The sequence below is a fragment of the Pectobacterium sp. IFB5596 genome (assembly GCF_021432585.1).
Lineage (GTDB): Bacteria > Pseudomonadota > Gammaproteobacteria > Enterobacterales > Enterobacteriaceae > Pectobacterium > Pectobacterium punjabense.
This window is the reverse complement of the sequence record NZ_LXFY01000001.1, coordinates 531,889-647,231: the sequence shown is the minus strand read 5'-3', so window position 1 is coordinate 647,231 and position 115,343 is coordinate 531,889. Positions and strand designations below refer to the sequence as shown.

The window sequence follows — 115,343 nt, the reverse complement described above, 5'->3', positions numbered from 1 at the left end:
TCAAATAGTAGCTGAACATCCGACGAAAACGTTCAGAGTAGTGTGTGGCAAGCTGCGGCCATCCTTGTTGAAAGCGCGTATGCCATGCCATTAATGTGCGATCGTAATCAACACCGAAATTGTGCCAGTCTTCCATCACCATGTCAGGCTCACTCGCCTGCGCAATGTGCACAACGGATGGAATGCAGCCGTTGGGGAAGATGTATTTATGAATCCAGGGATCGAGGCGTGAATCGGTTGAATTAGCACCGATAGTATGCAGCAGGAACAGCCCATTGGGCTTTAGGCTGCGGCGTACAATACGAAAGTAGTTATCATAGTTGCGTGGCCCTACGTGTTCAAACATACCTACTGACACCACGCGGTCAAAGTGCCGATCGAGATCGCGGTAATCCTGTAGTTTGATGATGACATCCAGTCCCAGGCAGCGCTGTTGGGCCAGCGTCTGCTGTTCTCGGGAAATGGTGATACCGTAAACGGAAACCCCGTAGCGACGCGCCGCGAACTCAGCAAGCCCGCCCCAGCCACAGCCGATATCCAGCAGCGTCATGCCGGGTTTAAGCTGGAGTTTTTCACAAATCATCGTGAGTTTATCTTCCTGCGCGTGTTCCAGCGTTTGTGCCTGTTTCCAGTAGGCACAGGAATATTGCATGTAAGGGTCCAACATGAGGGAAAAAAGGTCATTACCCAGATCGTAATGCAATTCGCCGACGACTCGAGAGCGTCGGCGGGATTGCAAATTCGTGATGCGGGCAGTGGCGATTCGCATAAGATCGTGCAAAGGGCGAGGAAGTGTGTGCTTTAGCCCTGCACGTAGGACAAGATGGAAAAACATATCCAGCCGTTCACACTCCCACCATCCGTCCATATAGCTCTCCCCTAATCCCAGCGAACCTTCCCGCAAGACGCGTTTAAAAAAACCAGGGTGGTTAACGCAGATATCAAAAGGGCGAGTGCCGTTAATAGTGATACCCGCGGTATTCAACCTGTCTTGCATGATTTTCAGCCAGGGTGTGGTATGGCTATGCTGCTCTTTCGCATAAGGTGTACCCATCATGTCTCCTAAATTTTTCACGTGTGAAAGTATGGAAAAACATACCTGGACAGCACTTACCGCAGCTGATGTACCAGCTGTCACCAGAGAAAAAGGAAGAAGAAATGCGCTAATAAGCAGGTAGTTAATGCGCTTATAGGCAAGAAGAACGCGTATCCGCTTACGTGCGGCTATCGCTATTCTGGGTTTTATCAGTGAAAGTGAAACGCAGTTTTCAGTTTAAATCTGCTTCAGCCAGCACACAAGGAAATTGGCTGAAGCAGACAAGGAAAGCGGGTGGGAATAAGAAAAATCGGTCTATATTGAGTCGCCGAGGTTAGCGGCGGTAATCGAGGAACGGGCCGTCGGCAACTGAGCGACGTTCAATCAGCGTTGGGTGCACTTCAATGACGTGTGCATCTTCCCGCTTACTGGTAATGCGATCCAGCAGCATCGCGAAAGCGGACTGTCCCAGACGCTCCTTTGGCTGGTGGATGGTGGTCAGCGCAGGCGTAAAGAAACGCGCGTGGCGCACGTTGTCATAACCGATCACCGAAATATCCTGTGGCACGCGCAAACCCAGTTCGTCAGCCGCACAAATAGCACCCATTGCCATGATATCGCCGCCGCAGAATACGGCCGTTGGCCGCTGTTTCTGTGCGAGGATCTGATGCATGGCTTTGTAGCCGGATTCCGGTTCGAAATCGCCCCGCACGACCCATTCGTCGCGTACGGTAATGTCGGCTTCTTTTAAGGCTTTTAAAAAGCCAAGGTAGCGCCCGTTACCCGTGTTGCGCTCTTGTATTCCGGGGATGGCACCAATATCCCGATGGCCGCGTTCAATCAGATAGCGGCCTGCCATATAGCCGCCCTCAAAGGCGTTATCGATGATGGTATCGGTGAAATCGCTGTGCATTTGGCCCCAGTCCATGACGACCATGGGAATGCTGCGATAATCTTCCAGCATGCCCAATAACTCTGGCGGGTACTCGGCGCACATCACCAGCAGACCGTCGACGCGTTTTTGCGCCAGCATCGAGAGATAAGCGCGCTGTTTGCCGATATCGTTATGAGAATTACACAGTACCAGCGTGTAGCCTTTGGCATAACAGCTGTTTTCGACCGCTTCAATGATCTCGGCGAAATAGGGCGCTTCGCTGGATGTAGCCAGCAAGCCGATAGATTTGGTGTGATTAACTTTGAGGCTGCGGGCGACGGCGCTAGGCGAATAGTGCAATTCCTTGATTGCTGCCCTGACGGCTGCCTTAGTCTCTTCGGCGACGAAACGTGTTTTATTGATCACGTGCGATACGGTTGTGGTGGAAACGCCAGCACGTTTTGCCACATCTTTAATCGTTGCCATCTAAAAATGACTCCTGAACTTACCTGTTACAGACGTAAGTATATTGTTAATCGTTTGCCTACGTTTAAAGTTCTTCTTCTAAGCTAAAAAACAGGATTTCAGAAGGAGAATGCCGAATGTTATACCGAAGGGATCTGGCTTGACGTTTTTCGACTGGTACGCAGCGCTTTCATAAACAGCGGATTGTGTCCGATTTATCATGAAAGTGAAAGGGCTAATTTATACTATTAGTGATGCATCTGTCGGAGATTTTTCGCTAGAATTATGAAAGAATCGTAATAACCCTATTATTTGTAGCTTTAACTGTCTACGTGGGTTCGGCTGTGAATGATGGTGTCTTTTTTTCAGATGAAGTTTCAGATGAAATTTGTTTGCTAATAAGGAGTGGTTTATGGATACAGATCTGAAGATGTCTTTGCTGACAACGGTTGGCTCGTTGGCTGTGATCATCGCGTTTAGTTTCATTGCGGTGTTGAACTAACCTTCAGTGCTTTTTGCGCAGGTTAGGTATTCAGACAGGTTTATTGCACAAAACGTGTCTGAATACGCTTCTGTTCGTCGTGCTATCGCTTAACGAATGGTCTGCGGCGTCACCACGCGACGCGCCCCAACATAGTGCTCTTGCCAATAATCTTCACTTAGTTTGCTGATACGAATATCTGAACCTGTACGCGGTGACTGGATAAATTTGCCTTCCCCCAGATACACCCCGACGTGATCGGCAGCCCCACGATTGTTGATGCGGAAAAAGACCAGGTCGCCACTTTCCAGCTCACTCTTTTTAATCGGTGCGGCATCACGCAGATGGTACATTTCGTTCGCAGTACGAGGGATTTGGATCTTAACGACGTCTTTATAGGCGTAATAGACCAGCCCGCTACAGTCGAAACCAGTAAAAGGAGATGATCCGCCCCAGTGGTAAGGTTTACCGATCTGGCTCATCAGTTTATTCATTGCGGTCGTTTTGGCGTGTTGATAGCGTTTTTTATGTGCTGCGCTCAGTGTCATGCCCTTTTCTGTGGGCGCTGGATTTTTATCCACTTTTCCTTTGAGTGCTGTCTTCTTCAGCCCGGTTTTGACTCTGGCCTGTGCAATGGTCTGCCTGTCGTCTTCAGGCTTCAGCTTTTTAAGGTTTTTTTTCACTAGTGCAGGTGTGCTGCTTTGCGTCCGGGATGGCTTCTTTTCTACCGGTTTGTTAGCCGTACGGGGTTTGGCTTTATTGCTGACGGTGGCAGGTTCTGGCTTTTTACTTTTGATTGGCGCTGGTGACTTAGCATTACCCTTTGTTTGACGGCTTTTCTTATTCGTTTCTTCAACAGCGCTTTTCTTCGGCGTAGAATGCGGGGTATGCGGCGCAGCCTGAACGACGTTCAGGGATAGGTTACTGAAAAATAATATAAAAAGAGTAATAAATAAGCGCATAATAAAAGTGACCGAACATAATCCTTAACTCGCTCAATCCGCACAGTATTCCTGAAAACGGCGTCATAAAAAAGTGGGCATGGCCGCTTTATTCATACAGAATAGTGAAAAAACGTTAATAGTTGTTTTTTCGTCTGATTTATCAGCGTTTTCTGGCGTTGATTTCATCAATGATGAATAATTAGTAGAAAAATAACCCTACAAAAAATGGCGTTTTTTTGTGGCTATTGGCATCGGTACAATATCATTGAGTCAATGTCGCTGTCGTAACACTTTGACGGCGACTCATGGCTAGCGTTTTGGACGTTAGCCATCCTATAGGTTTAAGGAAGCAAGAAGATGACGACACCGACAATTGAAAAAATTCAGCGCCAAATTGCTGAAAACCCGATTCTGCTGTACATGAAAGGTTCCCCAAAATTGCCAAGCTGCGGTTTTTCTGCACAGACCGTCCAGGCATTGTCTTCATGTGGCGAACGTTTTGCTTATGTTGATATTTTACAGAACCCGGATATTCGTGCTGAACTGCCGAAATACGCGAACTGGCCGACATTCCCACAGCTGTGGGTGGATGGGGAACTGGTTGGCGGTTGTGATATCGTGGTTGAAATGTTTCAGCGTGGCGAACTGCAACAGCTGATCAAAGAAACGGCTGATAAATACAAAGCGCAGCAGGCCGATCAAGAGTAATGTTGCACCACACGCAATAACAATCTCAGTACGGTTATGATGCGAGCGTGAATATTCCCAGCGGGTGCCTTATGGCACCCGTTTTTTTACGATTAGCTTTCGCGTTTTCTTAGTCTTCGGCTGATGTATCTTCGAGAGAGCTTTCTTCCAGCGCAAGCGGCCATCCTCCCAGACGTTTCCAGCGGTTAACCAACTCACAGAACAATAACGCGGTCTGATTGGTGTCATACAGCGCGGAGTGCGCCTGGCTGGAATCAAACGCAATGCCAGCGGTAATACAGGCTTTAGCCAGAACCGTTTGGCCTAAAACCAGTCCGCTAAGGGCGGCGGTATCGAATGTGGCGAAAGGATGGAACGGGTTACGTTTCAGGCTACAACGATCCGCTGCCGCCGCCATAAAGCTGTGATCGAAGGTGGCATTATGTGCCACGATAATCGCACGGTTACAGCCCTGATCTTTAATCCCTTTACGCACGACTTTGAAAATTTCGTGCAGCGCATCGTATTCGCTCACCGCACCACGTAGCGGGTTAGTGGGGTCAATGCCGTTAAACGCCAGTGCCGCAGGTTCCAGAATCGCGCCTTCGAATGGCTCAATGTGAAAATGTAGCGTTTCATCTGGCTGTAACCAACCGTCTTGATCCATTTTTAATGTTACTGCTGCGACTTCCAGCAAGGCATCAGTTTTAGCATTAAATCCGGCAGTCTCAACATCAATCACTACGGGATAAAACCCACGAAAACGGCCGCTCAGGGCGTTCAGATCACTTTTATCAGCCATTTGTCTCTTAATTGTCAGCAAAACGCAGCGCGCATTATGGCAAATTTTGGCCGGAGATGCAGCATGCCCGTTACCTTTCAACCGGTGGCGGTAGCAGAAGAAGGGGGGAGAACAGGTGCCGATGCAGCACCTGTAGAATGCGGAGTATTAGTGACCGATGCCGTTGCCAGCATGGGCGTTTTCGATCAATTCGATTTTATAACCGTCTGGATCTTCGATGAATGCGATAACGGTCGTACCGCCTTTGACCGGACCCGCTTCACGCGTCACATTACCGCCAGCTTTACGGATACGCTCACAGGTTGCGGCAACATCGTCAACGCCCAACGCGATATGGCCATAGGCGTTGCCCAGATCGTAGCTGTCGACGCCCCAGTTGTAGGTCAGCTCGATAACTGCACCCTCGCTCTCTTCGGTATAACCGACGAAAGCCAGTGTGTATTTGTATTCGGTATTCTCGCTGGTGCGGAGTACGCGCATTCCCAGAATCTGGGTATAGAAATCGATAGAACGTTGTAAATCGCCAACACGTAGCATGGTATGAAGTAAACGCATAATGCCCTCGTTAAAAAGTGCAACAAAAGGGAAGTATAGCGTTGTGGCTCTGGTGAGTCCAAGCTGTTGGGATGGTGCTAAAAATGCGACACTAAATGCGACACTATGGTGAGGTTTGTGTTAAAACGTACCAACAGGAGGGGGGTAATGGCGTAGTCAGGGGATTTTAGGCCGCCTGACGCATAAAAAAATCGTCAGTGATTACAATGGTTATCTAATTATTTTCATTGTGACGGTCTGTTTGGGCTTGCCAGCAGTAAAGAACAGGGCTTCAATAAATAGAGTTGTAGCGGGAGGTGGTGTGCCAGAGCAGCTTGAACTCTTTGTTGTCCCTAATCCATGCCGTGGTATTTGTCAGGCGGATGATGGCGGATATTGTCGCGGTTGCTTTCGCAGTCGTAACGAACGCTTTAGCTGGGGCCAAATGAGTGATGCTCAGAAACAGGATGTACTGCGTTTGTGTCGGCAAAGAATGAAACGGTCACAGCGTTCAGAGAAAACCGATACACCAGCAGAATCCCATCAGCCATCGTTGTTTTAAGTCATTTTGTCTTAGACGATCTATTTACGTGAAATTTTGTTTAAGCAACGCAGGAGCGTTCGATTGAATAAAATAAGCCAAAGATCATTTTTAAAAGACTTTTATTTGATAGAATCATGTTCAGGAAAGGTTCTATTTTTTTACGATAGTAATATCGTTTTTTATTCTTATAAATCAGAATTGATTGCAATCCAGGGATATAACTTAGCGTGCTAACAATAAGGAGAGGTGATGGAATTGCCATTAGGATCTGATTTAGCTCGTCTGGTGCGCGTGTGGCGTGCGCTGGTCGATCACCGATTAAAACCACTTGAGCTGACTCAAACGCATTGGGTCACGTTGCATAACATATACCACTTACCCCCCGGCCAGTCGCAGATTCAATTGGCCAAAGCAATTGGTATTGAGCAACCCTCATTAGTTCGAACACTGGATCAGCTTGAGGAGAAGGGGTTAATCACTCGTCACGTTTGTGCTCACGATCGCCGGGCAAAACGTATTATGCTGACTGAATCAGCGGAACCAATAATACAGGCAGTCAATGGTGTAATTAGTCATACACGAAGTGAGGTGTTATTTGGAATTACGCCAGAGCAGGTTGATGAATTAGCGCTGTTGGTTTCGCGTCTTGAAAAAAATATATTGGCATTGCATGAACATCAAGTGTAGCTAAATTCGGGTTACGCAGAGGGAGAATGAAATCCCGGCGATATTACCGATACTCGTTATTGGTTATTTATTCCGGGAGTTGATTATTCGTTGTGACGATCGCCGCGCAGAGCAGCGATCGTCACACAACGTTAGCGTGGAGAAACGGTGATGTTACGGCCATTGCTCGCCATGGCAACACGTTGACCCTTGCTGAATTTCGTATCACCCTGTTTCTGTACCACCATAATGGTACTGCCGTCATCACGACGGATTTCCAGCTCTACGCCCTGTGTACGGTTCAGTGCACCTGTCGCGCTTTGACCTGCTACACCACCTGCTACTGCGCCAGCGGCCGTTGCCAGACTACGGCCGGAACCGCCACCGATAGTGTTGCCCAGGAAACCACCCAGAACCGCACCGCCCAGTGCGCCGATAACGTTAGAATCTTCCCCAGCCTGAATCTGAACCGGACGCATAGAAACGATGGTGCCATAGGTAACGGTCTGCACCTGTTTAGCTTCGGATGCGCTGTATACATCACCGGAAAGCGTACTGGTATTAGCACAACCAGCGAGCGTGATACCAGCAAGGGTAACCACAAGCAAACGCTTCATCATAATAAAAACTCCTTAATAGCGAATATGTCGGGCTGGCTCAGCCTCGGCCAACGCAGTGTTATACCAATAAATTATGGTCTGGCTCAGTGTAGCATGCCACTCTTTTTACTCTTTTTTTCAGATTATAATAGTGCGCTTAAATTGCGGCTAAACAGAGAAGTAAATAGCACAATACATGACTTTTTTTGTAGCAAATATTATCAAAAACGCCTTTTTGGTTAAAACCTAACCCGTGTGGCAAAAATGTAAAAATTTTAATAATTCAGCGTGTTAACGTGCTATTTTTATTCTCAGCGTAACGGTTGTTATCGGTGTTCTCTTTTTATCCCATAGGGAAAAGGCTATATAATGAGGTCAGGCAGATATATTGGCGTGATGTCCGGCACCAGTCTTGATGGCGTCGATGTTGTGCTAGCCGCGATTGATGAGCATACGGTTGCACAGCAGGCGAGTTACTGTCATCCGATACCGCAGGATATTAAAATGGCCATCCTTGGGATGTGTCAGGGGCAGGCTGTGACGCTGTCAGCGCTGGGGCAGTTGGATACACGTTTAGGTATTTTGTTTGCCGAAGCTGTACTGACACTGCTTAAAGAGACCGCGTTGGGGGCGCAGGATATTACCGCAATTGGCTGCCATGGGCAGACGGTCTGGCACGAGCCTACGGGAGATGCACCGTGTACGTTACAGATCGGCGATAATAACCGCGTTGCCGCATTAACTGGCATTACCACTGTGGGTGATTTTCGTCGCCGTGATTTAGCTTATGGCGGACAAGGTGCCCCGCTGGTGCCGTCATTCCATCATGCGTTGTTACTGCATCCTGTCGAACGTCGTATTGTGCTCAATATCGGCGGGATCGCCAATCTGTCACTGCTGGTGCCAGGTGCGCCCGTGCGCGGTTACGATACCGGGCCGGGGAATATGCTGCTGGATGCCTGGATCTGGCGGCATTGCGCACAACCGTATGATAAAGACGCAGTGTGGGCGGTAAGCGGGCAGGTGAATCCGCTATTGCTACGTCGGATGTTGACCGATCCTTATTTTGCGTTACGGGCACCGAAAAGCACCGGACGTGAGTATTTCAATCTGGGCTGGCTGGAAAGAATGCTGGCTGGTTTGCCGCCGATTGCGCCGCAGGATGTTCAGGCGACGCTGGTCGAATTGACAGCCATGAGCATTGCTGAACAGGTGCTATTGGTTGGTGGATGTGAGCGTTTGTTGGTTTGTGGCGGCGGTGCGCGTAACCCGCTCATCATGATGCGTCTCTCGGCTCTGCTGCCGGGCATCGAAGTCAGCACCACGGATGAATGTGGTGTGAGCGGCGATGATATGGAAGCGCTGGCATTTGCCTGGCTGGCGTCACGCACGCTATCAGGGCTGCCGGGCAATCTGCCGTCCGTCACGGGAGCGAGTCAGGAAACGGTGTTAGGCGCGATTTATCCGGTCAGCGCGGATTAATCGGATTTTGCCGAGAGGTTCATCGTTATCCTCTTGTTAAACTTACGTGAGCGGCAGCGCCAGTTGCCGCCATCGACAAGAATAACAGGAGAGAAAATGAAACAATTTCTGGCGGGGACAGCGCTGATTCTGCTGAGCGGATGCAGCTATTTTGGTCATAAACAGACGGTGGAAACGCTGCATTATCAATGTGGCACGATGCCGCTAACTGTCACGCTACAGCAGGGTGGAGAAACGCCTGCACAGGTGAGTTTCTTGCTCGACGGTGAACGCCTGGTGCTTCCTCAAGTGGTGTCTGCTTCTGGGGTCAGGTACAGCAATGATACCTATACGTTCTGGAGCAAAGGCGATCGTGCATTTATCCAACGGGGTGAACGCGTTATTGTTGACGATTGCGTGTTGGCACCGATGTAACTGACGTTGAATGTGAGCAGTGTCACTGCTGATTGCGATTTTTCGGGTACGGGAGCAGAATGGGATTTTCGCCCGCTTCTGGCCCGACATTGCGACAGCAGGATATTATGACTCAGGAACGCTCCCTCTCTGACGGTACGCCTCTTATTCAACCCGCCGATATTGCCGACATCCGCCGCGAATACACGCGAGGCGGGCTTCGTCGTCGCGATCTCCCCGCTAACCCGCTGGATTTATTTGAACGCTGGCTGAAACAGGCTTGTGAAGCGAAACTGGCCGATCCTACTGCGATGTCTGTCGCAACCGTTGATGAACACGGGCAGCCCTATCAGCGCATCGTTCTGCTCAAACACTATGATGAAAAAGGCATGGTGTTTTATACCAATATGGGCAGCCGCAAAGCGCATCATCTGGAAAACAATCCACGTATCAGCCTGCTGTTCCCCTGGCATATGCTGGAACGGCAGGTGATGGTGTTGGGACGAGTAGAGAAACTGCCGACGCTTGAGGTGCTGAAATACTTCCATAGTCGTCCGAAAGATAGCCAGATTGGTGCGTGGGTATCAAAACAGTCCAGCCGGATTTCAGCGCGCGGTGTGCTGGAAAGCAAATTTTTGGAGTTGAAGCAAAAATTCCAAAGTGGCGAAGTCCCTTTGCCGAGTTTCTGGGGCGGCTTCCGCGTCGTTATCGATTCTGTGGAGTTCTGGCAAGGCGGTGAACACCGCTTGCATGACCGATTTTTCTACCAGCGACAGGAAGAGGGCTGGCAGATTGATCGTTTAGCGCCTTAATCACGAAATATCCGTGTTAAACGCTGGCGCTCCTACCATCGGCACTTTATCCTATGAAGTTTCGCGTTGGCTGGACATTGCCCAGCGATATGGCGTTCGTAGTCTGTTGCGTAAGGTAATGCAGCAGCGAAATCATTATGCGACAGCAGACAGGTATGCTGCGCATCCCTCACGGCTCTGTGCGTAAACCCAAAGGGAACGTAACGGCCTGTTTTTATAAAAATGGAGTTATCGATGGCGAGTAGTAACCTGATTAAACAATTGCAAGAGCGGGGCTTGATTGCCCAGGTGACGGATGAGGAAGCGTTAGCAGAGCGGCTGGCGCAAGGGCCAATTGCACTGTATTGCGGTTTTGATCCTACCGCTGACAGCTTGCATTTGGGGCATCTGGTGCCACTGCTCTGCCTGAAACGCTTCCAACTGTCTGGGCACCAGCCTGTTGCGCTGGTAGGTGGGGCGACGGGACTGATTGGTGACCCAAGCTTTAAAGCCACAGAGCGTAAACTGAACACGGCTGAAACCGTGGGTGAATGGGTAGAAAAAATTCGTCGTCAGGTTTCTCCTTTCCTGGATTTTGACTGCGGTAAAAACAGCGCGATTGCGGCGAATAACTACGATTGGTTCGGTAGTATGAACGTGCTGGATTTTTTGCGTGACATCGGTAAACATTTCTCGGTTAATCAGATGATTAGCAAAGAAGCCGTCAAGCAGCGTTTAAATCGTGATGATGTGGGTATTTCATTCACTGAGTTCTCTTACAACCTGTTGCAGGGATATGACTTTGCCTCGCTGAACAAGCAGCATGGCGTCGAACTGCAAATCGGTGGTTCTGACCAGTGGGGTAATATTACATCCGGTATCGATTTGACGCGCCGTATGAACCAGAAGCAGGTTTACGGCTTGACCGTGCCGCTGATCACCAAATCTGATGGCACGAAATTCGGTAAAACGGAAGGCGGCGCAATCTGGTTGGATGCTAGCAAAACTAGCCCTTACAAATTCTACCAGTTCTGGATCAACACGGCAGATGCCGATGTGTACCGCTTCCTGAAATTCTTCACGTTCATGAGCCTCGAAGACATCGATGCGTTGGAAGAAGAAGACAAGAATAGCGGCACAGCGCCACGCGCTCAGTATGTGCTGGCGGAAGAAGTCACGCGTATGGTACACGGGGAATCGGGTCTGGAAGCCGCGCGCCGCATCACGCAAAGCCTGTTCTCTGGCGCGTTGCAGGATATGACGCAGGACGACTTTGCTCAGCTTGCTCAGGATGGCATGCCGATTATCGAACTGGAAAACAGCGCGGATTTACAACAGGCGCTGGTCAGTGCCGAGTTGGTGCCGTCACGCGGTCAAGCGCGCACGATGATCGCGTCGAATGCGGTAACGATTAACGGTGAAAAACAGGCGAATCCTGAATACATCTTCAGTGCTGCTGACCGTCTGTTTGATCGCTACACCTTATTGCGTCGCGGTAAAAAGCACTATTGCCTGATCTGCTGGCAAGCATAAGCATCACCGATAAGGGAGCGTTAGCTCCCTTTCTTCTGGTAAGTTGAGGCGCATAGGCGCTGGCAAGGGTTTGAGTCATATCTAATGAAAAATATACTTTCCATCCAATCACACGTCGTTTTTGGTCATGCGGGCAATAGCGCGGCAGAGTTTCCGATGCGTCGGATGGGCGCAAACGTTTGGCCATTGAATACGGTACAGTTTTCGAACCATACCCAATATGGCCACTGGACGGGGTGTGTGATGCCTGCCAGCCACTTGACTGAAGTGGTACAGGGTATTGCGAATATCGACAAACTGAAAACGTGTAATGCGGTGTTGAGTGGCTATATCGGCTCTGCTGAGCAAGGTGAACATATTCTGGATATTGTTCGGCAGGTAAAAGCCGCTAATCCTGAGGCGTTGTACTTCTGTGACCCCGTGATGGGCACGCCGGAGAAAGGCTGTATTGTTGCTCCCGGCGTATCTGGTTTTCACTGTCAGCAGTCGCTACTCGCGGCTGACATTATCGCGCCGAATCTGCCTGAGCTGGAACTGCTTGGTGGCCGTACCGTGCATAACGTGACGGAAGCCGTGGAGACCGCCCGTGCACTGTGTGAAAAAGGGCCAAAAATCGTTCTGGTGAAGCACCTTAGCCGAGCGGCAAGCCGTGAAGACAGTTTCGAAATGCTGCTGGTCACGCCGACGGATGCCTGGCACATTAGCCGCCCGCTGGTGGAGTTTGAACGCCAGCCTGTTGGCGTGGGCGATTTGACCAGTGGATTGCTGCTGGTGAATTTGCTGAAGGGAGTCGCGTTGGATAAAGCGTTGGAGCACACAACGGCGGCAGTGTACGAAGTTATGCTGGTGACGAAAGAGATGAATGAGTACGAACTGCAATTGGTTGCTGCTCAGGATGGTATCGCCAATCCGCGCCATCATTTCCAGGCCGTTCGTCTGTCGTGAAACGAATCACGCCCCGAAACTCGGGGCGTGATTGCATGTTATTCTTTCAACCTTTCAACCTTTCAACCTTTCAACCTTTAGCGCGGTAGCGACGGAAGGTCGCTCGGCAATATGGTCGAGATAGGCGGCCAGCGCAGGGTAGCGGAACATATCCAACTTTAACGACTGTGCCCAGCGCATTACGGTAAACAGATAGGCATCGGCGATACTGAAGCGGTTGGCGACCAGATAATTTTGTTCACTCAGCACCAGATTGATATAACGGAATTTGACCTGCAAATACTCAGTCAATAGTTCTTTATACGTTTCCGGCGTGCCGGGGCGGAAAATCGGCGTAAACGTTTTATGCAATTCAGCAGAAATGTAATTCAGCCATTCAATCGTATGGTAGCGTGCCATACTCCCGGTGGGGGCGATAAGGTTACAGTGTGGAACCAGATCGGCGATGTATTCAGCAATAGCGACGCCTTCAGTTAGGATCGAGCCGTCATCGAGTTCTAACGCTGGCACCATTCCCTTTGGATTGATGGACATATAGTCGATACCACGCTCTGTTTTTTTCGTGCGTAGATTGACCTTCTCCAGTTTGAACTCCAATTTGGATTCGAGCAAAACGATGTGCGTAAAAAGAGAACTGCTTTCAGCCTTGTAAAACAGTTTCATGAAGACCCCTTTCTATTATTATTTTTCCACCAACACATGCGCTGATGATTGTTGAATGACGACATGTCGTTTTTTTACAACAAAACGTAACGATAGAGTGTGAGGCTTCTTCCAAAATACTCCTTATGTATGACTGCCGTATGAGACTTGGGCGATTTTGACGGAGTAAAGGCAAATTATCATGCCATCCTCGGGCGACGTTGTGGGTTTGAGCATCCCATGCAGAGAACAATGTCACATGTAATACATACAACAGATGGTGGTACGGATCGCTCACTGGCCACCAGAGACGATGCAGGTGGAAGAGACGATAGTGCGGGTAAAATGACTAAATAAAGCGTTCCGTCTGCTTTTGGGAGCAAATTTTGTTAAATCAACTATGTGAATGATGTTTTTCACCGAGAGAGTAATCGAAGTTAATTAATTATTACTAAATTTATTGATAAGAAAAATTTCATTAGTGACAGGTTTCGTATTTTTCATGATAGCGTCAATTTAAGTTATTTCTCCATCGCTAGCGTCTAATTAATATTTTTGGAAATAGGAAAGGGTATGGATGGTTGTCTTTTTTGTTTTATGTCGACTGAATTACCCCTTTATTTTTTCATGTGTAACAAATGAGGGGTAGCTATGCGCAACGATTCTCTTAGCGAACACATAATATTAATTACCTACGACATTTCCAATTATACGTCACATGTCGTTAAAACATTCCCCAGCAGTGCTGGAAAAATAAACGCTCTCATCGAGTAGAGATGAGCATTATACCAACACACAGATAATACGACAAAGATCGGATAAACCGTACGTTGCGTGCAATTGTGTGTCAGGCGGTTCACTGTTGCTAATAATGTGTATTGCCTGAATTTACTCATTACCATGAGGTTACTATGAAAAAAAACCGGTTATTATTTTTTATAGCCTTGGCTATTGTTTTAGGAATTATTGTTGGCGGAGCTTGCCACGCTTTATTGACTGCGCAGGAAGCCAAAGAGGTGGTGTCCTATTTTAATTTAGTGACAGATGTTTTTCTTCGTCTGATAAAAATGATCATTGCGCCATTGGTATTTGCAACGCTGGTCTCTGGTCTGGCTAGCATGGGGAACTCTTCTTCCGTCGGCCGAATAGGGCTGAAAGCCATGTTGTGGTTTATTTGCTCTTCACTGGTTTCTCTTTTTATTGGCATGTTGTTGGCAAATATTTTTGAGCCAGGCGTAGGAATGAATCTTGAAATACCCAGTGCATCGGTACAGGTAGATGCGGGCGTGAGCACGGGCGGGTTTACACTGAAAAGCTTTATTGCCCATATATTTCCACGCAGCATCGTCGAAGCAATGGCGAATAACGAAATATTACAGATCCTGGTGTTCTCCATGTTTTTCGGTTCGGCACTGGCCTTTGTGAAAGGCCAAAATAAGCATGCCGTCACGATGGAGTCGATGATAGAAGAACTGGCGAAAGTGATGTTTCGGGTGACGGATTATGTCATGCGTTTAGCGCCTTTGGCGGTATTTTCCTCATTAGCATCTTCTATTACGACCGAAGGTCTGGGGCTGCTCTTTGACTTTGGCAAAGTTATTGGTGAGTTCTATATTGGGTTGGCGCTGCTATGGGGGTTAATGTTCGGTGCTGGTGCGCTGTTCCTCGGGAAGAAAGCAACCTGGGGGCTGATCAAATTGCTACGTGAGCCCAGTATGCTGGCGTTTGCTACCGCAAGTAGCGAAGCGGCCTATCCGAAAACAATGGAGGCGCTGAGCGAGTTCGGCGTTCCTAAGAAAATCACCAGTTTCGTACTCCCGTTGGGGTATTCCTTTAACCTTGTCGGCTCGATGATCTATCAGGCTTTTGCGATTCTGTTTATCGCACAGGCCTACAACATCCACCTAAGTTTGACGCAACAGATGCTGATTCTGCTGACGCTGATGATCACAAGTAAAGGCATGGCAGGCGTCGCTCGCGCAGCGGTGGTGGTAGTGGCAGCCACGCTGCCGATGTTCGGCTTACCCGAAGCGGGTATCTTGCTGATTATTGGTATCGATCAGTTCCTGGATATGGGCCGCACGGCGACCAATGTGATTGGCAACGGCATGGCGACAGCGGTTGTTGCCAAACTAGAACAAAACCATGACCATTCCGACGAAGAGGCCTCTGTGATGGCAACCGGAAATGTTTAAATTCGCGTCAGATTAATGTGCTGAGATAGGCGGCCTTCGGGCCGTTCTTCTTTATATTGCCTTTCGTAGCCTTCACCCGTTGCCGCTGTTGTTTTCCATCCATTCTCGTTTCCATGTGTATTTATTCCGATGCGCTTCTTTTCAATAGCTAACGGCTATCGTTGCGTTTATATCGCCTTGTTGCAAAAACGTTATTTTTTGTTTGTGTTATCTTTAAATAAGACCGCAAGCTCAGGCTGGTTATTCAGTAATCGCCCGATGCAGAAGAACGAATAGCAAGTTAATTTGGGAGGAAGCATGTCATCACACCTTCGCGACACTTGTCTGGACACACTGACGGTACAACAGCAGATTTACCATTACTACAGCCTATCGAAGGCGACGAAAACGCTGGGTAATATCGATAAATTACCGAAGTCACTCAAGGTCTTGCTGGAAAATTTATTACGTCATCAGGACGGTGACACCGTAGAGCAGGACGATCTTCAGGCCGTGGTGGACTGGCTGAAAACCGGTCACGTCGATCGGGAAATTGCCTATCGTCCTGCGCGTGTATTGATGCAGGACTTTACCGGCGTGCCTGCCGTGGTCGACCTGGCCGCGATGCGCGCTGCGGTGAAAAGGCTGGGCGGCGATGTGAATAAGGTTAACCCGTTGTCGCCAGTCGATTTGGTTATCGATCACTCGGTTACGGTTGACCACTTTGGCGATCGTCAGGCGCTAACGGATAACACACAATTGGAAATGGCGCGTAACCGTGAACGTTATGAGTTTTTGCGCTGGGGGCAGAATGCTTTTAGCCATTTCAGCGTCGTACCACCGGGAACTGGGATTTGCCATCAGGTGAATCTGGAGTATCTCGCCAAGGCCATCTGGTACGAAAAGCAGGGCGACAAGCAGTTCGCCTACCCTGATACATTGGTAGGGACCGATTCGCACACCACCATGATTAACGGCTTAGGCGTACTCGGTTGGGGTGTCGGCGGGATAGAAGCCGAGGCAGCGATGCTGGGGCAGCCTGTTTCGATGCTGATCCCCGATGTCGTTGGTGTGAAATTAAGCGGAAAAATGCGCGAAGGGATTACCGCCACCGATCTGGTTCTGACGGTCACGCAGATGTTGCGTAAACACGGTGTGGTCGGCAAGTTTGTGGAATTTTACGGTGATGGATTGGATTCGCTGCCGCTGGCGGATCGCGCAACCATCGCCAACATGGCACCGGAATATGGTGCGACCTGTGGCTTCTTTCCTATCGATAACATCACGTTGGACTACATGCGGTTGACCAACCGTGCGGAAGAACAGATTGCGCTGGTGGAAGCCTACAGTAAGCTGCAAGGGCTGTGGCGTCATACCGGGGATGAACCGGTATTTACCAGCCAGCTCGCGCTGGATTTAGCAACGGTAGAAACCAGTCTGGCGGGGCCGAAGCGTCCGCAGGATCGTGTCCCTTTAGCGGGCGTGCCGGAAGCGTTCAACGCCAGCCGGGAACTGGATGTCAGCACGGTGAAGAATCGCTCTGACTATGAAGAATTCACGTTGGAAGGCGAAACGCACCGCTTACAGCAGGGGGCGGTCGTGATTGCAGCGATCACCTCCTGCACCAATACCTCTAACCCGAGCGTGCTGATGACGGCCGGGTTACTGGCAAAAAATGCGGTAGAGCGCGGTCTGAAAACCAAGCCGTGGGTCAAAACCTCGCTGGCACCGGGCTCACGGGTTGTCACGGATTACTATGCGAAAGCGGGATTGACGCCGTATCTCGATGAATTGGGATTTAATCTAGTGGGCTACGGCTGTACCACCTGTATTGGTAACTCTGGCCCGCTGCCGGATGCGATTGAAGCCGCGATAAAAGCAGGTGACCTGACGGTCGGCGCGGTGTTGTCTGGTAACCGTAACTTTGAAGGCCGTATTCATCCGCTGGTGAAGACAAACTGGCTGGCTTCACCGCCGCTGGTGGTCGCGTATGCGCTGGCGGGAAATATGAATGTCGATCTGACGCAAGAACCATTGGGGGAAGATCGTGATGGCAAAGCGGTCTATCTGAAAGATATCTGGCCTTCGACGAAAGCGGTGGCAGATGCGGTACTGAACGTCAGTGCTGGTATGTTTCACCAACAATATGCGGCGGTGTTTGAAGGAACGCAGGAGTGGCAGGACATTGAGGTCGACAACAATCCGACCTATCAATGGCCGCAAGAGTCGACCTATATTCGTCAAACGCCTTTCTTTCTTGATATGGAGAAAGAACCAGAACCGGTTCAGGATATCCACAACGCGCGCATTCTGGCGATGCTGGGAGACTCGGTCACAACCGACCATATCTCTCCGGCGGGTAATATCAAACGCGATAGTCCGGCAGGGAAATACTTGCTGGAGCGCGGCGTCGAAACCACAGAGTTTAACTCTTATGGTTCAAGGCGCGGTAACCATGAAGTGATGATGCGCGGCACCTTTGCCAACATCCGTATCCGTAATGAGATGGTGCCGGGTAAAGAGGGCGGCTATACCCGCCATATTCCGTCGCAGAATGAGATGACGATCTATGACGCGGCGATGCGCTACAAGGACGACACTATCCCGCTGGCGCTGTTTGCCGGTAAAGAGTACGGCTCCGGTTCTAGCCGCGACTGGGCAGCAAAAGGCCCTCGTTTGTTGGGCGTCCGCGTGGTGATCGCCGAATCGTTCGAGCGTATCCACCGCTCTAATCTGATTGGAATGGGGATTCTGCCGCTGGAGTTTCCTGATGGCGTGACGCGTAAAACGCTGCAATTAACCGGGGATGAACAAATCTCGATCACGGGATTAAATCAGCTGACACCGGGTGCCACCGTTGAGGTAAACATCACGGGTGCGGATGGCAATACGCGGACGATCAAGACCCGCTGCCGCATTGACACTCGTAATGAGCTGACCTATTACCAGCATGACGGCATCCTGCATTACGTTATCCGCAATATGTTGTAACGCAACCTCCGCTTAGTCTTGCCGCGCGGGTACATTGTTGGGTGTACCCGCGCATGTTTCTCCGCATTAAATCCTCGTATCCTCAGGCGAATTGTGGTTAGGTTATAGTGACGCTAACTCTATGTGGAATAAGTAAAAACTATTTCTCATACCTGCCCTTATGGCAACGCGGATACTGCTTAAATGATGACGGATATAACAGGAGGTTATATGAATGGTGTAATCAAAAAACGTTTTAAACACTCGGTGTTACTTCTTACTTTGTGTGCAACGGGGGCGATAACCTCGGTTTTTGCTGCTCAGGTTCCCGCTGGTGTGGTATTGGCGGACAAACAAGAGCTGGTACGAGGCAATGGTTCAGAGCCTGCCTCGTTGGACCCGCATAAGGTAGAAAGCAATGTTGAAGGGTATATCATCGGTGACTTCTTCGACAATTTGGTGCATGTGGGAGACAACGGCACGATACAGCCACGACTAGCTGAGCGGTGGGAGAATAAAGACAATACGGTATGGACCTTTCACCTGCGACCTGATGCCAAATGGTCTGATGGCTCACCGATTACTGCGGATGATGTGGTGTTTAGCTGGCGACGCCTTGGCGACCCTAAAACGCTGTCGCCTTATGGCAGCTATGTTTCCAGTATGTATGTGAAGAATGCGGCAGACATTATGGCGGGCAAGAAAGCGCCAGAATCACTGGGTATAAAAGCGCTGGATAGCCACACGGTTGAAATAACGCTGGAACACCCGATTTCGTATTTCCTGGAGATGTCGTCCTTCTATGTGATGGTTCCGTTACCGAAAGCGGTGATTGAAAAGCACCCTGAGAACTGGACGCAGGTCGCGAATTTCGTCAGCAGTGGCCCGTATACGCTAAACGAGTGGGTGGTGAACGAACGTATTGTTGGTAAACGTAATAGCCAGTATTGGGATGATGCGCATACCGTCATTAACAAAGTCACGTACCTGCCGATCAGCTCGCAAGCGGCGGAGTTAAATCGCTATAAATCCGGTGAAATTGATGTTACGAATATTTTGTCGCCAATTCAGTTCGCTTCGTTGAAAAAAGACTACCCGCAAGAAGTGAAAGTTTCGCCACTGATGAGCACCTATTTTTACCGTTTCAATATGCAAAAAGCACCGTTCAACGATCCACGTGTCCGGCGTGCGTTGGATCTGAGTTTGGATAAAAATATTATTGCGAACAACGTGCTGGGTATGGGGCAAACGCCTGCGTACAGTTTGATTCCTAAAAATGTCGGGGGCTTTCAGCGTAAAGAGCCAGAGTGGGCAGGCTGGACACAGCAGCAGCGCAATGCTGAGGCGAAAAAACTGTTGAAAGAAGCTGGCTTTGATGAAAAGAAACCGCTGAAATTCACCCTGCTTTACAACACATCAGAGTCACATTTGCGCATAGCGATTGCTGCAACGTCAATGTGGAAGAAGAATCTTGGTCTTGAAGTGACGCTGCAAAATCAGGAATGGAAAACCATGCTGGATACCGTGCGTACTGGCGACTTTGAAGTGGTCAGACACTCGTGGACGGGAGATTACAATGAAGCAAGTACCTTCCTGAATACGATGGAAACCAATGACAGCAGCAACAACGGTAAATACAGTAATGCCGAGTATGACGGGTTACTGAAAAAGGCGCTGACAGTGAAGGATAAGCAGGAAAAAGAGGCTATTTATCAACAAGCCTCGGATATCTTAGACAAAGATATGGCATTAATCCCTATCTATTACTATGTTCAGCCACAAATGGCGAAGACGTATATTGGTGGTTTCGCTCCGGATTATCGTGGCGATTACTACACGAAAGATATGTACGTCATCAAGCACTAGCCGAAATGAAATAGCCGACTAAAGTCGGCTATTTTTGGATGCAGGCTTTTCTAACGTAACGCTTTCTGGTGTAGAGCGCTTTCTCATACGATGCAGTAGAACGCGTTACTTCATGTCCAGCATGTGTCCCATTTTTGCCGCTTTGGTGGCCAAATAGTTCTCATTCTTCGGGTTGCGCCCGACGATTAATGGCACACGCTCGACGATGTTGATGCCTGCTTCGTTGAGAATTTTTACTTTCTGCGGATTATTCGTCAGCAGGCGAACTTCATCAACGCCCAGCAGCTTGAACATGTCAGCGCACAGCGTGAAGTCGCGCTCGTCGGCGGCAAACCCGAGTTGATGGTTGGCTTCCACCGTATCGGCTCCCAGATCCTGCAACGCATAAGCGCGGATTTTATTGAGCAGCCCAATGTTACGGCCTTCCTGACGGTGGTAAAGCAGCACGCCACGACCTTCTTCGGCGATGTGTCCCAAAGCGGCCTCCAACTGGAAACCACAGTCACAGCGCAGGCTAAACAAGGCATCTCCCGTCAGGCACTCGGAATGTACGCGGGCAAGTACGGGAACTGAACCGGAAATATCACCATAAACCAGCGCAAGGTGGTCATGGCCCGTGGCGATTTCTTCAAAACCCACCATCAGAAAATCGCCCCACGGAGTGGGTAATTTGGCTTCCGCCACCCGTTTTAGCTGCATACTTTTCTCCAAAAACGCGGTATCCAAAAAACGCTGTGTCCAAAAAACAAAAGTGCTGAGGCGAATCCTACTGCTGCCTATCGCGCTTGACCAGCAAAAAAGCCTGTCTAAGAACGTCACAAAAATTGAACTATAGCGTGACCTGACCTCAGTTTGGTTTCAACTTCGTTGACAGAACTGAGCGCTATTTTACGCCATACTGACAGTTCATGTCGGATTTTCTGATAGAATTGTGAAAGTTTTGTTGCAAAGCATCATGCTGAATTATGGGAAGAAATTATGTACGACATTGCCAAACGAACCACCATTGGCGCAGCGCTATTACTGATTATGCCACTGATTATCTGGATGAGCGGTTGGCAGTGGCAACCGGAATATGGTGGGGCTTGGTTGCGCGTACTCTTTTGGGTCACCGAGACAGTGACGTCACCGTGGGGAATTCTGACCAGCATTATCTTAAGCATCTGGTTTCTCTGGTGCCTGCGTTTTCGTCTGAAACCTGCACTCGGCCTGTTGGTTATTATGGCGATTACGGTGTTGGTTGGGCAGGGCATCAAATCGGTGATTAAAGAGTGGGTGCAGGAATCCCGGCCTTATGTTGTTTGGCTGGAGAGAAATTATCAGGTGGACGACAGCTATTTCTACTCGTTACCGCGTAAGGAACGTTCAGAACTGGTGAAAACGCAGTTGCAGGATCAAACGCAGATCCCACAATGGCTGCGCAGCCACTGGCAGTTTGAAACCGGCTTTGCTTTCCCCTCTGGGCACACCCTGTTTGCCGCAACCTGGGCTTTGTTGGCCGTTGGGTTACTGTGGGCGCGCCGACATTATAAAACCGTGGTGATCCTGATGCTCTGGGCCAGTGGCGTCATGGGCAGCCGCCTGGTGCTCGGCATGCATTGGCCGCAGGATCTGGTGGTGGCGACGTTAATCAGCTGGCTGCTGGTGGTGGTCGCAAGTTGGCTGGCACAGCGATGGTGCGGCCCGTTGTCGCTCCAGTATGAAGAAATCAAAGAACAGACAGAAGAGGATGCCGCTGAGAATAAATCCTCGTAGCCCTTGAGTTGTCGTTCCTGTAGTAGGTTGTACCCCGTAGATAATTTCCTGTAGCGCGTATTCTGCGGATGGCATCCGTCATCCGCTTTTTTATGACGAACTTCCTTGTCCGTCACCCTGTGAGCCATTGCTGACGCAACGTTAAAAATTTCTCCAGCAATTTTTTATCTCTCTCGTTTCTGTTTTTTTACCGTTTCTCACCATTACCGCCTCGTACAAAATGTAAACAATTTGTGAGCTGCTTCGCTATTCCTGTTTTTGCTGTTGGACAATTTTTCGGTTGGTTGTAAAACTTCATTTGAATGTTAATTCAATATTGAATATATATTCAAACAGGAGAATAACAATGAAACCTTACCGTCTGAAATCCTCCCTGCTGGCTATCATGTTCTCCCTGTCTGCTGGCACGTTCGCCGCAGATAACGGCTTGATCGCCATTATTACCCCTTCACACGACAACCCCTTCTTTAAAGCGGAAGCCGAAGGTGCCAGAACAAAAGCTGCCGAGCTAGGCTACACCACGCTGGTGGCCTCGCACGACGATGACGTTAGTAAGCAAAATCAACTGATTGAAACTGCCATTGCCCGCAAGGCGAAAGCCATCATTCTGGATAATGCCGGGGCTGATGCCACCATTGGACCACTGAAGAAAGCGAAAGCGGCGGGTATTCCCGCATTCCTGATCGACCGTGAAATCAATGAAACCGGCGTGGCCGTGGCGCAGATTGTTTCCAATAACTATCAGGGGGCGCAGCTCGGCGCGGAGAAATTTGTCGAACTGATGGGCCAGAAAGGCAAGTACGTCGAGTTGATTGGCCGCGAGTCAGACACCAATGCGCACGTCCGTTCGCAGGGTTACCACGATGTGATCGATCAATATAGCGACATGAAGCGCGTCGCCAGACAAACGGCGAACTGGAGCCAGACGGAAGCCTTTACCCGTATGGAAGCCATCTTGCAGGCAAACCCAGATATCACCGGCGTGATTTCCGGTAACGACACCATGGCGCTGGGGGCAGAAGCGGCGCTGAAAGCGGCGGGGCGTCACGACGTGATAGTGGTGGGCTTTGATGGCAGCGACTACGTGCGTGATTCCATTATCAATAAAGGCAACATCAAGGCCACGGTGCTGCAACCCGGCTGGCAGCAGGCGCAGATGGCGGTTGAACAGGCGGATTACTACCTGAAGAACGGCAAGGCACAGCACGATGAAAAACAGCTGATGGATTGCATTCTGATCGATGAGTCTAATGCGAACAAACTCAACACTTTTGCGTTGAAACCGTAATTGAGGCAGCGGGAGCGTTAGCTCCCGCAGGTAGAGGAGTCGTTATGTTGTTTGATGAACGATATCGCGCCAGCTGGATTGGGCTCTGTGCCTTGCTGCTGTCTGCCTGTACGGTGGTCGATCTGGATGAAAACGGTAAGCCGATCATTCCGGTCGATCCGACATCTACGCCGGGCTATAGCACCATGACGCCAGAGAATATCGCGACGGCGCTGTGGCAACCAACGTTGCTCCCTGCGGCGCAGCAGCAGGCGCTGTCCTGGGATGACGTGAAGAAAATGCAGGCAGCGCTGGAGGGAACGGCACGTAAAGCCGTCTACGCGCGGCTTCAGGGCACGGTCAGTGAGGTTGATCGGGAAAGCCGTGAAGGAAAATTGACGCTTGATGTAAAAGGTGACGCTGTCACGCTTCAGTTGGGGCCGATAGTCAAAGGCAATGCGATTCGTGATGCAGCAGGGTTTATTCGCTTTGATGATTTCAAGAATCAGGTGCAATTTGCCCAATTGGCGCGTGCGCTGAATAGCAAAGCCATCGCGTCATTGCCAGAACTGAATGCCAGTGTGCAAGGTAAAACCGCTAACGTGTTGACGGCGCTGGTGGTGACGAAGCAGGGTATCAGCGATGCGGTGCCGATGACGTTAAACCTGACCAGTACGAGCAATGGAGGGGCGCAATAATGGAAAAACCGGATGTCTCTCTACAACCCAATGCGGCTAACCGTCCCGAAATTGTGATGGCAACCCGAGGCATCACCATGCTGTTTCCCGGCACCAAGGCGCTGGATAACGTCGATTACAACGTGTATCGCGGCAAGGTCAACGTGATCATTGGCGAAAACGGAGCAGGCAAATCGACGCTGATGAAGATTCTGGCTGGTGTACAGCAGCCCACGTCCGGCCAGATTCTGCTAAATGGCGGCGTGGTGCACATAGCGGATACCCGCGATGCGGCGGCGAAAGGCATCGGCATGGTGCATCAGGAACTTAATCTGTCTGAAAACCTGAGCGTGGCGGAGAATATTTTCCTGGGGCGGGAACTGCAAAAGGGCGTTGCGCCTATCGATTATCTGGAACAGGAGCGGATTGCGGCGGAGTTGATGGCGCGTCTCGATCAGGCTATTTCGCCGCGTACCGAAGTCGCTAGCCTGAAAGTCGGCCAGCAGCAGCTAGTAGAAATTGCCAAGGCGCTGGCGGATCAGGCCGACATTCTGATTCTCGACGAACCGACCTCCGCGCTGAGTAAAACCGAAGTGGAGATTCTGTTTCGCGTGATCCGCGAACTGACCCGCCAGAATGTATCCATCATCTACATTTCGCACCGGCTAGAAGAACTGATGGCGATTGGCGATTACATCACCATCCTGCGTGACGGTTGTTTTCAGGCGGAAGCGGCGGTCAGCGACATCGATGTACCGTGGATCGTGCGGGAAATGCTCGGCGGTGACCCTGTCACCAGTTTCCTGCATCCGGGCAGAACGTTCGGTGCGCCGATATTGGAAGCGGAACACCTTACCTGCCTCAATGATGCCGGGCATCAGGTGGTGAATGATGTCTCGCTGATGGTGCGCGAAGGGGAAATCGTCGGGGTTTATGGATTGATGGGGGCGGGGCGCACAGAGCTTTTTGAGTGTTTGCTGGGTATTCAGAATGATTATCTGGGCAAGATTTATCTGGATAGCAAACCGGTTAATCCGCGTCTTTCTACTGCGCAACGCATTCGTATGGGGATGAGTCTGGTGCCGGAAGATCGCAAAAAAACCGGCATCTTTCCGCTCTCGTCGGTGGCTTCTAATCTCACTATCGCCAGCCTGTGGCGACGACTGAAATACGGCATGGCGATCTTCCAGCGACAGGAGCAAGAAGTGGTAGCCAGCACGATTGGGCAGCTAGCCATCAAGGTGTCTTCACCCGAGGTGGAAATTCAGGCGCTCAGCGGTGGCAATCAGCAAAAAGTGGTCATTGGCCGCTCGCTGCTGACTAGCCCTAAGGTGCTGTTGCTGGATGAACCGACGCGGGGCATCGATGTGGGAGCTAAGGCCGATGTGTTTGAAATGATGGTCGGGCTCTCCGAGCAGGGGATCGGTGTGCTGTTTTCTACCTCGGATCTGAAAGAGATTATGGCGGTATCGGACCGTATTTTGGTGATGTCGAATGGCAAACTGACGGCGAATATTGTGCGTCAGTCGGCCAGCGAGTCGGCATTGGTTTCGGCAAGTGCACAAGGGTTCTGACATGAAAACGACTCACCTTCCGGCGGCGTCAGGTGCGCTATCCCCGGGTAAGTTTGTACGCTCACGAGAGAGCATTCTGCTGTTGATCCTCAGGCTGCGCACGTTCATCGCGCTGTTCCTGATTCTGGGGTTCTTTGCCTTCACGGTGCCCGGATTTTTGGCGACAGGCAGCCTGATCATTATGGTGAAGCACATTGCCATCAATGCGTTTCTGGCACTGGGCATCACGTTTGTCATCATCACCGCCGGGATTGACCTGTCAATCGGTGCCACGTTAGGGCTGTGCGGCATGGTGGCGGGCTACATGATTACTCAGGGCATTGTGCTGCCTATGTTTGGTATCGCAATTTTCCCCAGCGTGTGGGTCATCGTGCCCGTCGTGTTGGTGATCGGCGCGCTCATCGGTGCCATCAACGGCTGGATTATCACGCGGTATAACGTTGCGCCCTTTATCTGCACGCTCGGAACGATGTACATCGTGCGTGGGGCATCGATGCTGATTTCCGGTGGGGAAACGTTCCCCGGCTTAGGTGGTAATCCACAGTTGGGGAATACCGGTTTTGAGCTGATTGGCTCCGGCACGATCCTAGGGCTCCCGCTGGCTATCTGGCTGATGCTGGTATTGGCATTGGTGATTGCCTATGTGGCGCGACGTCTGCCGTTTGGCCGCCATGTCTACGCGATTGGCGACAATGAGCGTGCCGCTGAACTTTCGGGTGTCAAAGTGCGTCAGGTCAAAGTCTGGGTTTACACCATTTCCGGTTTCTGTGCGGCTATCGCGGGCATCGTGGTGTCCTCTCAGTTGGTCGCCAGCCACCCAGCGACGGGTACCGCTTTTGAAATGAACGCGATTGCTGCTGTGGTGCTCGGCGGAACGTCATTGGCGGGAGGACGTGGCACCATTCTGGGTACGCTGATAGGGGCGTTTGTCATCGGGATTCTTGCTGACGGGCTGGTCATGATGGGCGTGAGTGAATTCTGGCAGATGGTGATTAAAGGCATCGTCATTATTGTGGCGGTGATTATCGACCAGATGCAGAACCGTATGCAGCACAAGGCCGCGATTGTGTCGCAGAAGGCCGTGGCGGAAGGCGCTTAGTTAGGCGTAGAGGCATTTATGTATAGATAGCATTTTAATGTAGATCGCACGGGGCGTTGGGTTGTGGCGGGAGCGATGTCGGTAGGCATACCGAGGCCCGATTTGAGCGCAATTTTTTTTGATTCAATTTGAATAAATATTCGTTTTTGAGTAAAAATTCAAGCGAGGTGAGATATGAATCCGTACGCATTGTCGGTGGAGGCGCTGACGCACAAAGCCCGCGCTATTCGTCGCCGTATTATTCATCTGAATGCCAATAGTCCGGCTGGCGGGCACACGGGTGCCGATCTGTCACAGGTTGAGATTTTGACGGCGCTGTATTTTCGTATTTTGAACTGTGCACCGGATCGTCTTCAGGATTCGCAGCGGGATATTTATATCCAGTCAAAAGGCCATGCCGTCGGCGGTTATTACTGCTGTCTGGCCGAGGCGGGGTATTTTCCTGAAACGTGGCTGGCAACCTATCAGCATCCTGATTCTCATTTACCAGGACATCCAGTCAAACACAAGACACCGGGAATTGAGCTGAACACCGGGGCGCTGGGGCACGGACTGCCCGTCGCCGTTGGCATTGCGCTGGCGGCGAAGCGTGATAACAGCCCGCGCCGGGTCTTTGTTCTGACGGGCGATGGCGAGTTGGCAGAAGGCAGTAACTGGGAAGCAGCGCTGGTGGCGGCGCATTACCAACTGGATAACCTGATCATCATCAACGACAAGAACAAACTGCAATTGGCAGGGACGACCTGCTCCATCATGAACACCGATCCGCTGGCAGAAAAGTGGCAAGCCTTTGGCTTACAGGTTACGGAATGCGCAGGTAATGACATGCAATCGGTGGTGGACACGCTGGAAAAGCTACCGCGCAACGGTAAACCGAATGTAGTGATTGCGAATACGGAAAAAGGTGCGGGCGTGTCGTTTATTCAGGGGCGAGCTGAATGGCATCACCGGGTGCCGAAAGGCGAGGAAATAGCACTGGCGTTGGAGGAACTAAAAGATGAGTAACGCAGAGCATTTGGCAACGGTTATGGTCGAGCAGTTCATCAAGGCCGTCGAACAGGGAATTGATCTCGTTCCGGTGTTGGCGGATTCGACCTCAACGGCAAAGATTTCCCCGTTCATTCAGCGTTTTCCCGACCGCATCGTCAACGTGGGGATTGCAGAACAAACGATGGTGGGAACGGCGGTAGGGCTGTCCATCGGCGGGAAAATTGCGGTGACCTGCAACGCGGCGCCGTTTCTAATCTCCCGCGCCAACGAACAGCTCAAAGTTGACGTCTGTTACAACAACAGCAACGTCAAGCTGTTTGGGCTTAATGCGGGCTGTAGCTACGGCCCACTCGCCAGCACCCACCACAGTATTGATGACATCGCGGTGCTGAGAGGGTTTGGCAATATTGAGATCTACGCGCCGTCCAGCCCGGAAGAGTGTCGCCAGATTATCGATTACGCCTTTGCACATCAGGGGCCTGTCTATATTCGCCTTGATGGTAAACCGCTGCCTGCTTTGCATGATGAGCACTATCGCTTTGTGCCGGGACAGATCGATGTCCTGCGCAAAGGCTGTGATATCACGCTGGTCGGGCTGGGGTCCACCGTGCATGAAATTGTGACGGCGGCTGAATTATTAGCAGAAAAAGGACTCTCCGCTACGGTGGTTAATCTTTCCTCTATTCGGCCGTGTAATACTCAGCAATTACTTGAAATTCTGAGTGAAACACCTCGAATCATCACTGTCGAGGAACATAACGTCAACGGCGGTGCAGGCAGTCTGGTTGCGGAAGTGCTGGCGGAAGCAGGTAGCGGAATCCCGCTAGTTCGGTTGGGGATTCCCGATGGTCAATACGCGATTGCCGCCGATCGGAGCGCGATGCGAGCGCATCACGGGCTGGACGCGACGGGCATTGTCAACGCAGCACTGCGTCTTTGTCCGGGAGGCTGATGATGTTTACGCCGGTTATTTTGGCAATCGATGAAGGGACGACGAACGCCAAGGCGATTGCCGTCGATGAGCGGGGGCGCATTCTGGCTAAAGCGTCGGTTGCTTTGCAGGTGACACATCCGCAGCCAGGCAGAGCGGAGCAGGATGCGATGGCGATCTGGCGTGCGGTTTGTCAGGCCGCAGAAGCCTGCCTGTCGTCATTACATCGTGCTCAGGTGGTGGGCGTTGCCATCAGTAATCAGCGCGAATCGGTGCTCATCTGGGACAGGCAAACCGGAAAACCGCTGACGCCGCTGGTTAGCTGGCAAGATCGTCGTGCCGAAAAATTCTGTCAGGCGGTACAGGGAAGTGCGGAAGCTCATTTGATCGCATCCCGCACTGGATTGCAGGTCGATCCGCTTTTTCCCGCCGCCAAACTTCATGCCATGCTGGCTGAACTGCCAAACGGTGTTGCTCGTGCAATGACGGGGGAGCTGTGCATCGGAACGGTGGACTGCTGGCTTAACTGGCAGTTTAGCGGCGGGCGGGCGTACTCTACCGACTATTCCAATGCTGCAAGAACCCAACTGTTCAATATCCACCGCGGCTGCTGGGATGAAGATCTACTTGCACTTTTCGGCATCCCCAGCATTTGCCTGCCTGCTGTTACGCCTTCCTCGGCGCTGCATGGTCACACCGGCGTGACGGGTATCCGCGGGCTGGCTGTTGGCGTACCCATTGTGGCGCTGATTGGGGATTCCCATGCTGCGCTGTACGGTCAGGGCATAACCCAAAGCGGTGAAATCAAGGCGACATATGGCACGGGTTCGTCGCTGATGACCACCATCAACACGCCACATCTTCACGCCGCAGGGCTCAGCACCACAATTGCCTGGCACGATGGCGAACTGCGCTACGCGCTGGAAGGCAATATTACGCATACCGGTTCGGGATTTGCCTGGATTGGTCAGATGTTGGGTATCCCTTCCGTGACGCGACTGACCGAACTGGCGTTAAGCGCCGAATCGAATCAGGGCGTCTTCTTTGTCCCTGCCTTATCCGGGCTGGGTGCGCCCTATTGGGATGTGCAAGCGCGTGGCCTGCTGTGCGGCTTATGCGATGCCACCACACCTGCCATCATCGCCCGTGCTGGGTTGGAATCCATCGCGTACCAGATTGCCGATGTCTTTTTCGCGATGGAGCAGGCGTCGCAGGCCGCGTTACCCGCGCTGCGCGTTGACGGTGGCGCGACGCAAAACCGCTGGCTGATGCAGTTTCAGGCTGACCTCTTGCAGCGCCCGTTGATTCGCAACCATAACGCGGAAGTGTCGGCGCTGGGCGCGGCGTATTTGGGCGGAAAAATGCTGGGGTGGTGGGAGCACAACGAACAGATTGCCGCACTGCCGAGAGAGGTAGAAATCATCGAACCGTCGCTGGCAAACCACGCCATTCAGGAGAGTTATCAACAGTGGCGCACGGCGGTGGCACGGGCGCGTCTGCGACCCGAATCATGATCATTTTGAACAGTAAGCATTTTTTAGCAGTAAGAAAGGGTTAACCGTAAAAACCTATTCGATACGAAAGATAAGCAGCTCAATACTCTACAAATCAAAGAGGTGACTTTATTATGGCAACGTATAACTACCCTGAATTTGGTGCAGGTTTGTGGCATTTTGCGAATTATATCGACCGCTATGCGGTGGACGGCTACGGCCCGGCCTTGAGCACGATCGACCAGATCAAAGCGGCAAAAGAGGTCGGTGAGCTTTCCTATGTCGATTTGCCTTATCCCTTCACGCCGGGCGTGACACTCAGCGAAGTGAAAGACGCGCTGAAAGATGCGGGACTGAAAGCGATTGGTATCACGCCGGAAATTTACCTGAAAAAGTGGTCGCGTGGCGCTTTCACCAACCCCGACCCGGCCGCGCGGGCGGCGGCGTTTGAACTGATGCACGAATCTGCTGGCATTGTGCGTGAACTGGGGGCGAATTACGTCAAAGTCTGGCCAGGACAGGATGGTTGGGATTATCCGTTCCAAGTCAGCCATAAAAATCTGTGGAAACTGGCGGTTGATGGCATGCGCGATCTGGCGGGGGCTAACCCCGATGTAAAATTTGCTATCGAGTACAAGCCGCGCGAACCGCGCGTGAAAATGACCTGGGATTCTGCCGCACGAACGCTGCTGGGGATTGAAGATATCGGGTTGGATAACGTCGGCGTGCTGCTGGACTTCGGCCATGCGCTGTATGGCGGCGAATCACCCGCTGATTCTGCCCAGTTGATTATCGATCGCGGTCGGCTATTCGGCATGGATGTGAACGATAACCTGCGCGGCTGGGATGACGATTTGGTGGTCGGCACGGTGCACATGACCGAGATTTTCGAGTTTTTCTACGTGCTGAAAATCAATAACTGGCAGGGTGTTTGGCAGCTCGAACAGTTCCCGTTCCGGGAGAACCACGTTGAGGCGGCGCAGCTGTCCATCCGTTTCCTGAAACACATCTATCGTGCGTTGGACAAGCTGGATATCCCTGCGCTTCAGGCGGCACAGGAGGCGCAAAATCCATTACAGGCACAGCGAATTGTGCAGGATGCGCTGCTGTCATCCATTAACGTTAACGAGTAATTTCGCCACGGTTCGTCAGGTGCGGAGCAGGGGAATCATGTTGCGCCTGACGTTACCGTTATTGCTCACCATTAGGTGTCTGGCGTGTTAGATCAGCGTCTCGGCGGTTAGTCGATCGGTAATCAATACATCAATGTAGTGGCCGGTCAACGCGCCGCGAATCGCCGCACTTTTCTCGACGCCGCCTGCCAGCGCGACCACGCGCGGACATTGACGCAGTTGGGGCAGCGCCATACCAATCACCGGATCTTCATCGTCCTGCAACACTGGTTCGCCTTCAGCATTGTAGTAATGCAGGCACAAATCACCCACGGCACCGCGTTCAGCCAGCTGTTGCAGCATCGCTTCGTGATAGTAGTTACCGGAATTTTTCAGCAGTTGCGACGGCTCTAGTACGCCGATGCCTACGAGCGCCAGGCTCACTTCGCTGAATTTGTCGACCACGTTGGAAACTTCATCGCTGGTCACCAAACGAGCGCGATCTTCCACCGAACGTTCAATGCTCTGAGCGGGTAAAAGATAGGCTGGACAACTTAGCTGGTTGGCTAGCGTTTGCGTCAGGATGGTTGCCTGTACATTGCCGTTCGGCCCCACGCCGCCCAGTAGTTGGATGACGCCCTGCGCTTTGACGCTTTGCGGGTGCAGGCTGTCCACCATCGCCCGCAGCGTGCTACTCCAGGATGAAATACCAACCAAATCGTCAGGACGGATACTGGTTTGGACATAGTGTGCCGCCGCGGAGCCAATCGCCTGTTTGATTTGCGTCAGCGTAGCATTGTCGGCGATATCCACCACAATAGCCTGATCGATGCCGTAATGCTTCTGAATTGCGGACTCCAGCCCCATGAACATATTCGGGGGTTGAATTACGCTGATTTTGACCACACCTTCTTTAACACTGCGCGTGATAGCGCGGGACACAAAAGACTGTGACAAATGGAGTGAGGCGGCAATTTCTGCTTGTTTCATCCCTTCGCTATAATAGAGCGTAGCGATCTTGACCAATAATCGCTGTTCGTCCTGCTTTGACATGACTTTTCCCCTTGCTGGCGTGCTACTGTCATTTTTATTCAGCACAGAATAAATAACAAGCGCAGACGGCAGTGGCGTACGGTGCTTATTTTCAGCTTCCGTACCGTGAGACGTGTGATGGCAACGACAATGGCAAAAAATCGGACTGACACCATGATTTCCCTGTCCGCGCTGGACATGGTAATTTAATGGGGTTAGTCGCCAAAATTTGGCATAATTCATTCGGTTAATGGATATCACAGGAAGGACAATGTGAAATATTTGCTGATTTTTTTACTCGTGCTGGCGATATTCATCATTTCTGTCACACTGGGTGCGCACAACGATCAGGTTGTGACATTTAACTATCTGCTGGCACAGGGGGAATATCGTATCTCCACACTGCTTGCCACGCTATTTGCCTTGGGCTTTGGTCTTGGCTGGGTTATCTGTGGTCTGTTTTATCTGCGTCAGCGCATTGCGCTTGGCCGTGCACAACGTAAAATCAAGCGTCTGGAACAACAGCTTTCTCCCTCCACCGAGGAGAATGTGGCGCCAGTGCAGACGGTCACCCATTAAGGAATTCTCTCTATGTTAGAACTGCTGTTTCTGTTGCTGCCCGTGGCCGCCGCATACGGCTGGTACATGGGGCGCAGAAGTGCGCAGCAGGACAAAGAGCAGGAATCAAACCGCCTGTCCCGTGAGTATGTCACCGGGGTTAACTTCCTGTTGTCCAACCAGCAGGATAAGGCGGTGGAGCTGTTCCTCGACATGCTAAAGGACGACAGCAACACCTTTGAAGCCCACCTGACACTCGGCAATCTGTTTCGTTCGCGCGGAGAAGTTGACCGAGCGATCCGCATCCATCAGGCGCTGACTGAAAGCGCATCATTAACGTTTGAACAACGCCTGCTGGCAGTGCAACAGCTGGGCCGTGACTACATGGCCGCAGGGTTGTATGACCGTGCCGAAGAAATTTTTAACCAGTTAGTGGATGAAGAGGATTTTCGACGCAGCGCCTTGCAGCAGCTATTGCAAATTCATCAGTCAACCAGTGACTGGCAGACGGCAATTGATGTTGCGGAAAAACTGGTCAAGATGGGAAAAGATCAGCTCCGCGTGGATATCGCCCATTTTTATTGCGAATTGGCGCTGCTGGCGATGGGGAGCGACGATCTGGATAAAGCGTTAACGCTCCTGAAGAAAGGCGCAGCGGCGGATAATCAGTGCGCCCGCGCGTCTATCATGATGGGGCGCATCTACATGGCACAGCAGAATTATTCGCGTGCAGTGGAGGCGTTGAGACAGGTTCTCGATCAGGATAAAGAACTGGTCAGCGAAACGCTGCCGATGCTCCAGGAGTGCTATCAGCATTTAGATAAGCCCTTGGATTGGGTGAATTTCCTCAAACGTTGCGTAGAAGAAAATACCGGTGCGACGGCGGAATTGATGCTGGCCGATATCCTCGAAAGAGAAGAGGGCGCAGAAGTTGCACAGGCTTATATTAATCGTCAGCTTCAGCGTCACCCTACGATGCGTGTGTTCCACCGACTGATGGATTTTCACCTGCATGAAGCGGAAGATGGACGAACAAAAGAAAATCTTCAGGGATTGCGCGACATGGTGGGCGAACAGATTCGCACCAAACCCCGCTATAGCTGCCGCAAGTGTGGCTTCACGTCACAATCACTCTATTGGCAATGCCCTTCCTGCCGCACCTGGGCCAGCGTAAAGCCTATCCGTGGATTAGACGGACAATAGCCTCTCGCTATATCGAGGCGTTATTTTTTAATGTTATTTAGTTACAACATACTAATAATTGTACGTGATTTCCGTTTCAGCCAACGCCTTTAACGGCATTCGTCTTCAGGCGGCTGGGATTTCGGGGGCGGGGCATGTAGAATGCGGCGGGAATTTTGGCTTCGCAAGAGACTGGGTGACGAATGAAAAACGAGAATCTACAGCAAAAGAATCAAACGGTATCATCCCCGATTGTTGTCGCGTTGGACTACGCCAGTCAGGATGCGGCGCTGTCGTTTGTTGACCGTATCGATCCGCAGGATTGCCGTTTGAAGGTAGGCAAAGAGATGTTTACCTTATTTGGCCCACAGTTCGTGCAGACATTACAGCAGCGCGGCTTTGATGTGTTTCTCGATCTAAAATTCCACGATATTCCGAACACCGTCGCCCACGCCGTGGCGGCAGCCGCCGATCTTGGCGTGTGGATGGTCAATGTGCACGCCAGTGGTGGTGCGCGCATGATGACGGCGGCGAAAGACGCGCTGGTGCCGTTTGGTAAAGATGCTCCGTTACTGATTGCCGTGACCGTGTTGACTAGCATGGACGAAGAGGATCTACGCGGGCTTGGTATTACCGTCAGCCCGGCTGAGCAGGCGGAAAGGCTGGCTGTGCTAACACATAACAGCGGGCTGGATGGCGTGGTGTGTTCCGCGCATGAAGCACAGCGGTTGAAGCAGGTGTGTGGTCAGGCATTTCAACTGGTCACGCCGGGAATTCGTCCTGCTGGCAGCGATGTTGGCGATCAGCGCCGCATTATGACGCCGGTTCAGGCGCAGCAGGTTGGTGTGGACTATATGGTGATTGGCCGACCGATCACACAATCGGCCGATCCAGCACAGACGCTACGCGATATCCGTGCTTCACTGTTAAATGGTGCTGCATCATGAATCATGATAAGAACAGCCAACTGGTTTATTCCACGGAAACGGGGCGTATTAAGCCTGAAGAAGAAAAGGAAGTTCGGCCAAAAGGTGATGGTATCGTGCGTATCCAACGCCAAACCAGTGGGCGTAAAGGAAAGGGTGTATGCCTGATTAGCGGCCTCGATCTTGATGATGCTGAGCTGGATAAGCTGGCTGCTGAATTGAAGAAAAAATGTGGCTGCGGTGGCTCAGCGAAAGAGGGCGTGATCGAAATTCAGGGAGATAAACGCGACCTGCTAAAACAGCTTCTGGAAGCGAAAGGGATGAAGGTCAAGCTGGCCGGCGGATAAGTATGACGAGTATAAAAGCAGCAGGTTTACTCCCGTTAACCTGCTGCTATAAATAGGTTATTTATCGACCTGACGGCCAATCAGCCCGCCGATAGCGGCACCGCCTAGTGTTCCTAATGTTCCGCCATCCGTTAAGATCGCTCCACCTACCGCACCGGCACCGGCACCAATCGCGGTATTACGGTCACGTTTGGACATGTTTGAACAGCCCGCGAGCGTAACAGCAAGCGTAATTGCCAGAGCGGCTGTCGCAAAACGTTTATTTAATTTCATTTTCTTCCCCTTTCTGCTCTTAGTCTCACGTTTCTTGTGAGGAAAATATCGAACAAAGTTCTTTTTGCGGTATTAAATAAAGGAATGGAGCCTTTTACCGCCTAATGACAAGTATAATCATCGGAAAAAACGGCAACAGGTAAAAACTCCTAATTCCCCTGCGTTACCTTAACGATAGCAACAATTGATAAAGTTGGCTGTTTTTTGCTCAATATTGTGGCGTGTCTCTTTCTTTTTCCCATAGCAGAACACCGCTAGGTCTTTAGCGATTTAGCCCATAGCGACGAATTCGTCAGGCCGCGAGAATGGTGTTATCGCGTCGATGGGAGATTGGTTATGTTAGAAACGCTAAAAAGACAGGTGTTGGAAGCCAATTTGGCCTTGCCGCAGCATAATTTGGTGACGTTTACGTGGGGAAATGTCAGTGCGGTAGATCGGCAGCGCGGTCTGATGGTGATCAAACCCTCCGGCGTTGAGTACTCGGCTATGACGCAAGAGGACATGGTCGTTGTCGAACTGGAAAGCGGCAAGGTAGTGGAGGGGACGAAGAAGCCATCGTCAGATACCGATACCCACCGCGTGCTGTATCTGGAGTTTGCCGATATCGGCGGTATTGTGCACACCCATTCTCGGCATGCCACGATCTGGGCGCAAGCCGGTAAAGACATCCCCGCTTGGGGAACCACGCACGCTGACTACTTTTATGGTCCCATTCCCTGTACTCGTTTGATGACGGATGAAGAAATCAATGGCCGCTATGAGTGGGATACGGGAACGGTGATCGTCGAAACTTTCCGCCAGCGCGGCATTTCTCCGGTGGATGTCCCCGCGGTATTGGTAAATTCGCATGGCCCCTTTGCATGGGGGAAAAATGCTGATAACGCGGTGCACAATGCTGTGGTTCTGGAAGAGCTTGCCTACATGGGGATTTTCTCACACCAGCTAACGCCTCAGTTGAGTGAGATGCAGCAAACGCTGTTGGATAAGCACTACTTACGTAAGCACGGTAAGAACGCCTATTACGGACAGTAAACCATCTTGCTGTCGGGATCATCGTTTGGAAATATCCCGGCGTTTTAAATAATGAAAGGATATTCTTACCCTGCCAGCATAATGCTTGCGGGGTGTTCTCCTATTTTAAAATAAACATTTTTTTATTCTTCCGGCAGACAGTAATAAAATGTGAGCACTCTCACGCCGCGCAGGGCATAGCAGATTATTACTGGTCGCTAGCGAGACATTCATGACTGCGCTTTCTATTACAGGGTAACGTTGCTCGCATCAATACGGGCATATTTCCGGTAATGAGAACGCGAGGGTATCATGATAGATTCAAATAAAAATTATTACATGAGCTGTTTGTTTTTCCTTTTTTTCTTCATCGGTTGGGGGTGCTGTTTCCCTTATTTATCATTATGGCTAACGGAGACCATTGGCATTAGCTATGGAGATGTTGGGCTGGTGTATTCCTTTACTGCCGTTGTGGCGGTATGTGTTCAGCCATTATTCGGTTTTATTTCTGACAAACTTATTTATCGTAAGCATCTTATGTGGATGCTGGCGCTTATCATTACATTTTTCGCACCTTATTGGATATTCGTCTTTGCTCCACTATTGAAATTTAACGTTATTCTCGGTGCGTTTGCGGGCGGGATATATATCGGTATGGCTTACGGCGCAGGCTGCGGAATTTGTGAGGCGTATATTGATAAAGTCAGCCGGGCATCGGGTTTTGAATTCGGCCGTGCGAGAATGTTTGGCGGTATTGGTGCAGCATTAGGAACCTTTATTGCAGGGAAACTTTATGGCATCGATCAGAACTTGATCTTTTGGACGGCTAGCGCAGCGGGCGTGTGCTTATTGTTTGTTGTATGGAAAACGCAGGTCAGTTCCTCGAATCAGTATTCACAGCAAATGCGTACTCAACCGCCTGTTACACTCAATGATGCAGCCGCACTGCTAAAACTAAAACAATTCTGGTTCTTTGCCATCTATATGATAGGTGTAGGCGCTGTTTATGAAACTTATGACCAGCAGTTTGCGATTTATTACACCCACTTTTTTGAAAACAAAGCGCGTGGTGCGGAAGTTTTTGGTTATTTAACCACCGGGCAGATTTTCCTGGATGCCGTGGTAATGTTCTTCGCCCCGTGGTTTGTGAATAAGATTGGGCCAAAAAATGCGTTACTCTACTGTGGGTTTATTATGAGTTTTCGCATTATAGGTTCCGCATGGGCCGTTGGGCCAGTATCCATTAGTTTAATTAAATTACTCCATGGGTTCGAAAGTTCAGTGCTGCTGGTTGCGGCATTAAAATACATCACTGCGAATTTCAATCCGCTGCTTTCCGCTACGGTCTACCTTATTGGATTCCAATTCTCTAAAAGTTTCAGCTCGATTTTTCTATCCACCGGGATTGGCCACTTGTATCAGAAAATGGGATTTTCCAGTAGCTACCTGATACTGGGAAGTGTCGCCTTGTGCTTCACCGTTATTTCATTCTTCACACTGGATAAAAATAGAGTGTTTGCCCATAAGCCTGGCTTGGTTTATTAATTTAAGGAGGAAGGAGTATGTCAAAATTATATTATGGTGTTGCTTATTACGATGAGTATATGCCGGAAGATCGTCTGGAAAAAGATATTTCACTCATGCTAGAAACAGGGATCAATGTTGTACGCATTGCGGAATCGACATGGAGCACGTTAGAGCCGACAGAAGGTGAGTATAATTTTTATCACATCGATCGCGTTTTGGATGCGATGCATCGTGCAGGGATCGCTGTCATTATCGGCACGCCAACCTATGCGATTCCGTCGTGGCTTGCTCTCAAGCATCCCGAAGTCATGGTGACGACGGTAGAAGGACAGCAAAAATACGGGCCCCGGCAAATCATGGATATTGTTAGCCCTGTGTTTCGCCGTTATGCAGAGAATATCATCCGTGTGTTGCTGGAGCATGTACAACATCATCCTGCGATCATCGGATACCAATTAGATAATGAAACTAAGCATTACGATAATATCGGACGTTACATGCAGGACGGTTTTGTTCAGCATTTGCGCGAAAAATATGTGAGCCTCGATAAGCTTAATTATGATTTCGGCCTCGATTATTGGAGTAACCGTATCGATCGCTGGGAAGATTTCCCCCCCGTCGAGAACACCATTAATGCCAGCCTCTCTTGTGCTTTCAGCCGCTATCAGCGGCAGCAAGTGACGGATTATTTGGCCTGGCAGGCCAGTCTGGTGCGGGAATATGCACAACCGCATCATTTCATTACGCACAATTTTGATTTTGAATGGCGCGGTTATTCATTTGGCGTACAGCCTCGCGTCGATCATTTTGCGGCAGCGAAATGTCTGAACGTGGCAGGTGTCGATATTTATCACCCGAGTCAGTCATATTTAACCGGGAGAGAAATTGCCTTCGGTGGTGACGTTACGCGAAATCTGAAACAGGGGCGAAATTATTTTGTCCTCGAAACGCAGGCACAAGGGTTTCCGCAGTGGACACCTTATCCAGGGCAATTACGGCTACAAGCCTTTAGCCACATCGCCTCTGGGGCGGCGATGGTGGCGTACTGGCACTGGCATTCCATCCATAATTCGTTTGAAACCTACTGGAAAGGGCTGCTGAGCCATGATTTCTCTCGCAATCCTACCTGGCAAGAAGCCACAACGATTGGGGCTGACTTTTCCCGGCTGTCTTCGTCTCTTGAATCATTACGGGCAGATTGTGATGTGGCGTTATTGATCAGCAATGAAGCGATGGATGCCCTGAACCAATTCAAACCTGGCGACGCAAAAACTAACGTTTATAACGATATTATTCGTCGGTTTTATGATGCGCTGTACGATCACAATATTTCTCTCGACATTATTAACGATGTGGACGAAAGCACGGCGCGCTATAAGGCTGTGATTATTCCGGCGCTCTATGCTGCTGATAATGGGCTGTTGGAAAGGATTAATGGTTATATTGAACGAGGTGGCCGTGCGCTGATTGGCTTCAAATCGGGGTTCAGTGACGAAAATGTAAAAGTTCGACACAGTACCCAACCTGGGTTGCTCAGCCGTGTTTGTGGCGTGAGCTATAGCCAGTTTACGTTGCCGGATGCGGTCACCGTTGCTGCCTGCCTGCCGGATATTGATTGCAGCCGTGATAATCGGGCTGATTTATGGATGGAGTTACTGACACCGTTACCAGAAACCCGCACCTTGTTGCGTTATCAGCATCCGGCCTGGTGTGATTACGTTGCCGCAACCGAGGCGAATTATGGCGATGGACGGGCAATGTATGTAGGGTTTCTGCCGCAACCTTTCCTTATTTGCCAGTTATTTGATCATCTGACGCGAGGCATATCGCTTCGTTCGCGCACATCACGCTATGCATTTCCGCTTATTGTGAAACGAATGAAAAATGCTCACGGCAAGTCAATTTCTTTTGTATTTAACTACTCAGGGAAACCCCAATCTTATCATTGTGAAATGGGTGGTTACGCTTTATTAACTGACACCGAGGTTGTAGAAGGCTCATCGTTACTGCTCAACGCCTGGGATTTTATTATTATCGAAAGCTAAGCCTATGCCAGCGGCCATATCGAGAGGTTAATATGGAACTCAATATCAATGAATTATTGAATTTTTCCCCGTTGATGAAAACCTTTACCTTTAATGCCTGGATGGTCGCTGGTTTTACTCCAATATCTCGTGGTTCGGTACTGGATTATTATATTAACCGGCCACAGGGAATGAAGGGGTATATTATTAACCTGACGCTGCGCGGACAGGGATGTGCCAAAGTAGGGGAAGGATCGTTATTGTCCAAGGAGAATGAATTATTACTTTTTCCGCCGGGCGTGCCACACCATTATGGCCGTGATAAACACAGCGACCACTGGGATCATGTATGGATTTATTTTATTCCCCGACCTTACTGGCATGACTGGTTAAAATGGGATGACAAAACGCAGGGCATTGGGAAAACCATCATCCATGCCCCTGCAATGAGCCAGCATATACAAGCACTGTTCTATGAGGCGATCCGCCATAATGCCGATTCAACGCCGCTGTCAGAAGCGTTGGCGATGAATGCGCTGGAGCGGTTGATCCTCGCCTGTTTTCAGCTACAGCCTATTAGCAGCCGGTATGCGCACGATCCAAGGATAAATACGGTGTGCACCTATTTAAACGAACATATTGCTGAAGAGCTGAGAATTGAAGCGCTGGCGGGGATGGTGTTTCTGTCTCCTTCGCGGCTGGCGCATCTGTTCAAAATTGAATTGGGGCAAACTATTTATGCCTGGCGCGAAGTTCAGCGCATCAATTGTGCCAAGCTCTTGATTCAGTCGACGCCACTGCCCATATTTAAAGTCGCACAGTCAGTGGGGTACAGCGATCCGGTCTATTTCACACGCTTATTTCGCAAACATAATGGAATTCCACCGGCGGAATATAAAAAACGCTATGAAAGAATGGGCAGTTTACATGAACCCTGAAGTCGTTGGGCGTTTCTCATGACCTCTGCGGGGTTTATCAAAAGCGATAAAAACCACTGCATACCGTGACAGAAGTGCTTATTTCGGATAAAAAAATCCCTCCACGCAGGAGGGATTGAAGAATGTGCGCCGATGCCCTTTAAGGTTGAGCGCTGTCTCGCAAGACAATCGGCGTTTCTTTTGCCGTTGGCACATTGCTGTTGATTGCACGGCGAATGACAAAGAATGCGGAAACCAGCATCGTCACCGCTACCAGCATGAAGAACCCGCATAGCGCCGCGTTGATCTGATTACTGAAAACGATAGTTTCCATATCTTTAATCGATTTGGCTGGTGCGATCAGCGTGTTCTGTTCAATGCCCGTTGCGAAGCGTTTCGCCTGAGCCAGGAAGCCGATACTGGGTTTTTCATGGAAGATTTTTTGCCAACCTGCCGTCATCGATGTAATAAACAGCCAGACGGTAGGGACGATTGTCACCCATGCGTAGCGTTGTTTCTTCATCTTAAATAACACCACGGTGCCGAGAATCAGCGCCATTGATGCCAGCATCTGGTTACCGATCCCGAACAGCGGCCAGAGTGTGTTGATGCCGCCCAGCGGGTCAATCACGCCCTGATACACGAAGAATCCCCAACCGGAAACGGCAACGGTCGTACCGGCCAGATTCCCCAGCCAGGAGTGGCTATTAGCCAGTCTGGGTATCGCAATACCGACCAAATCCTGCACCATAAAGCGGCAGGCGCGCGTCCCGGCGTCAACGGCAGTCAAGATGAACAGGGCTTCAAACAGAATGGCGAAGTGATACCAAAATGCCATCATCGCCCGGCTATTAAAAATTTCGGTGATGATATAAGCCATGCCCACCGCGAAGGTCGGCGCACCACCGGCACGGGAAAGAATGGAGGCTTCGCCGACGTCATTGGCAATCGCACTCAATTCCTGTGGGGTAATCACAAATCCCCAACTATTAATAGCCAATGAGGCACTCTCAACCGTGGTCCCGATCAAAGCGGCAGGTGAGTTCATGGCAAAGTAGATACCCGGTTCGATAACCGAAGCACAAATCAGCGCCATGATGGCGACGAAGGATTCCATCAGCATTCCACCATAGCCGATGAAGCGGATGTGGCTTTCACGTTCAACCAGTTTTGGCGTGGTGCCGCTGGAAACCAGCGCATGGAAACCAGAAATCGCACCGCAGGCGATAGTAATAAACAAGAAGGGGAACAAGGAACCGGAGAAAACCGGGCCAGTACCGTCAATAAACCGAGAGACCGCGGGCATTTTCATTTCCGGCATCGCGAACACGATACCGAAGGCCAGCCCGACAATAACGCCGATTTTCAGGAACGTAGAGAGATAATCACGCGGTGCCAGCAGCAGCCAGACTGGCAGGACAGAAGCGACAAAGCCGTAAATGACCAGAACCCAGGTGAGCGATGTCCCCTTCAGCGTGAAGAACGGCCCCCAATAGGGGTGTGCGGCGATATTACCGCCGTAGACAATCGCCAGCATCATCAGCACGAAGCCGATAATCGACACTTCAGCAATTTTACCTGGCCGTAAAAAGCGCATGTAAACACCCATAAAGAGCGCGATGGGGATGGTGGCGGCAATGGTGAACAATCCCCATGGGCTTTCCGCCAGCGCTTTTACAACGACCAGCGCCAGCGCTGAAAGAATGATAATCATGACGCCCAGCGCGCCGAGCATGGTGATGATACCCGCGAACGTGCCCAGTTCCTGTTTTGCCATTTCGCCCAGAGAACGACCGTCCCGGCGGGTGGAGATAAACAGCACCAGAAAGTCCTGCACGGCACCGGCGAGCATTACGCCAACCAGAATCCAAATCGTGCCGGGGAGAAACCCCATCTGTGCGGCGAGAATTGGCCCAACCAGCGGGCCAGCCCCGGCGATGGCGGCGAAATGGTGGCCGAACAGGACCCATTTATTGGTGGGAACGTAATCCAGACCGTCGTTATGACGTTCCGCCGGTGTCAGTCGGCGATCGTCTAGCTCAAACACTTTTTTGGCGATGAACAGGCTGTAAAACCGATAGGCAATGCTATAGCACGAGACGGCGGCGATGACCAACCACACCGCATTGACATGCTCACCGCGGCTCAGCGCCAGCGTGGCGAACGAAAAAGCGCCCGCCAGTCCGACCAGCAGCCAGATCACAATGCTCTTTACGTTACTCATAACAACGGCTCCTTCGTTATTCAGAAAGGGTATAGCGCGGGTGTTAATGCAATTTAACAATAGTGGGTTTAATGGCGAAGAGAAGGGAATGGATGAGAAAATGTGAGCGAAGGTGAATTTTTGTAAAGAAAATTAAAGGCCAAACAAGGGCTAACGTGCTGGAGCGGTAAAAAGGTGAAGCCCTGCAAGGGATAAGCAGGGCTTGTGTACTGAAGACAAAACGTTTCTTAAGGCAAAACGTTGCCGGCGGCGCGGTAAATCTCGTACCACTCTTCGCGGCTGAGCGTCAGCGTAGACGCCGCAGCGATATCACGGATACGTTCTGGGCTCATGGTGCCGATAACCACCTGCATGTCGGCAGGGTGACGCAGAATCCACGCGGTGGCGATCGCCGTGTTGGTGACGTTATGGTGCTTGGCGATGTGGTCAATTGTCGCGTTTAGCTTGGGGAATTTCTCATTGTCGAGAAAAACGCCCTCAAAAAAACCGTATTGGAAAGGTGACCAGGCTTGAATCGTCATCGAATTCAGGCGGCTGTACTCCAGAATTGAACCGTCGTGATTCACCGATGCGGGGTTCGTCATATTGACGTTAAAACCCGCATCAATCATGCCCGTGTGCATAATGCTGAACTGTAATTGGTTGGCGATAAGCGGCTGACGTACGGATTTCTTCAGTAGCTCAATTTGTAACGGGTTCTGATTGCTGACGCCGAAATGACGAACCTTCCCGCTGCGTTCCAGTTCATCGAATGCTGCCGCGACTTCATCGGGTTCAAACAGCGTGTCTGGGCGGTGCAGCAGGAGCGCATCAAGGTAGTCTGTTTTTAAGCGTTGCAGGCTGCCTTCAACGGACGCGACGATGTGCGCTTTGGAAAAATCGAAAAACCCCTTGCGGATGCCGCACTTGGATTGCAGAAAAATCGATTCCCGGCGGATGGACGTCTTCTGTAAACCTGCGGCGAAAACCTCTTCCGACAAGCCAGAGCCGTAGATATCGGCATGATCGAAGAAATCAATGCCGGCTTCAACGGATGCATTGAGGATGTCAGCCGCTTCATCCGTGCTTTTCTTCGCCATTCGCATACAGCCCAACGCAATGTTGGACGCTTGTATCGCGGATGTGCCGATTGTTATTTTTTTCATCGGGAACACTCCTTTTAGTATGGTTACACGCCTGCCGTTGATAAACCATGTGGCGGAATAAACGCTGATGATGCACGGGGCGGTTCGCTGTGAACGCCCGTGCGGAGAGGTTGTCCGCCGAGATGACTCGGCGGTGTGACTATTATGCGGCGGGTTTTGCCACGATGCTGCGGGTTTCCAGACGCACTTCAGCGATGAGGACGTCTAGCGTATCCCCCTGACGATAAACCACGTCACCTTTCACCGAGAGGGTGCCCATTTCCTGGCTACACACCAACTCATCACGCACCGCATGGATAAAGGAGGACGGGATAAACGCCACCGCGCCATTATCCAACAGGCGAACGCGCAGACCGCCGCGTGTGACATCAATGATTTCAGCGTTGAAGCGACTGTCCGTGCCGGCTTTATCTTTGAGGTAGCGGGCGTACAGCCAGTCGCCGACATCGCGCTCTGCCATACGGTTAAGGCGACGGCGTTCGGCCAGTTGTACCGTGATGTCATCTTGTGGTTTTTCTGCGGCTTGTCCGGTGATAACCGCTTTCAGCAAACGGTGGTTCACCATATCGCCGTATTTACGAATCGGGGATGTCCAGGTGGCATAGGCTTCCAGCCCCAGACCAAAGTGTGGCCCCGGCGTGGTGCTCACTTCCGCGAAAGACTGGAAGCGGCGGATACGGCTATCCAGGAACTGTGTCGGCTGGGCATCCAACTCGCGGCGCAGCGTACAGAAGCCTTCCAGTGTCAGCAGCGTCGGTGCATCAGCCTGAACGCCATGCGTGTCCAGTACCGCAACCGCTTGTTCAACCGAGGCGGGATCGAAACCGTTGTGCACGTTATAGATACCAAAGCCCAGTTTATCGCGCAGCACAATGGCCGCACAAACATTGGCGGCAATCATGGATTCTTCAACGATACGGTTGGCGATGCGGCGGTGTTCAACCACGATATCCAAGACATCGCCCTTTTCACCCAGCAGGAAGCGATAATCCGGGCGATCTTTAAACACTAAAGCATGCGCGGTGCGCCATTCACTGCGTGCCAGACAGAGGCGGTGCAGCAAACGGATTTGTTCAGCAATGGCCTCGCTTTGTGGCTGCCACTCGCCTTGATTTTCTAACCAATCAGAGACGTTGTCATACGCTAATTTGGCTTTGGATTCGATCCAGGCAGCAAAGAAGTGGATATCGTCACCCAGTGCACCGTCGGCGGCAATCGTCACGCGGCAGGCGAGGACGGGGCGACGCTCGTTCGGGAGCAGGGAACAGATATCGTCCGACAGTGCACGCGGCAGCATCGGGATGTTGAAGCCGGGCAAATAGTTGGTGAAGGCGCGCTGGCGTGCAATGTTGTCCAGTTCGCTACCTGCATCCACATACGCGGTAGGATCGGCGATGGCGATAGTTAATTGCAGTGAACCATCGTCGTTGTCCTGCACATACAGCGCATCGTCCATATCTTCGGTACTGGCGCTATCGATAGTGACAAAGTTCAGCGCAGTCAGATCTTCACGGACGAGCTCGCCGTCATGGCGTTCAGTGGTTTCCACTTCTGGCGCAGAACGCTCCAGATTGTGGCGTGACAACGTCACCCACCACGGCACCAGTGGGTCATCGCCCGTGGTGATGTACTGCGTCAGTTCGGCATGGAAGCCACGGTCGCCTTTCAACGGGTGACGGCGCATTTCGGCTACCGCCCAATCGCCATCCTGAAAATCGTGTGTCACATCGCGCGCCGCGCGGCAAGGAATCGCGTCTTTCAGCAGCGGGTGGTCAGGCGTAATGGATAAGCGATCGTCTTTTTTATGAATGCGCCCAACAAATCGGGTGAGGAAAGGTTCTATCAGCGTTTCTGGTTCGACAATTTCCCGATCTTTTTCCGTATGCAGGGTGGCGGTAATCCGGTCGCCGTGCATCACTTTTTTCATATGCGGAGGGGGAATGAAATAGCTTTTTTGTCCGTCAGCCTCAAGAAAGCCAAATGCCTTATCGGTACCTTTGACGACACCTTCAACACGCGGTGTCTGAGAGTGAAGTTGCTGTTTTAGCTGTGCAAGCAGCGGATTATCTTGAAACATAGCGTCCAGAAATACGATTGTGAGTGGCTTAATTAGCAGTTCACAGTTTTACTCGAATCAGGTGCTGGCGGCAAGAATAATCGGGGGAGCCGTGGCCGTATAACGACGGGGAAAGCGCGAATAAATTCGAATAAAGTCAATGCTGATTTGAGAGAAGCCCTGTCGTGTGCGCTATTGGTTTTGCGACACGACAGGGGGGAGGTTTACGCTATGACATAGCCCCTAATGAAGAGAGGCTTAAGCGATACGCAGCAGAGACTCTGCTTGCGTACTGCGCCGAACGCTAACGGGCACCGACTTCGACGTCGGCGTGTGCGTTTCATCGCCAAAGCTGGACAGCGGCACCAATGGGTTGGTTTCCGGGTAATAGGCTGCCAGATTACCGCGTGGAATATTGTAGCTCACCAGTTTGAAGTCGTTGACGATGCGGGTAATACCATCGTTCCACAGCGTTTCGATATCGACCCGATCGCCATCTTCCAGCCCTAACGCGGCAATGTCATCGGGGTGCATGAACAGCACTTCCCGTTGGCCATAAACGCCGCGATAGCGGTCATCCAGACCATAAATCGTGGTGTTGTACTGATCGTGCGAACGCAGGGTTTGCAGCGTAAAGGGTACATCGCTGCCTTGTAGCTGCGGGAACAGCGTATCGGGCAGCGCAGCATGGCCGAATTGGGCTTTTCCGTTGAGGGTGTTAAACCGCAGTTCTGCGGCGGCATTGCCGAGATAAAATCCGCCCGGCAGGTCGCAGTTGGCGTTGAAATCGGTAAAGCCAGGAATGGTGGCGGCAATATGATCGCGGATGCGTGAATAATCGTCCGCCAGCGCCAGCCAGTCGAGCTTTTCATTGCCGAGAACCGCATTGGCAATACCGCAAACAATCGCGGTTTCCGAGCGCTGCAACGGCGAAAGCGGCTGCCCGACACCCTGCGAGGCATGCACCATACTGAAGGAATCCTCGACGGTAATAAACTGTGCGCCGCTGGCCTGCATGTCGAGATCGGTACGGCCGAGCGTTGGCAGAATCAATGCATCGACCTTGCCAGTAACCAGATGACTGCGGTTGAGCTTGGTGCTGATATGTACGGTCAGATCGCAACGGCTGAGAGCGTCTTCGGTGCGTGCTGAATCTGGTGCGGCGGCGGCGAGGTTACCACCTAATGCGATCAGCACTTTTATCTCATCGCGCAACATGGCTTCCAGCGCCTCTACCGTGTTGTGGCCTGCGGCATAAGGTGGAGTGAAGCCATAATGTGCGGCCAGGCGATCGAGAAACGCAGCGGTCGGTTTCTCATCGATCCCCATCGTGCGGTTACCCTGCACATTGCTATGACCGCGTACCGGACACAGCCCCGCGCCCGGTTTCCCCAATTGCCCAAACAGCAGTTGCAGGTTTACGATTTCGCGCACGGTGGCGACGGAATGCTTGTGTTGGGTAATGCCCATCGCCCAGGTGCAGATCACGCGCGGTGACTGCTGATAAATTGCCGCCACATAGCGTAGCTGTGCTTCACTCAAGCCGGACTGCTGCTCGATTTTCTGCCAACTGGTCGCATCGACAGCCGCCAAATACTCATCCACCTGTTGGGTATGCGTGGACAGGAAATCCTGATCGAATAACCCCGGCTCTCCGTCAGACAGGCGCTGACGATGCGTTTCCAGCAGCGCTTTTACCATGCCGCGCACGGCAGCCATATCACCGCCCAGATTGGGTTGCAGGTAGGTTTCGCTAATGGTGCCGGACAGCGGCGTGAGCAGTTCCAGCGGATTTTGCGGATTGGCAAAACGTTCCAGACCGCGCTCGCGGAGCGTATTGAAGGAAACGATGTGCGCACCGCGATCGGCGGCGTGACGTAGGCTGTGCAGCATACGTGGATGATTGGTGCCAGGGTTCTGACCGAAGACGAAAATCGCGTCAGCGTGTTCGAAATCATCCAGCCGGATAGTGCCTTTGCCGACGCCGATACTCTGTTTCAGGCCAGTGCCGCTGGCTTCATGGCACATATTCGAGCAGTCAGGAAAATTGTTAGTGCCTAGCATACGGCCAAAAAGCTGATACAGATAAGAGGCTTCGTTACTGGCACGGCCGGACGTATAAAGCTCGGCCTGATTAGGATGTGCCATCTTGTTGATATGCTGAGCGATCAGCGCAAAAGCGGCGTCCCAGTCGATGGGAACATAGCGATCGCTGGCGCGATCGTAGCGCATCGGGTGGGTTAAACGCCCCTGATACTCAAGAAAATAGTCACTTTGCTGGCGTAGCGTCGTGACGCTGTGGGCGGCAAAGAAATCCAGATCGACTGCCTTGCGCGTTGCTTCCCAACTCACCGCTTTCGCCCCGTTTTCGCAGAAGCTGAACGTGCTGCTGTTGTCATCACCCCAGGCACAGCCGGGGCAGTCAAACCCTTTCGATTTATTGACCCGTAACAAGTTTCGGATATTTTTCAGCGCTTGCTTACTGTCGAGGACAAAACGGGTGGTGGCTTCCAACGAGCCCCAGCCGCCAGCCGCGTTGCGGTATGGCTTGATAGATGGTTTGAATTTCATAACATGTTCCGCAGGTGAATAAACCCGTCATACTTCAAGTTGCAGGTGTGTTGGCCGCCTCGCTCACCCCAGTCACTTACTTGAGTAAGCTCCTGGGGACTCGCTGCGTTGCCGCCGGCCTGAAACTCGAATTATCTAGGGTTTGTTTTTTTTATGTGAACAAAACTTTAAATGTTTGCTCTTGGTTTGAAGTTTAGGTGTCGTCGGCGACAGCGTCTAATCAAATGCGGCTATGGTGGGATAGAGGTGGCTTATCAAGGTATACTTGTCGCTTACCCACTACAGAGCCTGGCGATGGATATTAAACAGCTGCAATACCTATGCAATTTGGAGAAGGAACGCCATTTTGGCCGGGCAGCGGAAGCCAGTTTTGTCAGTCAGCCCACGCTCTCCATGCGGTTGAAAAATCTGGAGAAAGAGCTGGATCTGGCGTTAATCAATCGGGGTAACAATTTTGAAGGCTTCACGGCCGAAGGTGAGCGCGTGCTGGCCTGGGCGCGTGAGATCGTTTCGGTCTATCAGGGATTAAAGCTGGAAGTCGCCTCGCTGAAGCGCGGCGTAAGTGGGGTATTGCGCATCGGCGCGGTGCCGCAAAGCAGTATCGCATTGTCGAGCCTGCTGGCGGCGGTGAATAAGAAATACCCGCAGTTGGATTTCCAGATCTCGCTGTTCAGTGCGGATCAACTGCTGGAAGCGCTGAATGCGCATTCGGTGGATGTTGGTATCGGCTTTTTTGAATTTTCAACGCTACAGGAACTGCACTTTCAGGCGTCGCCGCTGACGGAGCGGGGCGTTGATCTGCTGTTCCATCCGCACCATTTTCCGCAGTTGGTGGGGGATGCGCCTCTGGCACTCGATGCGCTTTCCGAGGTGCCACTCTGTCTGGCAGAAGCCAGCCGCTATTTCCGTCGCTATCTGGATAGCCATTTTCGTGAAATGGGCGTCTCGCCGTGGGTCAAGGTGGAAAGCGCTTCCGTTCTGCAATTGATCCAAAGCGTCTACGTTGGGCTTGGGTGTGGGATTGTGCCCCACGGTAGCCTGATCCCAGAGATGACACCCGCGCTAACACTGCGCCCGCTGCAATTTCCCCCGATGCGCCGCCAGCCTGCGGTTGTCATCGCGCAGGCTGGTAGAGCGACGCCGCTGGCACAGAATTTCTTTGATGTCGCGCAGCAGTGGTTGCAGGCTCAGTCATAGAGGCTTTTGTCCTGCACTGGGGCAACCGATTTGCTAGCGCGAAGCCGTCTGACGGACTGGCGAATCACTAGCGTACCGTTGAGCAATAGGTTGCCCACGGGGGCGTCGGGGCGAATCAGACGATATTGCAGCAGTCTGACGGCCTCCTCACCCAGCGCCTCACGCGGCACATGTACCGAGGTTAGCGGCACGTCGTGAATAGCGGAGAGATTGAAGCCATCCATGCTCATCACCGAGACGTCTTGCGGGACGCGCAATCCAGCCTTGTTCAGCGCGTTCACCGCGCCAACCGCGATGAAATCACCGCCAGCCAGAATCGCCGTGGGCCATTTATTCCGTGGGCAGCGGGCTAAAAAATCGGTCATCGCGTGCTCTGCATCCGCCGTGCTGAAATTATCCAACGCCAGCAAATGATCTTCGGTTGAGAAAGGAAGATTATGGTGCTGATAGGCATCTCTGATGCCATCAAGGCGCAGTTCCATTGTGTAACGGCGCAGGCATAACAGCGTCAACACGGTATGGTGGCCCTGTTCAAAGAGATAGTGGGCGGAGAACTCGCCAATGAGCCGATGCGCGGGGGCGACACCCGGTAACCTCATCTTGCGGTCGATGCAGTTAATCAATATGCAGGGTTTTCCGCTGTCTGCCGCCAGCGCGTGAATATAGGGATCGTCGATACCAATCAGCAGCGCCGCCTCCGTGGCCGGATCGCGCATTTTGTCTAAAAATAGCGCCGCATCGCTGTCATTTTCCTCCAACCCGCAGTATCGCACGCGCACATCGTGTGGCTTCAGGGCATCAATAATGCTCTGTACCACTTTGTGATAGAAGATGTCGGACCGAATATCAAACGCACGCGGCGGGGCGAAGATAGTCAGCCCGTTTAACAGCAGGCGGCCGTTGGCGAGATCGGTCAGAACCCCGCACTGTCTGGCACAGTTAAGAATATCCGCTTTGGCGTTCTCACTGGTATTGGACTGACCAGACAGTACGCGTGAAACGGTACTGATCGAGTAGCCCGTCCGCTGCGCGATTTCACGGATTTTCAGGTTTCCTTTCATTTTGTGATCCCGTTCACCTTTGAAAATGACAAAGTTTTCATAGCCAGACATTTCCTGTTTTCAGGCAATATAAACAGGTTTTTGTTTGCATTTTAACCATAGCATGAAAATGTTTTCAAAAAAGTGAGTGTTTCACGATTTTCAATTGTTCTACTCTCAATTTGGTAAACCAATTTCAGTGGTTATATGTAATGAAATGGGGTTTAAGCTAATAAATACAATGAGATAAAAATGGTTCGATCGTCCGATAGGCTATAAATACAAAAATGCCGCCGAGATATCAGACCAATGTAACCCTACTTTCCTGTAAAGGAGTCACCATGAGTCTCGACATTAATCCGTCTTCCATCGCTACCAAAGGTAAACGGACATTCAGAAATCTGCGCTGGTGGGTGCTGAGCCTGTTTTTACTCGGCGTTACTGTTAACTACATCACGCGTAACTCGCTCGGTATTCTGGCGCCAGAACTGAAAACCAGTATGGGCATCACTACCGAGCAATACTCCTGGATTGTGGGTGCATTCCAGCTTGCGTATACCATTTTTCAGCCGATTTGTGGCTGGCTGATCGATGTCATCGGTCTGAAAATGGGCTTTATGATTTGTGCGGTGATATGGGCGTTGATGTGCATCTTCCACGCGGGGGCGGGAAGCTGGCTGCACCTTGCGATTCTACGCTTCTTTATGGGGGCGTCCGAAGCCGCTGCAACACCGGCGAACGCCAAAACCCTGGGCGAATGGTTCCCTAAGAAAGAGCGACCGATCGCGGCAGGCTGGGCTGGCGTCGGTTTTTCCATCGGTGCGATGCTGGCACCGCCCATTATCGTCGTCGCGCATGCCTATCTGGGCTGGCAGGGCGCATTTATGTTCACCGGTGCGCTGGCGCTGATGTGGGTGGTATTGTGGTGGCTGTTCTACCATAACCCGGAAGATCACCCCAATTTAAGCCGCGAGGAGCTGGATTTCATCCGTCAGGACAATGAAGCTCCGCCGGTCAAACTGCCTTTCTTTACCGCACTGAAGACCGTTTCAAAAAACAAACGCTTTTACGGTATCGCTATTCCCGCTTTTATGGCGGAACCCGCGTGGGCCGTGCTCAGCTTTTGGGTACCGCTCTATCTGGCGAATGAACGCGGTATGGATCTGAAGCAAATTGCGATGTTTGCATGGCTGCCGTTTCTTGCCGCCGATCTGGGCAGCGTCGCCAGCGGTTACCTTACCCGACTCTACACCCGCTGGTTTGGCTGCTCGCGTGTTAACTCGATTGTAGCTAGCTCGGTCACCGGTGCGTTTCTCATGCTGTCGCTAGCGCTGGTTGCCATCAGTAAAGATCCATGGGTAGCGATTCTGCTGATTTCCATCGGCGGGGTCGGCCATCAGGTGATTTCCTGCATGTTGAGCGCACTGGTCGTGGAATCGTTCGATAAAGGGCAGATGGCAACCGTGAACGGGATGCGCGGTTCGTTTGCGTGGATTGCCAGCTTTCTGTTCTCACTGTTAATTGGCGTCACCGCCGACAAAATCGGTTTTAACCCGCTATTTGTGGCGATGGGCTTCTTCGATTTGATCGGCGCCATCTTCCTTATCGCCTTTATTGCTGAACGCCGTGGGAAAACGCGTTCACAGGCATAACGGCTTATGCCGTTCGTTTAAGAAGCGAGATACACGGAGCGACCACGGGGCGAGGCTTCCCTACGAGAACCTCATCCCCGTGTTTCTCCTAGAAATGAGCTTAACCTGCATTAAGCGCAACGGCTGGTTTATTTTTTCCTGAAAAGGATGCTGTATGAAAACGTTGAAAAATTGGGTGTTTCGTCATCAGAGCGACGACCATGTTGAACTGCTGGTGGACGATAGACATGTTTTTCGCCTTTATGTGCTGGAGCCAATGCTGGCGCGCGTGCTGATTAAGCAGAACGGTGCACTGAAGCTGAACCGTACCTGGAGCATCGCGCCGCAGCAGGATGTTCCCTGGGAGGGGCGCAACCGTGAAAGTAGCGCAGGTTTTAGCCTGCCGGGGTTTTCACTGGAACAGGTGGATGACACGCTGCGTATCAGCACCGAGCGGATGCGCATTACGATTCACCAGCCGCTGTGGCTGGTGTGGGAATATCGGGATGAACAAGGCGAATGGCAGCCGTTTGCCGCCGATAGGCCGACTAGCGCCTACCTATTGAACCCGCACGGTGATGGCGTGGCGCACTATCAGCGCCGTTTCCCGACCGAGCGCTATTATGGTCTGGGTGAAAAAGCGGGCGATCTTGAACGCACCGGACGCCGGTTTGAGTTTCGTAATCTGGATGCGATGGGCTACAACGCGGCGAGTACCGATCCGCTGTATAAGCATGTCCCGTTTACCATTACCCGACGCGACGATGTCAGCTTCGGCCTGTTTTACGATAACCTGAGCACGACCTGGCTCGATCTCGGCAATGAAATCGATAACTACCATCTGGCTTATCGACGTTATCAGGCGGAGGCGGGCGATCTCGACTATTACCTGTTCATCGGGCCGCGCGTGCTCGATGTGACAAAAGCGTTTGTGCGGCTGACGGGGAAGACGCTCTTTGGGCCAAAATGGAGCTTAGGCTACAGCGGTTCGACCATGCATTACACCGATGCGCCGGATGCGCAGCAGCAACTGATGAAATTTATTGCGCTCTGCCGTGAACACCATATTCCGTGTGATTCATTTCAACTCTCGTCGGGCTACACGTCGATTAATAATAAGCGCTATGTGTTTAACTGGAATTACGACAAAGTTCCCCAGCCGGAAGCGATGTCGCAGGCTTTCCACGATGTGGGCCTCAAGCTGGCGGCCAATATCAAACCCTGTTTACTGCAAGATCATCCGAAATACGATGAGGTGACGGCGCAAGGGCTGTTTATCCGCGATTCCGAATCTGATATGCCGGAGCGCTCCAGCTTCTGGGACGATGAAGGCTCTCATCTTGATTTCACCAACCCGGCAACGGTGGCGTGGTGGCAGGAAAACGTTACCCGGCAACTGTTGGAGAAAGGCATCGACTCGACGTGGAATGACAACAACGAGTATGAAGTCTGGGATGGTGAAGCCCGCTGTCATGGGTTCGGCCAACCGATGGCGATCAAACATATTCGTCCGTTGATGCCGCTGTTGATGATGCGCGCCTCGCTGGAGGCACAGCAGCGTTTCGCCCCGACGCTGCGTCCTTATCTGATCTCTCGTTCCGGCTGTGCGGGAATGCAGCGCTACGTGCAGACCTGGAGCGGCGATAACCGTACCAACTGGCAGACGCTGCGCTACAACACCCGAATGGGCGTTGGCATGAGCCTGTCCGGGCTGTTTAATGTCGGGCATGACGTTGGGGGCTTCTCCGGTGACAAACCGGACGCCGAGCTTTTTGTGCGCTGGGTGCAAAATGGCGTGATGCATCCGCGTTTCACCATCCATTCCTGGAATGACGATCATACGGTGAACGAACCGTGGATGTATCCCTCTGTAACGGCGGCGATACGTAGCGCTATTGAACTTCGCTATCGCCTTCTGCCGTATTTTTATACGTTGCTCTGGCAAGCCAGTGCAGACGATGAACCGATGCTGCGACCGACATTCCTCGATCACGAACAGGATCGCGCGACGCTGGAGGAAACCGATGATTTCATGCTGGGGCGAGACATTTTGGTCGCCAGCGTGGTTGAGCCAGAGCAGCGTCGGCGGGCGGTGTACCTGCCTGCGAATACCTCTGGCTGGTACGATTTTTATTCCGGCCAATGGTTCAGCGGCGGACAGACGATCGTGCTGGATGCACCGCTGGAGCGCCTGCCGCTGATGGTCAGAGCGGGCGCGATGATCCCGCTGTCGGGGCGGACGGCGTATGTCAGCCAACATGAAGACGAACAGCGCGAATTCCTGCTCTTTCCGCCTGTCGCAGGCGGTACAGATAGCGGACTGCTGTTTGAAGATGACGGAGAAACGTGGCAGTGGCGTGAAGGGAACGCGCTGTGGCTGCGTTGGGAAATTCGTACGGATAGCCAGCGGATTGATATCACGTTCACATCAGAGGGACGATATCAGCCAGCATGGAAACACGCGACGCTGCGCTTGCCGTCAGGAGAGCGGCGCCAGCTGTATATCAACGGCGTTCTCACGGATACCTATCAATACCAATAATCATTTTATTTCTTCCTGTTGCGCCCCGGTATTATTGTTTACCGGGGTGTGAGGTTGCTGACGAAGTCCGCAGGGCGGGGGTAACGGATAGATCGTAAAGACGCTGTAAATACATCCATGTACGCTCGGATTGCGCCATCCATGGCGCAAACGCTTTACTCTTCTATTCCGTTACTCCCGTTCTCGTTCAGAAAATAGGTTTGTCAACGGTCTGATGCCTCGGTCTTATTTGTTTACCGGGGCGTTTTTTTGTTATGCAGAATATCAATAATATCTGATTGGTTATTTTCAGGATAATGAAATGTTAATGAAGTAAATGGAATATTAAATATAAAAAAGAGTTGTGCGAATACCCTTAATAAAATCGGAACTACAAAATAGTTTAAATAGTAAAAAAACATTTTATAACCGTTAAAAAAATAGATACTTGGTAAGTAATAAGTTCGCAAATTATCAGCCAAAAAAATTAATAAAAACAAATACGGCAGCTTCCGATTCATTTGCGAACAGAGTTTTTATTTTAAGTGGAGTATTCGCTATGAAGAATAATCACCATGATTTATTTGCCGCTTTTACACTCCCCAACGGTGCGACGCTGAAAAATCGGGTACTGATGGCCCCCATGACCACCTGTAGTGGGTTTTACGATGGGAGCGTAACCAAAGAGCTGGTGGAATATTATCAGCTCAGAGCTGGCAGCATCGGCACCGTGATTGTGGAGTGTTGTTTTATTGATGACAAAGGGTTGGCCTTTCCCGGTGCGATAGGGATCGACAACGACGATAAAATTGCCGGACTCGCCAAAATTGCGACAGCGATTAAAGAAAAAGGCTCGACGGCGATCCTGCAAATTTATCATGGCGGCCGTATGGTTGAGCCGCGTTTCATTGGCGGTGCGACGCCAGTTGCCCCTAGCGCCATCGCGGCACCGCGCGCGGGTGCCATCGTTCCGGTCGCGTTGTCAGGTGATGAAGTTGAAGCGATGATTGGGAAGTTTGGTGATGCCGTCCATCGCGCCATTCAGGCGGGTTTCGATGGTGTAGAAATTCACGGAGCCAACACCTACCTGATCCAGCAATTTTATTCCCCTCACTCTAATCAGCGCTCAGATCAATGGGGCGGCAGCCGTGACAAACGCGCGGCGTTTCCGCTTGCCGTTCTGGATATTGCCCATGACGTCGCTGGTAAGTACGCCGATCCGTCCTTTATCATCGGCTATCGCTTCTCGCCAGAAGAAATCGAAGAACCGGGCATTCATTTTGATGATTCGCTCTACCTGCTGGAAAAACTGGCGGCGCGCGGACTGGATTACGTCCACTTCTCGATGGGCAATATCTTGCGCTCATCGATTATCGAGACAAACGATCCGACACCGCTGATTAAAAAATATGTTGCGCGTCGTTCTGCGACATTAGCGGCGATTCCGGTTATTGGCGTAGGAGATATTGTCAATCAAGCCGATGCCGAGGCGGCGTTAGAAAAGGGTTACGACCTGATTGCCGTTGGCAGAGCCTGTATCGCTTATCCAGATTGGACGGATTGTATTGCCCAACAGAAAAAACTCGATCTGTATATTGCCAGCGATAAACGTGAAGCATTAATGATTCCCGAACCGCTGTGGCGTTTTTCATTAGTCGAAGCCATGATTCGGGACGTAAATTTAACCGGTAAGAAATTTAAATCTGGGGTGTATCAGGAAAACGTTCAGGACGAATGTGGCGAACTGCAAATTACCGTCCATTTCGAGCAAAACCGGGTCGCCGATATTGCGCTGGGTAATAGCGAGATTGATGATTCGCTGAAAATCAGTTTTGAAATTATTCGCGAACGCATTCTGGATACCAACAGTCCGCACGTTGATGCCGTAACGGGCGCAACGGCGCAAAGTGAAGCGATTAAAAAAGCCGTCACTAAGGCGATGGTGAAATCGAGCAAAGACGCCATTATTGCCGATGGCGGTAACCCAGATGCGCGCCGAGAAGCGGACGTCGTGGTGATTGGCAGCGGTGGCGCGGGGTTGGCGGCAGCGATTCAGGCCAGTGAAGAGGGCGCTCGCGTTATCGTCATTGAAAAGATGCCGGTCATCGGCGGCAACACAATTAAGGCCTCTGCTGGTATGAACGCGGCGGGAACGGTCTTCCAGCAAAATAAAGGCATCGAAGATAGCCACGCGCTGTTTTATAACGAAACGCTGAAAAGCGGAAAACAGAAAAATAACCCAACGCTGGTGCAATATTTTGTCGATCACGCATCTGACGCGATTAACTGGCTGGCGCAGCACGATATCGAGTTGAGTGATATCACCACGACGGGCGGCATGAGCGTTGACAGAACACATCGCCCTGCCAACGGCGCAGCGGTGGGCGGTTATCTGGTCAGCGGGCTGATTAAGAACCTCAATAAATACAATATTGAGGTGCTGCTGGAAACGTCGGTAACCGAAATTGTGCAGGAGAAGGGCAAGGTTAGTGCCGTCAGAGTCGTCAATGATGAACAGGAAGTGAGCCTGATTGCGACAAAAGCGGTGATTGTCGCGACAGGCGGTTTTAGTGCCAATCAGGCGATGGTGGAGTCATACCGCCCAGACCTAAAAGGCTTCGTCACCACCAACCATAAAGGCGCAACGGGTGGCGGCATTCGTCTGCTGGAGCAGATCGGCGCAGATACGGTGGACATGGGGGAAATTCAAACCCATCCGACGGTTGAACAGACGACGTCTTATCTGATCTCCGAATCCATTCGCGGCGGTGGCGCTATTCTGGTGTCGCAGCGTGGAGAACGTTTCTTTAACGAAATGGAGACGCGGGATAACGTCTCGTCCGCCATCGTCAACCTGCCGGAAGAGTACGCGTATATCCTGTTTGATGAACAGGTCAGAAATCGCAATCGGGCAGTTGAAGAATATGTCGCTCAAGGGCTGACCGTCAGCGCCAGTAGCGTGGCGGAACTGGCCGAGAAACTCGACATACCGCAGGCGGCTCTGCAAGCCACGCTTGAACGCTACAATACCTTTATTGCCGACAAACACGATGAGGACTTTGGTCGTTCAACGGGCATGCGCGACCCGTTGAATCAGGCACCTTACTACGCGATTAAAGTTGCGCCAGGCGTGCACCATACGATGGGCGGCGTGACGATTAACGCGAAAGCGGAGGTGTTGAACCGTCACAAAGAGACGATCTCTGGCGCTTATGCGGCAGGGGAAGTGGTGGGGGGGATTCACGGTGCGAACCGCATTGGCGGCAACGCCGTGGCGGATATCATTATCTTCGGTATTCAGGCGGGGATTCAGGCCGCGGCGTATGCTCGAGCACCGCGCCATTCCGGTTTTTTGCCGGCTAAGGCGCGTAAAGCCAGGTTTGTGAAATCCACGGATAACATCGCTGAAAGACAGTCGGCTATGATGGAATAGTGGAGCCGCTGGCGAGCGCCCTGAAAGGGCGTTCGCCCTGTTTCGACCGTTTACTCTCTGCACTGCAATCTGTTCATGGGAGCTACCCTATGCCATCTGTCGATAACGCTTACGTCTATTCCGTTCACCTAATGGGCAGCCCCATTTTGCTCAAACTGTTTGTCCATGATGAAACCGCCGTCAGGCAAGTTTTCCAACGCATCAAGCAGCTTGAAGATCTGCTCACCGTTAATCGAGCGCAGTCGGAAGTGATGAGCATCAACCATGCGGCGGGGAAAGCATTCGTTTCGGTAAGCTCGATTGTCTTTGCGCTGATTAAGCGCGCTAAAACGGTAAGTCTGCTTGAAAATAGTCGCTTTAACGTGGCGATCGGCCCTGTCGTCAAACTCTGGAAAATCGGTTTTAGCGGCAGCACGGTGCCTGACTGGGAATCGATAGATCGGGCGCTGGCATTAACCGATCCCGAACGCATTATCCTTAGAGAGCAAGACTGCGCCGTATTGTTAGAAAAAGCAGGAATGGAGATCGACCTGGGCGCGATTGCGAAAGGTTATATTGCCGATATCGTCAGGGACGTACTGCATCAACACGCTATTCAGGATGCACTGATTAATCTGGGAGGCAATGTGCTGGCTATCGGCAGTGCGTTGACGGATGAACAAGGGCTATGGAGCGTGGGATTGCAGAAACCTTTTGCGGATCGCGATAGCCTGCTCGGTGTGATTAAGGTGAAGAATAAATCCGTGGTGACATCCGGCGTCTATGAGCGTTTTTTCACCGTGGACGATCGTATCTATCATCATATTCTCGATCCCCGGACGGGCTATCCACTGGATAATGAACTACATAGCGTGACGGTTGTTTCGAACGATTCCCTCGATGGTGATATCTATACGACATTGCTCTACGGCATGGGCGTGGACGCAGGTATCAAGTTTTTACAACACCAGCCGGATATTGAAGCGATATTTGTGACAAAAACGCGAGAAATTATCTTTTCTTCTCAGCGACATTATAGGTTTGAATTGCTGGATAAGGATTATTCGGTGATGGTGTTGTGAAAATGAACGTTTCATCAGCGTTTTCTGTGTAGCAATTACTGGTGTACGATTTCCTCTCCATGTCGGCAGAATGAATTTTTCCTATTACACAAGGACGTACAATGTCTTCTACACCAAAACTCCCCGCCGGCTGGGAATATGCCAACGGTAAGAAACAGCAGGCTTTACTGGCAGAATATCAACAGGAACAACCCACAGTTCATCCACTTTATGGCATTGAGATAGCAGTCATCGCTTATCGTGATGGTAGCGATGACATCTTGCTGAAACATACTCAGGAGTTCGATCGCGTATCCGTTGTGCACCTTACCTGGGCCATGCAAAGGGAGTTTGCCAACTTCCCTCGGGTAGAATTTACCGGTTCTTTTCAGAAATTCATTGAATGGGAATACCTGATGTATGGGACTGAAGTGGAAGGAGACTAACATGGCGCTTATTAAGGAAAATTTTATCTTGATAGGAGATGACGACTGCATTGTCTTGCCTGATTTAACGGGACGGTATCAGCAGGCTGTTAATGTTGATTACCTGCTCGAAGGATTGTTACCTTTATTGCGACGTATTGAAACCGAGTGTATGGCTGCCTGCTGCGGCTTTGATGCCTTTGATTTTTATGCTGAGACGCTCTATGCCACCGCACGCAAACAGGAACCAGCAGCATTCGGCCCTATGTTGCACAATGCTATTGAGCAGATCACATTACTGGACACCACGGTGGTATCCAGCCGCGTGCTGAATGGTTTGGCAGATAAACAAGCCTTTATTGCTTTGTTGCAGCATATTCTTACCAGCTTGCCACAAGGAAACGAGTAAATTTATGCACGCTCAGGCAAAAGACTGGAAACGTCTCCCCGCACCGCAGCAAACGACGCCGCTTAACTTTCAGGCCCTGTTTACAGACGCTGAAGCGGAAAAAATGAAGCACGGTATTGTTCCAAAACAAATGGAAGATAAATGGTTTATCTATTTTGAGGACGGCTGGCTCTGTTTTCATCGGAGTTGGACGGGGTTTTTTATCTATGCGTTGAGGCTCGATGGCTCACCGGCTGGCGTTCGGGTAACTGATTCATGGGTAAATCGCGAACCGGAACAATACGCCAGTACCGATTTGGAATATGATCGGAATATGCTGCGTTATCTGATTGATGTGTCTCTGCTGAAAAAACAGGATGTCCCTTTCCCAACTCGATAAGAATAATGATGCCTGAAGATAAAACACAATACCGCTTCACGGATGTTCTCAATGCGCTAATGGCTTTGCGGGGGCAAGCCGTTAGCCGCCTGTCACAGGGGGATACGTCTGCTTTACAAAGCAAACTGCAACTCGACGATGCTATTCAGTGCCTGCAATTTTGCCAGCGGCATCAAATAACCGCTTCTGCCAGCGTGATTCAGTTACCTGCTACCCGTACCACAACGCCGTCATCGGAATATCGTATTATTGAGGATCATGAAACCGAACGACGTGAATATTGGACCGAACTGGATGTGAACAATCATCCCGTCAGGCCGTCGCCCGGTGTGTTGTTGCTGGACTGTGGTTTGATTCCGAAGGATATGTGATGGATAACCACTTACTTAAGGTTTAGCTCAACTTGTTCCAGTATTACGGCAACGCTTTGATAGTAATATTTTGCCTCATTCATAAAGGGGGATTTATTATCGATAAGATAGGCATATGCAATTGAATCAATGTCTAAATTTTCTATGGCATTGTTAATCGTAGAGGTGATACGTTCTTCGAGAATAAATTCATTTAGGCTTTCTTTAGTGTAGAAAACAATAAATGTTGCTGCAAAATGGCGGTCTGCTTGGTTTCTCAGACACTCAGTATCTCTGCGTGCAGAACCGATATAACAGATATCTTTGTTTATATTTTTATCTAGGTTGTGCCATACATGCTTAGCCTCGAGGGCAATACTTTCCAATTCATTTTTTATATAAAGATCAACTCGACCTTTGCTTGTATTGCTATCAGGGTTTTCTCCTGTATAACCCTTTATTTTCTTATCTGACGGATATTCTTCAATCGCTGTCCAGCCTAATGACCACGCCGCCCCAGCGAGAACGCTGACATTCGTGCGTTCGTTGTACCACCAGCAGCAATCTGTTCTGTTTAATAGTTCAACATAGCGTTGATTTGCGCTAATCCATCCATTTAACAATTCTTCAATAAAGCTGTCGTTTGCACGGACTTTTTGAATAACCATATAACACTCCATGTAAAATAGTAAATTTCGGCTATCTCATTATCTGCCCATAATTCGGTAATACCGTATTCGCTATTAACGCGAAAGCAGAAATGCATAGCCAAAAGCTAAGAGGAATAATAAATAGAAGTAGAGAATATTTGAATGAGAGAAAGTAGCCTATCCAAGATAGGCTACTTTTGATGACTTACTTCAGTTCCAGCTCGTTCATTGCAGCGATGCTGAAGCCGCCGTCAACGTGCAGAACTTCACCGGAGATACCGGCAGCCAGATCGGAACACAGGAACGCAGCAGAGTTGCCCACGTCTTCAATGGTCACGACACGGCGGATTGGCGTAACGGCTTCGCAATGCGACAGCATTTTCTTGAAGTCTTTGATGCCGGATGCGGCCAGTGTACGAATCGGACCCGCAGAGATGGCGTTGACGCGCACGCCCTGAGCACCCATAGCGTTCGCCATGTAACGTACGTTTGCTTCCAGAGAGGCTTTTGCCAGACCCATCACGTTGTAGTTAGGGATGGCACGCTCGGCACCCAGGTAGGACAGGGTAACCAGTGCAGAGTTCGGGTTCAGCATTTTACGGCAGGCTTTCGCCATCGCGACGAAGCTGTAAGAGCTGATATCGTGAGCGATGTTGAAACCTTCACGGGTCACGGCATCAACGTAGTCACCGTCCAGTTGGTCACCCGGTGCGTAAGCAATAGAGTGCACGAAGCCATCAAAGTTAGGCCATACGTTAGCCAGTTCGGTAAACAGTGCCTCGATGCTCGCATCTTCAGCGACATCACACGGCAGAACGATGCTGGAACCCAGTTCGCTGGCAAAGCCTTCAACGCGTGCTTTCAATTTTTCGTTCTGATACGTGAACGCCAGTTCGGCACCTTCACGTTGCATTGCTTGTGCAATACCGTAGGCAATAGAACGGTTGCTGGCAACGCCTGTTACCAGAATGCGCTTACCGGTAAGAAAACCCATAGCAGTAATCCTTGTGATCATTGTTGCTGCGATCGCCACGTCTGTGCCCGTAAACCTACGCGGCAGGTGACGACCGAGATGAATAAACCGCGTAATTCTACCATGTTGGGGGCGGTAGGGGTACTCCGAGCAGTATCCCCATTTTCCACCGTCCAGTGGTTTAGCGGTACTGCCCGCCGGAATACACGGAGGTTAACGTTGTGCGCCGTCGCGTCGCCAGGCATCCGCGCTGAGCGCTTCGCCGAAATGACTGGCAATCAAACGTTTCGTCAGGTCATGGAGCGGGGCGGACAATACATCGGCGGTACTGCCGCGTTCGACCACTTCGCCTGCCTGCATCACCAGAATCTGATCGCTGATGTGCTTCATCATGCCCAGATGCTGCGTCACGTAAATATAAGAGATACCGTGCTTTTCCTGTAATTCCAGCATCAGATTAATAATCTGTGACCGCATAGACATATCCAGCGACGCCAGCGCTTCATCGGCGACAATCACTTTCGGTTGCAGAATGAGCGCGCGTGCCAGACCGACGCGCTGTTTTTGCCCCGGCGCAAGTGCATGCGGATAGTAATAAGCGTGATCGGGTCGTAACCCGACCTGCTGTAGCGCCTGATTAATCGCTCTTTCGCGCGCTTCGGCGCTGAGATCGGTATTCAGCCGCAGGGGAACATCCAACAGTTGTCCGATACGCTGACGCGGGTTGAGCGCATTGCTCGCATCCTGAAAGATCATGCGGATGCGCTGGCTGCGATAGCCATAATCGCCGTAATGCAGCGGATGATCATCGATAACCAGTTCGCCGGACGTCGGGGCGATCATCCCTGACAGCATTTTCGCCAGCGTCGATTTCCCCGAACCGTTCTCGCCGATGATAGCGAGCGTCTGGCGTTCACGTAGCGTAAAGCTGACGGATTTCACCGCTTCAACATGCTGACGACGGAACAGCCCGGTTCGGTAGCGGAACGTCTTGGTCAGGTTGCGGGCTTCAAGCAGCATCTCAACCATCACGGTTCCTCCATGTTGAGCGGGAAGTGGCAGGCATATAAGTGGTTCTTCACGGAAAGCAGCGGCGGCGTTTGCATGCACTGTTTTTGTGAATAAGGGCAGCGTGGGCCGAGCCGACAGCCAATCGGCAGGTGTTCCAGTGAAGGAATGGCGCCGTTCAGGGTGTTTAACCGGCTTTTGTGCGGCAGCGAACGGCCAAAATCGGGCATCGCGCGGATCAGCGCCTGCGTATAAGGATGATGCGGTGCGGTGATCAGATCTTCACAGGTGGCACTCTCCACCGTTTGTCCGCAATAAAGTACGTTGATCCGGTCCGCCCATTTGCTCATGGTTTGCAGGTCATGGCTGATGAGCAGAATCGTGGTGTTATTGTTTTGGTTCAGGCGCGACAGCAGGCGGAAAATTTGTGCCTGCGTGGTGGATTCCATCGCATTGGTCGGCTCGTCGGCAATCAGCAGACGCGGCTGGTTCGCCAGTGCAATCGCAATCATCACTTTCTGACACTCGCCGTCGCTCAGTTCATAGGGATAGCTGCCCATGATGTCTTTGTGATCTTTAATCCCGACGCGGTGCAGCAGTTCGATAGCGCGACGTTTGCGCCAGTTAACTCGCTGCCACCAGCGGCCTTTATAGGTCCAGCCGGGGATCGCCTGCACCAATTGTCGACCAATGCTCTCTGACGGATCGAGACAGGATTGCGGTTCCTGAAAAATCATGGAGACGTTATGGCCGACCAGTTTACGCCGTTCGCGCGCCGACAGTTGCAGCAGGTCGATATCATCGAAGCGGAAGCGATCGGCAGTCACGCGCCAGTTTTCTTTGGTGATCCCGCAGATGGCTTTAGCGATCAGGCTTTTGCCTGAACCAGATTCGCCCACTAGCCCGCGAATTTCACCTTCGCTCAGCGTCATACTGACGCGATCGACGGCTTTTACGGCACCGTCGGCGGTCAGAAATTCAATCGTCAGGTTACGGATATCAAGTAATGGCATAGGAATTCGTCGCCTCTTATTCCGTTTCCGCGACGAGCGCGCGGCGGAGGCCGTCGCCCAGCAGGTTAACGATTAACACGCTCAGTGCGATAGCCGCACCGGGCAACATCACGGTCCACGGCGCGGCATAAACCAGCTCCAGCGAGTTGCCGAGTAGGGCACCCCATTCGGTGGTGGGCAACTGTGCGCCCAAATCGAGAAAGCCCAGCGCGGCGATATCCAGAATGGCGATCGACAGCGCGCGGGTAAATTCGGAAACCAGCAGTGCGGCAATATTCGGTAAGACAACGTACCAGACAAGATAAAACGTGGACGCTCCGTCAAGACGGGCGGCGATCACGTACTCTTTATCCATTTCATCGTGCACCGCGTTGTAGATGGTGCGCACCATACGCGGCAACAGCGCCAGCCAGACGGCGAGCATCGCGTGCTCAAGCTTCGGGCCGATAAAGGCAATCACCACAATCGCCAGCAACAGCGACGGAATCGACAGCAGGGTGTCCAGAATATGGTTGAGCATCGCCGAACGCAGCCCGCGCGTGACGCCCGCAAAGACGCCCAGTACGATACCACACAGCGCCGCTGCGTAGGTGACAATGAGCGATGCACCGACGGTGGGGGCGGCACCGCTCAATAAGCGGCTTAGCTGGTCGCGACCTAAATCGTCGGTACCGAGAAAGAACGACACTTCGCCGTAATGCGACCAGGAAGGGGGCAGCAGTTGATAGCCCAAGAATTGCTGATCCACTTCATAAGGCGCGAGAAACTTGCCGAACAGACACAGTCCGATCAGGATCAAAAAACCATATAGGCCGATCATCGCCAGCATATCCTGATGGAATGCCCGCCAGGTATCGCCCAGCCGGCTTGGCAGCCGCTTTTCGCTATAGACGTTATCGTAGGGCATACCATTCCTTATGTTTCAACGGATTTGCCATAGCGCCCCAGATGTCAGACAGGATATTGACGGTGATAACCATCGCGCCGACCACCATGACGCCCGCAGAGATCGCGGCGAAATCCTGCTGGCGAATGGCGTTCACCAGCCAGCGGCCGATGCCCGGCCAGTTAAAGACCACTTCGGTAATCATTGTCAGCGTCAGCATAGTGGAAAATTGTAACCCCAGCTTGGGGATAATCGGCGGCAGTGCGTTGTGAATCAGGTGGCGACGAATGATGGTGAAGCGTGATAGCCCACGGGTTGCCGCTGCTTTAATGTAGTTTTTACTGATGATTTCCGTGGTACTGACGCGCATCAGACGGATCACTTCGGTGGTCGGCCCGACGGCCAGCACGGTAATCGGCAGAATCAGATGGCGTATGGCGCTGACGATCATTTCGCCGCGATGGGGTGAATCGGACAGCCAGGCATCAATCAGCGCAAAGCCAGTCACGGTTTTCACCTGATAGAGCAGATCGAAACGGCCTGAAACCGGTAGCCAGCCGAGATGCAGCGAGAAGAAGAGTGTCAACAGCAGTGCCAGCCAGAACACCGGCAGGGAAAAACCGATCAGCGCCAGCGTGCTGATCACGATGTCCGCCCCGCGGTTCTGCATTACGCCGGCGGTAATGCCTAGCGGAATGCCGACCAGCAGCGAGAGCGCAAACGCCAGCAGACAAAGCTCAATCGTGGCTGGGAACACTTCTTTCAGCAGCTCGCTGATGGCCTGTCCGTTAATACTGGAACGACCGAAATCGCCCTGGAGCAGGCTAGAGAGATAGAAATGGTAGGCATCAAACAGCGCAGCGCCATTGAGCGGGGCGTTAGGTGTGTAGTAGCTGAGGCTAAAGCCAACCAACGTTAGCAGTGACAAGGTGACGATCAGTAACACCAGACGTCGCAAGGTAAAAATAATCACGGCTGTGCTTCCTCCACGGTTTCCGGTGCAGAGGGCTTCTGCTGCGCTTGCTGCTCCTCACGGTATACGCCCGCAAACGAGGCATTACCGAACGGGCTCAATACCAGTCCTTTCATATCATAGCGGTAGGCGAGCAGCCGCAGTGACGACGCCAGCGGTAGAACGGGTAACTGTTCTGCCAGAATACGCTGCGCCTGCTGATAATAGTCAATCCGCTTAGAGAGCTGCTGTGATGAAAGCGCGTTTTGCAGCACTTCATCAAAGGTGGGATCGCACCAGTGAGCGTAGTTACTCTGGGAACGAATCGCTGCACAGCTTAGCAAAGGGCGGAAAAAGCTGTCCGGGTCATTACTGTCTGTTGCCCAGCCCGCCAGCGTTAAATCGTGGCTGAGTTCCATTAACCGCGCTTCCTGAAAGCGGCCTTCTACCGGAACGATGGTAACGGTAATGCCAACCTGTGCCAGATCGGCCTGTATCAGCTCGGCTGTTTTAAGCGGGCTAGGGTTGTAGGATTGTGACGCGCTCGGCACCCACAGGCGAAGGTTGAGGTTAGTCAGCCTCAGTTCCTGCAAGATTTGTCGTGCTTTCTGCGGATTATATTCCGTAATTTGCGATTCATTGTCGTACGCCCACGACGCGCGAGGCAGAATAGAGGCCGCCGTTTCCGCCGTGCCGTAATAAATTGACTGCATCAACCTATCGTTGTTGATCGCCAGCGCGATGGCTTCCCGCACGCGGCGGTCATCCAACGGCGCTTTTCGTACGTTGAAAGCTAAATAGGCGACATTCATACCGGGACGTAGCGAGAGGCGCAGACGCGGGTCGTTACGCAGGATGGCCAATTGGCTGGCGGCAGGGTAAGCGAGGACATCGCATTCGCCCGTCAACAGCTTGGATAAACGGCCTGTGCCGCCAGAGCCAAGATCGATAACTACCTGCGGCATGCGTGGCTCGCCGCGCCAGTAGTCGACGTTGCGCGTCAGACGGATATATTGTCCGGTGCGGTATTCACTGAGCAGATAAGGCCCTGTGCCGACGGGTTCGCGATCCAGCAGCTCTTTCTTATCTTCTTTCGCCAGCCGTTGGGCATATTCGGCGGACAGAATTGGCGCGTAGTGCGTTGCCAGATGCCACAGAAACGACGCATCCGGGCTGTTCAGGCGGATTTCAATACTGTACTCGCCCAATTTGCGAATACTTTGCACCGAATCGGCGAACTGCAAGCTGTCGAAATAGGGGTATTCACCGCCGTTGACATCATGATACGGGTGTTTTTTATCCAACATGCGCTGAAAACTGAATATCACATCGTCGGCATTCATATTACGAGTCGGGCTGAACCAAGACGTTTTCTGGAACGGGACGTCGTGACGCAAATAGAAACGGTACGTCGAGCCGTTGTCCAATACTTCCCAGCGCTGGGCCAGTTCTGGCATCAACCGATAAGTATAAGGATCGACGTCCAGCAGGCGGTCATAAAGTTGCGCTGCCAGCGTATCGATCGTGACGCCACTGCGCGCCATTTGCGGGTTAAACGTGTTCAGGACATCATTGACGCAATAGACAAAACCGCTCTGGTGGATGTTTTCCAGCGGAGCAGGTGGCGTTAGCACGGGTTGCGGTGCGGCCAGTGCGGGTAAAGCCAGCCAGGTGAGTGCCAGTGCGAAACAGGTTTTTCCGAACATACGGGATTTTTCAGTCAATATGGTTAGAGAGAGTGTATCGCACTCTTGGCATCCTCCCCACTCTTGTTGTGTGCGTCTGGCGACTTTCCAACCGTTTGAGTGGCGGGATGGCTAATTGAAAACGTCATAACGAATGCTATAGTTAAGTCATAATGACGAGGAGATAACGATGAATGCCGAGATAAGCCTTAAAGTTGAAAATTTTGCTCGCGAAGCTGAATTGCCTGACGGCGTTTTTCATGACCCGTTGATGTTCGTTAATGTCGTACGCAGCGGGATTTCCGGCGCAATGCTGAAACGTGGTGCGGATGCCAGCGGATTAAGCCGTAAGCTGATTGGCTCGGCGCTGTCCGTCGATCCCTCGAACATCTCCCGTTTGTTCCGCCGTAAACATTTAACGCTGGAGCAGGGGGAGGCGGCGCTGGATACGTTTCGCCTGTGGTTAAAAGCCATGACGACGTTTGAAGATGAAGCGAAGGCGCAACTGTGGATGGAGAGCGGTATTCCGGCCTTTGGCGGAAAAACGCCGGCAGAAATGCTGGATACGCACAAAGGGCGTCAACTGGTTGATAACGCGCTGAGTCGTATTGAGTACGGCGAATTTATATGAGGCTTTACCGCATTACCAAAGCGGTCTGGCTCGAAGCATTTTCAGGACAAACGGGCGTGAGTTTCCTGCACGGCGCGCGTTTCAATCAGCCGAATACGCCGGTGTTGTATTTCAGTGAAACGCCCGCCGTCGCGATGCTGGAAATGGGCAATTATTTGCCTTCGCCGCAGTTGCTGCCCGCCAGCTATCGTCTGGGCGTGTATGAGCTGCCGGATGACGTCCCGCAAGAATCCATTACGCTGGACATGCTGCCCGAGGACTGGCACCGCTACCCGTTTATGCCGGACGTGCAGGCGCTGGGGTCGCGCTGCTTGAACGCTGGGCAATCGCTGGTGATTTGGGTACCGACCAGCACAGTTAAGCCATTTGGCAGCATGCGTAATGCGCTGGTTAATCCGTTGCATCCAGCACTGGACCAGCTACGTCTGATTGAGGCGATCCCAGATTTTTACAGTCATAGACTGTTCAACCCCACGGGGCATTAAATCTGCAATCGACAGCGATGATGCGGGCAGGAACCCCATAGTCAGTATGGAAATGAGAAAAATTCTCAACAAAGTGCTTTACAGATGATACTGATAACTATTATCATCACTTTCGCACTTCAGCAGTGGCTTATCGCAGGCACTGAAGGAGAGCACGACATTGCTCACATTGCTTCCAGTATTATTTTAGCCAGCCTACGTGCTGGCTTTTTTTTGCCTGAAAAATTACCTTGCCAGATGCTTACCTTGCTTTCTATTTCTCTGTAAATAATTAATAAAATCAATATGATTTGGATATTTCCTAAATTATTTGCGGGAGCGAAAATCTCCCTTATCATGCCTATGCCCAAGCTTATGGGGGTTCACAATGGAGATAAGGAATATGTGGCTCAGAAGGAAGCAAATCGTCAGGAAATTGACGCTCGGTGTAGTGACAACGGTGCTGGGCATGTCGCTCAGTTTCTCCGCATTATCCGCCACCCCAGTGGAAACGCATGGCCAGTTGTCCATCGAAAATGGGCGACTGGTGGATGAACAGGGAAAGCGGGTGCAACTCAGAGGGATCAGTTCACACGGGTTGCAGTGGTTTGGTGACTACGTCAACAAAGATTCGATGAAATGGCTGCGTGATGACTGGGGGATTAACGTGTTCCGCGTCGCCATGTACACAGCAGAAAATGGTTATATCGCTAACCCGTCCATCGCCAATAAGGTCAAAGAAGCGGTTGCAGCGGCGCAAAGTCTTGGCGTCTATATCATCATCGACTGGCACATCCTGTCGGATAACGACCCCAATACTTATAAAACTCAGGCAAAAACCTTCTTTGCTGAAATGGCAGGGCTGTATGGCAGCTCGCCGAACGTGATTTATGAAATTGCCAATGAACCTAACGGTGGTGTGACGTGGAACGGGCAAATTCGACCTTATGCGCTGGAAGTGACTGACACTATCCGTAGCAAAGATCCTGATAACCTTATTATTGTTGGTACTGGCACCTGGAGTCAGGATATTCATGATGCCGCGGACAATCAGCTGCCCGATCCGAATACCCTGTACGCGCTGCATTTTTATGCTGGTACGCACGGGCAGTTCCTGCGCGACCGCATTGACTATGCGCAAAGCCGTGGCGCGGCGATTTTCGTCAGCGAGTGGGGAACCAGCGATGCGTCCGGCAACGGCGGGCCGTTCTTGCCAGAGTCGCAAACCTGGATCGATTTCCTGAATAACCGTGGCGTAAGCTGGGTGAACTGGTCGCTGAACGATAAGTCAGAGGCGTCAGCGGCGCTGGCACCGGGGGCAAGTAAGTCAGGCGGCTGGACGGAGCAAAATCTGTCGACGTCAGGCAAATTTGTCAGAGAGCAGACTCGTGCGGGGGCAGATCTGAGCGGTGGTGATACGCCAACGACGCCAACAGAGCCGACGAACCCAGGTAACGGAACGACGGGTGACATCGTGCTGCAATATCGCAATGTGGATAATAATCCTTCCGATGATGCGATTCGTATGGCCTTCAACATCAAAAATACCGGAAGTACGGCGATCAAACTGAGCGATCTGCAAGTTCGCTACTACTTCCATGATGATGGTAAACCGGGTGCGAACCTGTTTGTTGACTGGGCGAATGTCGGCCCTAACAACATCGTGACCAGCACAGGGACGCCAGCCGCCAGCACCGATAAGGCCAATCGCTATGTTCTGGTGACCTTCGCCAGCGGCGCGGGTTCCCTACAACCGGGCGCGGAAACGGGGGAAGTGCAGGTGCGTATCCATGCCGGTGACTGGAGCAACGTGAACGAGACGAATGACTATTCATACGGCGCTAACGTCACGAGTTACACCAACTGGGATAAGATCACCGTGCATGATAAAGGCACGCTGGTCTGGGGCGTTGAGCCGTAATATCGCGTTATTAACGCATTAGCACGACTGACCGTGCGGGCGCTAATGCGCCCGCATTTTCTTTCCAGTATCTTACTCATTCACCGTGATATCGTGTTTCTTCAATAACCCACGTAACTGGTGGTAGGTTAATCCCAGCAGTTCTGCGGCCTTGCGCTGGTTAAATTTTGCCTGAGTTAACGCCCGATCGATCAAGCCTTTCTCTTGTTCCAGCAGCCACGGTTTCATGTCCAACGGTAAATCCGGCTGACCCGCTGCTGTTTGTCGTTTTTCCTGAACGGCGGGAGCCCGGCGGAAGGGGTTCAGAATGATGGCATCAAGGGGCTGCTCGCTATCGCCGTGACGATACACCGAACGTTCAACTACGTTTTTCAGCTCACGAATATTGCCCGGCCAGTCGTAATTCAGCAACGTTTCGCGTGCAGTAGCGCTAAAACCGGGAAACAACGGCAAGTGCAATTCGCGGCACATCTGAATTGCAAAATTATCTGCTAATAACATAATGTCCTGCTGGCGTTCGCGCAGCGGCGGAAGTTGCACGACGTCAAAGGCCAGACGATCGAGCAGGTCGGCACGGAACTTACCGCTGGCAGCCAGCGCAGGCAGATCGTCATTGGTGGCGCACACCAAACGCACATCAACCTGTAGCTGATCCCTGCCGCCGACGCGTTCCAGCATGCCGTATTCGATCACGCGTAGTAATTTTTCCTGCACCAGCATCGGCGCGGTGGCTAGCTCATCTAAAAATAGCGTTCCGCCGTCGGCGCGTTCGAAGCGTCCCAAATGGCGCTTCTGCGCGCCGGTAAAGGCACCGGCCTCATGACCAAAGAGCTCAGAATCGAGCAGATTCTCGTTAAGTGCCGCGCAGTTGAGGGAAACGAACGGCCCTTGCCAACGTGGGGAGAGGTAGTGCAGGCGGCTAGCGATCAGTTCTTTACCGGTTCCGCGTTCACCGATTACCAGCACTGGCTTATTCAGTTGCGCCAGTTGCGACACCTGTTCCAGAACCTCTAAAAAGCTGTTGGCTTCGCCCAGCAGATTCTCTTTTTCCTGAAGCATGATGTTCCACCGTGTTATTTTTACTAACTGTTAGCGTATTTGACTAATTTAACGAAAAGGGAAAAATAGTCAAAATTATCTATTCTTTTATTTTCAATTGGTTAAATGAATTTAAAAGTTGGCATGCTTATTGATACATGTTTAGTGACATAAGTATTATGAGATCGCGACTGGCTCGGTTGGTCACGATAATCAATCAGGCGTAATCAGACGCTGGAAATCATGAAGAGGATATAATTATGGGTATTTTTTCTCGTTTTGCCGACATCGTGAACGCCAACATCAATTCATTGCTGGATAAAGCGGAAGATCCGCAGAAATTGGTGCGGCTGATGATTCAGGAAATGGAAGATACGCTGGTTGAAGTACGTTCAACCTCGGCGCGCGCGCTGGCAGAAAAGAAACAAATTGCCCGCCGTATTGAACAAGCGCATGGTCAGCAAGATCAGTGGCAGGAAAAAGCCGAGCTAGCGCTGCGCAAAGATAAAGACGATCTGGCTCGTGCGGCGTTGATTGAGAAGCAGAAGCTGACCGACCTGATTGCGCTGTTACAGCATGAAGCTGAAAGCGTGGATGAAACGCTGGAGCGTATGAAGCGTGAAATCGGCGAGTTGGAAAATAAATTAAGCGAAACCCGCGCTCGTCAACAGGCGCTGACGTTGCGCCATCAGGCTGCGGCATCGTCGCGTGATGTACGTCGCCAATTGGATAGCGGCAAGCTGGATGAAGCCATGGCGCGTTTCGATCAGTTTGAACGCCGTATCGACACGATGGAAGCGGAAGCAGAAAGCCACGGGTTGGGGAAACAAAAATCGCTGGATCAGCAGTTTGCCGAGCTGAAAGCAGATGATGAAATCAGCGCGCAACTGGCGGCACTTAAAGCTAAAGTTAAGCCAGTAGAGTAATCAACGCGTAAACGTCATCGGAGGGGCTGTCGTTTGAAAACGGCAGCCACCATAGGGCGTATGAATAATAACTAAGGAGACACAATGAGTGCGTTGTTTCTTGCCATTCCGCTGACCATTTTCATGTTGTTTGTGGCACCGATATGGCTTTGGCTACATTACAGCCAGCGTAAAAACGGTGCTCAACTGGGACAAAACGATATGCAACGGTTGACGCATTTAACGGAAGAGTCCAGCCGTATGCGTGAGCGTATCAGGGCGCTGGAAGACATTCTGGATGCAGAACACCCGGACTGGAGAAAATCGTAATGAAAAATACGTGGTCAGGTAAAACGTTATACCGCTTACCGGAAGAAGGCATGTTGAAAGGAGTTTGCGCTGGTTTAGCACGTTATTTTGACGTGCCGGTGAAACTTGTACGGCTGATTACGGTGTTGTCGATGTTTTTCGGCCTGTTCTTTTTCACCATCGTAGCTTACATCATCCTAACGTTTATGCTCGATCCGGCTCCGGCGGGTATGGAATTTGAGGATGAAAAGGCAGCCCGTACACCCAGCCAACTGCTGAACGAGGCGGATGCGACATTGCAGGCCAGCGAACAGCGCCTGCGTAGCATTGAGCGCTATGTCACTTCGGATACGTTTGGCGTTCAGAACCGCTTTCGCCACCTGTAATCTGTCATCGGTTATACGCTTTCGCTGATGCTATCCACCGTTCGACGTGAATCGAAAGTGGGTAGCGTCGCGCTGCTTTTTTCTCCGCGATCAATGCGGTAGCCTGAATGCGCTTTTGCAACGCAACTAAACGCAACTACAGGAGTGATGGTTCATTCAATGAGTCGACTACAGAACGAGATTAACTCACTGGTCAATCGTAGCGTGGATCGCCACTTGCGGATTGCCGTCACCGGGTTGAGCCGCAGCGGCAAAACCGCGTTTATTACGGCGTTCGTCAATCAATTATTGAACACCCACAGTGGGGCACATTTGCCGATGTTTTCCCCCGTGCGTGAAGAGCGGTTGCTCGGTGTGAAACGTGTGCCACAGCGCGATCTGGGCGTGCCGCGCTTTGCCTATGATGAAGGCATGGCGGCGCTGTATGGTTCACCGCCGGACTGGCCGACGCCAACGCGTGGCGTGAGTGAAATCCGTCTGGCGCTGCGCTATCGCTCCAAAGATTCGCTGCTGCGCCACTTCAAAGATACCTCGACGTTGTATCTGGAGATTGTCGATTACCCCGGCGAATGGCTGTTGGATTTACCGCTGCTGGAACAAACCTATTTGAGTTGGTCGCAACAGATGAGCGGCTTACTACATGGCGGGCGCGTGGAATGGGCGAAACCTTGGCTAGCGCTGTGCGAGAAAATCGACCCGCTGGCCCCCGCGGATGAAAATCAGTTAGCCGAGGTGGCGCAGGCCTACACGGATTATCTTTACCGCTGCAAACAAGAAGGGCTGCACTTTATTCAACCGGGGCGGTTTGTGCTGCCAGGCGATCTGGCGGGGGCACCAGTGCTGCAATTTTTCCCCTGGCCGCAGGTGAATAATATCGGTGAAGCCAAACTGGCGCAGGCGGATGAGAAAACCAATATTGGCATGCTGCGTAAGCGTTTTGACTATTACTGTCAGTCGGTTGTTAAAGGATTCTATAAAGATCACTTCGTGCGTTTCGACCGACAGATCGTTCTGGTCGATTGCCTGCAACCGCTCAATAGCGGCATTCATGCGTTTAACGATATGCGGCTGGCGCTGACCCAACTGATGCAAAGTTTTCACTACGGTAAGCGCACGCTGTTCCGACGTTTGTTTTCGCCCTGCATCGACAAACTGATGTTTGCCGCGAGTAAAGCGGATCACATTACCGCCGATCAGCACGCCAATCTGGTGTCTTTGCTTCAGCAACTGGTGCAAGAAGCCTGGCAGAATGCCGCGTTTGAAGGCATTGATATGCGCTGCGAAGGCATTGCGTCAATCCAGTCAACGCAGAGCGGCGTTGTCGATCATCAGGGGCAAAAAATTCCGGCGTTGAAAGGGCATCGGCTCAGCGACGGCCAGCCGTTAACGGTCTATCCCGGTGAAGTGCCTGCACGTCTACCGGGTGCAGCATTCTGGCAAACGCAGGGTTTCCACTTCGATCAATTTCGCCCGCGCGAGATGACGGTAGACACGCCGTTGCCGCATATTCGGCTGGATACGGTCATGGACTTTCTGCTAAAGGATAAATTGCGATGAACGAGCCATTAAAACCACGTGTCACGTTCGACGATGTTTCACCACAAGCGCCACAGCCACAGCTACGTGCCGGGTTGGCATTTGACGAACAGAGTGGCACGCCTTTTTCCCCTCTCAGCCGCGAAGAGGAAGTGCCGGAAGAAGGCGTGGCGGAAGAAGCGATCAGTGCGGCGTTGCGTCCTAAACGCAGCCTGTGGCGGCGTATGGTGATGGCGGGAATAGGGCTGTTTGGCGTCAGCGCGCTGGCACAGGGCGTACAGTCGCTGCATAACGCCTGGATACAACAGGATTGGATCGCGCTAGGTGGTATTACGGCGGGTAGCCTGATTGTGGCGGCGGGCGTTGGCTCGCTGGCCGTTGAGTGGCGACGGCTCTATCGCCTGCGAGAACGCGCGGAAGAGCGCGATGTGGCGCGCGATCTTCTGCACAGCCACGGTGTGGGACGTGGACGCGAATTCTGTGAAAAACTGGCGCGGCAAGCGGGGTTGGATAGCGGTCATCCAGCGATGCAGCGTTGGCAGGCTTCACTCCACGAAACCCACAATGACCGTGAAGTGCTGGAATTGTATGCGCGTCTGGTTCAGCCCGTGCTGGACACACAGGCACGGCGTGAAATCAGCCGCTCGGCGGCGGAATCTACCTTAATGATCGCCGTCAGCCCGCTGGCGTTGGTGGATATGGCATTTATTGCCTGGCGTAATTTGCGGCTGATTAATCGTATTGCCGCGCTGTACGGTATTGAACTGGGTTATTTCAGTCGCGTTCGCCTGTTCCGACTGGTGTTGGTGAATATCGCGTTTGCCGGGGCATCGGAGCTGGTGCGGGAAATTGGCATGGACTGGATGTCGCAGGATCTTGCCGCACGGCTATCAACGCGTGCCGCGCAGGGCATTGGTGCCGGTTTGCTGACCGCACGTTTGGGCATTAAAGCGATGGAATTATGCCGCCCACTGCCGTGGTTAGATGACAAACCACGCTTGGGTGATTTCCGCCGCGAACTGATTGGTCAGGTGAAAGACACGCTGCAAAAAGGGCGGTAATGGCGGAGATGTGTGACATCGTCATTTGTCATGATTCACATACAGCGCAGGGCTATGACGGGTAGTACCGTTGTTACAGAATCGTGTGTAGGATAAATACTCCTTATTTCTGTATAACAGGACGTTTTTATGATTTCCGGTAAAACATTGACGCTGGCGGCGCTGTCGCTGTCAGCAGCCATTTTCTGTTTACCTGCCAGTGCCCAGTTGGTATTGGCGCCTGCCGATGCTGAACGTTACGCGCAAAACAGCTTTCCTGAGTATCTCGAATTACTGACGTTGCCCAACGATGCCGCTGTGCCCGCTGATATCCAGCGTAATGCCGACTGGTTGGAAAAAGCTTTTCAGACGCGCGGTTTTACCACGCAGCAGCTGAAAAATGGCGATAAACCGTTGGTTTATGCTGAGCTGGGAACGCCAAAACCCGATCGTAAAACCATCCTGTTCTACATGCATTTTGACGGGCAACCTGTGAATCCGACCGAGTGGCAAACACCACCGTGGCAGCCTGTGCTAAAAGAAAAAGATGCTGCCGGAAAATGGCAAACGCTGCCTGAGTCGCGTCTTCTGAAAGGGGATATCAACCCGGAATGGCGCATTTTCGCCCGGGCATCGGCCGATGATAAAGGGCCGATCGTGATGTTTCTCGCTGCTATGGACGCGATGAAAGATAAGGGTGTGGAACCCGCCGTCAACATCAAAGTGCTGCTGGATTCCGAAGAAGAGAAAGGTTCACCCGGCCTGACGACGGTGATGGCGGAGCATCTGGCGTTGCTGAAAAGCGATGGCATGGTGATTTATGATGGTGCGATGCCGTCCAGCAATCGCCCTGGCATCAACTTTGGCAATCGTGGGTCAATCCAAATTGACATGACGGTTTTCGGTGCGAATGCCGCTGCGCACAGCGGTGGTTATGGCAATGTTATTCCAAATCCGGTGCAAAATTTGGCTACGTTGCTGGCCAGCATGAAAGATGCGGACGGCAAGGTCACGATCCCCGGTTATTATGACCGCGTTACGCTCAGCGATAGCGATAAAAAACAGGTAGCTGAGACTGCCCCCCCGGCCGGTGCGCTGGAAAAACGCTTTGGCGTTGCACAGTTAGATAAGGTTGCAGGCAATGCGGCAGAGGCAGTGCAGTATCCTTCGCTGGATATTCTCGGTATTAAAGCCGGAGATACGGGAAAGAAAGCATCCAATGCCATTCCATCCACTGCAACGGCCAGCGTGAATATACGCACTGTACCGGAGACGTCGCCGGATGATATGTACGCGCTGTTGCGCCAGTATATCGCCAGCAAAGGTTTTCATATCATTGCTGGAGAGTCGCCTACACAAACTGAACGTGAGCAGTATCCGCATCTGATTTCACTTCACCTGACAGCCTACCCAAGCAGCGCCTATGCAGCCAGAACCGAGATTGATTCACCGTTGGGCCACTGGGCAGTCACGACAACCACCGCACCGCGCGGCATTGCGCCGGAGAAGAACCGTATGATGGGCGGTACGCTGCCGATGAGTGGTGCAGTCAGCGTGTTGAAGGTGCCATACGTGATCGTCCCTCTGGTTAATGCCGATAATAATCAGCATAGTTTTGATGAGAACTTACGTCTCGGTAACTATCTGGAAGGCATCCGAACCATTGTCGCGATGGCAACGACGCCACTGTCTTAACCCCGTATCGTTATTGACGTGGAAAAAACGTACAGATGTGTCAACTTTTGCTGCCACCTTACTTCATCCGGTGCAAACGAAAGGGTATTATCAGTAGCAATAGCCATGTCGTGTCTCTTGAAGAAGGTAGCCGTTGATGCATCTGGAAGTAATTTGTAAAGACCGCATTGGTATGGTCCGTGAACTGTTAGACCTGCTTGCGTCACGCAATATTGATTTACGCGGCATTGAAATTGCGTCTATTGGTCGTATTTACCTCAATTTTGCCACACTCGATTTTGATGATTTCCGCCTTCTGATGTCGGAAATTCGCCGCATCGACAGCGTTAGTGACGTGCGTACCGTGGCGTTTATGCCGTCTGAACGCGAACATCGGGCGCTGAATGCGCTGCTGGAATCGATGCCCGAGCCGGTGTTTTCACTGGATATGAAAGGGAAGCCTGAACTGTTTAACCCCGCCGCATTGGCGCTGTTTGAACAATCGGCAGAGACCATCAGCGAGCTGACGATTGCCACGATGATCCCCGGTTTCAATTTTGCCAACTGGCTGGAAAAGAGCGGCTCCGTCGTAGCGGAGCGCGTGGTGATTCGAGGTCAGGATTTTCTACTGGAAATGACGCCAGTTCGTCTGGAGGATGATGCCGGTAAAGCCGCAACGGCGGGGGCATTGGTCATGCTGAAATCGGCCGTACGTATGGGCCGACAGTTGCAGAACCTCACGGTGAATGATGAAAATGAATTTGATCACATCGTGGCGATTAGCCCCAAAATGCGTCAGGTGGTGGAGCAGGCGCGCAAGCTAGCGATGCTGGATGCACCGCTGTTGATCGTCGGCGATACAGGGACGGGTAAAGATATGCTGGCGCGAGCCTGCCACCTACGTGGGCCGCGCGGCAAGAACCCTTTTCTGGCGCTGAATTGTGCAGCGTTGCCCGATGACGTGATGGAAAGCGAACTGTTTGGGCATGCTCCTGGCGCGTATCTCAATGCGCAGGAAGGCAAGAAAGGGTTCTTTGAGCAAGCGAATGGCGGCTCCGTTTTACTGGATGAAGTCGGTGAAATGTCGGCACAGATGCAGACTAAGCTGCTACGTTTCCTGAATGACGGCACATTCCGTCGCGTGGGCGAAGATCACGAAGTTCATGTGGACGTGCGGGTGATTTGCGCAACAAAGAAAAACCTGCTGGAACTGGTGCAGCGAGGTGAGTTCCGCGAGGATCTTTATTATCGCCTGAATGTGCTTACGTTAATGTTACCGCCGCTGCGTGAGCGTCCGGCCGACATTATGCCGCTGGCTGAACTCTTTGTAGCGCGTTTTGCTGATGAGCAGGGCATTCCTCGCCCCAAATTAGCGGCAGATGTAGAACATTTTCTGCCACAGTACGGCTGGCCGGGTAACGTTCGACAGCTGAGAAATACCATTTATCGGGCACTGACGCGGTTGGAGGGTAATGAATTGCATATGCAGGATATCGATCTTCCTGCGTTTTCGATTGATGTGCCACAAGATGAAACACTGCTTGATGGCTCGCTGGACGACATCAACAAACGTTTCGAACGCTCTGTGCTGACCCGCCTTTATCAATCTTATCCAAGCACACGCAAACTGGCGAAACGGCTAGGGGTATCGCACACGGCGATCGCCAACAAACTGCGGGAGTATGGGCTCAGCCAACGCAAGGCGGTAGGGGATGATGAGGAGTAAGTAACAAAACGGCTGCGCAAGCAGCCGTTTTAGTCTGAACAGGAGGGTAATAGATTTAGGCATACCACAAATCAGAGGAGGTGGGGATGGTTAGACGGTCTGTAATCATCTCTGAGTGTAATTGAACGTATTGGTCAACAAGCTGATCCATATTACTGGCATGTGAAGCTGCGGCATTAGAATAATTAGGAACTACAAGAGACTTAAATGTTAACCCCAAATCGCCAGCATCGTAGTTTTCAATTATTGCTTCCGCTGGTTCTAGGTTATCAAAAGATGCAGATACAAAGAGTGTTGTTCCTGACAAGGTGTAGCGAACAATGAACTGATCGCCCAGCGTTTCATCAATCATATTCCTGCTTCCGCCAAGCGCAGGTGAAAAATTCATCGGATTAGGGATCGCCGGATAAAATACAGCGGTATCACCATCTTGAAGTGTTGCGCTTCCTCCTGGATTTGGTGAGCTACTGCGAATAATGAATCCACCTTTTAGTTCTAAGCCAAGATCTTTTTGGTTAGTTAACTGATTTGTAGAAGAGAGATTGATGTACAGTTTGTCATTGCTATCGGCATCTTTGATAGTATTTATTCCTTGAGTAATAACAAATTTATCTGCACCTCCGTTGCCGTAAATAGTGTTGTCGCCCCTTCCGCCAACAATAATGTTATTGTCACCATTTCCGTATAATACATCATCAAATGATGTACCAATGATGTTCTCTATATTTCTGACGGTGAGAGAACCTTCACCTTCAAAGGGAAAAACAATTTCATTACCTACTAGTGAAAGTTCTACGCCATGGTTAATATGAGAAAGGTCAATCGTATACGCTTGAGTCGTTATTGACTTCACGCGCGCCCTGTAACCACGTATAGACTTTGAAATACTCACCTACATTTATGCTAGGTATAGGAAGATAACTGAGGATTTTATCATATAGCGGAACAGCGAGCGATTTAGCTCCTGTTCCAGCTTGGAACAACTGTTTATCGAGTAATTCCCCAAGCTCCTTTTGTTGGGGTTTTGATAAGATAAATCCGCCATTTCCGTAATGGTATTCATAGGTGATCGCCATATATCTATCTCCATATTATATAAGGTTCAATTAGGGGCGCTCTTCTTCCAGGGATAATCTTTAACCACAGCCTGTTCTAGTTCGGCTCTCAGATGTTTATCAAAATTAATAACCTCGGTAAGCGGAAACTCCTTGGGGTTAAATTCATAGCGAAGGTTCACCGTCGGGAAAATTTTATAGCCTACTTCGCAGTCGGTTCCTCCAGAAATGGCAAACATACAAAAAATAGCGAGTCTCTGATTAAAAGGGGCGGAATATACCTCAGGATCAATCATCCAGCTTCCTGCCTCCTCCACGTCATATCGATCCGGGCGTGCAGGGTTTTTCTCATATAAACAGGCCGTCATGTTAGGAACTAGCCCTGTTTGTTTTGGTCGTATTTCACACATCTTGTCATGGCGATTATCTAGCTGAACCCCCCAATGATCCGGCGTTGAGCTGAATAGCTGAAATTTCCGTAACGGCCAGGCTTTGGGCCAGTCAGGACGGTCTCCCAGCTTTCCGTTGAAATTGCGGCTGAACAATAAACTTTGCTGGCTTAGCGGATTGCCTTTACACCCGAGAGGCTCGCTAGGATCGGGCGGGAGTGGCAGGGTTTCGCCATCGCGTAAAACAGGGTCGTGCAGGATGCTGAGCTGGTCGATAGAGATATGGAATACCGTATCGCGCAAGGCAACATAGGCTTTGCCCTCAGGGTCAGGGATGTGGCACTTTTGTGGATCAAACGTGAATGACGCTTCACTGCTCTGGCTAAAAGCAAGCCCAGAAAATAAAGCGACTATTTGAAGGGGAAGTAACAATGTTCTCAACAGCGATCACTCCTGTGAATAGCACTAACATATCAGAGTTAGCCATGGTGCAATTACTTCCTATTTTCCATATCTATTATTCCACATGGGAAATAGTTTTTATTATTGGCATCGTATTTGCTGTGATAAAAATGCCAAAATCTGGCGAGGACGTTGATATAAAATGTAGATGTTATAGAACAATTAATTCATTCATATCATAAGCGTGATAAAATGAATAATTAATAAAAATTCATGTTCGAATAGAGATAATATGATCAATCAAATAACCCAATTATATGTATGGGGAATCGATAGATATTAAGATAACAAAACGGCTGCGCAAGCAGCCGTTTCTTCACAATTATCAGTACGAATAACTTACAGCGTGACTTATTTCAGTACAGCCAGCGCAGCGTCATAGTCTGGTTCAGTGGTGATTTCGTTCACCAGTTCACTATGCAGCACATTGTCGTTTTCATCCAGCACCACGACAGCGCGAGCGGTCAGACCTTTCAGTGCGCCATCGGCGATAGCGACGCCATAGCTTTCTTTGAATTCACCGCCACGCAGGGTAGACAGTACAACCACGTTGTTCAGACCTTCCGCGCCGCAAAAGCGAGACTGCGCGAACGGCAGATCGGAAGAGATACACAGAACAACAGTGTTATCCAGTTCAGAACCCAACTGGTTGAATTTACGCACGGACGCGGCACAAACACCGGTATCGATGCTTGGGAAAATGTTCAGGATTTTGCGTTTGCCAGCATAGTTGCTGAGTGAAGCATCTGACAGGTCTTTAGCGACCAGAGTAAATGCGGGTGCTTTGCTTCCTTTAGCTGGAAATGACCCTGCTACTGGCACAGGATTGCCTTGAAAATGTACGTTCTGTGACATGTTTGCGTCCTTAATTACAGGTGATTAACACGCTGCTCAGTTTAGGGCAACATTAGCAACATTGGTATAAAAATTACGATTAAAATTGCTGGCTTAGCAACGCGACCATCGCGTTAAGGTAGCATTCGCTGGCCGCATCTGCCGAAATGGGCGGAAGCTCAGCGGTAATGCAATGAAGCGAACGATCGGCGCACCAGCTTCCGAAAGAGCCGGGTGTGTCGTAGCCGATACTCGATACTAACGGCAGCTCGCACTGTTGCGCCAACCAGCGACCCAGTTCGGAGCGGTGCGGATCTTCAATACAGGCGAGTGGCTCATGAAAAGAGACAACCCAGCGCGGATTAAGTTTCTCAATCAGCGTGCAAAGGGCTTTCGTTTCCGGCTCTGAGCCCGCGGTTTCTCCCGTGGATAACTCGACATCACGTTCATCTGCGGCGCTATTCCAGCGATAAACCGTACTCCCCGGCTGCCAATTGCTGGCTGGGAAATTGCGATTCAGATCGACGCCGTTAGCATTGGCACGTAGACCCAACTGACAGCCATCAGGATTGACCGCAAGAACAACGTGATGGCGTCTCTGGCCTGAAAATAGGGTACGAAGCGCGCAGGAAAGCGCCACCACGGCCGCAGTTTCATCACCGTGTGTTCCGGCAATAATCAGTCCGCTTTCTGAAGGCGCTAATTCGGCTGGAAAGTAGAGTAATGGTGCGCCCAGCAGCGATTTTCCATAAGGTTCACCCAGCGACGGCAAATTACCTCGTTGCTGGCGAGCCTGAAGAGGAATAATTGTGTTTTCCATGATATCGCCCTGTGGTTACCGATGGATGCGTTTTATCATAAAAAAATCGCTCCAGAGACGCAAACGGTGATACGGATTGACAAATTGCAGGCGTATTGCTGGATGATAGCGATGATTTCTGACTATTATATTCTTCAATCATTTCATTATACTTTCAGGTCAAATCATCATGCACCATGGATATTCTGCATTTTATGCCGCGTTGATGGCGGCCATGGCGGGCAATGCTGTTGCGGCGCAGGTTCCAGCGGGAACGATTCTGGCTGAGAAACAGGAAATTGTTCGCCACATTAAAGATGAACCCGCTTCTCTCGATCCGATAAAAGCGGTGGGGTTGATGGAAGCGCAAGTGGCGCGCGATCTGTTTGAAGGGCTGGTCAATCAGGATGCCAAGGGTAACATCGTCCCTGGCGTAGCGCTGCGTTGGCAGACGACCGATAACCGCACGTTTATCTTTACCCTACGCGATAATGCCCGCTGGTCTAATGGTGAACCCGTCACCGCAAACGATTTTGTCTATAGCTGGCGTCGTCTGGTCACGCCTGAAAACAGCTCGTCATTCGCCTGGTTTGCCCGACTTGCAGGGATTCAGAACGCTGAGCAGATTCTCGCCGGCAACATGCCTGCTGAGCAGCTCGGTGTGACCGCGGTTAATGACCATACGCTGAAAGTGCAACTCAGCAAGCCAGTGCCTTATTTTGTCAGCCTAACGGCAAATTTCAGCCTATTTCCGGTACATCAGGCCACGGTAGAAAAATTCGGAAATGACTGGACGAAACCGGGAAATCTGGTCGGAAATGGTGCGTTTAAGCTGGATCACCGTGTTGTTAACGAGAAGCTGGTGCTTACGCAGAATCAATATTATTGGGATAATGCTAACACGCGCCTGACAAAGGTGACTTTTGTTCCAGTCAATCAAGAGTCAAACGCGACCAAACGCTATCTGTCTGGTGACATCGATATCACCGAGTCATTTCCTAAAAATCTGTACCAGAAGCTGCTGAAAGATTTACCCGGCCAGGTTTATACGCCGGATCAGCTTGGCACCTATTACTACGCGTTTAACACGCAACGTGCTCCCACCAATGATGTCCGGGTGCGAAAAGCGCTGTCGTATGCCATCGACCGAAAAGTGATTGCAGAAAAAGTATTGGGAACAGGAGAAAAGCCGGCCTGGCACTTCACGCCGGATGTCACCGCAGGCTTCAAACCTACGGAAAGCCTGTTGCAGCAATATTCTCAGGATGAGCTGGATGCGCAGGCAAAAGCGCTGATGGCAGCGGCGGGCTATGGTCCAAACAATCCGCTGAAATTATCGCTGTTGTACAACACGTCGGAAAGCCACCAGAAGATCGCGATTGCCGTGGCATCTATGTGGAAGAAGACATTAGGTGTTGACGTACGGTTGTCCAACCAAGAGTGGCAAACCTACATCGACAGCCGTAATAGCGGTAATTTTGACGTCGTGCGGGCGTCCTGGGTCGGTGATTACAACGAACCCTCGACATTCCTTTCACTGCTGACTTCGCACCACAGTGGCAATATCGCTCGCTTTAAAAATGCGAGTTACGATCGCGTACTGGATGAAGCGGGTAATCAAACTAACCCGCAGGCGCTGAATGCGGATTACAACCGGGCAGAGCAGTTGCTGATGGATGAAGCGCCGATTGCGCCAATCTATCAATATACCAACGGACGCTTGATCAAGCCGTGGGTGAAAGGCTACCCCATTACTAACCCTGAAGATGTGGCATATAGCCACATGCTTTACATCGAAAAACATTAGGTTTCGTACCAACATATCCCGTGGTGTGGCGATAAAGTCAGCGTAGTTATGAGAGCCATGCTGGTTAGCAAATCGCAGAGCTGATAGCAAAAGAACTGATAGCAAAGCCGTTGGAGGCAAGACGTGGAATTCTTGGCAGGAAAAGAGTTGCAACACAGCGGTGCGGTTCATGCGTATCAGTTGGATGGAAAGGGGGGCGTGACTCCGATTGGCGAGCAGGATGTGGTTAACAGTGAGAAGCCCTGCTGGCTACACCTGGATTCAACCTTGCCTGCCAGCGTGCGCTGGTTGAATAAAACGATGCTGGTGCCGGATAGCGTACGCAATGCGTTGGCGGGGGAAAGCGCTCGTCCCAGAGTGACGCGTTTGGGTGAAGGTACACTGATCACGCTACGCAGCATTAACTTGAATGCCAATGCGCGACCGGATCAACTGGTGGCCGTTCGCGTGTTTATTACCGACAAGCTGATTATCTCTACCCGACGCCGTAAAATACTGGCGATCGACGAGATTCTTACCGATTTGAAGGAAGGCAATGGCCCGACCGATAGCGGAAATTGGCTGGTCTCGATTGCGGAAGCATTGACCGATCATACCAGCGAGTTCATTGATGATTTGCATGAGAAAATCATTGATCTGGAAGACGACTTGCTGGAGCAAAAGATTCCGCCGCGCGGCGAGCTGGCGCTGATCCGCAAACAGCTTATCGTGTTACGCCGCTATATGACGCCACAGCGTGATGTATTTTCGCGTATTTCCGGCGAGAAACTGCCCTGGATGCAGGATGACGATCGCCGCAGAATGCAGGAAATTGCCGATCGATTAGGGCGCGGGCTGGAGGATTTGGATGCCAGTATTGCGCGCACCACGGTACTGTCGGATGAAATCACTGCGCTGATGACCGAAGCGATGAACCGCCGTACCTATACGATGTCGCTTTTGGCGATGGTTTTCCTGCCGACGACGTTCTTAACTGGGCTATTTGGCGTCAACTTGGGGGGAATTCCCGGCGGCGATGCACCGTTTGGTTTTTTCACGTTCTGCCTGATGTTGGTGATATTGGTGGGCGGCGTTGCATGGTGGTTAAAACGCAGTAAATGGCTATAACGACTTGCGGTGAGTGGGAGCGTAGATACTCACAAACTGTCGCGAAGGGTTAAAAAACCACGCGTAAATTGAGCAATATCAACATTTTTTACCTTGTTGTGCGGCACTATCATTCCCGCAGGTGAATGCAACGTCAAGCGATGGGCGTTGCGCTCCATATTGTCTTACTTCCTTTTTTGAATTACTGCATAGCACAATTGATTCACACCATGCCGACAGTTTTGTCGGCTTTTTTTTGTCCCTCGATCTGGCCTTCCCATTTCATCCCAAGCCACACCCTTCGGGCCGTCGCAAGCGACGTTATAAAATGCCTTTGGCATTTTATTCATTAGCTTACTACGCTTAAGAGAACGCGCTGGCGTTGTTTGACCAGCCGTAACGCATGTCTGTACTGCTTCAGTAGCTGGATTTGCCTTAACATTATCCAACACCGAGGAGGAAAATATGCTCACTCAAGACGCGACGGATTATCTGCAAGCTGACACGGTTCCGGTTGAACCGATTCCCATTATACCGAACGATCCGACACCTCGTCCGCTTCCCGATCCTCCGCCCATTCCTGATCCACCACCGACAGGGCCGGAACACGAACCTGTAATTGAACCACCGCAAGACCGATAGCGGCACGCTACGTAACAGAAAACGGCAATAAAAAACACGGTGGTGAAATAGCAATCGCTGCTTCTTACCACCGTGTCTCTATTCTTTACGGTAATGCCATTCCCTCACGAGAATGTCGCGCTTATTTTATTTCCAGCACGTCAAGGCGGGCGAGTGGCGGTACCTCGTCATCATCTTCCGGCTGCCAGCCAGCAGGTTGTAACGGTAACTCTTCACGGTCAAAAGCCAAATCACCGCCATCCACCACGTCGCTACCGTGGCGAATGCCTTTAAAATCGAACAGCGCATGATCGGCAAGATGAGAAGGTACAACGTTCTGCATGGCGCTGAACATGGTCTCAATACGGCCAGGATAGCGTTTATCCCAGTCGCGCAGCATATCTTTAATCACCTGACGTTGTAGATTTGGCTGCGAGCCGCATAGATTGCACGGAATAATCGGATATTGGCGTGCTTCTGCGAAACGTTCGATATCTTTTTCACGGCAGTAGGCAAGAGGGCGGATAACGATATGTTTGCCATCGTCGCTCATCAGCTTCGGCGGCATACCTTTTAGCTTTCCACCGTAGAACATGTTCAGAAACAGCGTTTGCAGAATATCGTCGCGGTGGTGACCAAGGGCGATTTTTGTCGCGCCGAGTTCCGTCGCGGTACGGTACAAAATCCCGCGACGCAGGCGTGAACACAGTGAACACGTGGTTTTGCCTTCTGGGATCTTATCTTTCACAATACCGTAGGTATTTTCTTCGACGATCTTGTACTCCACGCCGATGCTATCAAGATATTGCGGTAGGACATGTTCTGGAAACCCTGGCTGCTTCTGATCCAAATTCACCGCGACCAGAGAAAAGTTAACAGGCGCACTCTGTTGCAGATTGCGCAGAATTTCCAGCATGGTGAAACTATCTTTCCCACCGGACAGGCACACCATAATACGGTCGCCTTCTTCAATCATATTGAAATCAGCGATAGCTTCGCCGACGTTACGACGCAGGCGCTTTTGCAATTTGTTGAGATTGTATTGTTGTTTCTGGTTAATCTGTTGATTTTCTTGCATTTTTATCTGTGCTCGTTGCAAAAGGCGTTGCGGATAGAAAACGGTTCAATGCAGGCGCCAACACGCTCTGCACGATCATGGCGTGTATGGTACGGATTACGGCGACGAATGCCAGATCGTTTTACTGAAGTGTTCCACAATTGCCCGATGGACGAGAAAGAGTCGCTAACTTTTTGCTCACTCAAGGTAGAAAAACGAACCGTAAATATTGTATTTCGGTAAGGTCATAACGTCGTGTTCGGCACAGATGGTTTCATGCTCAGCAAATCACTACAGAGGGTTGTCTGGCAATGACGTTATGGCTCGCTTCATGTCGGCGTTATGTTTCTTGTTATTGAAAAAAAAGGATATTCATTTCCTACGTTGTTCGGTGTATAAGCATCGTTTAGATTGGTTTATGGCGTTATTAACTTAAGGAAGAGTTATGATTTTTGTTCGTTCAGAAAATATCAAAAGTAACCACTGGCTGGCGAAGATCGCGCGTGGAGACTGCGGAGTAGAAGGTACATTTGGGCATCTTGCTATTGCGTTGCTTCTGGCTGTTATCGATCATCTTTTAGTCCCATATATTACAGACGGCAGTGTTAGGGTGGGATACCTTGCGATAGCCGCTATGGTTTTTTATGGTATTTATGTCGCTAATATTGGCATGGGATTCTGGCGTCTGGCGCGGAAATTATCAGGAGAGGTTAAGAGATTTCTGCTGCGTATTTTAGCTGCTGGTTGTGTGATAGTGGGAGTTTCGGCGATCTTTAATGGGTTGATTATAGTCTTTGCGTTACTGGTTTTCTGAGCACATAGATTTGCTTGATCAATGATCAATCAATATATAAAGAAACGGTGTCAAAACGCCTTTGAGTGGATATTCAAGTAAAATAGGAAAGTCTGGGTAACTAAGAAAGTCAGTGTCATTCTATAAAAACTGAATTATAAAATAACACCACGGACAGGGAAGTAATCCAACCGTGGTGTCATCTCTTTAATTATATATTATTGCGGCAGAATTTCTTCAATTTTAGTAATATGCGCATCGCCACTTAATGGCTTATAAATGTGGATTTTGACAATTTTTAGCGGTGCATCTGGCGATGTTACCGTGCCTTTGGTCAGGAAGGAGTAGTTTGTACCGGACACCACCTGCGTTGCGACAAACAAAGGGGTGTAAGCCACGCCCAGCAGATGTACGGTAGATTTAAAAAGCGCTTTATCTGCATCATCCAAATCACGAAAAGCAGTCCATCCACCAAGAAGTTGATCTGACATTATTTCACCTCATTGAATTTTATTGATAATGTTATTGCTGTTATGCTCTATTTACTTTCCGAGAGCACTGGAGTGATGTTATTCGATGTGGTTTTATTCAGCAATGATTATCTATCGATTTCTTTATATAAATAAATCTTAGAGATATCAAAAAAACAATAATTGCATTTTTATTTCTAGTGAAGGAAAGAGATGCAATCATGATAAATGAAATGATTTTATATCTAATCATTATTAGAATTATTTAAAATACTGGCTGCTGAGTTTATTTAATAAAATAGATAAACCCTCCTATTTTAAAGATAAATTCATGGAAGCGTGCTGAGCGTGAATAAAGCACGACGTTTGCCACATCGTTTCGACTGATGAGTGATGGTTTTGTCGTCGCCTCTGGTTCCGACTTAGGGGCGTATACCTTTTACTTCACGATCGCGGTTGCCGATGTGAGGCTTGATGGATATAGTCTTTATCTGAAAAGTCATTCTCTGGGCTATGGCGCAAAGTGTAGTGCCGGAAGCGACAGCCCACCCGATCCGAGGCCAAAACATGAAATTATTGCCATGGTTATGTACTGCTGCTGCGTTGTTGCTGGCGGGATGCAGCAATCATAGTGAAAGTACGGCGGCTACCCAACAAAAAACCACGCAAAATGATGATGAAAGTGTCGCCGTGCTATTGAAAAGCAGTTCTCCGATTGACGTTAACTGTACGCTGATTGGTGGGACGATGGCGGTTTCCAGACAGCTTGATGGTGCAAGCGTGGGGGCCTGTCAGTTAGCCAATGGCAAGCGCTGTAGTGAGCAATCGCTGATGAATGGCAGTTGTCCGGCAGGGTAAGTCCTGCGGCAGTTTACACTGCCGCAGGAAAAGTTAAGATGTAACCAGATTGGCGCAGGGCGTGTTCTGGCTGATGTCTTTCAGATTCTGTAGCGTGGTTTGAGAAATGCTGGTCAGCGCTTCTTCGGTCAGGAAAGCCTGATGCCCGGTAAACAGTACGTTGTGGCACGCCGATAGGCGGCGGAAAATGTCGTCCTGGATCACATCGTTAGATTTATCGGCAAAGAAGAGATCGCGCTCGTTTTCATAGACGTCCATCCCCAGCGCGCCAATTTTTTGCTGCTTCAACGCATCAATAGCGGCCTGCGAGTCGATCAATCCGCCACGGCTGGTGTTGACGATCATGACGCCATTTTTCATTTGTGAAAAGGCCGCCTGATTGAGCAGATGGTGATTTTCCGGCGTCAGTGGGCAGTGCAGGGAGATGACGTCTGCGTTGGCATACAGCGTTTTGAGATCGACATACTCCGCGCCTAGCTCCAATGCCTGTGGGTTCGGATAGGGATCGAAAGCCAGCAGGCGCATGCCAAAGCCTTTCAGAATACGCATGGCAGCTACGCCGATTTTTCCAGTGCCGATAATGCCCGCTGTCCGGTTATGCATGTTGAACCCAATCAGCCCCTCTAGAGAGAAGTTCGCGTCGCGGGTACGCTGATAAGCGCGGTGAATACGGCGGTTAAGTGTCAGCATCAGACCCACCGCATGTTCGGCGACGGCTTCAGGGGAATACGCAGGAACGCGTACGACGCTGATACCTAGCTCCTTGGCGGCTTCCAAATCGACATTGTTAAAACCAGCACAGCGTAACGCCAGCGTTTTGATGCCTAACTCTGCCAGTTCGGTCAGCACTTCGCGGCCGCCGTCATCGTTCACGAAGATGCAAACGGCCTGACAGCCCGCGGCTGTTTTTGCGGTGCGCGAGGTCAGCATGAAATCAAAAAATTCCAGTTCATAGCCAAACTGTTGATTGACCTGCTCCAGATATTTACGGTCGTACTGCTTAGTGCTGTAAATTGCCAGTTTCATTGATAGTTTCTCCGAAAAATCCTCAGATTAAGCTATCAGAAAATCGGGCGGTGACAAACCGTTACCTGACTGACAGTAACGGTTTGCAAATAAGAGGTGTAACGGCGTAAGAGCGGGTTTAGCGAGGGATGCTGAAGACCGACACGGCTTCAGACATGGTAGCAATCTGTTGTTCCAAGCTGCTGATGGCAGAACTGGAATGGGTAGCCAAAATGGTGTTCTGGCGGGTTAATTCATCAATGTTATTCACCGCTGAGTTAATTTGCCCCAGCCCTTGTGATTGCTCTTGTGTCGCCAGACTGATTTGATTCACGAGCTGCGTAACCTGCTGCACCTGCGTCAGTATATTTTGCATTGATTGGCTGGTGTGATTGACCAATTTATCGCTGGTGTGAATGTTGGTAATGGTGGCATCAATGATCTCTGCGATGTCTTTGGCTGCGGCGGCACTTCGCTGCGCCAGAATACGGACTTCCCCCGCAACGACGGCGAAGCTCTTGCCTTGTTCCCCAGCATGCGCGGCTTCTACAGCCGCATTGAGCGCCAGAATATTTGTCTGGAACGCCAGATTATCCAGCACGCTGATGATATCGGTGATCTCTTTACTGGAACGAGTCATGGTCGCCATGGTGTCCGTTACCTGACTGACTGCTTTCTCTCCCGCATCGACGGCCTGATTGGCATCACTGGCACAGCGTGTCGCTAACTGGGTAGCCGAAGCGTTACTTTTAATCGTCGCGGTCAGTTGTTCCACTGAGGAAGCGGTAGATTGCAAACTTTGTGAGGTATCTTCGCAGCGCTGACTTAGCGTGTAATTCCCCGATGCAATCTCGCCGCAGGCGTGACGCAATTCTACCAGCTTGCCGTTGACATCATCGACAAACGTGCGGAAATTCATACCGGATTGATTGACGGCGCGTAATAGCATACCGACTTCGTCCACTCTATTAAGTTGAAACGAATTATCTGCCTGCCCAGATGCAGAATTAATAGCTTGGTGGAGAATTTTTTCTAGTGGTTTTGCCAGGTGCTGAACTAATAATTCACTGGTTATTGTCGCTCCAGCGAGTAGCACTAAAACAAAAACGAGTAGCGGTGTAGTAAGAGGAAGGGTAGTAAGTAAGAAAAGTAGCGTGAAGAGCATGAAAAGGAAAATGTAGCTTCGTATCCGCCAACGTACGGGAATGACGTTAAATAAGCTAAGAAGTTTTAACGGCCCTTTATAAATCAATAATCCCTGATAGAGCCGACGGTTTTTTAATTTATCCTCGTTCATTCGGCGGTAAAGTGACTCTGCTTGTCGAACCTCTTCCGGTAACACGCGTGTTCGCACCGACATATACCCGGTTATTTTCCCTTCCTTCATCAGCGGTGTTGTACTCGCTTTCACCCAATAGTAATCGCCACTCTTACGGCGATTCTTGACGACAGCAGTCCAGATTTTACCGGCCTTCAGCGTTGCCCACATGTCGGCAAACGCCTGTGGGGGCATGTCTGGGTGGCGAACGATATTATGAGGTTGGTGGAGAATCTCCTCAAAGTCGTAACCACTGGCATCAATAAAATCGTCATTTGCATAAGTGATATGGCTATCGGTAGTCGTAACCGACATTAGCTTGGCTTTTTCATCTAATAAATACTGAATATCACTGACAGGAAAATTCTTACGCATTTATTGATCCTTTTAGTATAAGCAAGCATAAATATGATGTTTTTAGATCCATGAACTCACTGAAAAGCGATTAATGCTCTTTAATTAACGGCAATATTTCTGAAATAATTAGTGAGGACACTTATCTGTTGTTACTAATTTCTAATGTTATTTTTTCTTCAGGAAATTAGTTGTCTGGCTTGACTCGCTGCAAGCGCTTGTGCCGATGACCAAAAGCATTCATTTGTTAAGTATATTATGACTCTGCGAATTTGCACTGTGGGCAACGTACGTTAAATGATGGGGATCAGATGATGGACGCCCAGAGGTGAGCGCCCGTGAAAACGAGGTTATCGGGAAAGGCTGAAGACAGAGGCTGCCTGTACCATACTCGATATTTTCTGTTGCAGATGATCGGTAGCCGAGTGCGATTGGCTGGCCAGTGCGGTGTTTTGATGCGTGAGTTCATCAATGCGATTTACCGCTTCATTTATTTGTTCCAGTCCCTGAGATTGTTCCTGCGTTGCGAGGCTGATCTCATTCATTAAATTGGTGACATGTTGTACCTGAAGTAGAATATTGCTCATGGATTTGTGCGTATGTGAGACCTGTTGTTCACCAGTGCGAATGCTATTCAGCGTTTCGTCGATGATAGTCGAAATATCGCTGGAAGAGGTGGCGCTACGCTGTGCCAGAGAGCGAACTTCACTGGCGACGACCGCAAAACTTTTACCCTGTTCTCCCGCATGTGCCGCTTCGACGGCAGCATTAACGGCAAGAATGTTGGTCTGAAACGCAAGGTTATCCATGACGCTGACAATATCTGTAATGCGTTCACTGGAACGCGTGATGGTCTCCATGGTATCAGAGACCTGGCTCACAGCCTGCTCGCCAGAGTTGACGGCCTGATTCACATCCTGCGTATAGATTGAGGCTTGAAGCGAGGCTTCCGCGTTGCTTTTGATCGTTGCGGTTAGTTGCTCCACGGACGCCGCCGTTTGTTGCAGGCTTTCTTCGGTTTCCTCACAGCACCGTGCCAGCGTGTGGTTACCTTGCGCGATTTCATTACAGGCGTTTTTCAACTCGCTCAAATTGGTGTTCACATCGTCCACAAAGGTGCGGAAATTCATGCCGGACTGGTTTACCGCGCGCATTAACATGCCAATTTCATCCACGCGGTTAAATTGTGTCAGGTTGTCTGCTTGTCCGGCGGCGGAACGCATAGCCTGAGACAAGATTTGCTCAATAGGGCGCGCGACATGGTGCACCAGAAGTTCACCACTGATAAAACAGCAGGCAATGAGCAGCGGGAAGAGTACGGATGCCAAGGCGGTTCCCGCTAATAGCGCATAGGCGGCGACGAGTGGGAGCAGGCTAAAAAGCAGAAAATAACTGCGGATACGCCAGCGTAGCGACATGGTTTTAAAAAGGCTCAGGGCACGCAATGGTCCGGTATAAATGAGCAGACCATGGTGGAAGGTGCGGTATTTTAATTTACCGCTGTTCGCGCTGGCATAGAGCGCCTCTGCCTGATGAATTTCTTCGGCTGATGCTGCGGTTCGCACAGACATATATCCGGTAATCTCACCGCCTTTTCTCAGCGGCGTGGTGCTGGATTTTACCCAATAATGGTCGCCATTTTTACGCCGATTCTTCACAATTCCTGTCCAGATATTACCTGCACGCAGCGTTTTCCACATATCCGCGAAGGCGGCTGGTGGCATATCCGGGTGGCGGATAAGATTATGGGGCTGTCCCATTAACTCATCCATGCTATAGCCGCTGACATCAATAAAGTCTTTGTTTGCGTAGGTAATGTGGCTTTCTGGCGTGGTGACCGACATAAGTCTGGTTTTTTCAGAAAGAGGGAGTTGATGGTCGGTGACTGGGGTGTTATTACGCATAAAGCAGTCCTTGATATGCTGTGTCCGAATACTGATTTAACATGAGGCATACCCACGAAGATGAATCAGCAGATAGCGGTAATGGTTCAGGTTGCTCATGGCTTTTTTACGGCGAGTCGGGCAAAAGGAGACAATCCTGATATCCGATCGGAAACGCTTTGTTCATGATGAGATAACGCGATTCATTACAAAATATAACCTCAATTAAACATTTTACCACGAAAGGGTAATAAGCCTGTATGCACAATAGGGGTAAATGTGAGGTGGATAGAATTGTTTGTTAAAAAAAAGAGCGATTTGTGAATGAATAATCGACAGGTCAATGCAGCGCTGGTTTTTACAAATAGTTAACGGGATGCTTAATAGTCGCTAATGATTAAAAAATATGCACTTCCAATGGCGTTCCTGCTTGTCACTTTGCTATTGGTTTCTTGGCGGACGACGCCGCAGTGGTTGCCGCGCCTTGCCAATATCTGGCTACCGACTGGCATGTCTTTGACTATAAAGGATACGCTGGGTTGGCAGAATCGCGGGTTACATAGCAAAGGCTTTAGCATTAAGGCTGGAGAATGTGTATTGCTTGATGTGCAGAATATCACGCTGGGTTGGCATCGCTGGCAGTGGCATGCTGATCTTGATGCTGTGACGTTAAACAGCGACTGCCTGCAATATGTGCCAGCGAGCCATAGCACTGAGCCACCCGCGCAACTGTCGCAGTGGCAAGAATGGTTGCCTGTTGTCGCTATTCAGGTGAAAAAATTTACGTTACCACCCTGGCAGGACTATGCCGGACAGGTGCGGTTTAGTAGCACGGGTAAACAGCAACAGACGCTCGATTATCAGGGCGATCAGTTAGCGTTTAGGGCAGAACTGAATGATAAACGTCTGACTCTGCATGAGAGCATGCTCGCAACACCGGCGGGTTTTGTGCGTCTGCAAGTCAGCGGAGAGATGGAATTAGCCGATACGCTGGATACCGCGCCAGTACAGGGACGTCTCATTGGGAAACTGGATTCAGGGCAGACGCCGGACCCGCTTTCTCTCCTGCTGAATTGGCATAATCAGCGAGGCGAACTGGTGCTGAATGCCGCGCATGATGAAGCACCGCTGATCTCGCTGCCGTGGCAATTGACGGATGAGGTGATTCAAGTTTCTGACGGTATCTGGCGGTGGCCTTATGCGGATCAGCCGCTCTCTGGGCAAGTGGCGATGACATTGCAGCATTGGCGGCAAGGGTTGGATGCCACCACGATTAACGCGCGTTTGAATATGCTGACGCAAGGACATAACGGTAAGGCTAACGCCGTGCTGGTACTCGGGCCAGGTAATATTGGTCTGCTCAACAGTGAATTGCGCTTTCAGCTTACCGGACAAGCTAATTTACCTGCGCTCTCCTTCACGGCGACGCTACCGGGGGTTTTACAGGGCTCTATTCTTAATCCCGAACTCTCTCTTTTACCGGGCGCACTGTTGCGTGCCTGGGGAATGCCCGCGCCGCAGATTTATCTTGAAGAAGCGCGCTGGCCGCTGGCGGGCGTTCGGGTGAGTGCGACGGGCGTGAATGGGCGGCTACAGGCGATTGTTAAAGCGCGGGAAGCATACTGGGGGCGTTTTAACCTACACCTTGACGGTCAGGCGCAGGATTTCTGGCCGGATCAAGGACAGTGGCAATGGCGGTATTGGGGCAACGGCCGCCTGCCACCGCTAAAAGGGCAATGGGACGTGGCAGGGCGAGGGCGCTGGCAGGATACGTTGATAGAAGTCAGCCAACTATCGAGTGGGCTGGATCAGCTCGGCTATGGCATTGTGACGGTACACCAGCCTCGCCTGACGATTACTGAGCCGATTCGTTGGCAACGCGCCCGTTCAGGCGAACATTTTCAAGGGGCGCTGCAATTAGTCTCAGAGCGGACAAATTTCAGTAACGGTGGCTACTTGCCGCCTTCATTGCTAACGCTGGCGATGCAGGGGCGTAGCCCGGATGATTTCCAGCTACAGGGGCAGCTACAGGCTGAAGATATCGGGCCAGTCAAGCTGCGTGGGCGTTGGGATGGGGAACGGCTACGCGGTGGGGCGTGGTGGCCAATGCAGCCACTTAAGGTGTTTCAGCCTCTGCTTTCCCCGTTGTTGAAAATGAACATCCGCGCCGGGCAGTTTTACGCTCAGGCGGCATTTTCCGCTGCGCGTAAAGAAGGGTTCAGTGCGGGTGGACACTGGGTGGTGAAGAATGGCGGACTGTGGCTACAGGATGGTGAAGTCAGCGGGGTAAATTTTGTCCTGCCTTACCGCCTGAAAGATCAACGCTGGCAATTGGGCGTCAGACAACCAGTCACGCTGCGAATTGACGTGTTGGACAACCTGTTTAGGATGAGCAATATCCGCGTCGATCTACAGGGTTTTTATCCGTACAGCGACCGACGCCCTTTGGTTATGTCTCAGGCCGATCTGGACGTATTGGATGGGCATATTGGGCTGTCTACGCTACGCTGGCCGCAGCGTGAACCGGCGCTGTTCACCGTTAAGCGCATCGATCTCAGCGAACTGACGACAGCGCTGAAGCAAAAGCAGTTTGCGCTGTCAGGGCGTGTGAGCGGCACACTACCGCTGAATTTCAATCATCCGACCATGTTGATTGAGCGCGGGCGTATTACCAATGATGGTTTCCTGACGCTGCGGCTGGATGATCAACTGGCAGATGAGTTAGCGAGTAAAAATCTGGCGGGAGGCGCGGCGATTGGCTGGTTACGCTATCTGGAGATCGGGCGCTCCTATGCCACACTTGACCTGAATAACCAAGGTGAGCTGACATTAACGTCGAGGGTGCAAGGGAAAAATCCGCAGCTCAGCGCAAACCGACAGGTCATTCTTAACTATCGCCATCAGGAGAATATCTTCCAGCTCTGGCGAAGTCTGCGCTTTGGCGATAACTTGCGGGATACGTTGGAACAGCAGGCGAATGAATAAACTCAAGGCAGAACAATGAATAAAAGCGAGACAGTGATGATGTGTTGCACGGTAGCTTTCCTGACGGGCTGTGTGCCGCGCATTGAAGTTGCTGCCCCTAAAGAACCCATCACCATCAATATGAATGTGAAGATCGAACATGAAATTCACATCAAAGCGGATAAAGAAGCGACGCAGCTGTTGGAACGGTCGGACAATGCTGCCGGTGATGAGATAAAGAAAAGCGCGCCGGAGGGCGCGCAATAATTAAGCCAATTAAATCAATGTAATGGCAAGGGTAGTAACGATGATTCGTTATGCGGTGACCAACTGAGACAGTTGTGTTTTCGCGTCTTCGGTCGCTTTCTGTGCCACATCTGGGCCGTAGCCGTAACCTTCGGCGAACACGAATTCCAGATCGGTCAGACCGAGGAAGCCCAGGAACACACGCAGGTACGGTTCTAGCAGATCGGTTGGTGTACCTTTATGGATACCACCGCGGCTGGTTAATACGATAGCGCGTTTGCCTTTCACCAGACCTTCTGGACCTTGCTCGGTGTAACGGAAGGTCACACCCGCGCGGGCCACCAGGTCGAAGTAGTTCTTCAACTGGGTAGGAATGTTGAAGTTATACATTGGCGCAGCGATCACGATCACGTCATGTGCCTGCAATTCAGCGATTAAATCGTCGGACAGTTTCAGGGCTTCCTGCTGACGCGGGGTCAGTGCTGCATCGGACGGGCGCAGTGCGCCGACTAATTCACCATCAAGAACCGGAATCGGTTGAGCGGCCAGGTCGCGTACGGTGATGCTATCGTTTGGATGTGCAGACTGCCACTGGGCGGTGAAGTGGTCGGCCAGTTGGTTTGACTGAGAATAACCTGCCAGAATGCTTGATTTCAGAACCAATACTTTGCTCATTGCCAATTCCTTTAGTGATTGAAGTGGGCGACAACATAACGCCCTTTGATGTGTCACATCTTATGCGGTGCTCTGGAAAGTGAAAAGTGCAAATATTCGAGGTCTTTATTCGATTTTCTTGAATAAGACGATGTTTGAATACGGTAGCGCGGAGCGATTAGAGCCGGTTATGACAATGTGCTACTATCCACGGCTTAAAAATCCTGTGCCTTAAAATCAGGTTAGGCTCAATCGAGCCAGATTCGGCGACGCGCAATGTCCCGGCAGAGAAAAGAATTAGAGAAATAATTAAGGAAGAGCAACGTGAAATCACCTCTCAGTGCATTATCTACGCAGTTAAGTGAGCTAATGCTTCGCGATCGGCAACGTCTGCGCCGCCGCTTGCAAGGCGCAGCGAAGGTCAGCAGCCCGCAGGCTCAGGCTGCCATCGCGCAGGAAATTGAGGGGGAAATTATCGCGGCTCGTCAGAAGGTCGAGAACCGACGCGCAAGTTGCCCGACTATTCGCTACCCTGAACAACTTCCCGTTAGCCAGAAAAAAGATGAAATACTGGAAGCGCTGCGCAATCATCAAGTGATTATCGTCGCAGGCGAGACGGGGTCGGGTAAGACCACTCAGTTGCCGAAAATCTGTCTAGAACTGGGGCGCGGCGTACAGGGTCTTATTGGCCACACGCAGCCGCGTCGTCTGGCTGCCAGAACCGTTGCCGATCGCATTGCGGCAGAGCTGGAAACGCCGCTGGGCGGCAGTGTCGGGTATAAAGTCCGTTTTAACGATCAGGTCGGTGACAATACGCTGGTCAAGTTGATGACTGACGGTATTCTGCTGGCTGAAATTCAGCAGGACCGCCTGTTGATGCAGTACGACACGCTAATCATCGATGAAGCGCACGAGCGCAGCCTGAATATCGATTTCATCATGGGCTATTTGTGCCAGCTGTTGCCAAAGCGTCCTGATTTAAAAGTGATTATTACGTCGGCAACCATCGATCCACAGCGCTTCTCCCGCCACTTTAATAACGCACCGATCATTGAAGTGTCTGGCCGGACGTATCCGGTGGACGTGCGCTATCGTCCGGTGGTGGAAGACGCTGATGATAGCGATCGCGATCAGCTACAGGCAATTTTTGATGCGGTCGATGAACTGACGCGAGAAGGGCCGGGAGATATTCTGGTCTTCATGAGCGGTGAACGTGAAATCCGTGATACGGCAGAGGCGCTGACCCGTCTGGATTTGCCGCATACCGAGATTCTCCCGCTGTACGCGCGCTTGTCGAATCAGGAACAGAACCGCGTCTTTCAGTCACATCATGGTCGCCGCATCGTGCTGGCGACCAACGTGGCGGAAACCTCACTCACCGTACCGGGGATTCGCTATGTGATCGATCCGGGTACGGCGCGTATTAGCCGCTATAGCTTCCGCACCAAGGTACAGCGCCTGCCGATTGAGCCTGTCTCTCAGGCGTCGGCGAATCAGCGTAAAGGGCGCTGCGGTCGCGTTGCCGCTGGGGTGTGTATTCGCCTTTATTCCGAGCAGGATTTCCTGTCGCGACCTGAATTTACCGATCCCGAAATTCTTCGCACCAATCTGGCTTCCGTCATTCTGCAAATGACGTCGCTGGGGTTAGGGGATATCGCCGCGTTCCCGTTTGTTGAAGCGCCGGATAAGCGCAACATTCAGGACGGCGTGCGCTTGCTGGAAGAGCTGGGTGCGATTCATCTGGCGGATAACGGGCATTACCGCCTGACGCCGCAAGGGCAACAGTTGGCGCAATTACCGATTGACCCACGCCTGGCGCGTATGGTGCTGGAAGCGCGTAAAATGGGCTGTGTGCGTGAGGTAATGGTGATCACCGCCGCGTTGTCGATTCAGGACCCGCGTGAAAGACCGATGGATAAGAAGCAGGCGTCGGATGAAAAACATCGTCGTTTTGCCGATAAAGATTCGGATTTTCTGGCCTTCGTCAATCTGTGGGATTATCTGCGTGAGCAACAGAAGGCGCTGTCTTCCAGCCATTTCCGCCGTCAGTGTCGTACCGATTTCCTTAACTACCTGCGCGTTCGTGAATGGCAGGATATCTACACGCAGTTGCGTCAGGTAGTGAAAGAACTGGGGCTACCGGTCAACAGCGAACCGGCCGATTATCTGAGTATTCACTGCTCGCTGCTCACGGGCTTGTTGTCGCATATCGGACAGAAAGATATTGAGAAACAAGAATTCAGCGGTGCGCGCAATGCCCGGTTTGCTATTTTCCCTGGCTCTGGGTTATTCAAAAAACCACCAAAATGGACAATGGTGGCTGAACTGGTGGAAACCAGTCGTCTGTGGGGACGCATTGCCGCGCGTATTGAACCCGAGTGGATCGAACCGCTAGCTCAGCACCTGATTAAACGGAGCTACAGCGATCCTCATTGGGAGAAAGCGCAGGGCACGGTGATGGCGCAAGAGAAGGTGACACTCTTCGGGCTGCCAATTGTTGCAGCGCGTAAGGTGAACTACAGCCCAATCGATCCGACGCTGGCACGTGAGATGTTCATCCGCCACGCGCTGGTGGAAGGCGATTGGCAAACGCATCACGCTTTTTTCCGCGCCAACCTCAAACTGCTGGCGGAGGTGGAAGATTTAGAGCATAAATCGCGCCGCCGCGACATTCTGGTGGACGATGAAACGCTATTTGCGTTTTACGATCGGCGTTTGCCACACGATGTGGTGTCGTCCCGCCATTTTGACAAGTGGTGGAAGGGAGCTAATCGGGACAATGCCGACCTGCTTAATTTTGAAAAGAGCATGTTGATTAAAGACGGCGCGGAGAAGGTGAGTGCGCTGGATTACCCGAACTTCTGGTATCAGGGCGGTCTGAAACTACGCTTGTCCTATCAGTTTGAACCGGGAACCGATGCGGATGGCGTAACGGTGCACATTCCGCTACCGATTCTCAATCAGGTACGTGAAGAGGGCTTCGAGTGGCAGATTCCTGGTGTGCGCCGTGAACTGACGATTGCGCTGATTAAATCGTTGCCCAAGCCGTTACGTCGTAACTTTGTCCCTGCGCCGAACTATGCAGAGGCATTTCTGGCACGCACCACGCCCTTGGAGAAAGGGCTACTGGATGCGTTGGAGCGTGAGCTACGGCTGATGACGGGCGTGACGGTGCCGCGCGAGGCATGGCTGTGGGATCAGGTGCCCGATCATCTGAAAATCACGTTCCGCGTCATTGATGAGAAGAATCGCACGCAGCGTGAAGGCAAAGACCTGAACGCGCTGAAAGACCAGCTCAAAGATAAAGTCCAGCAAACGCTGTCATCCGTTGCGGATGACGGGCTGGAGCAGCGAGGTCTGCACGTTTGGAGTTTCGGTTCGCTACCCGATTGTTATGAACAGAAACGAGGCGGCTACTCGGTCAAAGCCTATCCGGCGTTGGTGGATGAAAAAGATAGCGTGGCGATTCGCTTGTTTGATACGCCACACCAGCAACAACAGGTTATGCGGCACGGGTTACGTCGTCTGTTACTGCTGAATATTCCGTCGCCGATCAAATATCTGCATGAAAAACTGCCAAACAAGGCGAAGCTCGGTCTCTATTTCAATCCGTACGGCAAGGTACTGGATCTCATCGATGATTGTATCGCCTGTGCGGTAGATAAACTGATTGAATCATCCGGCGGCCCGGTCTGGCAGGAAGACGCTTTCCAGCAGTTGCATGAAAAAGTACGCGCAGAGCTGAACGAGACGGTAGTGGATATCGCCAAACAGGTCGAGCAAATTTTGACGGCGGTTTTCGCTATCAACAAGCGCCTGAAAGGGCGTGTAGACATGGCGATGGCACTGGCATTAAGTGATATCAAGAGCCAGATGAGCGGTCTGGTGTTCCGTGGTTTTGTGACCCAAAACGGTTGGCAACGTCTGCCGGACGTATTGCGTTATCTGCATGCAATAGAGCGACGTTTGGAGAAGCTGGCGCAGGATGTCCACCGTGACAGAGCACAGATGCTGAAAGTTGAGCAGGTTCAACAGGCATGGCAGCAGTGGTCGAATAAGTTGCCTGCGGAGCGGCGTGACGATGACGACGTGAAGGCGGTGCGTTGGATGCTAGAAGAGTTACGCGTCAGTTATTTTGCTCAACAACTGGGGACACCGTTCCCAATCTCAGATAAGCGCGTCTTGCAGGCGATGCAGCAGGTTGAAGGGTAGTTTCTCTGGAGTGCAGGTCGGCGGCACTGGCTGCCGACTACTTACTGCAACATCTTGCTGTGGCGGCGATGTTACTATTACGAATGATGTTATTCTGACGTGCGTGAGGCGTACTCATCCATCCAGGTAATAAACGCTTCCGGTGGGATAGGTCGGGAAAAGTAATAACCTTGTACTTCATCACAGCCAAAACGAGCCAGATGTTCAAGCGTTTCCTTATTCTCTACGCCTTCAGCCAGCACGACATAGTCTAGTTTGTGCAGCATATTGATAATAGATTGCACAATGACGCGGCTCTTGCGGTCAGTTTTTATATCTTTAATCAGCGATTTATCCAGCTTTATCACCGTCGAAGGGATATTACGCAGGTAGCTTAAATTGCTATACCCGGTGCCGAAATCATCGAGAGCGATAGTAAACCCCATCTGCTCCAGCGTTTGGATGGTGGCAAGTGTTTCTGCGCTTTCAATGATTTTCTGCGTTTCGACGCACTCGATGTCAATGTCCTGAGGGGTGAGTCCGTGGCTGTCCAGAATGGCGACAAGACGTGGGATGAAGTCATTCTCGGAAAAGTTTCGGGCAGAGACATTAATGGATACCGGGAAGGTTAACCCCTGCTGACGCCATTGTTTCACCTGGCTTGCCGCCTGACGGGTAACCCAATCAGTTAATGGCCGCATCAATGTCGTTCCTTCCGCTAGCGGAATAAACTGGTCGGGGTAAATCTCACCCAGTTCGGGGTGATGCCAGCGAATCAGCGCTTCAGCACCAATAACGGTGTTGGTTTTAATACTCAACTTCGGTTGATACACCAAATAAAGACCCGGTTTATTATTCTGTACAACATCGGCTAACTCATTGAGCAGGGTAAACGCGATTTGCTGGGCTTTATCGGCCTCGGGGTCATATGCGAACTGGCGGACATTCTTGGCTATGGCGGCGCGCAGGGCGCTCATGGATTCACGCAAAATTCGTTGCGGCTCACTGGCCGGAATCTGGAATTCAGTGTATCCGACGAAAAACTCCAGTTTAAGCGGGATATGGCTGGAGATACTTTCATGAATTCGCTCGGCACAGGCATCGAGCTCTGCCAGAATCTGCGCTTTTTTATCCGCCTTGACCAGCAGAGCGAATCGGCCTACTGCCGCACAGTAAAGGCTATCTGGTGAACTCAAACTGAGACGCAGGAAGATGCCGATATCTTTCAGCAGGCCTTCTACGGTCGGCATACCTAACGCACACCCCATTTCATAGGCGTAAGAAATATCGATAGTATCAATCAGGATGAGCAGGTAGCGTTCGTGAATGTCGGTAATGTGGCTGATGTCGTCAATCAGACGCTGACGGTTGGGTAACAGCGTTACTCCATCAATCAGGCCAATCGCGTTACGATATTCGATTAAAACCAGTGCAATCGCGGCTAAATCATGCAGTAAACGCAGTTGAATCTTACTGAACGTTCTCGGAACATAATCAATGACGCAGAATGTACCGATAGAATAGCCTTCTTTAGTCTTAAGCGGAACGCCGGCATAAAAACGGATAAAAGGCGAGCCAGTGACATAGGGGCTATCGTTAAAGCGGTTGTCTTGAATGGCATCGGGGCAGACGAAGTGTTGACCGGTTTGTACGATGAAATGATCAAAAGAACCGATTTTATCCATATCATCCAGAGGAAAATGGTTTTTTGCTTTAACATGCAGAGATTTAGTACCGGTTAGCGTCACGAGCGCTGTCGGGGTTTCGAGCAGTTCGCAGGCTAGTTTCGTGAGTTTATGAAGAATATCATCTTGAGATATATCGGATTTCTGTAATTCGTCGAGAGTCTGCATGCGTTTTTTTTCATCATGGCTCAAATGTTTTAACATGTAGACTCTTCCTTTCCGCAATAATAATCGCGACGACATCAATTTAATTTAACGGCGACACAATAACATAGAGGTTAAAAGTTGAGGTAACTTATTATACCACTTTTATCTTTCAGTTAAGGCTCTAAGGATTCTTTGACTTAATCGCTGTTTCTGACGCTTAGCGTACAGTATGAATTCTTGCTGTTTTTCAATTGGTTGGTCGGGGAATAAACGCGTTAACTGAGGCCGTGTTCTGCGAATAAATAATAATCTAATTATAAAAAAGACATTTTCCATGGGGTAGAAATAGAATGTTGATAATTGTCATGCCTGCTGTGGATCACGACAATATGGATGATATACTCGTCATACTTCAAGTTGCATGTGCGTTGGCTACGTTACTCGGCACACTGGCGTGAGCCTCGCCCCGTAGGGGCCGCTGCAAGCAGCGTTCAAATCTGCTTTTAGCAGATTTGTCAGTCACCCGAATCACTTACTTGAGTAAGCTCATCGGGATTCCTTCTCTTGCCGCCTTCCTGAAACTCGAATTATTTGGAGTATAGACCTGTCATACTCGTAATACTTCACATGCATGTGCGTTGGCTGCGTGACTCGGCACACTGACGTGTGCCTCGCCCCGTTGGGGCCGCTGCAATCAGCGTTCAAAAACGCCTTGCTGCTTTTGTCCTGAAACTCGAATTATTTGGAATATATACTTCACATCACATGCGCGTTAGCTTCTCTTATTTACTCTGATAAGAATAGAACAGATATTTTTTTATACCATGAGGCCAGCGCGAAACGACGGTGTCAGGCGGTATCCTGAATAGTGGTTTCCGCCTGACGGGGCATCTACGCCGTGGGCGCTAGTGCTCTTTTGGTGAACTTGTTTTTTGTGAACTTGTTTTTGGCGAATTTAGTTTTGCCAGCGCTTCTAACTGTTGGCGAATGGCAGTAACCGAAACCGCGCGATTATCGGCCCGATCGCGTTCACTGGCATCGGGGGCTGAACTTTGAATTCCCATCAGCACCCAACCTGTTGCCGAGTTTAACATGAGAGGGGAACCGCTATCGCCAGGCAGCGTATCGCACTGATGTGCCACGACGGCGGCCTGAACCCAACCGGTGATTAAGCAATCCTGATGGCGATAAAGCGTGTCCTGGTGATCCTCTGGGTAACCCGCCTGTGTGACGCGCTGACCGCTGTCTCGCAATGCCTGCATTAATTCCTGACGGCTACCTTGCCATAGCGTGAGTGGGCGAATGCCTGGCGGTGTTTGCTTCAGCCTAATCAGGGCATAATCCAGCGGTGCGGCTGATGGCGGAACGATCCATCCCTCGCCGTCAGCTTTCAATTTTTTGGCGAGCGTTTTATTCGTCAGCGCTTCAATTTCCGTGGTTTCATAACGCCATCCATTTTCTGTCGCCAGAAAGCGCAACGCGACAGGTTTATCTATTTCGCCTGCGGGAGGGGTAACCACGCAATGCCCGGCTGTCAGCGCCAAATGGGGAGAAATAAGCGTTGCGGTACAGAGATTGCCACTGGCGGTTTCCAATTGCCCAATGGCTTGCCATGGCCAGACTGCCGTGTCGGGAACGATGTCCCGATCGTCGTGATTAAAAAATAAAATTTTTTGCTGCGTTGCGGCGTCTGTTGCTGCTGATTCTGCCCAACTGAACGGGGCAATAAAAGATAATGAACATAGCAACCAGGCTGATATGCGCATGTCGTCAATGGACCTTATGATGAACGTCATTTTGAGGCGCTAAATATAGCGTGTTGCCTTAACTATAGATGTAATTGTTGGTGCGGAGCGGGAAATTAAAATGTTATCGAGTGTAAAAAGCCTCTGTTTTACGGATGAGTAGCCCTGTCCATTATGTGATGAACGCTACGCCACATCTCGCGTGGCGTAGCGCCCTTGAATTAGCAGAAACGGAGCGCTTCCGTTTCACCCGTTTTATTCGTAACTCACTGTCACGATACGTACCTGTGAACTCAGGTTCTTTGAACTTACGGAACCGATGCCCTGTGGCAACGTGTGCAAACCGTTTTTAACTTGCAGCGTTTGCACTTCCCCTTGTCGTGCACAGCTGACGGTCACATTGCTTGATAGGGTAGTCACATCGCAGACGGGTTCAACGATGGCACCCACAAAGCGAATGATACCTGTTGATGAAGACGATGAGGCGAAAGTATACGGCGTGGCAGCCATCATGCAGAGCAGCATGGCTGATGATTGCAGGATTTTTTTCATTATGATTATCTCGGTATTGCCTGGTGTGTAATGGTATAAACGGCATCGCGTGATAAAACTTTACTGTGCCTAAACCTTGGTCTAGCAATCCGAGATTTATTAACTAATCACTGTTAAATCAATATATTGAACCTATCTTCGGTTGGCCATATTTAGCGGATAGGCTGATATATTTTTTATTTCAATGTGTGTCGTTTTCTCTGCGGAATACAGTCATCTTCTCCTTTATATCTGCACGCCCCTCTTGTTTATTTCTTTATTCGCATCGCGATCGTTTTATTGCGATCGCCCGTGTTACATCGTGAAATCAGGCATAAAACATAACAAAAAATAAACATACGAGCTCATTTGGTACATTTTACGCGTTCATGTTTTTTATGTGATGAATTCCTGTCAAATAAAAAATAAATTTATATGTCAGATGTTTTTTATATTTTGGCTTTAAGTTTCAATAAATTTCCATTTATTAGACTTTAGTTCTGTCTTTTCGGTTTTTTCATCAAACTTCAGACAACTTTTACAAAATAACAATCATGAAAAATATTTATTAACGCATCGCGACGGGGAAGTGCGCTGGGCATCTTGCCCACATAGTTTCCTCGTGTCGAAGGACGTCAGAGTGCTCCTGACTGATGCACTAAAAAAAAGGATCGAGACGTCGCATTAGCGACAGAGCCACGATTGTTTTTTAAATGCGATCGTTAACTTTTATCTGTTATCAGGAAATATAAGTTATGCATAAATCTTTACTCAATACCTTGATTGGTGCCTCATTGCTGTCATCCAGTTTTACTGTTTTTGCGGCTACCGTTGCTGGTGGAACTGTGCATTTCAAAGGTGAAATCGTTAATGCCGCTTGTGCGGTCAGTACCAATACGGCTGACCAGATTGTGAACCTGGGGCAATACCGTACCGCCCGTTTTACCGGAGTTGGAACCTACTCAGGCAAAGTCCCTTTCACCATCAATCTCGAAGATTGTGATTCCACCGTATCCACCACCGCAGCTGTCGCCTTTACCGGCACAGCCGATGCGAATGACAACACCGTCCTGGCTGTCAGCAATATTGGTGGTGGAGCCGCTGGCGCAGCAGGCGGTGTGGGGATTGAAATCTCCGATCGCGCTGGTACGGTTCTGACGCCGAATGGTGCAGTTTACTCAGCTCCACAAACGCTGAACGATGGCAGTAACGTGCTGGCATTCAGCGCACGTTATAAAGCCACGCAAGCGACCGCTACACCGGGCGCGGCAGATGCCGACGCCACGTTCACCATCGATTATCAATAAGAACGGTTAGCAAGGAGGCCATAAAGCCAAGGATGGCCGTCTTTATACCCCATTCAACAACACGTTATTGTGAGGTGGTGTGTGCAGAATGCATCTCTTTTATTCCGATCTTTCTTATTTGGGCTGCTGTCTTTTTCTTTATTGATTGCTCAACAGGCACAGGCTGGTGGTATCGCGCTGGGAGCCACTCGGGTGATCTATCCCGCTGGGGCCAATCAGGCTTCACTGTCCATTATTAATAGTGATGAAAAAAACCGCTTTTTAATTCAATCCTGGGTGGAAGATAAAGACGGTAATAAAACCACGGATTTTCTGGCGACGCCGCCACTTTTTGTGGTGAAACCTAAGGGCGAAAATACACTGCGGTTGATGCATGTAGGGGCATCGTTACCGACCGATCGCGAGTCCGTTTACTGGCTCAACGTGAAAGCGATCCCCGCCGTGGATAAGCGTGACCTTCAGGATAAAAACGCGCTGCAATTGGCCGTGTTATCCCGGATAAAACTTTTTGTTAGGCCTGCCAACCTGCCGATGGGGGCGGATAGCGCATCGACTATGCTGCGTTTCCAGCAGTCGAGCAATACGCTCACGATCACCAATCCTTCTCCCTACTTTATTACGCTGGTCAACCTCCAGTCTGGTAGTCAGAAACTCCCTAACACCATGGTACCGCCTAAAAGTTCAGCATCAGTGGCATTGCCTGGCAAAGCATCCGGTGCGGTGAGTTACCAGACGATTAACGACTACGGTGCGATGACGCCGCGCGCCATGGGCTCAGGGCTATGAAACGGTGAGATACCAGCCGCCGTCGAATGACATTGCGACGACTGCCTGCGCTTTTCATCGTCATAGATGAGGAATTTTTGTATGCGTTCACAATCTACGATACAACCACCTTCAGCCGCATGTTATCGCGTCATTCCTACGCGATTACGCTGGTATCCGGCCATGATGCTATGTCTGGTATTTCCATTGAACGGTGAGGCCGAAACTTTCTTTAATCCGACGTTTTTATCGGACGATCCTTCTGCCATCGCCGATCTTTCTCGTTTTGATAATGGTGAAGGGCAACCGCCGGGCATCTATCGGGTCGAGATTTATGTTAATGCCGAATATGCGGTTTCTCGTGATATTGCGTTTCAAGTGCGCACGCCCTCCGATACCCCCGGCGATGATACGGGCCTTGAACCTTGTCTGACGACAACACTGCTGGAACAACTTAATGTCAATCTGCGATCTTTTCCCTCTCTACGTGACGAACCCGCTTCGGCGTGCGTCAATTTGCCGCAGGTAATCCCTGATGCTCGCGTGGATTTTGATTTTGAACTTCAGAGATTGAATATCAGCTTGCCGCAGGTTGCGTTGAAAAATGCCGGACGAGGATACATTTCGCCGGAAGAGTGGGATGAGGGTATTACGTCGGCATTGTTTAATTATCAATTCACCGGCAGCAATGCTCACGGCAATGCCCGCAGTGACAGCTATTTCCTCAATCTGGATAGTGGGGTGAACTGGAATGGTTGGCGGTTGCGTGATTACTCCACCTGGCGTTATTCCCGTTATTCAAATTTGCGCTATAACGAATTTCAGCACGTCAGCACCTATTTACAACGCGCCATCATCCCCTGGCGTAGCGAATTGACCATCGGTGACAGTAATACGGTAGGAGAGGTCTTTGATAGTTTGGGATTTCGTGGCGTACAGATGGCGTCTGATGATGCCATGTTGCCGGACAGCCTGAGAGGATTCGCGCCAACGATCAGAGGGATTGCTAAAAGCAATGCCCGCGTCACCATCCGACAGAATAGCTATGTTATTTATCAATCTTATGTCGCGCCTGGCGCCTTCGAAATTACCGATCTTTACCCTACGTCATCCAGCGGTGACTTACAGGTGACCGTTACTGAGAGCGACAACTCGACGAACAGTTTTGTGGTGCCTTATTCCGCCGTGCCGCTACTTCAGCGTGAAAATCGGATGAAATATACCGCGACGGTCGGTAAGTATCGCAGTAACAATGCGCAACAAGATCAGCCCTTTTTTGGTCAGGGCACACTGATTTGGGGGCGCTCGGCGGGGGTGACGCTGTATGGCGGCACTCAGCTTGCTGAAGATTATCAGGCGTTGACGTTAGGGACGGGTAAGAATCTCGGCGATTGGGGGGCTTTTTCTGCTGACCTCACTCAGGCTTATAGCACGTTGTCAGATGGCAGCGATCATCGCGGGCAGTCGCTGCGTTTCCTGTATGCCAAATCACTGAATGACCTGGGGACTAACTTTCAGATTCTGGGTTATCGCTACTCAACCAAGGGTTTTTTTACGTTGGATGAGGCCAGCTATAAAAATATGAGCGGTTACACGGTCGATTTTACTGATGCTCAGCCTGTTGTACGTGACTACTACAATCTGAATAACGCGAAGAAAAGTAGGATGCAGATGAATATTACCCAGCAACTGGGTGATGGACGTGGATCGCTATTTTTGACGGGGAGCCGACAGGATTACTGGCATACCGATGGCACGAACGATCTGCTGCAAATCGGCTACAGCAACGTGTACCGCGGCGTGAGTTATAACCTGAGCTATAGCTATAACAAAAATCAAGGGCTGGAAGAGCGAAATCAGCTGTTTGCTTTTAACCTTTCGATTCCTCTGGGCCAGTGGCTTAACGGACACCGAGAAGGCATTAGACTTCGGCGTTCACAGAATACCGCGTATACCTCGTACAACATGACATCGGACAATCAGGGGCGCACGTTACAGCAGGTTGGGCTCAGTGGCACGATGCTGCCAGAAGGCAACCTTAATTACCATGTCTCCCAAGGGTATGGTAACCGCGGCATCGGGAACAGTGGGAACGCAGGGCTCGGTTACCAGGGCACCTACGGTAACAGTAATGCCAACTACAACTATACGCGCAACACCCGTCAGCTTAACTATGGGGTAAGCGGCGGTGTGGTGGCGCATGCCGATGGGGTCACATTTAGCCAACCGTTGGGCGATACCAATGTGCTGATTAAAGTCCCCGGAGCCAGCCGTGTCAGAGTGGAGAATACTACCGGTATTCAGACGGACTGGCGCGGCTATGCCGTCATTCCCTATGCCAGCGTTTATCGTAATAACCGCATCGCGCTGGACGTCAATTCGTTAAATCAAAACACCGAAGTTAACAACACTGTCGCTAACCTTGTGCCGACGAGGGGGGCGATGGTTCGCGCCAGCTTTACCGCCTATCAGGGGGGACGCGCGCTGATCTCACTGCAACAGCGCAATGGACGAGCGATTCCCTTTGGCGCACTTGTCTCCCGCGTGGACAGCGATAGCACCGGTATTGTTGGGGATGATGGGCAGGTATTTCTATCTGGGCTAGCCCCTGAAGGTGAGCTGAAGGTCGCATGGGGAAGCGGTTCACAGCAGCAATGCACGCTTCGCTACGCTCTGCCAAACGGCAGCGAAAACCAACCGATTTCCTACACGAAGGCGATATGTCAATGACATTACTGATGAAAAATAATAAAAGCGCGCCGCGCAGTCATGTGTGGTGGCGCAGTGTTACCGCAGCGGGTTTACTGGGCATTGCTAGTCAGGCTAGCGCGGTGCAATGCACCACATCAAGCGGTTCACCGTTAACGTATGACTACACTTATGCACTGGCCTCTAGCCAGAACTATGTCGGATATGTGACGGGGTGGAATGAAAAAACCGATGCGGGCTCCTATACGATAAGCGGCCCATGTAATAACCGGGATACGGTTTATTATTCGGCACAGTCTGGTCCGTCATTGGTTCTGGCATCAACGGAAAGCGGCGTGAACTGGTTTAATATTACCGGTAATGATTATCTTCAGGTGTCATCGCGCATTTTTGTCTATAACCGAACCTCGGGGGGGACATTTCATAATGTGCCGTTTACCGATGTAAATAACAATTGTGCAGGATTGTGCGGAGGAAATGCGACAACGGGCAGTCGGGTTCAGGTGAACTTCCGCATCAAGCGCAAATTTGTGGGGGTTTCTAATATCCCAATGGCACCGATTTTTTATCTCTACGGTAATCAGGGAGGCAATGGGCAAAGCGTGGGATCGCCGCTAGTCGTCGGCTATATGAGCGGTTCGGTCACGGTGCCTCAGAGTTGTGCTTTGAATGCGGGGCAGATCATCAGTATTGATTTTGGCGGGATCTCATCAGGATTGTTTAACACGGCAGGGGAAAAACCGGTTGGCGTTTCTCCTGTGACGCGAACGATAGGTATTGCTTGTAACGGCATCGATGCACAGGCGAGTCTGTCGATGCGGCTTCAGGCCGATCGCGTGTCTGGCGATATGGTGGTTTCCGATAACCCTGATGTGGGATTTATTGTCACAGACAGTGGCAGCAATCCCTTGACGCCTAACGATATTGCGAGTGTGATCCCCTTTACGTTGGATGAAACGGCAAGTGCAAACGTGGCGATCACAGCGTATCCGGTCAGCGTTACAGGGAATAAGCCTCAGGAAGGCGTTGCGACAGCAAATGCTTATCTGCGTGTCGATTTTTACTAACAGAGGGGGAATCGATGAACCGACTTCAGGATATGATGGTACCTACCGTGCGTGCACGAGTGACATGGGGCGTTCGTTTGTGCTTGGTTTCCTTGATCATGAGTGTTTGTACGTTGATGCCCGCGCGAGCTGATCTGGGACTGACCAATGTGCGACTCACCGCGACGCTGCTGGCAAACAGTTGCAGCGTCAGCGTGGGAACGCAGGAACAAACGGTTGAACTCGGCACATGGTCAAGCAAGCAGTTTGCTATGGGATCGCAAAATCCGAATCCGACACGCTTCGAGATTGTTCTGGAGAACTGCGGGGTAGCGGCGTCTGGCGTCGAGGTGACGTTTTATGGCAGTGCACCAACGGCGGATAATACGCTGCTTGCCCTTAACGCGAGCAGTAGCGCGACCAATATCGCTGTGGCGATTCTGGATAGCGAACGCCGTCGTTTGGCTCTCGGACTGCCAACCCCTATTTATGCGTTGTCGGCTAACGCAGCCCGTGTGGCACTGGTTTTTTATGGGCAGTATGTGGCGATCGGTACGCCAGTGACGGTCGGTTCTGCCAATGCGGATGCAACATTTACGCTGACCTACCTGTAGGCGTTGGGAATATTCAGAAGGTGTGACGGGTCAGGTGACCCGTCGAGGTATTAATTACATTCCGTGAGGTGACGTAATTTACCGCGTTCCAGCGTAATCAAGCCTTGCTGCTGTAGCCGCTTTAGTCCCCGTTTTATCGTACTTTTTGAGAGTGACGTACGTTGGGAAATATATGACAGAGCGGAAAAACGTTGTTTGACGTCCGGGGGAAGTTGATTCAGAGAATGTAGCATTTTGTGCACGATGGAAAGTGAGTCACCATGATTGCCGATACAATGGTCAATCAATGCATGAAACCCGGTATTAACAATCGCTAACACATCGTCGAAACGTTCATAAGCCGTAATAATGCGCATCGCGGTATTGAAAGGAATACTGCGAATTTTTCCATAATCAACCCTTTCCAGATAGAGTTCCCCACCATCAAGCGTCACCATGGACCAACCGATGATGGCAGGTGATAATATAACGGAAATAACTTTATCATCGATTGACTGCTTCATTAAGAATGCTCCTTCATCCAGAAAATAAATCACTTGCTCTCCTGATGGATAAAAGAAATAAAGTCGTTTCCCTTTGATGACTTTAGTCGGTGGGGCGATATTGCTGTGTGGTGAAAGTATTTTTGTAATTCTAAAAATAGAGGTATTTAATTCTTTCATTGAAAACCTGTACGTGATGGAGTTATAACGCGTCCATTTCGTTTTATGAAAATACAGCATCCTTAGAGGTATGTTATTAAGTTTATGATTTTTAAATTCAATCCATATTCGGCTAAGTATATTGTTGTCTTTTTATCAATAAATACCACCTTGTTTTAAGTGATTATAGGGTTAGCACATTGTGGTGCTAATGCGATAAAATAGACGCTGCGCGCAGCGCGGTGTTGTGTTTGGACATCGTGGATGTCTTGGTAAATTAAACCTTGTAGTTAGTGTGCTTTATTTATTAATAATAAATATAAATTGAGATCCAATGTGACTTATTATTGATTTCGAAATTGTAGTTTAAGATTTAGATAATTCCATTGTTATTGGCGTGTTTATCATCGTAAATGAGATGATAGTCTTCAAGTGATTGATTTAAAAGGTGATATTGTCTGGTTTGACCTATCGATGGGGAACGGAAGAGATTAAAATATAGGAAAAAACAATATTGTTAATGAGATTGGTTATCAATATTGGTGAGTGTTTTTTATTCAGATAGACGTCTGTGCTTAATAATAGCGAGAATACGTGGGTAGCTGCGTGGTAGAGAAATTCTGAGCATTAGAGAAAAAAACTTAGGGTAATAATTCCACAGAGCAGAACGAGGGATAGCATAATTTCGAATGAGTAGCGACGCATCATGTTCCCTTCCCCCCATGAAATAAACACCCGATGAACTGGGTGTTTAATGATGATTGTGCGGTTAACCTTAGTGACGTGATCCGACCGTAAGCGACGCCTTCCCGATAGGTAGGGGAAGGCGAGGGTACTTACTGATTATGCTGCTGGCGTGGTATCAGCAGGTTTTACCGTTTTCGCTTTTTTCACATGTTTTTTAGCCGCTTGTGCTTTCTGTGCAGGAGCTGGTTTTGCTTTCTTCACGTGTTTCTTGGCAGCCTG

Annotated in this window: 100 protein-coding genes and 2 pseudogenes (1 of these 102 running past the window's edge); 62 read left to right on the top strand and 40 right to left on the bottom strand. The window is 50.9% G+C overall.

Going from position 1 to position 115,343, the window contains the following annotated elements:
• A protein-coding gene (cfa, locus tag A6301_RS03065; protein ID WP_234257183.1) for a cyclopropane fatty acyl phospholipid synthase crosses the window boundary here: on the bottom strand, nt 1-1,054 show its 5' portion. Its footprint begins 98 nt before the window's first position; only the first 1,054 of its 1,152 coding nucleotides appear in the window; the start codon lies at nt 1,052-1,054; its stop codon lies off the left edge, out of view.
• A gap of 316 nt (nt 1,055-1,370) precedes the next feature.
• Nucleotides 1,371-2,396, bottom strand: a complete 1,026-nt coding sequence (gene purR, locus A6301_RS03060; protein ID WP_107167593.1) for an HTH-type transcriptional repressor PurR — start codon at nt 2,394-2,396, stop codon at nt 1,371-1,373.
• A gap of 391 nt (nt 2,397-2,787) precedes the next feature.
• Here purR and A6301_RS03055 point away from each other — a divergent pair, with 391 nt between their 5' ends.
• Nucleotides 2,788-2,877 carry a YnhF family membrane protein gene (locus A6301_RS03055; RefSeq protein ID WP_014915740.1) on the top strand — a complete coding sequence of 30 codons (90 nt, stop codon included), beginning with the start codon at nt 2,788-2,790 and terminating at the stop codon, nt 2,875-2,877.
• Between the two features lie 89 nt (nt 2,878-2,966).
• Here the strand turns inward: A6301_RS03055 and A6301_RS03050 are convergent, their stop codons facing one another.
• Nucleotides 2,967-3,818: a C40 family peptidase gene (locus A6301_RS03050; protein WP_205542702.1), complete on the bottom strand. Its 852-nt coding sequence runs from the start codon at nt 3,816-3,818 to the stop codon at nt 2,967-2,969.
• 339 nt (nt 3,819-4,157) lie between these two features.
• Between A6301_RS03050 and A6301_RS03045 the strand changes: the two genes are divergently transcribed.
• Complete coding sequence (locus tag A6301_RS03045; protein WP_005972539.1) at nt 4,158-4,508, top strand: Grx4 family monothiol glutaredoxin; 351 nt, start codon at nt 4,158-4,160, stop codon at nt 4,506-4,508.
• Between the two features lie 109 nt (nt 4,509-4,617).
• On the opposite strand, the gene rnt is transcribed toward A6301_RS03045, so the two are convergent.
• Together rnt and gloA are read right to left on the bottom strand one after the other, a co-directional pair.
• The gene (rnt, locus tag A6301_RS03040; RefSeq protein WP_107167591.1) at nt 4,618-5,289 is read right to left on the bottom strand and encodes a ribonuclease T; all 672 of its coding nucleotides are present in this window, start codon (nt 5,287-5,289) and stop codon (nt 4,618-4,620) included.
• A 147-nt stretch (nt 5,290-5,436) separates the two neighbouring features.
• The gene (gene gloA / locus A6301_RS03035) at nt 5,437-5,844 is read right to left on the bottom strand and encodes a lactoylglutathione lyase (protein ID WP_010276601.1); all 408 of its coding nucleotides are present in this window, start codon (nt 5,842-5,844) and stop codon (nt 5,437-5,439) included.
• Between the two features lie 301 nt (nt 5,845-6,145).
• On the opposite strand from gloA, the gene A6301_RS03030 reads away from it, so the two are divergent.
• On the top strand, nt 6,146-6,385 hold the full coding sequence (locus A6301_RS03030; RefSeq protein WP_137739897.1) for a DUF1289 domain-containing protein: 240 nt from the start codon (nt 6,146-6,148) through the stop codon (nt 6,383-6,385).
• A 231-nt stretch (nt 6,386-6,616) separates the two neighbouring features.
• Nucleotides 6,617-7,054: a transcriptional regulator SlyA gene (slyA, locus tag A6301_RS03025; protein WP_107167589.1), complete on the top strand. Its 438-nt coding sequence runs from the start codon at nt 6,617-6,619 to the stop codon at nt 7,052-7,054.
• 131 nt (nt 7,055-7,185) lie between these two features.
• Here the strand turns inward: slyA and A6301_RS03020 are convergent, their stop codons facing one another.
• Entirely contained in the window at nt 7,186-7,653 is a 468-nt protein-coding gene (locus tag A6301_RS03020; protein ID WP_107167588.1) for a glycine zipper 2TM domain-containing protein, read from the bottom strand.
• 348 nt (nt 7,654-8,001) lie between these two features.
• Here A6301_RS03020 and anmK point away from each other — a divergent pair, with 348 nt between their 5' ends.
• From anmK to pdxY, 5 genes are all read left to right on the top strand, one after another.
• On the top strand, nt 8,002-9,114 hold the full coding sequence (anmK, locus tag A6301_RS03015; protein WP_107167587.1) for an anhydro-N-acetylmuramic acid kinase: 1,113 nt from the start codon (nt 8,002-8,004) through the stop codon (nt 9,112-9,114).
• A gap of 96 nt (nt 9,115-9,210) precedes the next feature.
• The gene (locus A6301_RS03010; RefSeq protein WP_107167586.1) at nt 9,211-9,528 is read left to right on the top strand and encodes an MliC family protein; all 318 of its coding nucleotides are present in this window, start codon (nt 9,211-9,213) and stop codon (nt 9,526-9,528) included.
• Between the two features lie 107 nt (nt 9,529-9,635).
• A complete protein-coding gene (gene pdxH / locus A6301_RS03005; RefSeq protein WP_107167805.1) occupies nt 9,636-10,319 on the top strand; it encodes a pyridoxamine 5'-phosphate oxidase in 684 nt (227 codons plus the stop codon).
• Between the two features lie 234 nt (nt 10,320-10,553).
• Nucleotides 10,554-11,831, top strand: coding sequence for a tyrosine--tRNA ligase (gene tyrS / locus A6301_RS03000; protein ID WP_107167585.1), 1,278 nt, complete (start codon nt 10,554-10,556; stop codon nt 11,829-11,831).
• Nucleotides 11,832-11,915: 84 nt separating this feature from the next.
• The gene (pdxY, locus tag A6301_RS02995) at nt 11,916-12,776 is read left to right on the top strand and encodes a pyridoxal kinase PdxY (protein WP_107167584.1); all 861 of its coding nucleotides are present in this window, start codon (nt 11,916-11,918) and stop codon (nt 12,774-12,776) included.
• Nucleotides 12,777-12,830: 54 nt separating this feature from the next.
• Here the strand turns inward: pdxY and gstA are convergent, their stop codons facing one another.
• Nucleotides 12,831-13,439 (bottom strand): glutathione transferase GstA, encoded by a 609-nt coding sequence (gene gstA / locus A6301_RS02990; protein WP_107167583.1) that lies wholly within the window; start codon nt 13,437-13,439, stop codon nt 12,831-12,833.
• A gap of 890 nt (nt 13,440-14,329) precedes the next feature.
• On the opposite strand from gstA, the gene A6301_RS02985 reads away from it, so the two are divergent.
• The 3 genes from A6301_RS02985 to A6301_RS02975 all read left to right on the top strand — a co-directional run bounded on the left by A6301_RS02985 (nt 14,330) and on the right by A6301_RS02975 (nt 20,428).
• On the top strand, nt 14,330-15,613 hold the full coding sequence (locus A6301_RS02985; protein WP_234257077.1) for a dicarboxylate/amino acid:cation symporter: 1,284 nt from the start codon (nt 14,330-14,332) through the stop codon (nt 15,611-15,613).
• 297 nt (nt 15,614-15,910) lie between these two features.
• Nucleotides 15,911-18,583 (top strand): aconitate hydratase AcnA, encoded by a 2,673-nt coding sequence (gene acnA / locus A6301_RS02980; protein ID WP_234257076.1) that lies wholly within the window; start codon nt 15,911-15,913, stop codon nt 18,581-18,583.
• A 210-nt stretch (nt 18,584-18,793) separates the two neighbouring features.
• A complete protein-coding gene (locus A6301_RS02975) occupies nt 18,794-20,428 on the top strand; it encodes an ABC transporter substrate-binding protein (RefSeq protein WP_234257075.1) in 1,635 nt (544 codons plus the stop codon).
• A 105-nt stretch (nt 20,429-20,533) separates the two neighbouring features.
• Here the strand turns inward: A6301_RS02975 and ribA are convergent, their stop codons facing one another.
• Nucleotides 20,534-21,127: a GTP cyclohydrolase II gene (gene ribA, locus A6301_RS02970; protein WP_107167579.1), complete on the bottom strand. Its 594-nt coding sequence runs from the start codon at nt 21,125-21,127 to the stop codon at nt 20,534-20,536.
• A 279-nt stretch (nt 21,128-21,406) separates the two neighbouring features.
• Here ribA and pgpB point away from each other — a divergent pair, with 279 nt between their 5' ends.
• The 9 genes from pgpB to A6301_RS02925 all read left to right on the top strand — a co-directional run bounded on the left by pgpB (nt 21,407) and on the right by A6301_RS02925 (nt 31,347).
• Nucleotides 21,407-22,183 carry a phosphatidylglycerophosphatase B gene (gene pgpB, locus A6301_RS02965; RefSeq protein WP_234257074.1) on the top strand — a complete coding sequence of 259 codons (777 nt, stop codon included), beginning with the start codon at nt 21,407-21,409 and terminating at the stop codon, nt 22,181-22,183.
• Nucleotides 22,184-22,529: 346 nt separating this feature from the next.
• Nucleotides 22,530-23,471: a D-ribose ABC transporter substrate-binding protein gene (locus tag A6301_RS02960; protein ID WP_005972510.1), complete on the top strand. Its 942-nt coding sequence runs from the start codon at nt 22,530-22,532 to the stop codon at nt 23,469-23,471.
• A 44-nt stretch (nt 23,472-23,515) separates the two neighbouring features.
• Entirely contained in the window at nt 23,516-24,148 is a 633-nt protein-coding gene (locus A6301_RS02955) for a DUF2291 family protein (RefSeq protein WP_234257073.1), read from the top strand.
• Nucleotides 24,148-25,701, top strand: coding sequence for a sugar ABC transporter ATP-binding protein (locus tag A6301_RS02950; RefSeq protein WP_234257072.1), 1,554 nt, complete (start codon nt 24,148-24,150; stop codon nt 25,699-25,701). Before A6301_RS02955 ends, A6301_RS02950 begins: the two co-directional genes overlap by 1 nt.
• A 1-nt stretch (nt 25,702) precedes the next feature.
• Nucleotides 25,703-26,800, top strand: coding sequence for an ABC transporter permease (locus A6301_RS02945; RefSeq protein ID WP_205542695.1), 1,098 nt, complete (start codon nt 25,703-25,705; stop codon nt 26,798-26,800).
• Nucleotides 26,801-26,974: 174 nt separating this feature from the next.
• Nucleotides 26,975-27,805 (top strand): transketolase, encoded by an 831-nt coding sequence (locus tag A6301_RS02940; protein WP_205542694.1) that lies wholly within the window; start codon nt 26,975-26,977, stop codon nt 27,803-27,805.
• Nucleotides 27,798-28,742, top strand: coding sequence for a transketolase family protein (locus A6301_RS02935; protein WP_205542693.1), 945 nt, complete (start codon nt 27,798-27,800; stop codon nt 28,740-28,742). Before A6301_RS02940 ends, A6301_RS02935 begins: the two co-directional genes overlap by 8 nt.
• Nucleotides 28,743-28,744: 2 nt before the next feature.
• The gene (locus A6301_RS02930) at nt 28,745-30,235 is read left to right on the top strand and encodes a glycerol kinase (protein ID WP_234257182.1); all 1,491 of its coding nucleotides are present in this window, start codon (nt 28,745-28,747) and stop codon (nt 30,233-30,235) included.
• Between the two features lie 113 nt (nt 30,236-30,348).
• A complete protein-coding gene (locus A6301_RS02925) occupies nt 30,349-31,347 on the top strand; it encodes a sugar phosphate isomerase/epimerase (RefSeq protein ID WP_234257071.1) in 999 nt (332 codons plus the stop codon).
• Between the two features lie 87 nt (nt 31,348-31,434).
• Here A6301_RS02925 and A6301_RS02920 read toward each other — a convergent pair whose 3' ends face one another.
• Nucleotides 31,435-32,379, bottom strand: coding sequence for a sugar-binding transcriptional regulator (locus A6301_RS02920; RefSeq protein WP_107167571.1), 945 nt, complete (start codon nt 32,377-32,379; stop codon nt 31,435-31,437).
• A 252-nt stretch (nt 32,380-32,631) separates the two neighbouring features.
• Between A6301_RS02920 and A6301_RS02915 the strand changes: the two genes are divergently transcribed.
• From A6301_RS02915 to yciH, 4 genes are all read left to right on the top strand, one after another.
• A complete protein-coding gene (locus tag A6301_RS02915) occupies nt 32,632-32,937 on the top strand; it encodes a LapA family protein (protein WP_107167570.1) in 306 nt (101 codons plus the stop codon).
• Between the two features lie 12 nt (nt 32,938-32,949).
• A complete protein-coding gene (gene lapB, locus A6301_RS02910) occupies nt 32,950-34,119 on the top strand; it encodes a lipopolysaccharide assembly protein LapB (RefSeq protein ID WP_107167569.1) in 1,170 nt (389 codons plus the stop codon).
• Nucleotides 34,120-34,301: 182 nt separating this feature from the next.
• Nucleotides 34,302-35,045: an orotidine-5'-phosphate decarboxylase gene (pyrF, locus tag A6301_RS02905; protein ID WP_107167568.1), complete on the top strand. Its 744-nt coding sequence runs from the start codon at nt 34,302-34,304 to the stop codon at nt 35,043-35,045.
• Complete coding sequence (gene yciH, locus A6301_RS02900) at nt 35,042-35,371, top strand: stress response translation initiation inhibitor YciH (protein WP_107167567.1); 330 nt, start codon at nt 35,042-35,044, stop codon at nt 35,369-35,371. Before pyrF ends, yciH begins: the two co-directional genes overlap by 4 nt.
• Nucleotides 35,372-35,428: 57 nt before the next feature.
• Here yciH and osmB read toward each other — a convergent pair whose 3' ends face one another.
• Nucleotides 35,429-35,644: an osmotically-inducible lipoprotein OsmB gene (osmB, locus tag A6301_RS02895; RefSeq protein ID WP_010276685.1), complete on the bottom strand. Its 216-nt coding sequence runs from the start codon at nt 35,642-35,644 to the stop codon at nt 35,429-35,431.
• A gap of 336 nt (nt 35,645-35,980) precedes the next feature.
• Between osmB and araD the strand changes: the two genes are divergently transcribed.
• The 4 genes from araD to araC all read left to right on the top strand — a co-directional run bounded on the left by araD (nt 35,981) and on the right by araC (nt 41,144).
• Nucleotides 35,981-36,676 carry an L-ribulose-5-phosphate 4-epimerase gene (gene araD, locus A6301_RS02890; RefSeq protein ID WP_234257070.1) on the top strand — a complete coding sequence of 232 codons (696 nt, stop codon included), beginning with the start codon at nt 35,981-35,983 and terminating at the stop codon, nt 36,674-36,676.
• Nucleotides 36,677-36,967: 291 nt separating this feature from the next.
• Nucleotides 36,968-38,200, top strand: coding sequence for an oligosaccharide MFS transporter (locus tag A6301_RS02885; protein ID WP_215483619.1), 1,233 nt, complete (start codon nt 36,968-36,970; stop codon nt 38,198-38,200).
• Between the two features lie 17 nt (nt 38,201-38,217).
• A complete protein-coding gene (locus A6301_RS02880; protein ID WP_234257069.1) occupies nt 38,218-40,227 on the top strand; it encodes a beta-galactosidase in 2,010 nt (669 codons plus the stop codon).
• A gap of 32 nt (nt 40,228-40,259) precedes the next feature.
• Complete coding sequence (gene araC, locus A6301_RS02875) at nt 40,260-41,144, top strand: arabinose operon transcriptional regulator AraC (RefSeq protein ID WP_107167563.1); 885 nt, start codon at nt 40,260-40,262, stop codon at nt 41,142-41,144.
• A 139-nt stretch (nt 41,145-41,283) separates the two neighbouring features.
• On the opposite strand, the gene A6301_RS02870 is transcribed toward araC, so the two are convergent.
• The 4 genes from A6301_RS02870 to A6301_RS02855 form a co-directional block, all read right to left on the bottom strand.
• A complete protein-coding gene (locus A6301_RS02870; protein WP_234257068.1) occupies nt 41,284-43,347 on the bottom strand; it encodes a carbon starvation CstA family protein in 2,064 nt (687 codons plus the stop codon).
• Between the two features lie 227 nt (nt 43,348-43,574).
• Complete coding sequence (locus A6301_RS02865; RefSeq protein ID WP_215483621.1) at nt 43,575-44,492, bottom strand: aldo/keto reductase family oxidoreductase; 918 nt, start codon at nt 44,490-44,492, stop codon at nt 43,575-43,577.
• Nucleotides 44,493-44,634: 142 nt separating this feature from the next.
• Nucleotides 44,635-46,569, bottom strand: a complete 1,935-nt coding sequence (locus tag A6301_RS02860; RefSeq protein ID WP_215483622.1) for an exoribonuclease II — start codon at nt 46,567-46,569, stop codon at nt 44,635-44,637.
• 237 nt (nt 46,570-46,806) lie between these two features.
• On the bottom strand, nt 46,807-49,119 hold the full coding sequence (locus A6301_RS02855; protein WP_234257067.1) for an FdhF/YdeP family oxidoreductase: 2,313 nt from the start codon (nt 49,117-49,119) through the stop codon (nt 46,807-46,809).
• A 294-nt stretch (nt 49,120-49,413) separates the two neighbouring features.
• On the opposite strand from A6301_RS02855, the gene A6301_RS02850 reads away from it, so the two are divergent.
• Entirely contained in the window at nt 49,414-50,316 is a 903-nt protein-coding gene (locus A6301_RS02850) for a LysR family transcriptional regulator (RefSeq protein ID WP_234257181.1), read from the top strand.
• Here A6301_RS02850 and A6301_RS02845 read toward each other — a convergent pair.
• The gene (locus A6301_RS02845; RefSeq protein ID WP_234257066.1) at nt 50,307-51,377 is read right to left on the bottom strand and encodes a LacI family DNA-binding transcriptional regulator; all 1,071 of its coding nucleotides are present in this window, start codon (nt 51,375-51,377) and stop codon (nt 50,307-50,309) included. The genes A6301_RS02850 and A6301_RS02845 overlap by 10 nt on opposite strands.
• A gap of 320 nt (nt 51,378-51,697) precedes the next feature.
• On the opposite strand from A6301_RS02845, the gene A6301_RS02840 reads away from it, so the two are divergent.
• From A6301_RS02840 to A6301_RS02805, 8 genes are all read left to right on the top strand, one after another.
• Nucleotides 51,698-53,008 carry an MFS transporter gene (locus A6301_RS02840; protein WP_234257065.1) on the top strand — a complete coding sequence of 437 codons (1,311 nt, stop codon included), beginning with the start codon at nt 51,698-51,700 and terminating at the stop codon, nt 53,006-53,008.
• Nucleotides 53,009-53,162: 154 nt separating this feature from the next.
• Nucleotides 53,163-55,529, top strand: a complete 2,367-nt coding sequence (locus A6301_RS02835) for a TIM-barrel domain-containing protein (protein ID WP_107167556.1) — start codon at nt 53,163-53,165, stop codon at nt 55,527-55,529.
• Nucleotides 55,530-56,067: 538 nt separating this feature from the next.
• Complete coding sequence (locus A6301_RS02830) at nt 56,068-58,941, top strand: flavocytochrome c (protein WP_234257064.1); 2,874 nt, start codon at nt 56,068-56,070, stop codon at nt 58,939-58,941.
• 89 nt (nt 58,942-59,030) lie between these two features.
• Nucleotides 59,031-60,002, top strand: coding sequence for an FAD:protein FMN transferase (locus A6301_RS02825; protein ID WP_234257063.1), 972 nt, complete (start codon nt 59,031-59,033; stop codon nt 60,000-60,002).
• Between the two features lie 101 nt (nt 60,003-60,103).
• Nucleotides 60,104-60,427 carry a hypothetical protein gene (locus A6301_RS02820; RefSeq protein ID WP_234257062.1) on the top strand — a complete coding sequence of 108 codons (324 nt, stop codon included), beginning with the start codon at nt 60,104-60,106 and terminating at the stop codon, nt 60,425-60,427.
• Between the two features lies 1 nt (nt 60,428).
• A complete protein-coding gene (locus A6301_RS02815) occupies nt 60,429-60,815 on the top strand; it encodes a DUF6331 family protein (RefSeq protein ID WP_234257061.1) in 387 nt (128 codons plus the stop codon).
• Nucleotides 60,816-60,819: 4 nt separating this feature from the next.
• On the top strand, nt 60,820-61,194 hold the full coding sequence (locus A6301_RS02810; protein WP_107167551.1) for a hypothetical protein: 375 nt from the start codon (nt 60,820-60,822) through the stop codon (nt 61,192-61,194).
• Between the two features lie 5 nt (nt 61,195-61,199).
• Nucleotides 61,200-61,565: a hypothetical protein gene (locus A6301_RS02805; protein ID WP_107167550.1), complete on the top strand. Its 366-nt coding sequence runs from the start codon at nt 61,200-61,202 to the stop codon at nt 61,563-61,565.
• An 11-nt stretch (nt 61,566-61,576) separates the two neighbouring features.
• Here A6301_RS02805 and A6301_RS02800 read toward each other — a convergent pair whose 3' ends face one another.
• From A6301_RS02800 to sapA, 7 genes are all read right to left on the bottom strand, one after another.
• On the bottom strand, nt 61,577-62,212 hold the full coding sequence (locus A6301_RS02800; RefSeq protein WP_107167549.1) for a hypothetical protein: 636 nt from the start codon (nt 62,210-62,212) through the stop codon (nt 61,577-61,579).
• A 187-nt stretch (nt 62,213-62,399) separates the two neighbouring features.
• A complete protein-coding gene (gene fabI, locus A6301_RS02795; RefSeq protein ID WP_107167548.1) occupies nt 62,400-63,188 on the bottom strand; it encodes an enoyl-ACP reductase FabI in 789 nt (262 codons plus the stop codon).
• Nucleotides 63,189-63,380: 192 nt separating this feature from the next.
• On the bottom strand, nt 63,381-64,196 hold the full coding sequence (gene sapF / locus A6301_RS02790) for a putrescine export ABC transporter ATP-binding protein SapF (RefSeq protein WP_005972439.1): 816 nt from the start codon (nt 64,194-64,196) through the stop codon (nt 63,381-63,383).
• The gene (sapD, locus tag A6301_RS02785; RefSeq protein ID WP_107167547.1) at nt 64,196-65,188 is read right to left on the bottom strand and encodes a putrescine export ABC transporter ATP-binding protein SapD; all 993 of its coding nucleotides are present in this window, start codon (nt 65,186-65,188) and stop codon (nt 64,196-64,198) included. The genes sapF and sapD overlap by 1 nt, the downstream gene beginning before the upstream one ends.
• A 16-nt stretch (nt 65,189-65,204) precedes the next feature.
• Complete coding sequence (sapC, locus tag A6301_RS02780; RefSeq protein ID WP_010276734.1) at nt 65,205-66,095, bottom strand: putrescine export ABC transporter permease SapC; 891 nt, start codon at nt 66,093-66,095, stop codon at nt 65,205-65,207.
• Complete coding sequence (gene sapB, locus A6301_RS02775; RefSeq protein ID WP_107167546.1) at nt 66,082-67,047, bottom strand: putrescine export ABC transporter permease SapB; 966 nt, start codon at nt 67,045-67,047, stop codon at nt 66,082-66,084. The genes sapC and sapB overlap by 14 nt, the downstream gene beginning before the upstream one ends.
• Entirely contained in the window at nt 67,044-68,732 is a 1,689-nt protein-coding gene (sapA, locus tag A6301_RS02770; RefSeq protein WP_234257060.1) for an ABC transporter substrate-binding protein SapA, read from the bottom strand. Before sapA ends, sapB begins: the two co-directional genes overlap by 4 nt.
• A 169-nt stretch (nt 68,733-68,901) precedes the next feature.
• On the opposite strand from sapA, the gene A6301_RS02765 reads away from it, so the two are divergent.
• The 4 genes from A6301_RS02765 (at nt 68,902) to A6301_RS02750 (ending at nt 71,727) form a co-directional block, all read left to right on the top strand.
• Nucleotides 68,902-69,342, top strand: a complete 441-nt coding sequence (locus A6301_RS02765; RefSeq protein ID WP_234257059.1) for an antitoxin Xre/MbcA/ParS toxin-binding domain-containing protein — start codon at nt 68,902-68,904, stop codon at nt 69,340-69,342.
• Nucleotides 69,339-69,827 (top strand): RES family NAD+ phosphorylase, encoded by a 489-nt coding sequence (locus A6301_RS02760; protein WP_215483631.1) that lies wholly within the window; start codon nt 69,339-69,341, stop codon nt 69,825-69,827. Before A6301_RS02765 ends, A6301_RS02760 begins: the two co-directional genes overlap by 4 nt.
• An 84-nt stretch (nt 69,828-69,911) precedes the next feature.
• Complete coding sequence (locus A6301_RS02755; protein ID WP_234257058.1) at nt 69,912-70,094, top strand: hypothetical protein; 183 nt, start codon at nt 69,912-69,914, stop codon at nt 70,092-70,094.
• A 115-nt stretch (nt 70,095-70,209) separates the two neighbouring features.
• Nucleotides 70,210-71,727 (top strand): cellulase family glycosylhydrolase, encoded by a 1,518-nt coding sequence (locus A6301_RS02750; RefSeq protein ID WP_234257057.1) that lies wholly within the window; start codon nt 70,210-70,212, stop codon nt 71,725-71,727.
• Between the two features lie 72 nt (nt 71,728-71,799).
• Here the strand turns inward: A6301_RS02750 and pspF are convergent, their stop codons facing one another.
• Nucleotides 71,800-72,786: a phage shock protein operon transcriptional activator gene (pspF, locus tag A6301_RS02745; protein ID WP_234257056.1), complete on the bottom strand. Its 987-nt coding sequence runs from the start codon at nt 72,784-72,786 to the stop codon at nt 71,800-71,802.
• A 239-nt stretch (nt 72,787-73,025) separates the two neighbouring features.
• Here pspF and pspA point away from each other — a divergent pair, with 239 nt between their 5' ends.
• From pspA to tyrR, 7 genes are all read left to right on the top strand, one after another.
• On the top strand, nt 73,026-73,691 hold the full coding sequence (gene pspA, locus A6301_RS02740) for a phage shock protein PspA (RefSeq protein ID WP_234257055.1): 666 nt from the start codon (nt 73,026-73,028) through the stop codon (nt 73,689-73,691).
• A gap of 84 nt (nt 73,692-73,775) precedes the next feature.
• Nucleotides 73,776-74,000 carry an envelope stress response membrane protein PspB gene (pspB, locus tag A6301_RS02735; RefSeq protein WP_107167539.1) on the top strand — a complete coding sequence of 75 codons (225 nt, stop codon included), beginning with the start codon at nt 73,776-73,778 and terminating at the stop codon, nt 73,998-74,000.
• On the top strand, nt 74,000-74,365 hold the full coding sequence (gene pspC / locus A6301_RS02730) for an envelope stress response membrane protein PspC (protein ID WP_107167538.1): 366 nt from the start codon (nt 74,000-74,002) through the stop codon (nt 74,363-74,365). Before pspB ends, pspC begins: the two co-directional genes overlap by 1 nt.
• A gap of 159 nt (nt 74,366-74,524) precedes the next feature.
• The gene (locus tag A6301_RS02725) at nt 74,525-75,922 is read left to right on the top strand and encodes a YcjX family protein (RefSeq protein ID WP_107167537.1); all 1,398 of its coding nucleotides are present in this window, start codon (nt 74,525-74,527) and stop codon (nt 75,920-75,922) included.
• Nucleotides 75,919-76,962, top strand: a complete 1,044-nt coding sequence (locus A6301_RS02720; protein ID WP_205542656.1) for a YcjF family protein — start codon at nt 75,919-75,921, stop codon at nt 76,960-76,962. Before A6301_RS02725 ends, A6301_RS02720 begins: the two co-directional genes overlap by 4 nt.
• Before the next feature lie 129 nt (nt 76,963-77,091).
• A complete protein-coding gene (locus tag A6301_RS02715) occupies nt 77,092-78,636 on the top strand; it encodes a M20/M25/M40 family metallo-hydrolase (RefSeq protein ID WP_234257054.1) in 1,545 nt (514 codons plus the stop codon).
• Between the two features lie 136 nt (nt 78,637-78,772).
• Complete coding sequence (gene tyrR / locus A6301_RS02710; RefSeq protein ID WP_234257053.1) at nt 78,773-80,341, top strand: transcriptional regulator TyrR; 1,569 nt, start codon at nt 78,773-78,775, stop codon at nt 80,339-80,341.
• A 55-nt stretch (nt 80,342-80,396) separates the two neighbouring features.
• Here the strand turns inward: tyrR and A6301_RS02705 are convergent, their stop codons facing one another.
• The 5 genes from A6301_RS02705 to mpaA all read right to left on the bottom strand — a co-directional run bounded on the left by A6301_RS02705 (nt 80,397) and on the right by mpaA (nt 83,901).
• Nucleotides 80,397-81,194, bottom strand: a complete 798-nt coding sequence (locus A6301_RS02705) for a hypothetical protein (RefSeq protein WP_234257052.1) — start codon at nt 81,192-81,194, stop codon at nt 80,397-80,399.
• Entirely contained in the window at nt 81,160-81,417 is a 258-nt protein-coding gene (locus A6301_RS02700; RefSeq protein WP_234257051.1) for a hypothetical protein, read from the bottom strand. The genes A6301_RS02705 and A6301_RS02700 overlap by 35 nt, the downstream gene beginning before the upstream one ends.
• Nucleotides 81,418-81,443: 26 nt before the next feature.
• Nucleotides 81,444-82,226 (bottom strand): hypothetical protein, encoded by a 783-nt coding sequence (locus tag A6301_RS02695; protein WP_234257050.1) that lies wholly within the window; start codon nt 82,224-82,226, stop codon nt 81,444-81,446.
• Between the two features lie 372 nt (nt 82,227-82,598).
• Nucleotides 82,599-83,102 (bottom strand): thiol peroxidase, encoded by a 504-nt coding sequence (gene tpx / locus A6301_RS02690; RefSeq protein ID WP_005972398.1) that lies wholly within the window; start codon nt 83,100-83,102, stop codon nt 82,599-82,601.
• Nucleotides 83,103-83,181: 79 nt separating this feature from the next.
• Nucleotides 83,182-83,901, bottom strand: a complete 720-nt coding sequence (gene mpaA, locus A6301_RS02685; RefSeq protein WP_107167527.1) for a murein tripeptide amidase MpaA — start codon at nt 83,899-83,901, stop codon at nt 83,182-83,184.
• 169 nt (nt 83,902-84,070) lie between these two features.
• Between mpaA and A6301_RS02680 the strand changes: the two genes are divergently transcribed.
• The 3 genes from A6301_RS02680 to A6301_RS02670 all read left to right on the top strand — a co-directional run bounded on the left by A6301_RS02680 (nt 84,071) and on the right by A6301_RS02670 (nt 87,415).
• Nucleotides 84,071-85,687: an ABC transporter substrate-binding protein gene (locus A6301_RS02680; RefSeq protein WP_304622709.1), complete on the top strand. Its 1,617-nt coding sequence runs from the start codon at nt 84,071-84,073 to the stop codon at nt 85,685-85,687.
• A 123-nt stretch (nt 85,688-85,810) separates the two neighbouring features.
• Nucleotides 85,811-86,794: a zinc transporter ZntB gene (zntB, locus tag A6301_RS02675; protein ID WP_234257049.1), complete on the top strand. Its 984-nt coding sequence runs from the start codon at nt 85,811-85,813 to the stop codon at nt 86,792-86,794.
• Nucleotides 86,795-87,238: 444 nt separating this feature from the next.
• Nucleotides 87,239-87,415, top strand: coding sequence for a hypothetical protein (locus A6301_RS02670; protein ID WP_165800617.1), 177 nt, complete (start codon nt 87,239-87,241; stop codon nt 87,413-87,415).
• Nucleotides 87,416-87,536: 121 nt separating this feature from the next.
• Here the strand turns inward: A6301_RS02670 and ttcA are convergent, their stop codons facing one another.
• Entirely contained in the window at nt 87,537-88,472 is a 936-nt protein-coding gene (ttcA, locus tag A6301_RS02665) for a tRNA 2-thiocytidine(32) synthetase TtcA (RefSeq protein ID WP_107167524.1), read from the bottom strand.
• 77 nt (nt 88,473-88,549) lie between these two features.
• Nucleotides 88,550-88,707 (bottom strand): annotated as a pseudogene (locus tag A6301_RS02660) (site-specific integrase); the annotation flags it as partial.
• Between the two features lie 189 nt (nt 88,708-88,896).
• On the opposite strand from A6301_RS02660, the gene A6301_RS02655 reads away from it, so the two are divergent.
• Entirely contained in the window at nt 88,897-89,265 is a 369-nt protein-coding gene (locus A6301_RS02655) for a hypothetical protein (RefSeq protein WP_234257048.1), read from the top strand.
• Between the two features lie 197 nt (nt 89,266-89,462).
• Here A6301_RS02655 and A6301_RS02650 read toward each other — a convergent pair whose 3' ends face one another.
• A complete protein-coding gene (locus A6301_RS02650; RefSeq protein ID WP_107167522.1) occupies nt 89,463-89,735 on the bottom strand; it encodes a hypothetical protein in 273 nt (90 codons plus the stop codon).
• Between the two features lie 546 nt (nt 89,736-90,281).
• Between A6301_RS02650 and A6301_RS02645 the strand changes: the two genes are divergently transcribed.
• Complete coding sequence (locus tag A6301_RS02645) at nt 90,282-90,572, top strand: DUF333 domain-containing protein (protein ID WP_107167802.1); 291 nt, start codon at nt 90,282-90,284, stop codon at nt 90,570-90,572.
• Between the two features lie 33 nt (nt 90,573-90,605).
• Here A6301_RS02645 and A6301_RS02640 read toward each other — a convergent pair whose 3' ends face one another.
• From A6301_RS02640 to A6301_RS02630, 3 genes are all read right to left on the bottom strand, one after another.
• A complete protein-coding gene (locus A6301_RS02640) occupies nt 90,606-91,598 on the bottom strand; it encodes a 2-hydroxyacid dehydrogenase (protein ID WP_107167521.1) in 993 nt (330 codons plus the stop codon).
• Between the two features lie 118 nt (nt 91,599-91,716).
• Nucleotides 91,717-93,270, bottom strand: a complete 1,554-nt coding sequence (locus A6301_RS02635; RefSeq protein ID WP_205542646.1) for a PAS domain-containing methyl-accepting chemotaxis protein — start codon at nt 93,268-93,270, stop codon at nt 91,717-91,719.
• A 329-nt stretch (nt 93,271-93,599) separates the two neighbouring features.
• The gene (locus tag A6301_RS02630) at nt 93,600-95,153 is read right to left on the bottom strand and encodes a PAS domain-containing methyl-accepting chemotaxis protein (RefSeq protein WP_107167519.1); all 1,554 of its coding nucleotides are present in this window, start codon (nt 95,151-95,153) and stop codon (nt 93,600-93,602) included.
• Between the two features lie 372 nt (nt 95,154-95,525).
• Between A6301_RS02630 and A6301_RS02625 the strand changes: the two genes are divergently transcribed.
• Complete coding sequence (locus A6301_RS02625) at nt 95,526-98,117, top strand: YdbH family protein (protein ID WP_205542643.1); 2,592 nt, start codon at nt 95,526-95,528, stop codon at nt 98,115-98,117.
• A gap of 15 nt (nt 98,118-98,132) precedes the next feature.
• On the top strand, nt 98,133-98,363 hold the full coding sequence (locus A6301_RS02620) for a YnbE family lipoprotein (protein WP_107167517.1): 231 nt from the start codon (nt 98,133-98,135) through the stop codon (nt 98,361-98,363).
• Between the two features lie 48 nt (nt 98,364-98,411).
• Here the strand turns inward: A6301_RS02620 and A6301_RS02615 are convergent, their stop codons facing one another.
• The gene (locus A6301_RS02615) at nt 98,412-99,017 is read right to left on the bottom strand and encodes an FMN-dependent NADH-azoreductase (RefSeq protein WP_107167516.1); all 606 of its coding nucleotides are present in this window, start codon (nt 99,015-99,017) and stop codon (nt 98,412-98,414) included.
• 303 nt (nt 99,018-99,320) lie between these two features.
• On the opposite strand from A6301_RS02615, the gene hrpA reads away from it, so the two are divergent.
• Nucleotides 99,321-103,208, top strand: a complete 3,888-nt coding sequence (hrpA, locus tag A6301_RS02610) for an ATP-dependent RNA helicase HrpA (RefSeq protein ID WP_234257047.1) — start codon at nt 99,321-99,323, stop codon at nt 103,206-103,208.
• Between the two features lie 89 nt (nt 103,209-103,297).
• Here the strand turns inward: hrpA and A6301_RS02605 are convergent, their stop codons facing one another.
• The 3 genes from A6301_RS02605 to A6301_RS02595 form a co-directional block, all read right to left on the bottom strand.
• Entirely contained in the window at nt 103,298-105,076 is a 1,779-nt protein-coding gene (locus tag A6301_RS02605) for an EAL domain-containing protein (protein WP_234257046.1), read from the bottom strand.
• Nucleotides 105,077-105,924: 848 nt separating this feature from the next.
• Nucleotides 105,925-106,785 carry a serine protease gene (locus tag A6301_RS02600; protein WP_234257045.1) on the bottom strand — a complete coding sequence of 287 codons (861 nt, stop codon included), beginning with the start codon at nt 106,783-106,785 and terminating at the stop codon, nt 105,925-105,927.
• Between the two features lie 234 nt (nt 106,786-107,019).
• Nucleotides 107,020-107,316 carry a type 1 fimbrial protein gene (locus tag A6301_RS02595; RefSeq protein WP_234257044.1) on the bottom strand — a complete coding sequence of 99 codons (297 nt, stop codon included), beginning with the start codon at nt 107,314-107,316 and terminating at the stop codon, nt 107,020-107,022.
• A 734-nt stretch (nt 107,317-108,050) separates the two neighbouring features.
• On the opposite strand from A6301_RS02595, the gene fimA reads away from it, so the two are divergent.
• From fimA to A6301_RS02570, 5 genes are all read left to right on the top strand, one after another.
• Nucleotides 108,051-108,602, top strand: coding sequence for a type 1 fimbrial major subunit FimA (gene fimA, locus A6301_RS02590; RefSeq protein WP_107169679.1), 552 nt, complete (start codon nt 108,051-108,053; stop codon nt 108,600-108,602).
• Between the two features lie 81 nt (nt 108,603-108,683).
• Nucleotides 108,684-109,388: a fimbria/pilus periplasmic chaperone gene (locus tag A6301_RS02585; protein ID WP_205542633.1), complete on the top strand. Its 705-nt coding sequence runs from the start codon at nt 108,684-108,686 to the stop codon at nt 109,386-109,388.
• Nucleotides 109,389-109,469: 81 nt separating this feature from the next.
• Entirely contained in the window at nt 109,470-112,097 is a 2,628-nt protein-coding gene (locus A6301_RS02580; RefSeq protein WP_234257043.1) for a fimbrial biogenesis usher protein, read from the top strand.
• On the top strand, nt 112,088-113,143 hold the full coding sequence (locus A6301_RS02575; RefSeq protein ID WP_234257042.1) for a fimbrial protein: 1,056 nt from the start codon (nt 112,088-112,090) through the stop codon (nt 113,141-113,143). The genes A6301_RS02580 and A6301_RS02575 overlap by 10 nt, the downstream gene beginning before the upstream one ends.
• Before the next feature lie 14 nt (nt 113,144-113,157).
• Complete coding sequence (locus A6301_RS02570; protein ID WP_234257041.1) at nt 113,158-113,736, top strand: fimbrial protein; 579 nt, start codon at nt 113,158-113,160, stop codon at nt 113,734-113,736.
• Nucleotides 113,737-113,786: 50 nt separating this feature from the next.
• Here A6301_RS02570 and A6301_RS02565 read toward each other — a convergent pair whose 3' ends face one another.
• Together A6301_RS02565 and A6301_RS02560 are read right to left on the bottom strand one after the other, a co-directional pair.
• Nucleotides 113,787-114,398, bottom strand: a complete 612-nt coding sequence (locus A6301_RS02565; protein ID WP_234257040.1) for a helix-turn-helix domain-containing protein — start codon at nt 114,396-114,398, stop codon at nt 113,787-113,789.
• Nucleotides 114,399-115,220: 822 nt separating this feature from the next.
• A pseudogene (locus tag A6301_RS02560) lies at nt 115,221-115,343 on the bottom strand (acid shock protein); the annotation flags it as partial.

Coding starts and splice junctions, on each gene's coding strand:
- A6301_RS02840 (WP_234257065.1), top strand. CDS start 51,698: ATGAGTCTCGACATTAATCCGTCTTCCATCGCTACCAAAGGTAAACGG.
- A6301_RS02935 (WP_205542693.1), top strand. CDS start 27,798: ATGAGTAACGCAGAGCATTTGGCAACGGTTATGGTCGAGCAGTTCATC.
- A6301_RS02720 (WP_205542656.1), top strand. CDS start 75,919: ATGAACGAGCCATTAAAACCACGTGTCACGTTCGACGATGTTTCACCA.
- A6301_RS02580 (WP_234257043.1), top strand. CDS start 109,470: ATGCGTTCACAATCTACGATACAACCACCTTCAGCCGCATGTTATCGC.
- A6301_RS02620 (WP_107167517.1), top strand. CDS start 98,133: ATGAATAAAAGCGAGACAGTGATGATGTGTTGCACGGTAGCTTTCCTG.
- purR (WP_107167593.1), bottom strand. CDS start 2,396: ATGGCAACGATTAAAGATGTGGCAAAACGTGCTGGCGTTTCCACCACA.
- A6301_RS02870 (WP_234257068.1), bottom strand. CDS start 43,347: ATGAGTAACGTAAAGAGCATTGTGATCTGGCTGCTGGTCGGACTGGCG.
- A6301_RS02600 (WP_234257045.1), bottom strand. CDS start 106,785: ATGCGCATATCAGCCTGGTTGCTATGTTCATTATCTTTTATTGCCCCG.
- A6301_RS02955 (WP_234257073.1), top strand. CDS start 23,516: ATGTTGTTTGATGAACGATATCGCGCCAGCTGGATTGGGCTCTGTGCC.
- acnA (WP_234257076.1), top strand. CDS start 15,911: ATGTCATCACACCTTCGCGACACTTGTCTGGACACACTGACGGTACAA.
- A6301_RS02800 (WP_107167549.1), bottom strand. CDS start 62,212: ATGGTTATTCAAAAAGTCCGTGCAAACGACAGCTTTATTGAAGAATTG.
- araD (WP_234257070.1), top strand. CDS start 35,981: ATGTTAGAAACGCTAAAAAGACAGGTGTTGGAAGCCAATTTGGCCTTG.
- araC (WP_107167563.1), top strand. CDS start 40,260: ATGGAACTCAATATCAATGAATTATTGAATTTTTCCCCGTTGATGAAA.
- A6301_RS02885 (WP_215483619.1), top strand. CDS start 36,968: ATGATAGATTCAAATAAAAATTATTACATGAGCTGTTTGTTTTTCCTT.
- A6301_RS02830 (WP_234257064.1), top strand. CDS start 56,068: ATGAAGAATAATCACCATGATTTATTTGCCGCTTTTACACTCCCCAAC.
- fimA (WP_107169679.1), top strand. CDS start 108,051: ATGCATAAATCTTTACTCAATACCTTGATTGGTGCCTCATTGCTGTCA.
- osmB (WP_010276685.1), bottom strand. CDS start 35,644: ATGAAATTAAATAAACGTTTTGCGACAGCCGCTCTGGCAATTACGCTT.
- tpx (WP_005972398.1), bottom strand. CDS start 83,102: ATGTCACAGAACGTACATTTTCAAGGCAATCCTGTGCCAGTAGCAGGG.
- A6301_RS02750 (WP_234257057.1), top strand. CDS start 70,210: ATGTGGCTCAGAAGGAAGCAAATCGTCAGGAAATTGACGCTCGGTGTA.
- A6301_RS02960 (WP_005972510.1), top strand. CDS start 22,530: ATGAAACCTTACCGTCTGAAATCCTCCCTGCTGGCTATCATGTTCTCC.
- A6301_RS02985 (WP_234257077.1), top strand. CDS start 14,330: ATGAAAAAAAACCGGTTATTATTTTTTATAGCCTTGGCTATTGTTTTA.
- pspB (WP_107167539.1), top strand. CDS start 73,776: ATGAGTGCGTTGTTTCTTGCCATTCCGCTGACCATTTTCATGTTGTTT.
- A6301_RS02570 (WP_234257041.1), top strand. CDS start 113,158: ATGAACCGACTTCAGGATATGATGGTACCTACCGTGCGTGCACGAGTG.
- A6301_RS02680 (WP_304622709.1), top strand. CDS start 84,071: ATGCACCATGGATATTCTGCATTTTATGCCGCGTTGATGGCGGCCATG.
- A6301_RS02625 (WP_205542643.1), top strand. CDS start 95,526: ATGATTAAAAAATATGCACTTCCAATGGCGTTCCTGCTTGTCACTTTG.
- A6301_RS02765 (WP_234257059.1), top strand. CDS start 68,902: ATGAATGCCGAGATAAGCCTTAAAGTTGAAAATTTTGCTCGCGAAGCT.
- A6301_RS02855 (WP_234257067.1), bottom strand. CDS start 49,119: ATGAAATTCAAACCATCTATCAAGCCATACCGCAACGCGGCTGGCGGC.
- A6301_RS02930 (WP_234257182.1), top strand. CDS start 28,745: ATGTTTACGCCGGTTATTTTGGCAATCGATGAAGGGACGACGAACGCC.
- A6301_RS03045 (WP_005972539.1), top strand. CDS start 4,158: ATGACGACACCGACAATTGAAAAAATTCAGCGCCAAATTGCTGAAAAC.
- sapA (WP_234257060.1), bottom strand. CDS start 68,732: ATGTTCGGAAAAACCTGTTTCGCACTGGCACTCACCTGGCTGGCTTTA.
- A6301_RS02645 (WP_107167802.1), top strand. CDS start 90,282: ATGAAATTATTGCCATGGTTATGTACTGCTGCTGCGTTGTTGCTGGCG.
- A6301_RS02670 (WP_165800617.1), top strand. CDS start 87,239: ATGCTCACTCAAGACGCGACGGATTATCTGCAAGCTGACACGGTTCCG.
- A6301_RS03010 (WP_107167586.1), top strand. CDS start 9,211: ATGAAACAATTTCTGGCGGGGACAGCGCTGATTCTGCTGAGCGGATGC.
- anmK (WP_107167587.1), top strand. CDS start 8,002: ATGAGGTCAGGCAGATATATTGGCGTGATGTCCGGCACCAGTCTTGAT.
- A6301_RS02865 (WP_215483621.1), bottom strand. CDS start 44,492: ATGAAAAAAATAACAATCGGCACATCCGCGATACAAGCGTCCAACATT.
- A6301_RS02565 (WP_234257040.1), bottom strand. CDS start 114,398: ATGAAAGAATTAAATACCTCTATTTTTAGAATTACAAAAATACTTTCA.
- A6301_RS02715 (WP_234257054.1), top strand. CDS start 77,092: ATGATTTCCGGTAAAACATTGACGCTGGCGGCGCTGTCGCTGTCAGCA.
- A6301_RS02595 (WP_234257044.1), bottom strand. CDS start 107,316: ATGAAAAAAATCCTGCAATCATCAGCCATGCTGCTCTGCATGATGGCT.
- A6301_RS02825 (WP_234257063.1), top strand. CDS start 59,031: ATGCCATCTGTCGATAACGCTTACGTCTATTCCGTTCACCTAATGGGC.
- ribA (WP_107167579.1), bottom strand. CDS start 21,127: ATGCAGCTAAAACGGGTGGCGGAAGCCAAATTACCCACTCCGTGGGGC.
- A6301_RS02920 (WP_107167571.1), bottom strand. CDS start 32,379: ATGTCAAAGCAGGACGAACAGCGATTATTGGTCAAGATCGCTACGCTC.
- slyA (WP_107167589.1), top strand. CDS start 6,617: ATGGAATTGCCATTAGGATCTGATTTAGCTCGTCTGGTGCGCGTGTGG.
- A6301_RS02880 (WP_234257069.1), top strand. CDS start 38,218: ATGTCAAAATTATATTATGGTGTTGCTTATTACGATGAGTATATGCCG.
- A6301_RS02575 (WP_234257042.1), top strand. CDS start 112,088: ATGTCAATGACATTACTGATGAAAAATAATAAAAGCGCGCCGCGCAGT.
- sapC (WP_010276734.1), bottom strand. CDS start 66,095: ATGCCCTACGATAACGTCTATAGCGAAAAGCGGCTGCCAAGCCGGCTG.
- A6301_RS03020 (WP_107167588.1), bottom strand. CDS start 7,653: ATGATGAAGCGTTTGCTTGTGGTTACCCTTGCTGGTATCACGCTCGCT.
- A6301_RS02605 (WP_234257046.1), bottom strand. CDS start 105,076: ATGTTAAAACATTTGAGCCATGATGAAAAAAAACGCATGCAGACTCTC.
- pyrF (WP_107167568.1), top strand. CDS start 34,302: ATGAAAAACGAGAATCTACAGCAAAAGAATCAAACGGTATCATCCCCG.
- A6301_RS03055 (WP_014915740.1), top strand. CDS start 2,788: ATGGATACAGATCTGAAGATGTCTTTGCTGACAACGGTTGGCTCGTTG.
- pspF (WP_234257056.1), bottom strand. CDS start 72,786: ATGCTTCAGGAAAAAGAGAATCTGCTGGGCGAAGCCAACAGCTTTTTA.
- A6301_RS02845 (WP_234257066.1), bottom strand. CDS start 51,377: ATGAAAGGAAACCTGAAAATCCGTGAAATCGCGCAGCGGACGGGCTAC.
- yciH (WP_107167567.1), top strand. CDS start 35,042: ATGAATCATGATAAGAACAGCCAACTGGTTTATTCCACGGAAACGGGG.
- A6301_RS02860 (WP_215483622.1), bottom strand. CDS start 46,569: ATGTTTCAAGATAATCCGCTGCTTGCACAGCTAAAACAGCAACTTCAC.
- A6301_RS02700 (WP_234257051.1), bottom strand. CDS start 81,417: ATGGCGATCACCTATGAATACCATTACGGAAATGGCGGATTTATCTTA.
- tyrS (WP_107167585.1), top strand. CDS start 10,554: ATGGCGAGTAGTAACCTGATTAAACAATTGCAAGAGCGGGGCTTGATT.
- A6301_RS02925 (WP_234257071.1), top strand. CDS start 30,349: ATGGCAACGTATAACTACCCTGAATTTGGTGCAGGTTTGTGGCATTTT.
- A6301_RS02805 (WP_107167550.1), top strand. CDS start 61,200: ATGATGCCTGAAGATAAAACACAATACCGCTTCACGGATGTTCTCAAT.
- sapD (WP_107167547.1), bottom strand. CDS start 65,188: ATGCCATTACTTGATATCCGTAACCTGACGATTGAATTTCTGACCGCC.
- A6301_RS02810 (WP_107167551.1), top strand. CDS start 60,820: ATGCACGCTCAGGCAAAAGACTGGAAACGTCTCCCCGCACCGCAGCAA.
- A6301_RS02725 (WP_107167537.1), top strand. CDS start 74,525: ATGAGTCGACTACAGAACGAGATTAACTCACTGGTCAATCGTAGCGTG.
- tyrR (WP_234257053.1), top strand. CDS start 78,773: ATGCATCTGGAAGTAATTTGTAAAGACCGCATTGGTATGGTCCGTGAA.
- pspA (WP_234257055.1), top strand. CDS start 73,026: ATGGGTATTTTTTCTCGTTTTGCCGACATCGTGAACGCCAACATCAAT.
- A6301_RS02820 (WP_234257062.1), top strand. CDS start 60,104: ATGTCTTCTACACCAAAACTCCCCGCCGGCTGGGAATATGCCAACGGT.
- A6301_RS02615 (WP_107167516.1), bottom strand. CDS start 99,017: ATGAGCAAAGTATTGGTTCTGAAATCAAGCATTCTGGCAGGTTATTCT.
- rnt (WP_107167591.1), bottom strand. CDS start 5,289: ATGGCTGATAAAAGTGATCTGAACGCCCTGAGCGGCCGTTTTCGTGGG.
- A6301_RS02755 (WP_234257058.1), top strand. CDS start 69,912: ATGATACTGATAACTATTATCATCACTTTCGCACTTCAGCAGTGGCTT.
- A6301_RS02630 (WP_107167519.1), bottom strand. CDS start 95,153: ATGCGTAATAACACCCCAGTCACCGACCATCAACTCCCTCTTTCTGAA.
- pspC (WP_107167538.1), top strand. CDS start 74,000: ATGAAAAATACGTGGTCAGGTAAAACGTTATACCGCTTACCGGAAGAA.
- pgpB (WP_234257074.1), top strand. CDS start 21,407: ATGTACGACATTGCCAAACGAACCACCATTGGCGCAGCGCTATTACTG.
- pdxY (WP_107167584.1), top strand. CDS start 11,916: ATGAAAAATATACTTTCCATCCAATCACACGTCGTTTTTGGTCATGCG.
- fabI (WP_107167548.1), bottom strand. CDS start 63,188: ATGGGTTTTCTTACCGGTAAGCGCATTCTGGTAACAGGCGTTGCCAGC.
- A6301_RS02835 (WP_107167556.1), top strand. CDS start 53,163: ATGAAAACGTTGAAAAATTGGGTGTTTCGTCATCAGAGCGACGACCAT.
- A6301_RS02815 (WP_234257061.1), top strand. CDS start 60,429: ATGGCGCTTATTAAGGAAAATTTTATCTTGATAGGAGATGACGACTGC.
- pdxH (WP_107167805.1), top strand. CDS start 9,636: ATGACTCAGGAACGCTCCCTCTCTGACGGTACGCCTCTTATTCAACCC.
- sapF (WP_005972439.1), bottom strand. CDS start 64,196: ATGGTTGAGATGCTGCTTGAAGCCCGCAACCTGACCAAGACGTTCCGC.
- gloA (WP_010276601.1), bottom strand. CDS start 5,844: ATGCGTTTACTTCATACCATGCTACGTGTTGGCGATTTACAACGTTCT.
- A6301_RS02940 (WP_205542694.1), top strand. CDS start 26,975: ATGAATCCGTACGCATTGTCGGTGGAGGCGCTGACGCACAAAGCCCGC.
- ttcA (WP_107167524.1), bottom strand. CDS start 88,472: ATGCAAGAAAATCAACAGATTAACCAGAAACAACAATACAATCTCAAC.
- lapB (WP_107167569.1), top strand. CDS start 32,950: ATGTTAGAACTGCTGTTTCTGTTGCTGCCCGTGGCCGCCGCATACGGC.
- gstA (WP_107167583.1), bottom strand. CDS start 13,439: ATGAAACTGTTTTACAAGGCTGAAAGCAGTTCTCTTTTTACGCACATC.
- A6301_RS02975 (WP_234257075.1), top strand. CDS start 18,794: ATGAATGGTGTAATCAAAAAACGTTTTAAACACTCGGTGTTACTTCTT.
- A6301_RS02640 (WP_107167521.1), bottom strand. CDS start 91,598: ATGAAACTGGCAATTTACAGCACTAAGCAGTACGACCGTAAATATCTG.
- A6301_RS02945 (WP_205542695.1), top strand. CDS start 25,703: ATGAAAACGACTCACCTTCCGGCGGCGTCAGGTGCGCTATCCCCGGGT.
- A6301_RS02655 (WP_234257048.1), top strand. CDS start 88,897: ATGATTTTTGTTCGTTCAGAAAATATCAAAAGTAACCACTGGCTGGCG.
- A6301_RS02760 (WP_215483631.1), top strand. CDS start 69,339: ATGAGGCTTTACCGCATTACCAAAGCGGTCTGGCTCGAAGCATTTTCA.
- A6301_RS02650 (WP_107167522.1), bottom strand. CDS start 89,735: ATGTCAGATCAACTTCTTGGTGGATGGACTGCTTTTCGTGATTTGGAT.
- mpaA (WP_107167527.1), bottom strand. CDS start 83,901: ATGGAAAACACAATTATTCCTCTTCAGGCTCGCCAGCAACGAGGTAAT.
- A6301_RS02850 (WP_234257181.1), top strand. CDS start 49,414: ATGGATATTAAACAGCTGCAATACCTATGCAATTTGGAGAAGGAACGC.
- A6301_RS02635 (WP_205542646.1), bottom strand. CDS start 93,270: ATGCGTAAGAATTTTCCTGTCAGTGATATTCAGTATTTATTAGATGAA.
- A6301_RS02950 (WP_234257072.1), top strand. CDS start 24,148: ATGGAAAAACCGGATGTCTCTCTACAACCCAATGCGGCTAACCGTCCC.
- A6301_RS03050 (WP_205542702.1), bottom strand. CDS start 3,818: ATGCGCTTATTTATTACTCTTTTTATATTATTTTTCAGTAACCTATCC.